General features: G+C 55.6%; 105 protein-coding genes and 4 tRNA genes (2 of these 109 running past the window's edge). 87 read left to right on the forward strand and 22 right to left on the reverse strand.

Annotation, left to right across the window (positions count from 1 at the left end):
* Positions 1–430, forward strand: the 3' end of a protein-coding gene (locus tag NNL35_RS12310) for a PhoH family protein (protein ID WP_006675613.1). It extends 899 nt beyond the left edge of the window; 430 of the gene's 1,329 nt are visible here — the last part of the coding sequence; the start codon falls outside the window, past its left edge; the stop codon is at positions 428–430.
* A 175-nt stretch (positions 431–605) separates the two neighbouring features.
* Entirely contained in the window at positions 606–2,012 is a 1,407-nt protein-coding gene (locus NNL35_RS12315) for an extracellular solute-binding protein (RefSeq protein ID WP_006675614.1), read from the forward strand.
* A 29-nt stretch (positions 2,013–2,041) separates the two neighbouring features.
* Here NNL35_RS12315 and NNL35_RS12320 read toward each other — a convergent pair whose 3' ends face one another.
* Positions 2,042–3,154 (reverse strand): hypothetical protein, encoded by a 1,113-nt coding sequence (locus tag NNL35_RS12320; RefSeq protein WP_006675615.1) that lies wholly within the window; start codon positions 3,152–3,154, stop codon positions 2,042–2,044.
* A gap of 225 nt (positions 3,155–3,379) precedes the next feature.
* On the opposite strand from NNL35_RS12320, the gene NNL35_RS12325 reads away from it, so the two are divergent.
* Entirely contained in the window at positions 3,380–4,498 is a 1,119-nt protein-coding gene (locus NNL35_RS12325; RefSeq protein ID WP_006675616.1) for a class I SAM-dependent methyltransferase, read from the forward strand.
* Positions 4,499–4,628: 130 nt separating this feature from the next.
* On the opposite strand, the gene NNL35_RS12330 is transcribed toward NNL35_RS12325, so the two are convergent.
* A complete protein-coding gene (locus tag NNL35_RS12330) occupies positions 4,629–4,865 on the reverse strand; it encodes a DUF2626 domain-containing protein (RefSeq protein WP_040730274.1) in 237 nt (78 codons plus the stop codon).
* Between the two features lie 339 nt (positions 4,866–5,204).
* On the opposite strand from NNL35_RS12330, the gene NNL35_RS12335 reads away from it, so the two are divergent.
* The 32 genes from NNL35_RS12335 (at position 5,205) to NNL35_RS12490 (ending at position 39,084) form a co-directional block, all read left to right on the forward strand.
* Positions 5,205–5,849 (forward strand): RsfA family transcriptional regulator, encoded by a 645-nt coding sequence (locus NNL35_RS12335; protein ID WP_006675618.1) that lies wholly within the window; start codon positions 5,205–5,207, stop codon positions 5,847–5,849.
* Between the two features lie 193 nt (positions 5,850–6,042).
* The gene (locus tag NNL35_RS12340; RefSeq protein WP_006675619.1) at positions 6,043–7,017 is read left to right on the forward strand and encodes a ketopantoate reductase family protein; all 975 of its coding nucleotides are present in this window, start codon (positions 6,043–6,045) and stop codon (positions 7,015–7,017) included.
* A gap of 40 nt (positions 7,018–7,057) precedes the next feature.
* Entirely contained in the window at positions 7,058–7,432 is a 375-nt protein-coding gene (locus NNL35_RS12345) for a DUF3397 domain-containing protein (RefSeq protein ID WP_006675620.1), read from the forward strand.
* Between the two features lie 94 nt (positions 7,433–7,526).
* Entirely contained in the window at positions 7,527–9,155 is a 1,629-nt protein-coding gene (gene bshC, locus NNL35_RS12350; RefSeq protein WP_006675621.1) for a bacillithiol biosynthesis cysteine-adding enzyme BshC, read from the forward strand.
* A 78-nt stretch (positions 9,156–9,233) separates the two neighbouring features.
* The gene (locus tag NNL35_RS12355) at positions 9,234–10,505 is read left to right on the forward strand and encodes an adenosylhomocysteinase (protein WP_006675622.1); all 1,272 of its coding nucleotides are present in this window, start codon (positions 9,234–9,236) and stop codon (positions 10,503–10,505) included.
* A 206-nt stretch (positions 10,506–10,711) separates the two neighbouring features.
* Positions 10,712–11,863, forward strand: a complete 1,152-nt coding sequence (locus tag NNL35_RS12360; RefSeq protein ID WP_254553386.1) for a DUF4349 domain-containing protein — start codon at positions 10,712–10,714, stop codon at positions 11,861–11,863.
* A 117-nt stretch (positions 11,864–11,980) separates the two neighbouring features.
* Complete coding sequence (gene mraZ, locus NNL35_RS12365; protein ID WP_006675624.1) at positions 11,981–12,412, forward strand: division/cell wall cluster transcriptional repressor MraZ; 432 nt, start codon at positions 11,981–11,983, stop codon at positions 12,410–12,412.
* Positions 12,413–12,741: 329 nt separating this feature from the next.
* A complete protein-coding gene (gene rsmH, locus NNL35_RS12370) occupies positions 12,742–13,692 on the forward strand; it encodes a 16S rRNA (cytosine(1402)-N(4))-methyltransferase RsmH (protein WP_006675625.1) in 951 nt (316 codons plus the stop codon).
* Positions 13,693–13,710: 18 nt separating this feature from the next.
* Positions 13,711–14,100 carry a cell division protein FtsL gene (gene ftsL / locus NNL35_RS12375; RefSeq protein ID WP_006675626.1) on the forward strand — a complete coding sequence of 130 codons (390 nt, stop codon included), beginning with the start codon at positions 13,711–13,713 and terminating at the stop codon, positions 14,098–14,100.
* A gap of 31 nt (positions 14,101–14,131) precedes the next feature.
* Positions 14,132–16,297 carry a penicillin-binding protein gene (locus NNL35_RS12380; protein WP_254553387.1) on the forward strand — a complete coding sequence of 722 codons (2,166 nt, stop codon included), beginning with the start codon at positions 14,132–14,134 and terminating at the stop codon, positions 16,295–16,297.
* A 69-nt stretch (positions 16,298–16,366) separates the two neighbouring features.
* A complete protein-coding gene (locus NNL35_RS12385; RefSeq protein WP_006675628.1) occupies positions 16,367–18,295 on the forward strand; it encodes a stage V sporulation protein D in 1,929 nt (642 codons plus the stop codon).
* Between the two features lie 2 nt (positions 18,296–18,297).
* Positions 18,298–19,794, forward strand: a complete 1,497-nt coding sequence (locus NNL35_RS12390; RefSeq protein ID WP_006675629.1) for a UDP-N-acetylmuramoyl-L-alanyl-D-glutamate--2,6-diaminopimelate ligase — start codon at positions 18,298–18,300, stop codon at positions 19,792–19,794.
* Positions 19,791–21,215, forward strand: a complete 1,425-nt coding sequence (locus NNL35_RS12395) for a UDP-N-acetylmuramoyl-tripeptide--D-alanyl-D-alanine ligase (RefSeq protein WP_006675630.1) — start codon at positions 19,791–19,793, stop codon at positions 21,213–21,215. Before NNL35_RS12390 ends, NNL35_RS12395 begins: the two co-directional genes overlap by 4 nt.
* Positions 21,216–21,218: 3 nt before the next feature.
* Positions 21,219–22,181 (forward strand): phospho-N-acetylmuramoyl-pentapeptide-transferase, encoded by a 963-nt coding sequence (mraY, locus tag NNL35_RS12400; protein WP_006675631.1) that lies wholly within the window; start codon positions 21,219–21,221, stop codon positions 22,179–22,181.
* Between the two features lie 3 nt (positions 22,182–22,184).
* Positions 22,185–23,612 carry a UDP-N-acetylmuramoyl-L-alanine--D-glutamate ligase gene (gene murD, locus NNL35_RS12405; protein WP_006675632.1) on the forward strand — a complete coding sequence of 476 codons (1,428 nt, stop codon included), beginning with the start codon at positions 22,185–22,187 and terminating at the stop codon, positions 23,610–23,612.
* A 47-nt stretch (positions 23,613–23,659) separates the two neighbouring features.
* A complete protein-coding gene (spoVE, locus tag NNL35_RS12410) occupies positions 23,660–24,757 on the forward strand; it encodes a stage V sporulation protein E (RefSeq protein WP_006675633.1) in 1,098 nt (365 codons plus the stop codon).
* Positions 24,758–24,762: 5 nt separating this feature from the next.
* Positions 24,763–25,869, forward strand: a complete 1,107-nt coding sequence (gene murG / locus NNL35_RS12415; RefSeq protein WP_006675634.1) for an undecaprenyldiphospho-muramoylpentapeptide beta-N-acetylglucosaminyltransferase — start codon at positions 24,763–24,765, stop codon at positions 25,867–25,869.
* 306 nt (positions 25,870–26,175) lie between these two features.
* On the forward strand, positions 26,176–27,084 hold the full coding sequence (gene murB / locus NNL35_RS12420; protein ID WP_006675635.1) for a UDP-N-acetylmuramate dehydrogenase: 909 nt from the start codon (positions 26,176–26,178) through the stop codon (positions 27,082–27,084).
* Positions 27,085–27,100: 16 nt separating this feature from the next.
* Complete coding sequence (gene murA, locus NNL35_RS12425) at positions 27,101–28,384, forward strand: UDP-N-acetylglucosamine 1-carboxyvinyltransferase (RefSeq protein WP_006675636.1); 1,284 nt, start codon at positions 27,101–27,103, stop codon at positions 28,382–28,384.
* 92 nt (positions 28,385–28,476) lie between these two features.
* Positions 28,477–29,349: a cell division protein FtsQ/DivIB gene (locus NNL35_RS12430; RefSeq protein WP_006675637.1), complete on the forward strand. Its 873-nt coding sequence runs from the start codon at positions 28,477–28,479 to the stop codon at positions 29,347–29,349.
* Between the two features lie 238 nt (positions 29,350–29,587).
* Complete coding sequence (gene ftsA / locus NNL35_RS12435) at positions 29,588–30,832, forward strand: cell division protein FtsA (RefSeq protein WP_006675638.1); 1,245 nt, start codon at positions 29,588–29,590, stop codon at positions 30,830–30,832.
* A 53-nt stretch (positions 30,833–30,885) separates the two neighbouring features.
* Positions 30,886–32,010 carry a cell division protein FtsZ gene (ftsZ, locus tag NNL35_RS12440; protein WP_006675639.1) on the forward strand — a complete coding sequence of 375 codons (1,125 nt, stop codon included), beginning with the start codon at positions 30,886–30,888 and terminating at the stop codon, positions 32,008–32,010.
* A 189-nt stretch (positions 32,011–32,199) separates the two neighbouring features.
* A complete protein-coding gene (locus NNL35_RS12445) occupies positions 32,200–33,165 on the forward strand; it encodes a sigma-E processing peptidase SpoIIGA (RefSeq protein WP_006675640.1) in 966 nt (321 codons plus the stop codon).
* A gap of 114 nt (positions 33,166–33,279) precedes the next feature.
* Positions 33,280–34,002, forward strand: a complete 723-nt coding sequence (sigE, locus tag NNL35_RS12450; protein ID WP_006675641.1) for an RNA polymerase sporulation sigma factor SigE — start codon at positions 33,280–33,282, stop codon at positions 34,000–34,002.
* A gap of 127 nt (positions 34,003–34,129) precedes the next feature.
* Positions 34,130–34,912, forward strand: coding sequence for an RNA polymerase sporulation sigma factor SigG (gene sigG / locus NNL35_RS12455; protein ID WP_006675642.1), 783 nt, complete (start codon positions 34,130–34,132; stop codon positions 34,910–34,912).
* A 139-nt stretch (positions 34,913–35,051) separates the two neighbouring features.
* Positions 35,052–35,342, forward strand: coding sequence for a YlmC/YmxH family sporulation protein (locus NNL35_RS12460; protein WP_040730306.1), 291 nt, complete (start codon positions 35,052–35,054; stop codon positions 35,340–35,342).
* Between the two features lie 46 nt (positions 35,343–35,388).
* Entirely contained in the window at positions 35,389–36,240 is an 852-nt protein-coding gene (gene pgeF, locus NNL35_RS12465; RefSeq protein WP_006675644.1) for a peptidoglycan editing factor PgeF, read from the forward strand.
* Between the two features lie 4 nt (positions 36,241–36,244).
* A complete protein-coding gene (locus NNL35_RS12470) occupies positions 36,245–36,931 on the forward strand; it encodes a YggS family pyridoxal phosphate-dependent enzyme (RefSeq protein WP_006675645.1) in 687 nt (228 codons plus the stop codon).
* Positions 36,931–37,380: a cell division protein SepF gene (locus NNL35_RS12475; RefSeq protein ID WP_006675646.1), complete on the forward strand. Its 450-nt coding sequence runs from the start codon at positions 36,931–36,933 to the stop codon at positions 37,378–37,380. Before NNL35_RS12470 ends, NNL35_RS12475 begins: the two co-directional genes overlap by 1 nt.
* A 7-nt stretch (positions 37,381–37,387) precedes the next feature.
* The gene (locus NNL35_RS12480) at positions 37,388–37,660 is read left to right on the forward strand and encodes a YggT family protein (protein ID WP_006675647.1); all 273 of its coding nucleotides are present in this window, start codon (positions 37,388–37,390) and stop codon (positions 37,658–37,660) included.
* A 48-nt stretch (positions 37,661–37,708) separates the two neighbouring features.
* Positions 37,709–38,497 (forward strand): YlmH family RNA-binding protein, encoded by a 789-nt coding sequence (locus NNL35_RS12485; protein WP_006675648.1) that lies wholly within the window; start codon positions 37,709–37,711, stop codon positions 38,495–38,497.
* A 95-nt stretch (positions 38,498–38,592) separates the two neighbouring features.
* Positions 38,593–39,084 carry a DivIVA domain-containing protein gene (locus tag NNL35_RS12490; RefSeq protein ID WP_006675649.1) on the forward strand — a complete coding sequence of 164 codons (492 nt, stop codon included), beginning with the start codon at positions 38,593–38,595 and terminating at the stop codon, positions 39,082–39,084.
* Positions 39,085–39,155: 71 nt separating this feature from the next.
* Here the strand turns inward: NNL35_RS12490 and NNL35_RS12495 are convergent, their stop codons facing one another.
* Positions 39,156–39,419, reverse strand: coding sequence for a hypothetical protein (locus NNL35_RS12495; protein ID WP_138985610.1), 264 nt, complete (start codon positions 39,417–39,419; stop codon positions 39,156–39,158).
* 117 nt (positions 39,420–39,536) lie between these two features.
* Between NNL35_RS12495 and ileS the strand changes: the two genes are divergently transcribed.
* A complete protein-coding gene (gene ileS, locus NNL35_RS12500; protein ID WP_006675651.1) occupies positions 39,537–42,629 on the forward strand; it encodes an isoleucine--tRNA ligase in 3,093 nt (1,030 codons plus the stop codon).
* Between the two features lie 171 nt (positions 42,630–42,800).
* Positions 42,801–43,196 (forward strand): DUF5665 domain-containing protein, encoded by a 396-nt coding sequence (locus NNL35_RS12505; RefSeq protein ID WP_006675652.1) that lies wholly within the window; start codon positions 42,801–42,803, stop codon positions 43,194–43,196.
* A 22-nt stretch (positions 43,197–43,218) separates the two neighbouring features.
* Here the strand turns inward: NNL35_RS12505 and NNL35_RS12510 are convergent, their stop codons facing one another.
* Positions 43,219–43,986, reverse strand: coding sequence for a TraR/DksA C4-type zinc finger protein (locus tag NNL35_RS12510; RefSeq protein ID WP_006675653.1), 768 nt, complete (start codon positions 43,984–43,986; stop codon positions 43,219–43,221).
* A 204-nt stretch (positions 43,987–44,190) separates the two neighbouring features.
* Here NNL35_RS12510 and lspA point away from each other — a divergent pair, with 204 nt between their 5' ends.
* From lspA to NNL35_RS12620, 22 genes are all read left to right on the forward strand, one after another.
* On the forward strand, positions 44,191–44,730 hold the full coding sequence (lspA, locus tag NNL35_RS12515) for a signal peptidase II (protein ID WP_006675654.1): 540 nt from the start codon (positions 44,191–44,193) through the stop codon (positions 44,728–44,730).
* The gene (locus tag NNL35_RS12520) at positions 44,727–45,698 is read left to right on the forward strand and encodes an RluA family pseudouridine synthase (RefSeq protein WP_006675655.1); all 972 of its coding nucleotides are present in this window, start codon (positions 44,727–44,729) and stop codon (positions 45,696–45,698) included. The genes lspA and NNL35_RS12520 overlap by 4 nt, the downstream gene beginning before the upstream one ends.
* Positions 45,699–46,066: 368 nt before the next feature.
* Entirely contained in the window at positions 46,067–46,609 is a 543-nt protein-coding gene (gene pyrR, locus NNL35_RS12525) for a bifunctional pyr operon transcriptional regulator/uracil phosphoribosyltransferase PyrR (RefSeq protein WP_006675656.1), read from the forward strand.
* 5 nt (positions 46,610–46,614) lie between these two features.
* Positions 46,615–47,526 (forward strand): aspartate carbamoyltransferase catalytic subunit, encoded by a 912-nt coding sequence (locus tag NNL35_RS12530; protein ID WP_006675657.1) that lies wholly within the window; start codon positions 46,615–46,617, stop codon positions 47,524–47,526.
* 71 nt (positions 47,527–47,597) lie between these two features.
* Positions 47,598–48,875, forward strand: a complete 1,278-nt coding sequence (locus NNL35_RS12535; protein WP_006675658.1) for a dihydroorotase — start codon at positions 47,598–47,600, stop codon at positions 48,873–48,875.
* Positions 48,876–49,022: 147 nt separating this feature from the next.
* Positions 49,023–50,153 (forward strand): carbamoyl phosphate synthase small subunit, encoded by a 1,131-nt coding sequence (locus NNL35_RS12540; RefSeq protein ID WP_006675659.1) that lies wholly within the window; start codon positions 49,023–49,025, stop codon positions 50,151–50,153.
* A 1-nt stretch (position 50,154) separates the two neighbouring features.
* Positions 50,155–53,373: a carbamoyl-phosphate synthase large subunit gene (gene carB / locus NNL35_RS12545; RefSeq protein ID WP_006675660.1), complete on the forward strand. Its 3,219-nt coding sequence runs from the start codon at positions 50,155–50,157 to the stop codon at positions 53,371–53,373.
* Positions 53,374–53,477: 104 nt separating this feature from the next.
* The gene (gene pyrF / locus NNL35_RS12550; RefSeq protein ID WP_040730288.1) at positions 53,478–54,215 is read left to right on the forward strand and encodes an orotidine-5'-phosphate decarboxylase; all 738 of its coding nucleotides are present in this window, start codon (positions 53,478–53,480) and stop codon (positions 54,213–54,215) included.
* Between the two features lie 2 nt (positions 54,216–54,217).
* Positions 54,218–54,856, forward strand: coding sequence for an orotate phosphoribosyltransferase (pyrE, locus tag NNL35_RS12555; RefSeq protein WP_006675662.1), 639 nt, complete (start codon positions 54,218–54,220; stop codon positions 54,854–54,856).
* Positions 54,857–55,109: 253 nt separating this feature from the next.
* A complete protein-coding gene (locus tag NNL35_RS12560; RefSeq protein ID WP_238535287.1) occupies positions 55,110–55,943 on the forward strand; it encodes an ABC transporter ATP-binding protein in 834 nt (277 codons plus the stop codon).
* Complete coding sequence (locus tag NNL35_RS12565) at positions 55,906–56,991, forward strand: efflux RND transporter periplasmic adaptor subunit (protein ID WP_006675664.1); 1,086 nt, start codon at positions 55,906–55,908, stop codon at positions 56,989–56,991. The genes NNL35_RS12560 and NNL35_RS12565 overlap by 38 nt, the downstream gene beginning before the upstream one ends.
* A 1-nt stretch (position 56,992) precedes the next feature.
* Positions 56,993–59,887, forward strand: a complete 2,895-nt coding sequence (locus tag NNL35_RS12570; protein ID WP_006675665.1) for an ABC transporter permease — start codon at positions 56,993–56,995, stop codon at positions 59,885–59,887.
* Between the two features lie 3 nt (positions 59,888–59,890).
* Positions 59,891–60,772 carry an ABC transporter ATP-binding protein gene (locus tag NNL35_RS12575; protein ID WP_006675666.1) on the forward strand — a complete coding sequence of 294 codons (882 nt, stop codon included), beginning with the start codon at positions 59,891–59,893 and terminating at the stop codon, positions 60,770–60,772.
* A gap of 3 nt (positions 60,773–60,775) precedes the next feature.
* The gene (locus NNL35_RS12580) at positions 60,776–62,227 is read left to right on the forward strand and encodes an ABC transporter substrate-binding protein (protein ID WP_006675667.1); all 1,452 of its coding nucleotides are present in this window, start codon (positions 60,776–60,778) and stop codon (positions 62,225–62,227) included.
* Between the two features lie 166 nt (positions 62,228–62,393).
* Positions 62,394–63,854, forward strand: a complete 1,461-nt coding sequence (locus tag NNL35_RS12585) for an ABC transporter substrate-binding protein (RefSeq protein WP_100226269.1) — start codon at positions 62,394–62,396, stop codon at positions 63,852–63,854.
* A 215-nt stretch (positions 63,855–64,069) separates the two neighbouring features.
* Positions 64,070–64,234, forward strand: a complete 165-nt coding sequence (locus tag NNL35_RS12590; RefSeq protein WP_006675670.1) for a hypothetical protein — start codon at positions 64,070–64,072, stop codon at positions 64,232–64,234.
* 110 nt (positions 64,235–64,344) lie between these two features.
* Positions 64,345–64,421, forward strand: a tRNA-Met gene (locus tag NNL35_RS12595).
* Positions 64,422–64,448: 27 nt separating this feature from the next.
* A tRNA-Ile gene (locus tag NNL35_RS12600) sits at positions 64,449–64,525 on the forward strand.
* A gap of 45 nt (positions 64,526–64,570) precedes the next feature.
* A tRNA-Leu gene (locus NNL35_RS12605) sits at positions 64,571–64,659 on the forward strand.
* Positions 64,660–64,800: 141 nt separating this feature from the next.
* Complete coding sequence (gene ung / locus NNL35_RS12610; protein WP_006675671.1) at positions 64,801–65,514, forward strand: uracil-DNA glycosylase; 714 nt, start codon at positions 64,801–64,803, stop codon at positions 65,512–65,514.
* A gap of 176 nt (positions 65,515–65,690) precedes the next feature.
* A tRNA-Val gene (locus tag NNL35_RS12615) sits at positions 65,691–65,766 on the forward strand.
* A 1,116-nt stretch (positions 65,767–66,882) separates the two neighbouring features.
* Positions 66,883–67,074 (forward strand): hypothetical protein, encoded by a 192-nt coding sequence (locus NNL35_RS12620; protein WP_006680031.1) that lies wholly within the window; start codon positions 66,883–66,885, stop codon positions 67,072–67,074.
* A gap of 81 nt (positions 67,075–67,155) precedes the next feature.
* On the opposite strand, the gene NNL35_RS12625 is transcribed toward NNL35_RS12620, so the two are convergent.
* Positions 67,156–67,338, reverse strand: a complete 183-nt coding sequence (locus NNL35_RS12625) for a hypothetical protein (protein WP_138985683.1) — start codon at positions 67,336–67,338, stop codon at positions 67,156–67,158.
* Positions 67,339–67,482: 144 nt separating this feature from the next.
* Between NNL35_RS12625 and NNL35_RS12630 the strand changes: the two genes are divergently transcribed.
* Together NNL35_RS12630 and NNL35_RS12635 are read left to right on the forward strand one after the other, a co-directional pair.
* A complete protein-coding gene (locus NNL35_RS12630; protein WP_006680032.1) occupies positions 67,483–67,926 on the forward strand; it encodes a GNAT family N-acetyltransferase in 444 nt (147 codons plus the stop codon).
* 72 nt (positions 67,927–67,998) lie between these two features.
* Positions 67,999–68,229: a DUF3892 domain-containing protein gene (locus NNL35_RS12635; RefSeq protein WP_006680033.1), complete on the forward strand. Its 231-nt coding sequence runs from the start codon at positions 67,999–68,001 to the stop codon at positions 68,227–68,229.
* A gap of 72 nt (positions 68,230–68,301) precedes the next feature.
* On the opposite strand, the gene NNL35_RS12640 is transcribed toward NNL35_RS12635, so the two are convergent.
* On the reverse strand, positions 68,302–69,039 hold the full coding sequence (locus NNL35_RS12640) for an MBL fold metallo-hydrolase (RefSeq protein ID WP_006680034.1): 738 nt from the start codon (positions 69,037–69,039) through the stop codon (positions 68,302–68,304).
* A gap of 213 nt (positions 69,040–69,252) precedes the next feature.
* On the opposite strand from NNL35_RS12640, the gene NNL35_RS12645 reads away from it, so the two are divergent.
* Positions 69,253–69,843, forward strand: coding sequence for a stalk domain-containing protein (locus NNL35_RS12645; protein ID WP_006680035.1), 591 nt, complete (start codon positions 69,253–69,255; stop codon positions 69,841–69,843).
* Positions 69,844–70,004: 161 nt separating this feature from the next.
* Positions 70,005–70,313: a DUF1292 domain-containing protein gene (locus NNL35_RS12650; RefSeq protein WP_006680036.1), complete on the forward strand. Its 309-nt coding sequence runs from the start codon at positions 70,005–70,007 to the stop codon at positions 70,311–70,313.
* A 114-nt stretch (positions 70,314–70,427) separates the two neighbouring features.
* Here NNL35_RS12650 and NNL35_RS12655 read toward each other — a convergent pair whose 3' ends face one another.
* Both NNL35_RS12655 and NNL35_RS12660 read right to left on the reverse strand, forming a co-directional pair.
* A complete protein-coding gene (locus tag NNL35_RS12655; protein ID WP_006680037.1) occupies positions 70,428–70,844 on the reverse strand; it encodes a DUF1885 family protein in 417 nt (138 codons plus the stop codon).
* Positions 70,845–70,988: 144 nt separating this feature from the next.
* Complete coding sequence (locus tag NNL35_RS12660) at positions 70,989–72,464, reverse strand: aminotransferase class I/II-fold pyridoxal phosphate-dependent enzyme (RefSeq protein WP_006680038.1); 1,476 nt, start codon at positions 72,462–72,464, stop codon at positions 70,989–70,991.
* A 203-nt stretch (positions 72,465–72,667) separates the two neighbouring features.
* Here NNL35_RS12660 and NNL35_RS12665 point away from each other — a divergent pair, with 203 nt between their 5' ends.
* Positions 72,668–73,846 (forward strand): MFS transporter, encoded by a 1,179-nt coding sequence (locus NNL35_RS12665; RefSeq protein ID WP_006680039.1) that lies wholly within the window; start codon positions 72,668–72,670, stop codon positions 73,844–73,846.
* A 151-nt stretch (positions 73,847–73,997) separates the two neighbouring features.
* On the opposite strand, the gene NNL35_RS12670 is transcribed toward NNL35_RS12665, so the two are convergent.
* Positions 73,998–74,633, reverse strand: a complete 636-nt coding sequence (locus NNL35_RS12670; protein ID WP_006680040.1) for a YktB family protein — start codon at positions 74,631–74,633, stop codon at positions 73,998–74,000.
* A gap of 138 nt (positions 74,634–74,771) precedes the next feature.
* Between NNL35_RS12670 and NNL35_RS12675 the strand changes: the two genes are divergently transcribed.
* Both NNL35_RS12675 and gndA read left to right on the forward strand, forming a co-directional pair.
* A complete protein-coding gene (locus NNL35_RS12675) occupies positions 74,772–75,368 on the forward strand; it encodes a hypothetical protein (RefSeq protein WP_006680041.1) in 597 nt (198 codons plus the stop codon).
* A gap of 163 nt (positions 75,369–75,531) precedes the next feature.
* Positions 75,532–76,944, forward strand: a complete 1,413-nt coding sequence (gndA, locus tag NNL35_RS12680) for an NADP-dependent phosphogluconate dehydrogenase (protein WP_006680042.1) — start codon at positions 75,532–75,534, stop codon at positions 76,942–76,944.
* A 38-nt stretch (positions 76,945–76,982) separates the two neighbouring features.
* Here gndA and NNL35_RS12685 read toward each other — a convergent pair whose 3' ends face one another.
* On the reverse strand, positions 76,983–77,303 hold the full coding sequence (locus NNL35_RS12685; protein ID WP_006680043.1) for a hypothetical protein: 321 nt from the start codon (positions 77,301–77,303) through the stop codon (positions 76,983–76,985).
* A 214-nt stretch (positions 77,304–77,517) separates the two neighbouring features.
* Here NNL35_RS12685 and NNL35_RS12690 point away from each other — a divergent pair, with 214 nt between their 5' ends.
* Complete coding sequence (locus tag NNL35_RS12690) at positions 77,518–78,030, forward strand: shikimate kinase (RefSeq protein WP_006680044.1); 513 nt, start codon at positions 77,518–77,520, stop codon at positions 78,028–78,030.
* Here the strand turns inward: NNL35_RS12690 and NNL35_RS12695 are convergent.
* The gene (locus NNL35_RS12695) at positions 78,027–78,341 is read right to left on the reverse strand and encodes a rhodanese-like domain-containing protein (protein WP_006680045.1); all 315 of its coding nucleotides are present in this window, start codon (positions 78,339–78,341) and stop codon (positions 78,027–78,029) included. The two genes, NNL35_RS12690 and NNL35_RS12695, sit on opposite strands and share 4 nt — an antisense overlap.
* 115 nt (positions 78,342–78,456) lie before the next feature.
* Here NNL35_RS12695 and aroA point away from each other — a divergent pair, with 115 nt between their 5' ends.
* The 4 genes from aroA to ptsP all read left to right on the forward strand — a co-directional run bounded on the left by aroA (position 78,457) and on the right by ptsP (position 84,787).
* Positions 78,457–79,761 (forward strand): 3-phosphoshikimate 1-carboxyvinyltransferase, encoded by a 1,305-nt coding sequence (aroA, locus tag NNL35_RS12700; protein ID WP_006680046.1) that lies wholly within the window; start codon positions 78,457–78,459, stop codon positions 79,759–79,761.
* Between the two features lie 40 nt (positions 79,762–79,801).
* Positions 79,802–80,236, forward strand: a complete 435-nt coding sequence (locus NNL35_RS12705) for a CoA-binding protein (protein ID WP_006680047.1) — start codon at positions 79,802–79,804, stop codon at positions 80,234–80,236.
* A 937-nt stretch (positions 80,237–81,173) separates the two neighbouring features.
* Positions 81,174–83,063 (forward strand): glucose PTS transporter subunit IIA, encoded by a 1,890-nt coding sequence (locus NNL35_RS12710; RefSeq protein ID WP_006679595.1) that lies wholly within the window; start codon positions 81,174–81,176, stop codon positions 83,061–83,063.
* A complete protein-coding gene (ptsP, locus tag NNL35_RS12715) occupies positions 83,060–84,787 on the forward strand; it encodes a phosphoenolpyruvate--protein phosphotransferase (protein WP_006679596.1) in 1,728 nt (575 codons plus the stop codon). Before NNL35_RS12710 ends, ptsP begins: the two co-directional genes overlap by 4 nt.
* Positions 84,788–84,954: 167 nt before the next feature.
* On the opposite strand, the gene NNL35_RS12720 is transcribed toward ptsP, so the two are convergent.
* The 3 genes from NNL35_RS12720 to NNL35_RS12730 form a co-directional block, all read right to left on the reverse strand.
* The gene (locus NNL35_RS12720; RefSeq protein WP_006679597.1) at positions 84,955–85,248 is read right to left on the reverse strand and encodes a hypothetical protein; all 294 of its coding nucleotides are present in this window, start codon (positions 85,246–85,248) and stop codon (positions 84,955–84,957) included.
* 91 nt (positions 85,249–85,339) lie between these two features.
* Entirely contained in the window at positions 85,340–85,507 is a 168-nt protein-coding gene (locus tag NNL35_RS12725) for a hypothetical protein (RefSeq protein ID WP_254553388.1), read from the reverse strand.
* Between the two features lie 475 nt (positions 85,508–85,982).
* Complete coding sequence (locus NNL35_RS12730) at positions 85,983–86,507, reverse strand: type 1 glutamine amidotransferase domain-containing protein (protein ID WP_006679395.1); 525 nt, start codon at positions 86,505–86,507, stop codon at positions 85,983–85,985.
* 414 nt (positions 86,508–86,921) lie between these two features.
* Between NNL35_RS12730 and NNL35_RS12735 the strand changes: the two genes are divergently transcribed.
* From NNL35_RS12735 to NNL35_RS12750, 4 genes are all read left to right on the forward strand, one after another.
* Positions 86,922–87,395: a hypothetical protein gene (locus NNL35_RS12735; RefSeq protein WP_040734111.1), complete on the forward strand. Its 474-nt coding sequence runs from the start codon at positions 86,922–86,924 to the stop codon at positions 87,393–87,395.
* A 65-nt stretch (positions 87,396–87,460) separates the two neighbouring features.
* Positions 87,461–87,805, forward strand: a complete 345-nt coding sequence (gene ytxJ, locus NNL35_RS12740; protein WP_006679397.1) for a bacillithiol system redox-active protein YtxJ — start codon at positions 87,461–87,463, stop codon at positions 87,803–87,805.
* Between the two features lie 114 nt (positions 87,806–87,919).
* Positions 87,920–88,930, forward strand: coding sequence for a catabolite control protein A (ccpA, locus tag NNL35_RS12745; protein ID WP_040734112.1), 1,011 nt, complete (start codon positions 87,920–87,922; stop codon positions 88,928–88,930).
* A gap of 113 nt (positions 88,931–89,043) precedes the next feature.
* On the forward strand, positions 89,044–89,754 hold the full coding sequence (locus NNL35_RS12750; protein ID WP_040734113.1) for a 5'-methylthioadenosine/adenosylhomocysteine nucleosidase: 711 nt from the start codon (positions 89,044–89,046) through the stop codon (positions 89,752–89,754).
* A gap of 75 nt (positions 89,755–89,829) precedes the next feature.
* On the opposite strand, the gene NNL35_RS12755 is transcribed toward NNL35_RS12750, so the two are convergent.
* Together NNL35_RS12755 and NNL35_RS12760 are read right to left on the reverse strand one after the other, a co-directional pair.
* Positions 89,830–91,017 (reverse strand): acetoin utilization protein AcuC, encoded by a 1,188-nt coding sequence (locus NNL35_RS12755; RefSeq protein ID WP_006679400.1) that lies wholly within the window; start codon positions 91,015–91,017, stop codon positions 89,830–89,832.
* Positions 91,018–91,059: 42 nt separating this feature from the next.
* The gene (locus NNL35_RS12760) at positions 91,060–91,692 is read right to left on the reverse strand and encodes a GNAT family N-acetyltransferase (protein WP_006679401.1); all 633 of its coding nucleotides are present in this window, start codon (positions 91,690–91,692) and stop codon (positions 91,060–91,062) included.
* A 274-nt stretch (positions 91,693–91,966) separates the two neighbouring features.
* On the opposite strand from NNL35_RS12760, the gene acsA reads away from it, so the two are divergent.
* Positions 91,967–93,691, forward strand: a complete 1,725-nt coding sequence (acsA, locus tag NNL35_RS12765; protein ID WP_006679402.1) for an acetate--CoA ligase — start codon at positions 91,967–91,969, stop codon at positions 93,689–93,691.
* Positions 93,692–93,818: 127 nt separating this feature from the next.
* On the opposite strand, the gene NNL35_RS12770 is transcribed toward acsA, so the two are convergent.
* From NNL35_RS12770 to rpsD, 3 genes are all read right to left on the reverse strand, one after another.
* Entirely contained in the window at positions 93,819–96,950 is a 3,132-nt protein-coding gene (locus tag NNL35_RS12770) for a transglycosylase domain-containing protein (protein ID WP_006679403.1), read from the reverse strand.
* 996 nt (positions 96,951–97,946) lie between these two features.
* Entirely contained in the window at positions 97,947–99,179 is a 1,233-nt protein-coding gene (locus tag NNL35_RS12775) for an IS110 family RNA-guided transposase (RefSeq protein WP_254553389.1), read from the reverse strand.
* A gap of 673 nt (positions 99,180–99,852) precedes the next feature.
* A complete protein-coding gene (gene rpsD / locus NNL35_RS12780) occupies positions 99,853–100,455 on the reverse strand; it encodes a 30S ribosomal protein S4 (protein WP_006680012.1) in 603 nt (200 codons plus the stop codon).
* 415 nt (positions 100,456–100,870) lie between these two features.
* Between rpsD and NNL35_RS12785 the strand changes: the two genes are divergently transcribed.
* The 5 genes from NNL35_RS12785 (at position 100,871) to NNL35_RS12805 (ending at position 105,859) form a co-directional block, all read left to right on the forward strand.
* Positions 100,871–102,829 carry a sensor domain-containing diguanylate cyclase gene (locus tag NNL35_RS12785; protein WP_006680013.1) on the forward strand — a complete coding sequence of 653 codons (1,959 nt, stop codon included), beginning with the start codon at positions 100,871–100,873 and terminating at the stop codon, positions 102,827–102,829.
* Between the two features lie 155 nt (positions 102,830–102,984).
* Positions 102,985–103,782, forward strand: a complete 798-nt coding sequence (locus NNL35_RS12790; RefSeq protein ID WP_006680014.1) for a hypothetical protein — start codon at positions 102,985–102,987, stop codon at positions 103,780–103,782.
* Positions 103,783–103,913: 131 nt separating this feature from the next.
* Positions 103,914–105,029, forward strand: coding sequence for an aminopeptidase (locus tag NNL35_RS12795; protein WP_006680015.1), 1,116 nt, complete (start codon positions 103,914–103,916; stop codon positions 105,027–105,029).
* Between the two features lie 120 nt (positions 105,030–105,149).
* Positions 105,150–105,392, forward strand: a complete 243-nt coding sequence (locus NNL35_RS12800; protein ID WP_006680016.1) for an HPr family phosphocarrier protein — start codon at positions 105,150–105,152, stop codon at positions 105,390–105,392.
* A 176-nt stretch (positions 105,393–105,568) separates the two neighbouring features.
* Entirely contained in the window at positions 105,569–105,859 is a 291-nt protein-coding gene (locus NNL35_RS12805) for an Fpa/YlaN family protein (RefSeq protein WP_006680017.1), read from the forward strand.
* A gap of 158 nt (positions 105,860–106,017) precedes the next feature.
* Here NNL35_RS12805 and cax read toward each other — a convergent pair whose 3' ends face one another.
* Positions 106,018–107,082, reverse strand: a complete 1,065-nt coding sequence (gene cax / locus NNL35_RS12810; protein ID WP_006680018.1) for a calcium/proton exchanger — start codon at positions 107,080–107,082, stop codon at positions 106,018–106,020.
* 166 nt (positions 107,083–107,248) lie between these two features.
* Here cax and NNL35_RS12815 point away from each other — a divergent pair, with 166 nt between their 5' ends.
* Positions 107,249–107,635, forward strand: a complete 387-nt coding sequence (locus NNL35_RS12815; protein ID WP_006680019.1) for an Asp23/Gls24 family envelope stress response protein — start codon at positions 107,249–107,251, stop codon at positions 107,633–107,635.
* 43 nt (positions 107,636–107,678) lie between these two features.
* Here NNL35_RS12815 and ftsW read toward each other — a convergent pair whose 3' ends face one another.
* Positions 107,679–108,929 (reverse strand): putative lipid II flippase FtsW, encoded by a 1,251-nt coding sequence (ftsW, locus tag NNL35_RS12820; RefSeq protein WP_006680020.1) that lies wholly within the window; start codon positions 108,927–108,929, stop codon positions 107,679–107,681.
* Positions 108,930–108,941: 12 nt separating this feature from the next.
* Positions 108,942–109,292, reverse strand: a complete 351-nt coding sequence (locus NNL35_RS12825; RefSeq protein WP_006680021.1) for a YugN family protein — start codon at positions 109,290–109,292, stop codon at positions 108,942–108,944.
* 283 nt (positions 109,293–109,575) lie between these two features.
* Between NNL35_RS12825 and NNL35_RS12830 the strand changes: the two genes are divergently transcribed.
* The 5 genes from NNL35_RS12830 to NNL35_RS12850 form a co-directional block, all read left to right on the forward strand.
* On the forward strand, positions 109,576–110,760 hold the full coding sequence (locus NNL35_RS12830; protein ID WP_006680022.1) for an amidohydrolase: 1,185 nt from the start codon (positions 109,576–109,578) through the stop codon (positions 110,758–110,760).
* Between the two features lie 56 nt (positions 110,761–110,816).
* Complete coding sequence (locus NNL35_RS12835) at positions 110,817–111,245, forward strand: CBS domain-containing protein (protein WP_006680023.1); 429 nt, start codon at positions 110,817–110,819, stop codon at positions 111,243–111,245.
* Between the two features lie 104 nt (positions 111,246–111,349).
* Positions 111,350–113,035: a DNA repair helicase XPB gene (locus tag NNL35_RS12840; protein ID WP_006680024.1), complete on the forward strand. Its 1,686-nt coding sequence runs from the start codon at positions 111,350–111,352 to the stop codon at positions 113,033–113,035.
* A complete protein-coding gene (locus NNL35_RS12845; protein ID WP_006680025.1) occupies positions 112,995–114,980 on the forward strand; it encodes a helicase-associated domain-containing protein in 1,986 nt (661 codons plus the stop codon). Before NNL35_RS12840 ends, NNL35_RS12845 begins: the two co-directional genes overlap by 41 nt.
* A 26-nt stretch (positions 114,981–115,006) precedes the next feature.
* Positions 115,007–115,343: the 5' portion of a YlbF/YmcA family competence regulator gene (locus NNL35_RS12850; RefSeq protein ID WP_006680026.1), read on the forward strand. Its footprint extends 116 nt past the window's final position; 337 of the gene's 453 nt are visible here — the first part of the coding sequence; the start codon lies at positions 115,007–115,009; its stop codon lies off the right edge, out of view.

Below are 115,343 nucleotides of genomic sequence, written 5' to 3' on the forward strand. Positions count from 1 at the left end.
ATATTTGCCCGGGGAGAAGGAGGAGAAGCTGCGGCCGTGGATGCAGCCGATTTACGATAATCTGGAGTTCCTGTTCGATACGAAAAAATCCGGGGATATCGACAAAATCCTGGTCGGCATGAACAACATTCAGGTGGAGGCGCTGACGTACATTCGAGGCCGCTCCATTCCGGGGCAGTTCATCATTATTGACGAAGCGCAAAATTTATCCAAGCATGAGGTCAAGACGATTGTCTCCCGGGTCGGAGAGGGCAGCAAAATCATCCTGATGGGGGATCCGGCGCAAATTGACCATCCGTATCTCGATTCGGCGAGCAACGGCCTGACCCATCTGGTGGAACGGTTCAAAACCGAGGGGATCAGCGGCCATGTGACGCTTGAGAAGGGGGAGCGGTCGCGCCTTGCCCAGATTGCGGCAGACTTGCTGTAGAATTGTACGTCAGATGCAGCCGGGCGTCACAGGTGGAGGAGGAACGGCTCGGGGCGAAATAGTGCTCCGGGCTTATTATTTTGCCATAATCGGATTCCGGGGTAAGGACAAGGTAGGCCAACGGTGCTACAATAGATATCAGGAGAAGTGAGGAACGGACGGAAGGGAGAGGGCAATGCCGCAATTCAAAAAAACGCTGGTCACGATCATGATGGTCTTCGTATCGCTGCTCTTGTTGTTCCAGTTCAGCGGCAGCGTCCCGCAGCAGGCGGAGCAGGATGCCTCTCCGGAGACCGACGTGAAGCCGTCGCAGGACAACGCGGGCCCCAAGCCATTGAAGCAATTGAAGGTGGCGGTGCAGCTCCCGTCGATGTCCTTCATCCAGCTTCGGCGCTTGAACCAGATGTTCATGGACGAGACCGGCATCTACGTCGAGTTGATTAACAGCTCCGTGCAGGAGGTAGAGGAAGAGTGGCCGAAGGCGATGCAGATGGAGCAGGGCGCTGATATTTTGCTGCTCGACAGTGAATCAGTGATCCCGTATGCGCGAAGAGGCTGGCTTCTGCCGCTCGATCCATCGATGAACGGAGGAGATTCGGTGCCGGCCTGGTTAAGCGACCGGGTGCGGTGGAACGGCTATGCCTGGGGCATGCCGGTTCAATTGGATCCTTATGTGCTCGTGTGGAACAAAAATAGAGTGAAATCTGCGAGCGGTGCATCCGCTCTGCCCAGCGATTGGAGCGGGTGGAAGCGGCTGTTCGACGAGAATGCGCCGGCAGTGGACGAGGAGCCGCCGGAAGCGCCGGACGGTCTGCCTTCGTCCGGTATCATTCCACCGCCGGCTATCTCTCCGGCAGCCGGCGAACGGCTTCCGTACCAATGGTTCGCGTGGCATGCGGAGGATCATCGGGCCTTGCTGTCGCTATTGTGGAGGCTCGGATTGCTTCATCCCGAATTTGTGCCGGCACAGGGAGGCCCGGAATGGGCCGGAAGGCAGACGGACAGCACAGAGGCCTCGGAGGTCCGGTGGAAGCAGACGCTGCCGGAGCTGGAGCCGTACTTGGCACATTTTCAACCTTGGAGCCCGGAATCCAGCCACATGGATACATGGGAGAAGCTGAAGGCGGGAGTGATCGCCTTCGCGATCGTCCCCTACTCGGAAGCGGCGCTGGAAGCGAGCGCCCCGCTGGCCGTCGAGCCGGCCGGAGAAGCTGCTCCGCCGGCGGGACAATGGGTGACGAGCCGCAGCTATGTCCTCGCGTCGCATACGGAAGCGGAGCAAGAAGCGAGACACTGGATCGCCTATATGACCCAATGGTCTGTCCAGCAGGAATGGTTCGAGACGCTGTCCGTCCTTCCTGTTCATGAGCAGGCGTATCTCTCCCAGAGCAGCGAGCGGCTGCTGCCGGAGCCATTTCGGCCGAAGCAGGAACGGAAGCGGCATGTATACAAGGAGGCGGAAGGGCTGGAGCAATGGTCCGGCGCCGCCAGCCGCTGGATGGCCGGACAGCTCGCCACGAAGCAGCTGCAGCTGGAATGGAATCAGCATATGAACGCAGAGAAAACCATCAACAGGGATTGAATGCCGCTGTTGATGGTTGTTTGTGTTGCCTACCATTTCATAGACAGATGCACCGTAATCTGGTTGTCTTCCACGCTGACATCGGTTGCTTCAATGAACGATACCAGCCGCTGTGGATAGAAGCCGAGATCGAATTCCTCTTCCAATTGCGAACGGGTCGTGTCCGGCAGTTCCAGGCCATTGAACATCAGGCGGTCGACATGGAACAGCATCATATTTTCCGGCTCGCTCTCCAGCGTGTAATGGCCTTGAACGAATACGTTCAGTCCGGCGCTCTCTCCTTCGGCAGACACCGAACCTTCCTGGAAGCGGAAGGAGAACTCCTCGAAAATCGGATCCTGCTCGCGCAGAAATTGATTCAGTTCTTCTTCTTGGATCGTAATGGTATACTTAGTACCATCGATTTGCAGATTGCCACTCTTCTTCACGAATTCCGGCAGCTTCTGCATCGCATCGGCCAGGGCGCGGAAATGTCGGCGCACCTCATACATGCCGATGTTCTGCCAATAGGAGGTGAACTCCTGGATAAGCCGGCTCATCGCTTCCGGATCGCTGCTGTTCGCCAGATTGGAATCGAGCTCCCGCTGCAGGGCGTTCACTCTGTCGCGCTGCCGGATAAGCTGTTCCTTGACCTGCGACAATTCCCGTTCCGTGCGGGCTAACGTATCGCGAAGCCGATTCAGATTTTTCAACTGCTCGGAATACGTCTCCAATATTTCTTGATCGGTCTTGAACAGGAACTGATAATAGTCGAACAACAGCCAGATGGAGTGTTCGTCCCGGGCGGAGAGCAGGGCCTGAAGCAGCATGTCGCGCTCTCCCATATAATAGGCGCGGAGCACGCGGCCCGCCTGCTCCCGCTTCTGATCGAAGGCGGCCGCCTGCTTGCGGAGGGCGTCTTCCGTCTGGCGCCGTTCCCCGGCAGCGGTCGACTCCTTCGCGGCGATTCGCTCGATCTCTTTGTTAAGCTCGGTAACCGACAAGCTCTGCTGGAGCAGCTTGCGCTCCGCTTCGGTCGGCTCCTTGCTCCAGCCTGTATGAACCGTCGGTTCCGCACGAGTGGCACCGGGCACCGCAATGGAGATGAGAAGTATAAATGCGAGTCCCAACAGCGCATAGCGCGCACGCTGTGCCAGTGACATCGGGTTCCCCCCTTACAAACGGTATGCACAACTCATCGTATGTCTCGTCCAGACGGGATATGACCTCTTTCCCGGCTCCGTATGCGGGGCGGCGGACAAGGAGGACGGGCACACGGCCGGTCCGCGCTGCATGACCCGGCATCGGGCCGCCAGCAGGGACCGGCAGGGCGGCCAGCCCCGGACGAGCATGGTCTATTTTTCTCACGCATAGAAAGGATGGTTGCCATGTCTCATTATCCTTCTAATTCCATTCTCATTCAACATCTAATTCACCGCATCCGCCATTCCGCCAAGGCAGCGATTCCCTTTTCGGCCTTCATGGAGAGCTGCCTGTACGATCCGGAAGGCGGCTATTACATGTCGGATCGCCCCAAAATCGGCAAGGAGGGCGATTTCTATACGAGCTCGAACGTGGGCAGCGCGATGGGGGAGATGATCGCGGTCTATATTCAGCGCCTCGCCGCGGAGAAGGGCTGGGCGCCGGACACGTTCACGATCGTCGAGTGGGGAGCGGGCAATGGCCGCCTTGCCGGACACATCAACGAGCGCATGCGCCGTGATCGCTGCAGCGGCTACCGGTACGCCATCGTGGAAGCGAGCCCTTATCATGCGCAGCTGGCCAAGGAGCGGCTGGGCGGAGAAGACTGCCCCGTATCCTGGTGGACGGAGGCCGATTATCGGCGCGAGGCGGGCGCGGGCCGGCTCTTCGTCCTCGCCAACGAACTGCTGGATGCGTTCCCGGTCGAGCGCATCCGCGCATCGGACGGGCAGATCGAGCAATGCTTCGTTGCCTGGGAGGAGGCGGAGCAGAGCTTCCGTCCCGTCTGGCTTCCGGCAGAACCGGAAGTGCTCCGCTGGCTCAAGCGCTATCGGATCGAGCTGCCGGAAGGCCGCATCTGCGACGCCGGCATCGCCATGAGCGGCTGGCTCGGCACGATGCTGCGGCATGCATCCGACGCGGAGTTCATCTTCATCGATTACGGCGATGTAACGGAAGAATTGACGGCGGAGCATCGCGTCGAGGGGACGCTGATGTGCTATCACCGGCATCGCGCCCATGACAACCCGTGGATACATATCGGCGAGCAGGATATGACGGCCATGGTCGATTTCAGCGTCTGCCAGCAGGCCGCTCTCGAAGCAGGGGCTCTGATCCGGAATTATATGACGCAGCAAGCCTTCCTGCTGGAGCAAGGTCTGCTGCAGGAGCTGGTCGACCATGCGCAGCCCGATCCGTTCAGTCCGGAAGCGCGCCGCAACCGGGCGATCCGGCAGCTGCTCCTGAGCGATCGGTTGAGCGAACGGTTCCGCGTGCTGCTGCTCGCGCGGCACGCTTCCGCATAGCTGCCGGCGCGGGCAGATGGCAGCGGGAGCTGCTTGAAAATAAAGAACGGCCGAAGCCCGGAGGCTTCGGCCGTAACTGTTATGTGCTGCTCATCAGCATATCCTGCATCGTCACCTCGGCGTATCCGCCTTAGAACGGCTTGCCCATTACGAATACGGTCCAGTAAGAGAAGCCGGTGAAGCATACAAGCATGTACCCCCAGAACAGAAGTATATATGTACGCTCGGACAATTTCAGATATCCCAACAACACAAAGAAGGCGGTCTGCATGAAGAAGAGCAGAGCCATCTCGATCATGTCTCCAGCAAACGCCATTAGACCGATGACTAATGTCCAGAAGCCGAGTACGCGATACATTCGTGCCACGATTCATCCTCCTCTCGTTACGATCGGTCCCACTTTTCTAATGATATTATAGCGTTCGCAATTGGTTATGTAAACGATTAACCGTGACGAAAAACCAAATAATTTGTTCAGATCTTCATAAATGTGATATAAAGCATGGACACGCGCACGTATGTTTCCTAGGAAAAATGGATATACATTTTAGTATCCGATAGATTCTATGAAATCTAGCATGGGCATAGAGATGGAATAAGCGGTTATTTCAAGCGGCAGTATACTCCGCTCCAATAATCGGATGGCGAACGCGGCGTAGCTGCTTGCGACCGATATGAATGATGGAAGTCGTTAGGAGGTTATTTCATGACAGCAATAAGGCAAGATGCATGGACCGCAGATGATGATTTGATTTTAGCGGAAGTTACACTTCGGCACATCCGGGAAGGAAGTACCCAGTTGGCCGCTTTTGAGGAAGTGGGAGAAAAGATTGGACGCACGTCCGCAGCATGCGGATTCCGTTGGAACAGCTGCGTCCGCAAAAAGTACGAGGCGGCGATACAGCTGGCCAAGGCGCAGCGGCAGAAGCGCAATTATTTGAAAAAGCAGCCGCTGGGCGCTCAAGTCGCTTCTCTTACGCTGCAAGAGGGAGAAGACACCGATTTGAAAGGCGAGATGTTGTCGGAAGAATCGTTGTCGATGGACATGGTTATCCGTTATTTGCGCCAGATGCGCAACAACGTGCAGGAAATGACTCGCCAAATCAAGCATATGGAAAAAGAACTGCATGAAAAGGAAGAATACTGTGTTCGTCTGCAGCGGGAAAATGAGGAGCTCTCTAAGCAAGTCAACGTGGTAGAGACCGACTATCGTACGGTGAACGATGATTATAAAGCGCTCATTCAAATTATGGACCGTGCCCGCCGATTGGCTATCTTGAGCGAGGAAGACGATGATGTGAAGACGCGGTTCCGTATGGACGCCAACGGCAATTTGGAGCGAATCGAATAGGCGCCGGCTTCCGTCCCCGGCACATGCAGGACGGCGCAAGGAAAGCACCTGGCGAGAGAATTCTCTCACTTGGCGCTTTTTTTGTGTTTTTGCTGATTCTTTGATATAACAAGGACACTGATAGTGCGTGTTCAATTATTCATATATAACGAGAACGAGCCGATAGAAGATCGGAAGAAGGAGAGAGACGAACATGATTGTCGATATTATCGGAGGAGGCGCGCTCGGCCTCCTGTTCGCGGGGCGGCTGCTGGCCGGCGGCGAGGCCGGAGTCCGGCTGTGGACGAGAACGGAGGAGCAGGCGGAGAAGATTCGCACCGAAGGCTTCGAGGCAGTGGAGCTGTCAGGGCAGCGCTCCCATTATGAAGGGGTAGATGCGTTCCCGCTTTCGCTGGCGCCGGCCCGGCTGCGCCGTCATGGCTTGGAAGCCGGCATGATATGGCTGTTCGTCAAGCAGACGCATATCGGACCCGAGCTGCTCAGCGTGCTGGCGGAGATGCCGCGGCAGCCCGGCGCGACCCTCGTCTGCTTCCAGAACGGGGTCGGCCATGCCGAAGCGTTGGCGGGGGTATGGCCTTCTCCGTCGCTCGCGGTCGCTGTTACGACGGAGGCGGCAGCCAGAGAGGGAATGAACCGGATTCGTCATACCGGATCCGGAGCAACCTGGATCGGTCCGGCCGCCGCAGAGGAGGACGCCCGGTCTCATGCCTTGAATTTTTCATGCATTTCTGCGAAGAACTTGTTGGAAAAGGCAGGAATTGAGGCGTTTGTGTCGAACAACATCGAAGACATGGTCTATCAAAAGCTGCTCGTCAACGCCGTCATCAATCCGTTGACCGCGCTGCTGCGCGTCAAGAACGGAGAACTGCTGGACGGGGCGGAACGGATGGAGCTTATGCGGGATTTGTTGGCTGAAGCGGCCGGGGTCTATCATGCCGCCGGCATCCCGGTGAATGAAGAGGAAGCTTGGAAGCGGATTATGGACGTGTGCCGCCTGACGGCCGGCAACACCTCTTCCATGCTGCAAGATATATTGGCCGGCCGCCCGACGGAATGCGAGGCCATTACGGGCGCGATTATCCGGCTCGGCGCGCGCTATGGGGCCGGCACCCCGCTGCATCAGACGATATACCGCCTGATCCGGGCTGGCGAGCCAAGACACCGCTAGCATCTACTTCTTCTGTCCAAAGGAGTGAGTCACACCGCCCATGTATACCATTTTCGTATTTTTATCGGCATTGCCGTTTTTTCCGTTCATCATCGTATGGTTTGCCGGTTCCTACTGGGTCAAGCCCAAGAAAAAAGCGTTCATGCTGGCCATGGACGTGACGACATTCTTCCTTATCGCATCGGTTGGGGGCCTCTATAATACGATAACAGGCTCCTCCGCCGGATTCTATTGGATCTGTCTTATGCTGCTCCTTGCCATCGGCTTGCTTGGCGGCCTCCAGCACCGCAAATACGGGAAAATTCACGTTCAGCGGCTGGCGAGGACGATCTGGAGATTGGCATTCTTCATTCTCAGCATCCTGTATATTATCCTGCTGCTCATCGGCATTATCGCCTATGTTGCGAGCGTGTAGCCCCCACGGGGCGCGCGTGCGCGAACAGCGCCTCTTTGACGTACCTAAGCCGCATTGTGTACAATCGAGACGATAGACAGAGGAGGCGGCTTACATGACTTGGCCTATATTGAACATACCTGTACAGCAATCATTGGCAAGACGATACATAGAACGGGACGACGCGATCATCGAATCGCTATATGAATACCATCCGGATCGCGATTGGGAGGCGCGCGTCCGATGGGTGGATGAAGCGGCGCATCTGCGGGCGGATCGTAAGCAGCTCGTCTCCGTCCTGCGCCGATATAATAAGGCAAGGAACGATCATCCGGCCGTGACGGCATCGCTGGACCAACTGGAGCGGGACGACGCCCTCGTCGTCGTCGGCGGACAGCAGGGCGGATTATTTACCGGCCCGCTGCTCGTCGTCTACAAGGCGGTATCGATTATCCGCATGGCTCAGGAGGCGGAGGCGAGACTGGGCCGTCCGGTCATTCCGATTTTCTGGATCGCGGGAGAGGATCATGATTTCGATGAAGTGAATCATGCGTATTTCCTCACCCCGGAACCTTCTGTCGCCCGGGTCCGGGTGGAGAAGAAGGAGGGAGCGCGCGCACCGGTCAGCAGCATTCGGCTGGATGAGGAGCAATGGGAAGCGGTCTTGAACGAGGTAGACGCCTTGCTGCCGGCTACGGAGTTCAAGCCGGCGCTGATGGAGCGGGTGCGGGAAGCATCCGCCGGCGCCGCGTCGCTTACCGATGCTTGCGCCGTGCTGCTCGGCGGCATGTTCGGCCCATACGGCCTCGTGTTCCTTGATTCGGCCGATCCGGAGCTGCGCCAGGTCGAAGGGCCGATGTTCCGCAGCCTCATCGCGCAGAACGACCTGCTGAGACAGGCCTACGGCGCCAGCGAGCGCGAGCTGGCTTCGCGCGGCTTCCCGACTCAGGCGGACCGTGCCGAGAACGGAGCGAATCTGTTCCTGATTCACGAGGGAGAGCGGCATCTGCTGTTCAAGGAAGACGGAGGCTTTACCGATCGGCATCGGACGCTGGTCCGAAGCGAGGATGAGCTGATGGCCGCCGCCGAATCGGCGCCCCATCTGTTGAGCAACAACGTGCTGACCCGCCCGTTGATGCAGGAATATTTGTTCCCGGTGCTGGCCATCGTGCTCGGTCCCGGCGAGATCGCCTACTGGGCGCAGACGAAAGAGGCTTTCCGCGCGCTCGGCATGCGGATGCCGCTGCTCTGGCCGCGCATGGGCTTCACCTGCCTGGAAGGGACCGTGAACAAGCTCCTCGGGAAATATGAATTGACGGCCGGAGACATCATCGGGCATTATGAGGAGAGGAAGGAAGCGTGGCTGACGGCTCAGGATGAACTGGGGCTCGATGAACGGTTCGCTTCGCTCCGCCATGATGTCGATGCCCGCTATGAAGAGCTGCTTGCCCGGCTGAACGAAGCGCTCCCCGCGCTAGGCCGCCTGGGGGACACGAACCGGGCGAAGGTGCTGGAGCAGATCGACTTCCTGCACCACCGGGCGAAGGATGCGCTCCAGAAGCAGCATGAATCGGGTCTTCGCCAATGGGTGCGGATGAGGCTGACGCTCCATCCGCAGGATCGGCCGCAGGAGCGCGTCTACAATATGCTGATGTACGCCTGCCGCTACGGGGACGGCTGGTTCAAGCCAATCATGGAAGCTCCCGTCCTGTGGAACGGGGAGAACCGCTTGGTTGTGCTCTAACAATGGTTGCCAGCCCGGGTCAACAGGCGCGCATCTGCTGAATACGATAGCTATAACAGGAAGGGAAGGGTGTAGAGGATGAGTCAGACAAAAGCAGCGGAGCATAGCATCGTCCGCGATATTGCATTGGCCCCGGAAGGGCATTTGAAGATCGATTGGGTGCAGGCCCATATGCCGGTGCTGAACCGGATTCGCAAGCAATTCGAAGCGGAGCAGCCGTTCAAGGGCTTGAAGGTGGCGATCTCGCTCCACCTGGAAGCGAAGACGGCTTATCTGGCCAAGGTCGTGCAGGCTGGAGGCGCCGATGTGACGATTACCGGCAGCAACCCGTTATCGACGCAGGACGATGTCTGCGCCGCGCTGGTTGAAGACGGCATTACCGTCTATGCGAAGTACAATCCGGAACCGGAAGAGTACAAGCAGCTGCTCCTCCGCACGCTGGAGACGAAGCCGGACCTGATTATCGACGACGGCGGCGATCTGATCTCGATTCTGCACTCCGAGCGTCCGGATCTGCGTGAGCAGGTGCGCGGCGGCGCCGAGGAGACGACGACAGGCATTCTGCGCCTGAAGGCGATGGAGAAGGATGGCACGCTCCAATTCCCGATGGTCGCCGTCAATGACGCCTTCTGCAAATACTTGTTCGACAACCGGTACGGCACAGGCCAATCGGTGTGGGACGGCATCAACCGTACAACGAATCTCGTCGTGGCCGGCAAGACCGTCGTCGTCGTCGGTTATGGCTGGTGCGGCAAAGGCGTGGCGATGCGGGCGAAAGGCCTCGGCGCGAACGTCGTCGTGACGGAGATCGACGCCATTAAGGCCGTCGAAGCGTATATGGACGGATTCACCGTGCTGCCGATGAGCGAAGCGGCTCGCGCAGGCGATATTTTCGTGACGGTCACGGGGAACCGCGATGTCATTCGCGGCGAGCATTACGACGTCATGAAGGATGGCGCGATTTTGTCCAACGCCGGCCATTTCGATGTGGAAGTGAATAAGCCGGAGCTGGAAGCACGCGCGCAGAACGTGCATACGGTCCGCAAAAATATTGAAGAATACAAGTTGAAGGACGGACGCAGCATTTATCTGCTGGCGGAAGGCCGCCTCGTCAACCTGGCAGCGGGGGACGGGCACCCGGCAGAGATTATGGATATGACGTTTGCCCTGCAGGCGTTGTCGCTGAAATATGTGAACGAGCACTATGAGCGCATCGGCAGCAAGGTTGTCAATGTGCCGTACGAACTGGATGAGCAGGTCGCCCGCTTCAAGCTGGAGTCGCTCGGCATTTCGATCGACACGCTGTCGGCTGAACAGCAATCGTATTTGGCCAGCTGGCAGGAACATTAATAGCCGCGTTACCGGCCGCCCGCTTCTTTGCTTCATAGAAGGCAAAGAAGGCGGGCGGTCTTTTTTTACATAGATAACAAAGGCCGCCCGCAACATTTGATTTCCATATTCCGTTAGGTAAGGTACAGATTGCGATCGCATCCAGAGGAGTTCGGAAGACGATGTGCCAAATAAAAGGGGGAATATGGGTTATGTCAAGGATCGGGATGAGGAAGGTAAAGGAAACAGATAAGCGGGAAGGCCGAATGAGGCGGCTTGCCCGCTTCGGAGCGCTTCTGCTCGGGATGCTCATGCTCGCGCTGGCCGCCGGCTGCGGAGCCGTCTCCTCAGATCAAGCCTCCGAGGCCGGAACGGTCATGAACCAATCGGAAGCGGCAATGGATAAGGGGGAGAGCCTGTCACCTGCCGGCGCTGGGTTCGCCAAGCAGGACGAGTCGAGCTTCGTCCCCGCCGATCGGAAGCTGATCTATGAGGCGAATATCCGCATGGAGGTCAAAAACTATGAGGCCGCCAAGCAGCGGCTGCAGCAATTGGTTGAACACTCGAAGGGATATGTGCTGCAATTCTCCGATCAGGAGTCGGAGAGCGAGCGTGGGGGCTCCTTCGTCATTAAGGTACCTGCGGCAGGATTCACCGCTTTTCTTGATGAGCTAGGAACATGGGAAGTACTCGATTATCACCGTGAATATTCGGCCAATGACGTGACGGAGGAGTACGTCGATCTGGAAGCGAGACTAACTGCGCAGCGCGCCATGGAAGCCCGGCTGCTGGCGTTCATGGAGAAGGCGACGCGCGCGGACGATCTGGTCCAGTTCTCCAGCGAGCTCGGGTCTGTGCAGTCGGAGATTGAGCAGATTGTCGGGCGCAAGCGGTATCTGGATAATCATGTGGCCATGTCAACCGTAAATATGAGATTGTATCAGCCGGTCAATGTTCCGGTCGTGCAGGGCTTGAAAAATGCATTCGGAACCCGGATGGCGAATACGCTCGTTCAAAGCTGGGAGGCGCTGGTCCAGTTCGTTCAGGTCATTATTTTATTTTTGACGGCGCTCCTTCCTTTTGCCTGCGCCGCCGCCATTGTCGGCGTTCCGATCTGGCTGCTTGTGAAGCGGAGAAGAGGCCGGCGGCGGCATCCGCAATCGCGTGTCCCCGGACACCCGGGCGGACCTGAAGAGCAGCGGCACAGGGGAACGGGCCAAGATCCGGCCGAGGGGGCGGATGGCAAGCCAGAAGCCGACGACGGGCCCGCTGCGGAAGCCGCGGTGCCGGCACCGGCTGTCGAACCGGCGGAAACGGAGGAACAGGGGCGTTCGACCGAAGGGATAAGCGCTGAAGCCGATAGCGAGAACAAAAAGTAATATGAAATAAAAATCCTGCTGACAAGCAGGATTTTTTATATTGACGGCGAAGTATTCTTTTGTTGTGGGGGAAAGTGGGGCATCGTGGTGGATTTAGGGGGGAGGAGTGGTGGCAAGATGTTCATGGGTGAATATCAACACAGCATCGATGACAAAGGCCGCCTGATCATTCCCGCCAAGCTGCGTGACTCCTTGGGCTCCACCTTCATACTCACGCGCGGCTTGGATCAATGTCTGTTCGTCTACCCGATGGAAGAATGGGGCCTGCTCGAACAGAAATTGAAGGCACTGCCTTTGATGAAGGCGGACGCGCGGGCCTTTACCCGCTTTTTCTTCTCCGGCGCGACCGAATGCGAGTGGGACAAGCAGGGCCGGATCAACATTCCCGCCCATCTCCGGCAGCATGCCAAGCTGGACAAGGAATGTATGATTATCGGCGTCCAGAGCCGGGTGGAGATTTGGAGCAAGGACGCTTGGGAACAATATATGCAGCAGTCCGCGTCCACCTTTGAAGAAATAGCCGAGACACTGGTTGACTTTGATTTTTGAGAGGTTGTTCAAAAAGTCCGCTTTTGATCACGAAGTGATGCAGGTAGTATATCGGCATCGAATCTTGCATTCACTCTTGAAAAGCATATGCTTCCGAAGTATGTTTCCTACGGAAACATTGTAGCTGCTCATGTAGTCTCGCCTACACTGCGCTGCTCCTCACGAGTTTTGCGCAGCAAAACTCGCTTCGAAAGCCTAGGCTTCGAGTTCTTGCAACCTTCTCGGTGCTGAAAACCGGCCTGTTTGAACTTCCATTTCTAGGGGTAGCGAACCGTGAAAAGAGGAAAGACAACATAGACGGGAACAGGAAGAACTAGGAGGAATAACATGTGTTTCACCATATAACGGTGTTAAAAGAGGAAGCTGTGAATGGGCTGAATGTGCGCCCTGACGGCATCTATGTCGATTGTACCCTGGGAGGGGCGGGACACAGCTCCGCCATTGCATCCGTGCTGTCCGCGGACGGCCGGCTCATCGCGCTGGATCAGGACGATTGGGCTTTGGATAATGCCGCGAACGTGCTGGCCCCCTACCTTGACCGGGTGACGATGATCAAGACGAATTTCCGTCATATCGAGGACGCGCTGCGTCAGGCGGAGGTGCCGTTTGTCGATGGCGTGCCTCAGGTGGACGGCATTCTGTTCGACCTCGGGGTATCGTCGCCGCAGCTTGATGAAGGAGAGCGCGGCTTCAGCTATCAGCATGACGCGCCGCTGGACATGCGCATGGATCGAAGCACTTCGCTGACGGCCCGCGAGATTGTGAATGAGTGGCCGGAAGAGGAGATCGCCCGCATCCTGTTCGAATACGGGGAAGAGAAATTTTCACGCCGCATCGCCCGCCGCATCATGGAGGCGAGGGCGGATCATCCGATCGAGACGACCGGCGAGCTGGCCGAGCTGGTCAAGGCCGGGATTCCGGCGGCAACCCGAAGGACCGGGGGCCATCCGGCCAAGCGCAGCTTCCAGGCGCTTCGCATCGCCGTCAATGACGAGCTGGGCGCGTTCGAGCAAGCGCTCCATCAGGCAATCCATTGCTTGAAGCCGGGCGGAAGGGTCGCTGTCATTACCTTCCATTCCTTGGAGGATCGGATATGCAAGCAGACATTCAACCAGTATATGAACCGCTGCACTTGTCCGCCGGATCTGCCGATGTGCGCTTGCGGCAAGCAGGATATTTTGACTTTGCCGAAGCGCAAGCCGATTGTGCCGAGCGCGGACGAGTTGGAGCGCAACCCGCGTTCTCGTTCCGCGAGATTACGGGTTGCCGAGAAATTGTAATGAAGGGGAGAGCAGAAGATGGCTTATACTCGCGGTAATTTGGCCGTCCGGCCGGAGAGGCAGCAGCAGCCGAGGCCCAAGGTTCGCCAGACAACGAAGACCGTCGTCCGCAAGAACACATTGCCGACGAGGGAGAAGCTGTTGTATCTGCTGACCATTCTATTGTGCACGGCCGTAGCGCTCGTTCTTATCGGGCGATATGCCCAGATCTACGACATGAACCGGCAGATCCAGAATTTGAAGCGGGAGACGATATCGCTCCAGGATCAGACCTCCGTGTTGAGAGTAGAAGTCGAGAAGCTGTCGGATTGGAAACGGATTGAAGAGATTGCGCGGAAGAACGGGCTCATATTTCCCGAGACGCCGCTAGAGATTCAAGTATACAAACAAGCCATAGGCAATGATTGAACGAGGGATGAAGATGGTCAAACGAATCAAGTTGCGCACGTTGACAATCGGGGGCTTATTCACCCTCTTTTTTATTGTCATCGTGACCCGTCTATTTTGGTATCAGGTGTGGAATCAAGATTTTTGGATGGAGCTGGCGAAAAATTCGTGGTCAACGGAGCGGACTATCGAGCCGGTGCGCGGGACGATCTATGATCAGAACGGGGAAGTGCTCGTCATGAATGCCCCTGCGTATACGGTCGCGGTCAATCCGGGTCTGATTCAGGAGCTGAAAACAGATAAAAAGATGGTCGAGCAGGATATCGACGTGGAGCGGCTTATCGTCCAAGAGCTGCACAAGGTGCTGGGCAAGCCGGAGAACGAGCTCTATGACATTGTCCGCAAAAAAAGCCCGGAGACCGGAAAATATTTGGTTCATCGCGAGGTCCGGAACGAGGGCTGGAAGATCGAGGAGGAGACCGCGCAGAAGCTGCGCGACTTCACGGAGTCGCTCAAGGAAAAGACCAAATTGCAGGATATCGGGCTGTACCTGATGCCGGAGGTAAAGCGGTTCTACGCCAAAAACAACCTGGCCGCGCACGTCCTTGGTTATACCGACAAAGCCGGAAAACCTGTCTATGGGATCGAGCAGCTGTATAATGAGCAATTGTCCGGTACAGCGGGTTCAATCCAGTATGAGAAGGATCGGATGGGCAACAAGCTCCCGAAGGCGTCGGAGGTTTACACACCGGCCCGGGACGGGGACAATATGTATTTGACGATCGATCGCACGATTCAGCAATATATCGAGGAAGAGATCCGGAAAGTGTACAATGAATATTCCCCGCATACGATTACGGTTATCGCCGCGGATCCGAAGACCGGGGATATTTTGGGTCTGGCGAACATGCCGACGTTCAATCCGAATTCGTATTGGGATTTTGACAATGAGCGCGCCTTTTTCAACCCGGCGGTGCAGGGCGGCTACGAGCCGGGATCGACGTTCAAGATCGTGACGCTCGCGGCGGCGGTGCAGGAAGGCTTGTTCGATCCGGAAGCCACTTTCCCTTCAGGGAAAATTTATGCGGGCGGACGACCTATTCACGACGTCAATACGACATGGGGCACGATCTCCTACCTGGAAGGCTTGAAGCGTTCCAGTAACGTCGCCTTCGTCAAGCTCGGCTTCGAGATGCTGAAGGAGGACCGGTTCAAGTCCTATATCGACAAGTTCGGCTTCGGGGAAAAAACGGGCATCGAGATTCCATATGAATACGAGGGCTTCGTTCAGTTCCAATATCCGGCGGACGTCGCGGCTGCCTCGTACGGCCACGGCCAGATTAAAGTGACGCCGATTCAGCAGATTATGGCCGTCTCGGCCGTGGCGAACGGCGGCAAGCTGATGAAGCCGCATATCGTGAAGAAGATTGAGGACCCGGTGACCGGAGAAGTGACCGAGCGGGAGCCGGAAGTGGTGCGGCAAGTAATTGATCCGGCAATTGCCAAGCAGGTCAGCGAGTATTTGGAGCAGGTTGTCGCCGATCAGGAGATCGGCACCGGGAAGAACGCGTATATCGAAGGCTACCGGGTCGCGGGCAAGACCGGAACCGCGCTTAAGGTTATTAACGGGGAGTATGACACGACCCGTGCGGTCGTGTCCTTCGTCGGCTTCGCTCCGGTGGAGGATCCCCGCATCGCGGTCATCGTCGTCGTCGACGACCCGCAGAAGTATTGGGAGGGCGGCGGCTTCGTCTCGCCGTTTATTTTCAAAAATATCGTCTCCAAATCGCTGCGCTACATGGGTGTGCCCACTTCTCATGAGATGAAGCCGGGCGAGGCAGGCAAATCCGAAGGCCCGACCCGCTTGGTCAAGGCGCCGAACATCCAGGGGCTGAAGCCGCATGAAGCGAAGAAGCGGCTTGCGGAGCAGGGCATCGTCTTCCAGACGGTCGGCGCAGGCAAGGAAGTGAAGCGCCAATTCCCGGCGCCGGGCGAATATTTGGGCTCTGGCCAGCGGGTCTACCTGCTGACTGATGAGCCGGAAAATCTCTCCATGCCGGATATGAAAGGCAAATCGCTTCGCGATGTCATGGAAATCGCCTCGCTGCTGGGCATCGAGGTTCGAATCGAGGGAGAAGGCTACGTGACCGAGCAGAAAGCCTCGACAGACAACGGCAAGCGCGTCGTCGACATAAAATTGGAGCCGAGAAGGCCATAGCTTGTTCTATCCCCTGGTTGTCCCGAATAGGTTGGTTATGAACCCAAGTGGGACAAAGGAGGGGTTACCGTGAAATTATCCAGTGTCACGGTCCGCAAGCGGCTGTTCATCGGCGCCGGACTCGTGTCTCTCGGCTTTCTAGCGCTTGTCATTCGTCTTGCCTATGTCCAGCTGTGGGAGGGCGGGGAAATTACGGCCAAGGCGGAGGAGCTGTGGCGCAGAGACATCCCGGTTACGGCCAAGCGCGGGGAAGTGCTCGATCGGAACGGGGTGCGTCTCGCCTATAACGTGACTTCGCCGACGATTATGGCCGTCCCCGCCCAGATTCAGGATGCCGCAGCGACGGCTGCCCGGCTGGCGCCGGTGCTGCAGATGAAAACGGAAGACGTCGAACGGATGATTAAGGTACGCAAGTCTATCGTCCATATTAAGCCGGGAGGCCGCAAAATATCGCTTGAAACGGCCCAGCAGGTGCGGGAAATGAACTTGCCCGGCATTGTCGTGGCAGAGGATAATAAAAGATATTATCCATTCGGGGATCTGGCCTCCCATATTCTCGGCTTCACCGGTATTGACAACCAAGGGCTGACGGGCATCGAGCAGAGGTACAATGACGCGCTCAGCGGGCTGCAGGGAAGCGTCTCTTACCTGTCCGACGCGAAGGGCCGCCAGATGCCGAACTCCTCGGAGACGTACGCCCCGCCGCGAGATGGATTAAATTTGCAATTGACGATTGACAAGCAAATACAGACAATAATGGAGCGGGAACTTGATCAGGCGATGCTCGAATTGAAGCCGAAGCATATCATCTCGATTGCGATGGATCCGAACAACGGCGAGATATTGGCGATGGCGAGCCGCCCGAATTACGAACCGGGGCGGTACAAGGAGTATTCCTCGGAGGTGTACAACCGCAACCTGCCGATCTGGATGACGTACGAGCCGGGCTCTACCTTCAAGATCATTACGCTCGCCGCGGCGCTCGAGGAAGGCAAGGTCGATTTGTACAACGAGCATTTTTTTGATCCCGGGAGCATCGAGGTCGGGGGCGCCCGGCTGCGCTGCTGGAAGAGAGGCGGCCATGGCAGCCAGACCTTCCTCCAGGTGGTCGGCAATTCGTGCAACCCCGGCTTTGTCACGCTGGGACAGCGGTTAGGCAAGGAGACGCTGTTTGAGTACATACGGAATTTTGGCTTCGGGCAAAAATCAGGCATCGACCTGAGCGGAGAAGCGACGGGAATTCTCTTCAAGCTGAACCGGGTCGGTCCGGTCGAATTGGCGACGACCTCGTTCGGACAGGGCGTATCGGTGACGCCGATCCAGCAGATTGCCGCCGTCTCGGCGACGATTAACGGAGGCAAGCTGTATCGTCCGCATGTGGCGAAGTCGTTCGAGCATCCCGAGACGGGGATGATCATCGATGAAGTCGAGCCGGAACTGGTCCGGCAGGTCATCTCGCCGGAGACGTCGGCGAAGGTGCGGGACGCGCTGGAGCATGTCGTCGCCCAAGGCTCGGGACGCAACGCGTTCATCGACGGCTACCGGGTCGGAGGAAAAACGGGCACGGCGCAAAAGGTTGTGAACGGACGTTATTCGCCGAATGAGCATATCGTATCTTTTGTCGGGTTCGCGCCAGCGGACGATCCGAAGATCGTCATCTATACGGCGGTGGATGATCCGCAGGGGATTCAGTTCGGCGGGCTGATCGCCGCTCCTATCGTCAAGCGCATCATGGAGGACGCGCTCCATTATATGGGAGTGGAACCGCGTCAGAAACAAGTCCCCCGCGAATATAGATACAATGAGACGCCGATTGTGGCGGTTCCCAATCTGGTCGGCAAGACGCTGACCGATATTTACGAAGACATGAACATGAATTTTCAACTGGCCAAATCCGGCACGGGCAACATGGTCATTCACCAGGCGCCCAAGCCGGGAACCCGTGTGGAGCGTGGAGCGACCATCCGCATCTACATGGGTACAGAGACGGAGGAATAACTATGCAGGAAATGCGATTGTCCGAAGCATGCAAGCGAATGCTGAATGTGAAATGTACAGGAGATGAAGCTACGGCAGTGACCGGATTGGCGGTGGATTCGCGCCATGTCCGGCCGGGCGATCTGTTCTTCTGCATTTCGGGCACGGCGGATGACGGCCACCGTTATGCGGAGCAAGCCGTGGACAAGGGAGCGGCCGCGCTTGTCGTAGAGCGGGAGCTGCCGCTTCCGGTTCCGCAGCTCATCGTTCGTCAGGCCCGTCATGCGCTTGCGGTGCTGGCTGATGCCTTCTACCGTTCGCCGAGCCGGGACTTGAAGCTGATCGGCGTGACGGGAACGAACGGCAAGACGACGACAACTTATCTGATAGAGCGGATATTGACGGACGCCGGCCGCACAAGCGGCGTGATCGGCACGATCGAGATGCGCTATGACGGCCGCACGCTGCCGATGTCGGGCACGACGCCGAACGCGCTTGAGCTGCAGCGTTCGCTGCGGGATATGGCCGACTGCGGCGTGGAGGCCGTCGCGATGGAGGTCTCTTCTCATGCGCTCGATCAAGGCCGCGTGGAAGGTTGCCGCTTCCGGACGGCCGTCTTCACGAACCTGACGCAGGATCATCTCGATTACCATGAGACGATGGAGTCGTACCGCGATGCCAAGGGCTTGCTGTTCTCCCGTCTCGGGAACACGTTCTCCGAGCAAGAGGCGGAGCGTTCTTATGCCGTGCTGAACGCGGACGATCCGGCATCGGCGCATTTCGCCAAGCTGACCACCGCAGAGACGCTGACGTACGGCTTGTCGGCGTCTGCCGATATTCGGGCGGAGGACATCCGCATGAACGGCAAGGGAACGAGCTTCCGCGTCCATACGTTCCGCGGATCGGCCGACGTGCAGCTTCGCATGGTCGGCAAGTTCAATGTCTGCAATGCGCTCGCCGCCATCGCGGTCGGGTTGATAGAAGGCATCGCGCTGGACGACATTTGCGCCAGCCTCGAAGCGGTGCCGGGCGTGGCCGGGCGTGTGGAGGCCGTGGAGGCCGGGCAGCCGTATACGGTCATCGTCGATTACGCGCATACGCCGGACGGCCTTGAGAATGTGCTGCAGAGCGTCAAGGAATTCGCGGAAGGCCGCGTCATCTCCGTATTCGGCTGCGGCGGGGACCGCGATCGGACGAAGCGCCCGATTATGGGCCAGATATCGGCCCGGTATGCCGACTACTCTATTATTACGTCAGACAATCCGCGTACCGAGGATCCGGAGCTGATTCTCGAAGATATCGAACGGGGCCTGACGGAGATGGAGGTCAGCCGTGACCGTTATGAATGCGTCGTTGACCGAAGAGCCGCCATTGCGAAGGCTATTGAACTGGCAAGCCCGCACGATGTAGTATTGATTGCGGGGAAGGGGCATGAGACGTATCAAATTATCGGCCGCGACACCTTTGATTTCGATGACCGCCTAGTAGCAAAAGAAGCGATAAGGGGAAAAGTGCAGTGATAGAGACAACCTTGGAACATATAGCGGAGCTGTGCGGCGGAACATTGGCCGATCCGTCTGCAGGCCAGACGAAGGTGCGCGGCGTATTTACCGATTCCCGCTCCGTATTGACCGGAGGGCTGTTCGTTCCCCTCACCGGTGAACGATTCGACGGCCATGCCTATGTGGAGGAGACGCTGCGGGCCGGGGCGGCCGGAGCGCTCTGGCAAGCGGATCGGGCGCTTCCCGGCGCTTCCGCGCCGCTGATTATCGTGGAGGACACGTACGCTGCGCTGCAGCGGCTGGCCGCTGCTTATCTCGCGGAAGGCCAGGTCAAGGTGGTCGCCGTTACCGGGAGCAACGGCAAGACGACGACGAAGGATCTGGTTGCGTCCGTCTTGTCGCAACGATATCGGGTACATAAGACCGATGGGAACTTCAACAATCATATCGGGCTTCCGCTCACTGTGCTCTCGATGCCGCGAGAGACGGAGATTGCCGTGCTCGAGATGGGCATGAGCGGCCGGGGAGAGATCGAGCTGCTCTCGCAGCTGGCGAGACCGGATGTGGCCGTCATCACCAATATCGGGGATGCCCATCTGCTTCAGCTCGGCAGCCGGGAGGAGATCGCCCGGGCGAAGCTGGAGATTACGGCCGGATTGCGCGACGGCGGCCTGCTCGTATGCCACGGGGACGAACCGCTTGTCGATCTAGCACTGTCCGAACGGGAGCCGGGAGGACGCATCCGCTTGCTGCGCTTCGGTCTGGGCGAACGATGCGAACTGCGGCTGTCCCGTATGAGCGGCGACGGCAGCGGCATGGCATTCGCCGTACCTTCCGCCGGCGGACAAGGCGAGTCTGTCTTCCATATCCCGCTGTTGGGGCAGCATAATGTGATGAACGCCATGGCCGCTCTGGCGGTCGGGCGCCAATTCGGCCTGACGGATGAACAGATTGCCGCCGGACTGGCCGGGGCGCGCATCAGCGGCATGCGCTTCGAGCGGCATGTTACGCCGGGAGGCTGGATCGTGCTGAATGACGCCTATAATGCGAGCCCGACCTCGATGAGGGCGGCCTTATCCGTGCTGGCCGACATGAAGGGCGGACGGCGCATCGCCGTGCTGGCCGACATGCTGGAGCTGGGACCGCAGGAAGCGGCGCTCCATTTCGAGATCGGAGCGGAGCTTACGCCCGATCAGATCGATGTGGTGCTCACGTACGGCGAGTTGGGGAAGCATATCGCCGACGGCGCCCGCCGCTCGCTGCCGGCCGAGGCCGTGCACTCGTTCCAAGATAAAATGTCCTTGAAAGCTTATTTGAACCAAGAAGTGAGACCCGGTGATATCGTGCTCGTCAAGGCATCCCGGGGAATGAAACTAGAAGAAGTTGTAAATGACTGGATCCGTAACACGGATTCGTCTGTGGGGCTACGGGAGGTGTAGGGATTGGACTTCAAATTGATGTTAATGACAATGGGCGTATCTTTCATCTTGGCTGTCATCCTCGGTCCGTTAACCATTCCGCTGCTTCGCAGGCTCAAGTTCGGACAGCAGGTCCGCGATGACGGCCCGCAAGGCCATTTGAAAAAAGCAGGCACTCCTACGATGGGCGGCGCCATTATTTTGCTCGCCTTTACGCTTGCTTTTCTGAAATTCTCGGTAACCGACATTGATTTTTATGTGCTGCTCATCGCGACCCTCGGCTTCGGACTGATTGGATTTCTTGACGATTATATCAAAATCGTGTTCAAGCGTTCACTCGGCCTGACCGCGAGACAAAAGCTGATCGGGCAGCTGGCGTGCTCCGCCGTTATCTGCGTACTGCTGTGGCAGTCGGATCACAGCACCGTGCTCGCGGTACCGGGGACGTCCTGGGGTCTTGACCTCGGCTGGTTCTATTATCCGTTCATCATTTTGATGATGCTGGCGATCAGCAATGCGGTCAATTTCACGGACGGCCTCGACGGCCTGTTGTCAGGCACAAGCGCGATCGCGCTGGCGGCCTTCGCGCTTATCGCGATGCAGCTGTCCGAGATCGCGGCCGCGGTATGCGCGGCAGCCATGATCGGCGCCGTGCTCGGCTTCCTCGTCTTCAATGCGCATCCGGCCAAGGTGTTCATGGGCGATACCGGTTCGCTCGGCATCGGGGGCGCCATCGGGGCGATTGCCATTCTGACGAAGACGGAGCTGCTGTTCCTTATTATCGGCGGCATATTTGTCATCGAGATGCTGTCCGTCGTCATTCAAGTCGTCTCCTTCAAGACACGGGGCAAGCGCGTGTTCAAAATGAGTCCGATTCATCATCATTTCGAGTTGTCCGGCTGGTCGGAATGGCGTGTCGTCATCACCTTCTGGATCGCGGGCATCGTGCTCGCCGGACTCGGATTATGGATCAACAAGGGGTTGTAGCAGATGGAACATCCAGATATGTACCAAGGAAAGCGCGTCGTCGTTCTCGGCCTGGCCAAGAGCGGCGTCAGTGTGGCTAAGACGTTTCATGAACGCGGTGCCCTCGTAACCGTCAATGATAAGAAAGAACGCCACAAATGCCCTGAAGCTTCGGAGCTGGAAGCTTTGGGCATTTGTGTTGTATGCGGCCATCACCCGGACGATCTGTTGGACGCCAGCGTCCAGCTGGTCGTCAAAAATCCGGGCATTCCGTATTCGGCGCCGCCTGTGCGCCAGGCGCTCGCGCTCGGCATCGAGGTCGTGACCGAGGTTGAGGTCGCTTATCATCTCAGTCCGGCGCCGATCATCGGCATCACGGGCAGCAACGGCAAGACGACGACGACGACCTGGGTCGGCAATATGCTCGAAGCGGCCGGGCTTCGTCCGATCGTCGCCGGCAATATCGGCACGCCGCTCTGCCAGGCTGCCGGGGAAGCGGCCGCGGACAACGTGCTGGTCGCGGAGCTGAGCAGCTTCCAGCTCAAGGGGACATCCGAATTCCGTCCGCGTGTCGCCAGCTTGCTGAACTTGTCGGAGACCCATTTGGATTACCATGGGACGATGGAGGATTATGTCCAGTCCAAGGCCCGCTTGTTCCGCAATATGGCGAATGGGGATATCGCCGTGCTCAATGCGGACGACGCGGCCTGCCGGGCACTCGCTCCGGATATTGGCGCCCGGATCTGGTGGGTGTCGTCCACGCGGCGCGTCGAATGCGGCGTATACGTAGAGCCTCCTTACCCGGAAGCGTCCCGCGAAGGGGAGGACGAAGACCGCCAATTGGTGTATGCGGATGAAGCGGGGCAATTGCATCCGATCATCGGCGTGCGGGAGATTGGCGTGTCCGGGCGTTACAATGTGGACAATGCCTTGGCGGCCGTTGCCATATCGATTGCGGCGGGGGCCAAGCCTGGGGCGCTGGCGGAGCCGCTCCGATCGTTCCGGGGCGTGGAGCACCGCCTCGAATACGTGGGCGAGGTGAACGGCACATCGTACTATAACAACTCCAAGGCGACGAATACGAAGGCGACGCTGATGGCGCTGGAGGCGTTCGAAGCGCCGGTCGTCCTGATTGCCGGCGGCCTGGACCGCGGGCTTGATTTCCTGGAGCTCGTTCCGGTTCTGAAGGAGCGGGCCGCGGCCGTCGTCACGATGGGCGAGACGAGGGAGATTCTGGCGGCCATCGCCGCGAAGGCGGGTTTAACGAAGGTGGCGGTCGTCGACAATGTAGATAATGCATCGGATGCCGTTTCGGAAGCGGTGCGCCTGGCGGCCGGCTATGCCAAGCCGGGCGATGTCGTCCTGCTGTCGCCGGCTTGCGCGAGCTGGGATATGTTCCCTTCCTATGAAGAGCGCGGACGAATGTTTAAGGCGGCGGTGCATAGTCTTTAAGTAGGGGGGTGTTCAAGCCCCTACATTGTCCAACGAGGTGTACCGCAATGGTCAAAGCACGGACCGCTCCCGATTTGTGGCTTATCGGTTCCATTCTCTCTTTGCTGGCGATAGGAATTGTCATGGTGTATAGTGCCGGCGCCATCATCGCCTTTCACGATTACGGCGACTCGTATTATTTCGTCAAGCGGCAGCTGCTGTTCGCCGTACTTGGACTGGCTGCCATGTTCGTAACGATGAACACCGATTACCGGATATGGTCCCGGTATGCGAAGGTCGGATTGCTGATCTGCTTCGGGCTGCTCATCATCGTTCTTATTCCGGGCATCGGAGACGTCCGGGGCGGCGCGCGCAGCTGGCTCGGCATCGGATCGTTCGGGATCCAGCCTTCGGAATTCATGAAGCTCGGCATGATTATCTTTTTGGCCAAAATGCTGTCCGACGAGCAGACAAGAATCGAGCGCTTCATGACCGGGCTGCTCCCGCCGCTCGGGGTGATGGGAGCGGCGTTCGGGCTCATTATGCTCCAGCCGGATCTTGGGACAGGCACCGTCATGATGGGCGCCTCGCTGCTGCTCATCTTCACGGGAGGGGCGCAGATTAAGCATCTGGCCTCGCTGGCCCTCGTCGGGGCGGCCGGGTTCGTCGGCCTTATTCTGGCGGCGCCTTATCGTTTGCAGCGCATCACCGCCTTTCTCGATCCGTGGCAGGACCCGCTCGGTGCGGGGTATCAGTCGATCCAGTCGCTGTATGCGATTGGCCCGGGCGGATTGGTCGGCCTCGGCTTGGGGGCGAGCCGCCAGAAGTACAATTATGTGCCAGAGCCGCAGACCGATTTTATCTTCTCCATATTGGCGGAAGAGCTTGGTTTCATTGGCGGCGTCACCGTATTAATGCTATTCTTAATTCTAGTATGGCGCGGCATGCGGGCGGCCATGACGGCCCCTGACACGTTCGGCAGTCTGTTGGCCGTCGGCATCGTCGGCATCGTTGCCGTGCAGGTTCTTATCAATATTGGCGTCGTTATCGGCTTGATGCCGGTGACCGGCATTACGCTGCCATTAATCAGCTATGGCGGCTCTTCCTTGACATTGATGCTGACTTCACTAGGCATCTTGTTGAACATATCACGTTATGCGAGGTGAACGAGATGCGCGTCGTGCTCAGCGGCGGCGGCACGGGAGGACATATTTATCCGGCTGTCGCCATCGCGAGGGAATGCGAGAAACGCTATCCCGACTGCACTTTTTTATATATTGGAACCGATAAAGGCCTGGAGAGCCGGCTTGTTCCTGAGGAAGGCCTCCCTTTTGCCTCCATCGACATTACCGGATTTCGCCGCAAGCTCTCGTTTGACAACGTCAAAACAGTCATGCGCTTCCTGAAGGGCGTGAGCAAGGCGAAGGCGATGCTGGCCGAATTCAAGCCGGATGTCGTCATCGGAACCGGAGGGTATGTATGCGGGCCGGTCGTGTATGCGGCAGCCAAGTTGGGCATCCCGACGGTCGTCCATGAACAGAATGTCATTCCCGGCCTGACCAATAAGTTCCTCAGCCGTTATGTCAGCTCGGTGGCGGTCAGCTTCGAGCAATCGGCCGGCTATTTCAAGAAGGCGAAGCAGGTCGTCTACACCGGCAATCCGCGGGCGACCGCGGTCGCCCAAGCGAACCGGGAACGGGGCTTCGCCTCGCTCGGCCTGCCGATGGACAGCCGCGTCGTGCTTATCGTCGGCGGCAGCCGCGGCGCACAGGCGGTGAACCAAGCGATGATTGGCATGGTCCCGCTGTTGAAGCAGCTGCCGGACGTTCATTTCGTCTATGTTACCGGCCAGCATTATTATGAGCATACGCGGGCGGCCGTCCTCAAATCGAGCGAGTCGGTACGCAATCATCTGCATGTGCTTCCCTATATCGGCAATATGCCGGAGGTGCTGGCCGCGACGACGCTCGCGGTAAGCCGGGCGGGGGCTTCCTCGCTGGCAGAGCTGACATCGCTTGGCATCCCGTCGGTGCTGATCCCGTCGCCCAATGTGACGAATAACCACCAGGAAGCCAATGCGCGGTCGCTGGCGGACGCCGGGGCAGCCATCATGATGCTGGAGCGGGAGCTCAGCTCGACCGCGCTCTTCGATACGATCAAGCGGTTGATGACCGATGAGGAGGCGCGCAGCCGGATGTCGGCCCGAGCCACAGCGTTCGGCCAGCCGGACGCCGCAGAGCGCGTCGCAATTGAATTGGAACGATTGACGGGCAAGTGAACCTTGCCCGATTTGTGCGTCTCGGGCCAGATGCAGGGAGGGCGGCCGCTCTCGCTGCGCTCAGGTGCTTCCATCACGTTGCAGGGCTGCGCCGAGCGAGGCTTCTCAAGGGCTGTCCGGAGCGCAAGCGGGACGGCCGGTATGGGCGAAGCGACGTGCCCTTTCCGTCTGGGCACCTGTCACACAACGTGTTACGGCTACATAAGATACCCTATACATCGTGACAGCCAGTGCCGCTTGCCGGACACGGACGTTGCATCGTCTATCGCGGACGACAGGATGAGTTGGGTTAAGGAGGTTCATCATATGCTGCAGCAATTTATAACCCGTTATTCGGAATTGAACTTGGGCAAGTACAAGGTAAATGAGCCGCTTGCACCGTATACGACCTGGAAAATCGGAGGTCCGGCGGATGTGCTCGTCGAGCCTGCCGGCAAAGAGCAGATCGTTCAGACTGTCCGGCTGCTTCATGACATGCAACTGCCATGGATGGCGATAGGGCGCGGCTCCAATATGCTCGTATCCGACAAAGGGATGCGAGGCGTTGTCATTCATACCGGGCATGCGCTTGATTATGTCCGGCAGGAAGACAATCTGGTGCATGCCGGAGCCGGGCTTTCCTTCATCAAGCTGTCCGTGCTCACCGGCAATATGGGGTTGTCGGGACTGGAATACGCCGGCGGCATTCCCGGCACGGTCGGCGGAGCCGTCTATATGAATGCCGGCGCGCACGGGTCTGACGTGTCACGAATATTTGAATCTGCTGAGATTGTACTGGAGACAGGGGAATTGGTGCGATACAGAACGGAAGATATGAAGTTCGCGTACCGCCATTCCGTGCTGCACGAGATCAGGGGCATCGTACTGGAGGCGACGTTCCGGCTGGAGCACGGAGACCGGCATGAGATTAAAGCCTTGAACGCAGCCAATAAGGAACGGCGTCTGCGGACGCAGCCGCTGCAAGCCGCATGCGCGGGGAGCGTGTTCCGCAACCCGCCAGGAGATTTCTCGGCCCGGCTCGTTGAAGAAGCCGGACTGAAGGGATTCCGAATCGGCGGGGCCGAAGTATCCACGTTACACGCCAATTTCATTGTAAACACCGGGCAAGCAACAGCGTCAGACGTGCTCACCCTGATGGAGCGCATCCAACAAACGATAAAAGACCGATATGGTGTCGAGTTGGTGCCGGAAGTGTTGGTGGTGGGTGAGCGGTAATCACGGAGGTGATACATTGGACAAATTGGTGATTGAGGGTGGGAAGCCTCTATCGGGGACCATTCGTATCCATGGAGCCAAAAATGCCGCTTTACCGATTTTAGCAGCCGCGATCCTGGCCGACGGTGTCGTCAAGCTCGATAATGTTCCGCAATTACTCGACATTGAAGTAATGCTGCACATTTTGCGCCGCTTGGGCTGTCGGGCCGTTCAAGACGGTTATACGGTCACATTGGATGCAGCCGGTACTCATTCGGTCCATGTGCCGGAAGATTTGATGCGACAGATGCGCTCATCCATTTTTTTGATGGGTCCGCTGCTTGCGCGTTTTAAGGAAGTTCATATTTATCAGCCTGGCGGCTGCGCCATCGGCGAACGCAAGATCGATTTGCATCTGCGGGGCCTGCAGGCGCTTGGAGCGGAAGTGGAGCAATGCGGCCACCGCGTCACATGCCGCGCGGCGCGCCTTGTCGGAACGGATGTCCATCTTGATTTCCCGAGCGTGGGGGCGACGGAGAACGTCATGATGGCCGCCGTGCTGGCGGAAGGCACGACCGTCATCACGAATGCCGCCCGGGAGCCGGAAATAACCGACCTGCAGAACTTCTTGAATCAGATGGGGGCGAATGTAAGCGGAGCAGGCAGCGGAACGATCGTGATTGAAGGCGTCAAAAGTCTGTTCGGCTGCCAATATTCGATCATCCCGGATCGGATCGTAGCCGGCACGCTGATGATTGCGGCGGCCGCGACCAGGGGAGCGGTGACGCTGACCAATGCGCATTCTGGACATTTGACCGCATTGATTCATATTCTTCGCCGTGCCGGTGTTCAGATCGCAACGAGTGATGGTATAATCAATGTAACTAGCTTCGGCAGGGCGAAGGCCGTAGATCGGATCGTGACATCGCCATATCCGGCATTCCCGACCGATCTGCAATCGCAGCTGATGGTGTTGATGGCGCTTGCCGACGGGGTAAGCGTGCTGAAGGAGACGATATTCGAGGGCCGCTTCAAGCATGTGGATGAATTATCCCGCATGGGTGCAGATATCCGCGTCGATTTGAGCACGGCGTTCGTTCGCGGCGTGTCTATGCTGTACGGCACGACGGTGGAAGCGACCGACCTCCGCGCGGGAGCCGCTCTCGTTATCGCGGGATTGGCCGCGCAGGGCCGGACGGTTATCGAGAATGTCCATCATATTGATCGCGGCTATGACCGGATTGAGCATATATTCAGCCGACTTGGGGCGAACATCGAGCGGTTCGCCGCGATACCCAAGCTTGACCTTGCCAATGGATAATGCTACAGCGAGTCCCCTCCCCTAACAAGGAGGGGATTGTGGGTGTTGCGGCGAACTAACATTTAAGGAGAAAGAATGGAGGGGGTGAGCGGTTGCATTTACGTAGTATTCCCCCGCTTCCAGGGAAGCCGCCGAAGAAGAAGCGCGCAGCTGCGAAGCTGATTTGGCTGCTGTCCATTCTGTGCATCGTGCTGCTGGTCGTGCTGTTCTTCCGTTCACCGATAAGCAAGGTTACGGAAGTGCGCTGGATCGGAGAGCACTTCGTGACGAAGGACGAACTGGGCGAAGTCAGCGGGCTGAAGCCCGGCGAACCGTTCTTCGGGACGAGCGAGGCAACGATAAGCGCGCGAATTCAAGAAAAGTTCCCTTATGTCAAATCGGTGAAGATGGTCAAGCATTTCCCTGGCGTGGTCGAAGTATATGTTCATGAGTATGCCGCCGTCGCCTACGAATTGAGCGCGGACGGACAGGTTCTGGCCTGTCTGGAGAACGGCACCGTCGTGAAGCCGAGCGCGCAGCTGAAGACCGTGCTGGAGAAGCCCGTGCTGACCAAATGGGACGGACAAGCCGAGGTGAGAGGGCTGTTGAGCCAACAGCTGGCCAAGATTCCGAAAGGGCTGCTGGCCGACATTTCCGAGATTAGCTTCTACCCGTCTTCCTCGTACCCGGACCGAATTAAGATGTATACGCGCTCCGGATTCGAAGTCGTCACGACGGTATCGGCCCTGCCCGACAAGATCACTTATTTAAGCGGCGTGGTCGAGACGCAGGAGCCTGGCCGCATTACGATGCTCAAGGCCGATTCGTATATTCCGTATTCCAGTCTTCCGGAGGATCCTGGCGAGATAGACGCAGAAGAGGAACAAACCGCTACAAATGAGCAAGAAATGGAAAATAATGAGAATAACATGCAGGATGAACAAGATCAACAAAATGTGGATGAAGAAAAAAACTCTACTCAATAAACGGAATAAATGCTAGAATAAAGTTTATGGTATTTCCTGAACTCCCCTTCTTTTTGATCTGCATTTTTCAGATTGTAGAAGACAAGACAGACCGGAAGTGGCACATGACAAATGGAAGGATTTTGTCTTTAAAAAAATTGTAGAAAAAAGAGGGAATGGCCAATCCTTTGTTGAATACATAGAGAGTGTCCGGGGATACAAACATACCAATTGACTGGGAAGTAGGAGGTGCCACGGGTTGAGCAGCAATGACATCATTGTGAGTTTGGACATCGGTACATCCAAAGTGCGTGCTATCATTGGAGAAATTAACAACGGAACGCTGCAAATCATCGGCGTTGGATCTGCTGATTCAGAAGGTATTCGCAAAGGTGCGATTGTAGATATTGATCAGACTGTGCAATCCATTCGTAATGCTGTGGAGCATGCGGAACGCATGGTCGGTATAGAGATTACGGAAGTGTACGTTGGCATATCGGGCAATCATATCGGACTCCAGTCCAGTCATGGCGTCGTCGCGGTCTCGAACGAGGATAGAGAGATTGGCGAAGAGGACATCGACCGGGTCCTGAAGGCGGCCGAAGTCATTGCGCTCCCGCCGGAGCGGGAGATTATCGACGTCGTTGCGAAGCAATATGTGGTCGACGGTCTGGAGGACATCCATGATCCGCGCGGCATGATCGGAGTCCGCCTTGAGGCGGATGCGACGATTATTACAGGGGCGAAGACCGCGATACATAATTTGACCCGATGCGTCGAGAGAGCGGGACTGCATGTCAAGGAACTGGTCCTGATGTCTCTGGCCGGGGGCCATCTGGCGCTGTCCAAGGATGAGAAGCTAATGGGTTCGGTATTGGTCGATGTAGGTGCGGGCGCCACGACAATTGCCGTGTTCCAAGACGGGACGCTAGCAGCTACTTCGACCTTGCCAATCGGGGGCGACTTCGTCACGAACGACATCGCCTACGGCTTGCGGACGATGTCCGATCAGGCGGAGAAGGTCAAGCTCAAGTTCGGCTGCGCCTGGGTGGACGAGGCATTGGAGGATCAAGTGTTCAAAGTCGTCCGCATCGGCAGCAACGTAGAGAAGGAATTCAATCAAGTATTCCTTGCGAATATCATTGAACCTCGCGTTCAAGAGATTTTTCACCTTGTGAAGAATGAAGTGAAGCGTCTAGGTTTCACAGAGCTTCCTGGCGGGTACATTCTTTCGGGAGGTACCGTCTCTATGGCTGGTGTGCTGAATGCCGCACAGGCCGAGCTGCAGACATCGGTTCGGATTGCGGTACCTGATTACATCGGAGTGCGCGATCCAGGATTCGTAAGTGGTGTTGGGGTATTGCATCATGTGATGCGCTCCGTCCGACCACGCAGTGCAGGTGGCACCAAGAAAGCAGCCGCACGAAAGCCGGCTCCGGCAGAATCATCGAACAAGCCTGGTTTTATCGAACGGTTAAAAAATATGTTTAGCGAATTTATTTAAAGTGTCTTTGACTTCATGCCATCCATGCACAATGAAGGGGAGATGGAGAGCTCATGTTGGAATTTGAATTCGAGATGGAAGCATTAGCCCAGATTAAGGTAATCGGTGTCGGGGGCGGCGGAAGCAATGCAGTCAACCGCATGATCGACAACGGTGTCAAGGGCGTTGAATTTATTACGGTAAATACGGATGCGCAGGCGCTCCATTTTGCGAAATCCGAGCACAAGCTGCAGATCGGCGACAAGCTGACGCGCGGCCTCGGGGCGGGCGCGAATCCCGAAGTGGGGAAGAAAGCGGCTGAAGAGTCCCGTGAACTGATTATGAACACCCTTAAGGGGGCTGACATGGTTTTTGTCACCGCCGGTATGGGGGGAGGAACGGGAACCGGTGCGGCTCCGGTTATCGCCGAGATCGCGAAGGAATGCGGGGCGCTGACGGTAGGGGTCGTTACGAGGCCATTTACGTTCGAAGGCCGCAAGCGTCTGACGCAGGCGGAGATGGGAATTGAAGCCTTGAAGGAGAAGGTGGATACGCTCATCGTCATCCCGAACGATCGCCTCTTGGAGATTGTGGACAAGAAGACGCCGATGCTGGAAGCGTTCCGGGCGGCAGACAACGTGCTGCGGCAGGCAGTCCAGGGCATTTCCGACTTGATTGCCGTGCCGGGGCTGATCAACCTTGACTTCGCGGACGTGAAGACGATTATGACCGAGCGGGGTTCGGCCTTGATGGGAATCGGCATCGCCAACGGAGAGAACCGGGCGGCGGAGGCCGCGCGCAAGGCGATTATGAGCCCGCTGCTCGAGACGTCGATCGATGGCGCACGGGGCGTCATCATGAACATTACGGGCGGAGCGAATTTGTCGCTCTACGAGGTCAATGAAGCGGCCGAGATTGTGACCGCTGCCTCGGATCCGGAAGTGAATATGATCTTCGGTGCGATTATCGACGAGAACATGAATGATGACATTAAGGTGACCGTCATTGCGACCGGATTCGAGCATAAGCCGGCTCCGATGATTCCAGGGCGCCGCCCTGCGAGCAGCGGCAGCGAGACGAGCGGGGAATCCCGCGCGCAATCGCCGCTGCGTCCGTTCGGCAATGCGCCATCGGGCGGAGATCAGCTGGACATTCCAACGTTCCTGCGGAACCGTCCGCGCAACAATAATAACGAATGATGATAGACGCGAGACGTCTGCCTACCGAGGCAGGCGTCTTTTTGCATGCTTGTCCATGATCATGGTTCGCTGCTCCTCGACAAAAAAAGTAACAATCCCCCACCCACCTTTAGACAGACTTCGGATAGCCGCCTCTATATACTTATCCTTATCTCACGATAGATTGGCGGTACCGAAGGAGGGAGCGCTGTGACCGTCATCTATGCCGATCTCGTATTCGGGCTGAATCTAGCACTGGATTGGACGCTGCTGACGATGACTGCCTGGATGCGCGGACTCTCTCATTCCCGCTGGAAGGTAGCGGCCGGAGCGGGACTTGGAACGCTCTATGCCCTCGTGTTGTTTATTCCGGCTTTTCCGCTGCTGTATACCTATGCGGGAAAGATACTGATATCCATATTTATGCTGCTCATTGCATTTGGATTTCGCAATCCCGGATATTTTTTTAAAAATGTCGCCGTTTTTTATTTTTCGGCCTTCGTGCTCGCCGGCGGCGCCATTGGTATTCAATATATGCTGCAAGATGCCAGGCTGTGGTCGATCGCTCATCGCACCTCGGAATGGCTGTCTGCCAACGGCAACCGGATGCAGGCGGGCATGGGCCTGGTCATTGCGGCGCTCCCCGCCACGTACGGGCTGTTCCGTCTCGTCTGGAAATGGAGCAAGCGGCAGCAGCAAGTGGCGCGCCAGTTGGTTACGGTGGATATTCGCATCGGTGACATTCGCCGCCAAGTGACCGGACTGGTTGATACAGGCAATCATCTGAATGATCCGTTGAGCGGGGCGCCGGTGATGGTAACGGAAGCAAGGATATGGGAGGGCTGGCTGCCGGCAGACTGGCTGCAGCAGCTCGGCGCCTCGCAATCGCTCGACATGCTGGAATCGGTTAGCGGCGTCATCGATGTCTCGAAGCTCCGGCTGCTGCCCTATCGCGGCGTGAATCAAGGTATGCAATGGATGATTGGCTTCAAGCCGGATGAGATCCGGATTACAACCGGGACGGACACGCTGCTCTGCACCCGGGCAATTATCGGGCTCGACGGGGGCGTCCTGTCACGGGACGGCGCCTTCCAGGCAATTGTCCATCCGGATATGCTGGAGACCGGGCAGCAGAAGCCGTCCGAGCCGATTCCGCCGGCCGATCGGGCATCTTGACACTCAAGGTTGGGGCGATGCCGGCGCAATGCGCCTCTATCGGATTCCCGGCAAGAAGGAGAACCTTTGCAGCTAATGCGTCCTGTGATTACAACGTATATAGGAGGAGTAGCCATGCGCTTGAAATGGAAATTGATCATGCAGCTCTATTATTACCGACTGTTGTTCTTATTGGGATTGAAGCGCGATGAAATCTATTATATTGGCGGCAGCGAAGCGCTTCCTCCCCCGCTGACAAGGGAAGAGGAGGAGTACCTGCTCTCGAAGCTGAGCAGCGGGGAAGCCGCCGTGAGAGCGATGCTGATCGAGCGCAATTTGCGGCTTGTCGTCTACATCGCCCGCAAATTCGAGAATACGGGAATTCATATTGAGGACCTCGTCTCCATCGGGGCGATCGGGCTCATTAAAGCCGTCAACACGTTCGATCCCGAGAAGAAAATCAAGCTGGCCACGTATGCGTCGCGCTGCATCGAGAATGAGATATTAATGTATTTGCGCCGTAACAGCAAGACGAGAACGGAAGTGTCCTTCGATGAGCCTCTGAACATAGACTGGGACGGCAACGAGCTGCTGCTGAGCGATGTGCTCGGCACCGAGAACGATACGATATATAAAAATATTGAGGAGCAGGTCGATCGGAAGCTGCTTCACAAGGCCCTTGACAAGCTGAGCGAGCGGGAGCGGCTCATTATGGAGCTGCGGTTCGGCTTGTCCGACGGAGAGGAAAAAACGCAAAAGGATGTGGCTGATTTGCTCGGCATTTCGCAGTCGTATATTTCCCGATTGGAGAAGCGAATCATAAAGCGCTTGCGCAAGGAATTCAATAAAATGGTGTGACCGCAATTTTTGCTTGATCCATAGCCAGTTTGCGCTTATCCTCCGCTTGCAGGGAGATGGCGAAGGAATAAAATTGCACCCCGGGGAGATAATGTACATTAAGTTTCACCCTGGGAGGTAGTCACGAATGACCCGAAACAAAGTCGAAATTTGCGGTGTCGATACATCGAAGTTGCCCGTCCTCACGAACGCCGAAATGAGAGAATTGTTCGTGGCTCTGCAGGAGCGGAATGAACGTTCCGCACGGGAGAAGCTGGTCAACGGCAACTTGCGTCTTGTCCTTAGCGTCATTCAGCGCTTCAACAATCGCGGCGAATTCGTCGATGATTTGTTCCAAGTCGGATGCATTGGTCTGATGAAGGCCATCGATAACTTCGATCTGGGGCAGAACGTTAAGTTTTCCACCTATGCGGTACCGATGATTATCGGCGAGATCCGGAGATATTTGCGGGACAACAACCCGATCCGCGTATCCCGCAGCTTGCGGGACATTGCCTACAAGGCGCTGCAGGTTCGTGATTCCTTGACCAATCAAAATTCGCGGGAGCCCACGATTATTGAAATCTCGGAAGCGTTGAACGTTCCTAAGGAGGATGTCGTCTTCGCATTGGACGCGATACAGGATCCGGTTTCTCTTTTTGAACCGATTTATCATGACGGCGGCGATCCGATTTACGTCATGGATCAGATAAGCGATGATAAAAATAAGGACGTGTCCTGGATCGAGGAGATTGTGCTCCGGGAAGCGATGCGGAAATTGAACGAGAGAGAGAAAATGATTTTATCGATGCGTTTTTTTGAAGGGAAAACCCAGATGGAGGTAGCGGATGAAATCGGCATATCTCAAGCGCAGGTATCCCGGTTGGAGAAATCAGCTATCAATCAAATGCAAAAGCATGTGCGAACGTAATCCGGTTACGACAATATTGCAGCCGTCCGCTTTGAAGCGGCGGCTTTTTTTGTGCCGGAGAGCAGGGAAGAGGACATTTTGGAGGCTTCGGACATATATCTATATTATGATCCAAAATAAATGCATAGTGGGGATCCCGATGAAAATATCCGATTTTCAAACGAAAGATGTTATCAATATTGTAGACGGCAAAAAATTAGGGCAAGTTAGTGATGTCGAGCTGGATTTGAAGCAAGGACGCATCGATGCGATCGTCGTGCCCAGCTATAGCAAGTTTCTCGGCTTCTTCGGCGGGGGCACCGAGCTGGTCATTCCGTGGCGGAACATTGTCAAAATCGGAGCCGATGTCGTGCTCGTCAAGATGGATGACGCGAAGGCCTCCGCCCGGGCGGAGGAATACGAGACAACCGTTCTGCTTCCGAGACCGTAGGATTCCGGCTGGAATTTGTGGTACACTGGAGGTTGAGGTGAACGGTATGGAACCTTTTGTACGACGTCAAGGCAAGTTGCCTGATGAACCGGGCGTGCTCGAACTGGCCGGCTGGATGGCCGACACGCCTGGGCTGGCGGCCGGGTTCACGACCCGGCTGGGCGGGGTGAGCCAGGGCTGCTTCGATTCGCTCAACTGCGCCCTTCATGTGCGCGATGCGGAGAAGGATGTCATCGCGAACCGGCGGCGAGTCGCTCTGGCTGCCGGCATTCCGTTCGAGAACTGGGTATGCGGGGAGCAGGTGCATGGCAACCGTGTGCATGCCGTTACGGAGGAAGACCGGGGCCGGGGCTGGTTCGACCGGGCCAGTGCAATTCAAGATGCAGACGCGCTCGTGACCGATGCAGAAGGGGTGATGCTGGCCTCCTTTTACGCCGATTGCGTGCCGCTTATTTTTCTGGATCCGGTGAAGCGGGTGGTGGCGTTGGCGCATGCGGGATGGAAGGGAACGGTAACCCGGATTGGCCCGGAGACGGTACATATGATGCAGAAGCGTTATCACAGTTCGATCGAGCATATCAGAGCGGCTATCGGACCTTCGATCGGTCCGTGCTGCTATGAGGTGGACAACCGGGTGCTGGAGCAGGTCCGGGCGGTGTGGAACGAAGAGGAAGGCAAGGCGGAGCGCCCTGTCATTCAATCTTCCCGGCCGGGACATGCATGGCTCGATTTGAGAGAATTGAATCGACAATTGTTGAAACAAGCAGGAATTTTGCCAACAAATATCGAATGTACTAATTTGTGCACCGGCTGCGAGACCGGCATGTTTTTTTCCCACCGCAAGGAGGGGGGAGCAACCGGCCGCATGATGAGCTTTATTGGTTGGAAGAAGGGATGACGACATGACGCTGCAGCAGAGAATCGAAGCTGTAGAACGACGGATACAGGAAGCATGCGCCCGAGCGGGGCGCAACCGGGAGGACGTCCGAACGATCGCCGTGACGAAGTATGTGTTGCTGGATCGGACAGGAGAGGCGATCGCGGCCGGCTTGAAGGACGTCGGGGAGAACCGGTGGCAGGATGCGGAAGCGAAATGGATGCAGTACGGCGATCAGGCGACCTGGCATTTTATCGGAACGCTGCAGTCGAATAAGGCGAAGGATGTTGTCGGCAAGTTCGCGTACATCCATTCGCTGGACCGCCTCTCCCTAGCGAAAGCGATAGAGAAGCGCGCTGCCGAATTGGATCAGTTCGTCCGCTGCTTCATTCAGGTTAATATATCAGGAGAAGCTTCGAAGCAAGGGATGCCGCCGCAAGACGTCGCGCCTTTCCTCGAAGAGTTGAAGGCATACCCGCACATTCGGCCGATCGGGCTGATGACGATGGCCCCGTATGAAGCGGAGCCGGAGGAGACGAGACCGGTATTTCGCCGTCTGCGCCAATTGCGGGATGAATTGAACGAGACGCGGGCCGAACCGCTTGCCCATCTGTCGATGGGCATGTCGAACGACTTCGAGATCGCCATTGAGGAAGGGGCGACGTGGATTCGGCTTGGCTCTATTCTGGTAGGGAAAGAGAGGGAAGAATGATGGGCGTTATGAACCGTTTCATGAGTTTTCTCGGACTGCAGGAAGAGGAAGAAGTCATCGAACGAGAGCAGATCACCCACGCGGATGAGCAGGAGCTGGAAGCGCCTGCCTTCGATCAGCGCAAGGGCGCGAGAGGGTCCAACATCGTAAGCATCCATTCGCAGAAGGCTTCCAAGGTCGTCCTGTACGAGCCGCGATCCTATGACGAAGCGCAGGAGATCGCCGATCATTTGCGCTCCCGGCGGTCTGTCATCATTAATTTGCAGCGCGTCCGCAATGATCAGGCGCTGCGCATCATTGATTTCCTGAGCGGAACGGTGTATGCGCTGAGCGGCAACATTTCCAAGCTCGGAAGCAATATTTTCATCTGCACTCCGGACAATATCGAGATTCAAGGCGCGATAACGGAGATGTTTGCGGAGGATTTCGAATACAAACAAACGAGGTGACCTGCTGTTGCTGGAATATACGATTATTCAGTATTTGGGCTATCTGTATGAAATCTATACGTGGCTCATCATAATTTATGTGTTGATGTCCTGGCTCCCGAATGTTCGCGAGAGCTTTATCGGCGAGATTTTAGGCAAGATCGTCGAGCCGTATTTGAGTCTGTTCCGGCGCATTATTCCGCCGATTGGCGGCATGCTCGATATTTCCCCGATCATCGCCCTGTTTGCGCTCCGCTTCGTGTATATGGGACTGGTAGCCGTCGTGCAGTACCTGTTCTAGACATCCAATGCGCACGGCACAGAAGAACGGCAAAAGGCGGAATGAGGAATGAAGGGTAACGAGAAGCTGTATGTCCACTTCCATCCCGACGAGCGGGAGTTCGTCGATCGCGCGTGGGAGTGGGTACGGCGCGCGTCCGAAGGACATGAGGTGAAGCGGACGGACTTTTTGGATCCGAGGCAGGCTTATATTGCGGCGACGCTGGTCAACCGGAGTTCGGATGTTCAGCTCCGGCTGGACGGCGGCTCCGAGCAGGCAGAGCGCAAGCGGGCCTTGATCGCGCCCGATTATGTATATGCCGATGGGGAAGATATGGGAATCTCCGTACTCCAGATCACCTCACCTGACCGCAAGTGGGACGAGCTGGAGCATGGTGATTTTCTTGGCGCGCTCCTGGGCTTGGGCATCAAGCGGGAGAAGATTGGGGATATTCATGTCTCCCCGGATCGCTGCCATGTGCTGGTAACGGAGGAGATGGCGCCGTTCGTAAATACGCATCTGCGCCAGGTTCACCGGGTGAGCGTCTTGACGGACATCCTTCCTCTGTCCGGATTGCAAGCGGCGGACGCAGAGATGAAGACGGCGAAGCTGAGCGTCGCTTCTTTGCGTCTGGACGGAATTGCTAGCGACGTGTTCCGCTTGAGCCGCGCGAAGATCGTGGCGCCTATCAAGGCGGGCCGCTGCAAGGTCAATTGGAAGGTGGAGGAGAACCCTTCCGCCCCGCTTGAAGCGGGGGACGTCGTCTCCTTGCAGGGCTTCGGACGGTTCAAGGTGATCGATGTGGAAGGGTTGACGAAGAAGGGCCGCTATTGGGTTACGGTCGGGACGTTCACCTGATGATCTTGCGGCACGCTTGTGCAGGAATTTTGGCAGGGGATGTCGAATTGCATATTAATCGCTGCAAGGCTTGTAATTATTAGGAGGTGCACAGCATGCCATTGACACCGCTCGATATACATAACAAGGAATTTAGCCGCAAGCTGCGCGGTTACGATGAAGATGAAGTAAATGAATTTCTAGATCAGATTATTAAAGATTTCGAAGCTCTAATCCGGGAGAACAAAGAACTGCAGAACCATGCGCTCACTCTGCAGGAGAAGCTGGACCACTTCGCCAACCTGGAGGAGACGCTCAGCAAGACGATCATTGTCGCCCAGGAAGCGGCCGATGAAGTGAAGAACAACGCCAAGAAGGAAGCTCAGCTTATTCTCAAGGAAGCGGAGAAGAATGCCGATCGGATCATCAACGATTCGCTGGCCAAATCGCGGAAGGTCGCGATCGAGATCGAGGAGCTGAAGAAGCAGGCGTCCATCTACCGCACGCGCTTCCGCACGCTGGTCGAGGCGCAACTGGAGCTGCTGAGCCAGGACGGCTGGGACGGGCTGGAACGCGCGGAACGGGCCGAAGTGAAGGAGCTCTATTGAGCGTCCGGCGGATTCGTTTGACATTTTGCGCAAAACGCGATATAACTATGTATTATTCCATACGTTGTATGCTAGCTGACGATACGGCCCGGATCGAAGTCCGGCCGCATTGTATATCGCATATTCAATGACGGGAACGCGCCGTCACGACTGTTGTTCGACCAGAGAATCGGGATGGGTGGGAACCGATGAACACAACGTGACCGGACATCATCCCGGAGAAGGCAAGCCGAAAACCCGGCGGTGCGCGGCATCGCGGCGGAGGTAAGCTTGTCCGGCAGCCGGCCGTTATCCGGGAGCGCCAGCAGTCTGCTGCGCACAGAGTGCCATTGCACCCTCCTCAGGCGTGTAAATGGAACAAGGGTGGTAACGCGAGAGACCTCGTCCCTTTTGGGATGGGGTTTTTTTATGTTCAATCCGAGATGCATTTGGATGAGAAAGGAAGAGGAACCGTGAAAAAAGTAGATGTGAAAGAGCGGGCCCGCGAGCGGGAACTGCGGGTATTGCAGAGATGGAATGAACAGAATACGTTCCAGAAATCGATCGAAGAGCGCGAAGGCAAGCCGAACTATGTGTTCTATGAAGGACCGCCGACGGCGAACGGAGCGCCCCATATCGGGCATGTGCTGGGCCGGGTTATCAAGGACTTCATCGGCCGCTATAAGACGATGTCCGGTTACCGCGTCCTCCGCAAGGCTGGCTGGGATACGCACGGATTGCCTGTCGAGCTGGGCGTGGAGAAGCAATTGGGGATCTCCGGCAAGCAGGAGATCGAGAAGTACGGGGTCGAGGAGTTCGTCAAGAAATGCAAGGCCAGCGTCTTCGAGTATGAGAAGCAATGGCGGGAGCTGACGGAAGCGATTGGCTATTGGACCAATATGGACGATCCGTATATTACGCTGGACAATCGCTATATCGAGAGCGTATGGCATATTTTGTCCACGATTCACAACAAAGGCTTGCTGTACCGCGGCCATCGCGTCAGCCCGTATTGCCCGTGCTGCCAGACGACCCTCAGCTCGCATGAGGTGGCGCAAGGATATGAGACGGTCAAGGATCTGTCGGCCACCGTCAAGTTCAAGCTGAAGGACAGCGGGGAATACGTGCTGGCCTGGACGACGACGCCATGGACGCTGCCGGCCCATGCGGCGCTGGCGATGAACCCGGACATGGATTATGTGCGGGTGCAGCAGGAGGACGGCGTGTATATCGTGGCCAAAAATCTCGTCGATGACGTCATGAAGGGTGAGTACACGGTTCTGTCGGAGCATAAAGGCTCTGAATTTATCGGAAAGACCTATGATGCGCCATTCACCTACATCAAGCCGGAGAACGGCCATCTTATCGTCGCCGCCGGGTTCGTCACGGATGCGAGCGGGACCGGGATCGTCCATATGGCTCCGGCGCATGGGGAAGACGACTACAAGAGCTGCCGCGACAACGGCATCAGCTTCGTCAGCGTCGTGGATACCCACGGGCGCTATACGGAGGAAGTAACCGACTTCGCCGGCCGCTTCGTCAAAGATTGCGATATTGACATCGTCAAGGCGCTGTCGGAGCAGAAGACGCTCTACAGCAAGGAAAAATACGAGCACAGCTATCCGTTCTGCTGGCGCTGCAAATCGCCGCTCCTCTATTATGCGACGGAATCCTGGTTCATTAAGACGACAGCGGTTAAAGATCAATTAATTGAGAACAACAGCAAGGTGGACTGGTATCCATCTCACATTCGCGAAGGCCGCTTCGGCAACTTCCTCGACGATCTCGTCGATTGGAACATCAGCCGGAACCGCTATTGGGGAACGCCGCTCAACGTATGGGTATGCTCCTCCTGTAAGGAAGAATATTCGCCTGGCAGCCGCGAAGAGCTGATCGCGCGCGCAGTCGGGCCTGTATCGGAGGATATCGAGCTTCACAAGCCGTATGTCGACGAAGTGAAGCTGCGCTGCCCGCACTGCGAGCACGGCGTGATGGAGCGGACGCCGGAAGTCATCGACGTCTGGTTCGACAGCGGCTCCATGCCGTTTGCCCAGTTCCATCACCCATTCGGCGATGAACAGGCATTCAACGAGCAGTATCCGGCCGATATGATCTGCGAAGGGATCGACCAGACGCGCGGCTGGTTCTTCAGCCTGCTGGCCGTATCGACGCTGTACAAAGGCAAGGCGCCATACAAGGCCGTGATTGCAACGGGTCATATTTTGGATGAGAACGGACAAAAAATGTCCAAATCGAAAGGCAATGTCATCGATCCATGGGAAATTATTAACGAGTACGGTACGGATGCCTTCCGTTGGGCGCTCCTGTCGGACAGCGCGCCATGGAACTCGAAGCGCTTCTCGAAGCAGATTGTCGCGGAAGCGAAGTCCAAGGTGATCGACACGCTCGTCAATACGCATGCCTTCTATGTGCTGTATGCCAATATCGATCAGTATGATGCGCAAGCTTATGAAGAGCGCGCATCCGCCAACAAGCTGGACCGCTGGATTCTGTCCCGTCTGCACTCGCTTATCGGGACGGTGACGAAGGGGCTGGAGGCGAATGACTTCCTGAATCCGGCCAAAGCGATTGAAGCTTACGTGGACGAGCTGAGCAATTGGTACATCCGCCGTTCCCGCGACCGCTTCTGGGGCAGCGGCATGACCGATGACAAGCTGTCGGCTTACCAGACGCTGCGCAAGGTGCTCTTGACCTTGGCGAAGCTGGTGGCGCCTTATGCGCCGATGGTCGCCGACGATATTTACACCAATCTGGGCGGAGAACGCGAGAGCGTGCACCTGGACGATTATCCGCAAGCGGACAAGTCGCTCATTGATACGGAGCTGGAGCAGGATATGGAGACGGCCCGCCAGATTGTAGAGCTGGCCCGCAACGTGCGCAACGAGACCGGAATCAAGACGAGACAGCCTCTCTCCGAGCTGATCATCTCCCTTGACCGGCCGTTCCATCTGGCGGATTATGAGGAAGTCATCCAGGACGAGATCAATGTGAAGCAGATTCTTCTGGAGACGAGCGACGGCGGATTTGTCGATTTCGTCTTGAAGCTCAATCTGAAGGTGGCAGGCAAGAAGTACGGCAAAAACGTCGGCCCGATGCAGAACGCCCTGAAGTCGATGCCGGCCGACGAGACGCGGCGCATCGTCGAGCAGGGACAGTGGACCTTCACGGCAGCGGATGGTGAAGAATTGACTGTAACGCGCGACGAGCTGCTCGTGGAGAAGCAGGCGAAGGCCGGCTTTGCCTCGGCTTCGGGCTACCAAATGACCGTGGCGCTCAACACCGAAATTACGCCGGAGCTGGAGCAAGAGGGCTGGGTGCGTGAAGTCGTCCGCGGCATTCAGGATACGCGGAAGAAGCTGGATCTCCCGATTGAGAAGCGGGTCGATCTCGTCATTGACGCTGACGCGGAGCTTACCGCGGCCATTCAGGCGTTCGATGCGACGCTGCGCGATAATGTGCTGGTCGCTTCGGTTACCTTCGGCGAGGTCGAAGGCATGGATACGATCGAAGTCGGTTCGAAGACGATCCGGGTGCGGATGACGTAATGCCCTTCGGGCGGATCGAATCTGCACGGAATGAGCAGCCTGACTCGTGGCAACAATAAGACAGGCGCTTGAATCCGGAATGTGGGATGGAAGAAGAGCGTGGACCTTGCGGGGAACCGGAAGGTCACGCTCTTTTTTGCCATTCGGCTTGTACGAGGAGGCGTAATTCGCATGCACAAACAAGAGGAGAAGGACAAGCGGGACATCCGAACAGAGACGGAGAAAATTTGTGCCGAAATCCCTGCCGATGTACCGCAAAATGAGTGGGAAGAACGAAAAATGATGAAGACGATCCATGATTATACGGTCAGTCTGGCGCAAAAAATGGAGAAATCCCGCCTTGACGAGTATACGGCACTGCTCTTCAATCCGCGCAGGCTGATCTGGGTCAATCTGATGGGCGGCATCGCCCGGGGAGTCGGTATCGCCATCGGAGTCACGCTGTTCACCGCTCTGATTGCTTATATTTTACAGCTACTCGGCGCCTTGAACTTGCCGATAATCGGCGACTTCATTGCGGATCTGGTCCGCATCGTGCAGCGCCAGCTGGATACGAAGATGTATTGAAGCGGGCGATGGCGGCGGTACTTTAATGATAAGCGTCGCCGGCATCGTCGGAGCCGTCTGGCGAATAGCCTGTCTCGTCCGGCTCGAGCAGCGGTTCTCCTTCCCCGCTGTCCATATAGTGCCGATAACGCCGATTGCGGACGATGTACACATCGCTTCCGGTCATATCCGTGGCGACGAAGCTCTCGAACGATTCGACGAAGCCGTCGACATCGTCAGATGCTTCAATGTACATATTGTCGTAGTCGTCGATATTGCCGTCTTCCTGCATCGCCGGAGTATTCGACGTGCCCCACGATTCGACAATCTGCCATGCATCCTCCCCGTCGAAGCCGTTCTGGGTATCCAATTCGTCCAGACTGGTGCGCCCGAAGGGAGGCATCAGGAATTGCTCCTCTACCGGCCGGCGGTCGGACACTTGGCGCTGCGGCTCATGCTCGATGCAGTACATCGTAAAAGGCACGGCTTCCAGCCGTTCGTAGGGAATCGGTTGCCCGCACACCGCGCAAATGCCGTATGTGCCCTTGTCGATTTGAGCGAGGGCGCTATGAATGCGATCAAGCAGAAATTCATCATGCTCATTCAAGGCGATTTCCTTGCCCCGTTCGTACATCTCTGTTGCGACATCCCCCGGGTGATTGTCGACATTAGACAATTCTCCCGTATTTTCGCGGAGCGAGCGGGATAATCCGTAATGGTTGCTGTGAGCCAGCTTGCGGCTCAGTTGGATTTCTTTGTCAAGCAGTGTCTGCTTGAGCGACTCCAATTGCTGTGATGTTAACGAATTCATGGCAGCCGTACTCCTTCCTTAAGGTGTCGTCTGCTTTATAGCATGTGCCATCGGGCGGAAAAACTACGTGGAAAAACGGTGACGGATTGGGTTGTATTGGACGTTATTTTTCAACCTGTGATACAATGAGCGGGGAATCAATGCCGCTTTAGCACCCTTTTTGGAGTGCATCTTACATCCTGTAAAATGAGGTGACAATTATCTGTGTGGTACTACCTTATCGCTTTGATCGTGTTCCTCATTGATCAAGGCACCAAATGGATTATCGCGACCCGATTAACGCTATATGAGCAAATTCCGGTAATCGGCAATTTTTTCTTAATCACGTCGCATCGCAATACCGGAGCCGCGTTCAGCATCCTTGAAAATCAGCGCTGGTTTTTCGTCATTGTGACGATCGTTGTCGCTATCGGAATTATTTGGTATATGTACAAAATTCGGCATCAGCAAGGACATATTTTGCCTATCGGCCTCAGCCTTATCCTTGGAGGAGCGCTCGGCAATTTCCTTGATCGGCTGCTGACGGGCGAGGTTGTCGATTTTCTTCAATTTAATTTCGGCTCGTATACGTTCCCGATCTTCAATGTCGCCGACATGGGCATTACGATCGGCGTCGGCTTGGTGCTGCTTGACGCGATGCTGTCCGTGAAGCGGGAAAAGGCGCTCGAGGCCGAGATTCAGCGGCATGAAGCCGAGCATGGCCGTCCAGAAGACGGACAATCGAAGGAAGGATCGGCGCAATGACAGACTTACGAACAACATCGTCAGAAGAAGACAATCAAGAAGCTGTAGAACATGATGTGCTGCTATGGACGGTAACCGACGCGGAAGCCGGGGAGCGCATCGATAAGTACATAACCGAATCGTTGGAGGAGCCGGTATCCCGTTCGCAGGTGCAGCTCTGGATTCGGGATGCTCATGTGCTCGTGAACGGGCGGAGCGTCAAGCCGAATTACAAGGTCGGCGCCGGAGACGAGATCGAGCTGCGGATTCCGGACCCGGCCTCGACGGATATCGTGCCGGAAGCGATTCCGCTCGATATTTATTATGAGGATGCCGATGTCATCGTCATCAACAAGCCGCGGGGGATGGTGGTTCATCCCGCGCCGGGTCATCTGTCGGGAACGGTGGTCAACGCTCTCATGCACCACTGCAGGGATCTGTCCGGCATTAACGGTGAACTCCGTCCCGGCATCGTGCATCGCATCGACAAGGATACGTCCGGCCTGCTGATGGCAGCCAAGAACGACCGTGCCCATACGGAGCTGGCGGCCCAGTTGAAGGCGCATACGGTGCTGCGGAAATATAAGGCGCTCGTTCACGGTAATCTGGCCCATGATCAAGGCACAATCGATGCGCCGATCGGCCGGGATCCGCATGACCGCAAAATGTTCGCGGTGACCGACCGCAACAGCAAGCGGGCGGTGACCCATTTCCAGGTGGCCGAGAGGTTCGGGGATGTCACGTTGGTGGAGCTGCAATTGGAGACGGGCAGAACCCACCAGATTCGCGTCCATATGAAATATATCGGACATCCGCTCGTCGGCGATCCGATGTATACGCGCGGCGTGCGCGGCGTAACGATGGACGGGCAAGCCCTTCATGCGGCCACCTTGGGATTCGTTCATCCTGTCAGCGGTGAATTGCTGCAGTTCGAGGCTCCGCTGCCGGACGATATGGAGCATCTCCTGTACATGCTGCGCAACCGGTAGGACGGAATCGGAGAACATATTCTAAGCGGTTCAAGAAAACGTATTGACAAGTCGCGGGCAAAGTGGGATAATTCATAGCGAACCAAATATTGAACCTTTAAATCAGTCCCGAGAGGCTGGCAAGGTAACGTTCGTAACGAGAAGATTCGTGACGCGAGAGAACGGAGGGGTATGGTCTGCCTGTGAGCAGAGTACTCTTCATCAACATATCTCTTGCTGGATGTCGCGGCCTTCTGCGCTGTCATCTGAGTAATGAACTCCTTGCCTGTGGGCAAGGAGTTTTTTTGTGCCCCGCGATGTGAATGGTAATAATAACGCCTCTGTGGAACATGCAAATGCAACGTATAAGCGAAGGGAGTTATGCATTCATGAGTACGGCGGATTGGAACATCATTATGGATGAGATAGCGATACGGAGGGCCTTGACCCGCATCACACACGAGATTCTGGAACGGAACAAGGGGATAGACAACTGTGTGCTGGTCGGCATCCGCACGCGCGGCATTTACTTGGCGCACCGGATTGCCGAACGAATCCGGCAGATTGAGAACATGGATATCCCCGTCGGGGAGCTGGATATTACGCGCTACCGCGACGACGCCAAGCGCGAGCCGGAGCAGAACGGCGAGCTGAGCGCATCCTTCCCGATTCACGACAAGAAAATCATTCTGTGTGATGATGTCCTGTATACGGGTCGCACCATTCGGGCAGCGATGGACGCCTTGATGGACCAAGGACGGCCGCAAATGATTCAATTGGCTGTCCTGGCTGACCGCGGCCACCGCGAGCTGCCGATACGACCGGATTATGTGGGCAAGAACGTTCCTACCTCTAGAACCGAAGAGATTGTAGTTGCCTTGAAGGAAGTCGATGGTTCAGATGAAGTGAAAATCATACATCACAGGGGGTAATCAACATGGCGGTAGTTCAACTGGAGCGTTCGGTAAAAGAACGGAGCTTGCTTGGTTTGAAGGAAATGAGCAAGCAGGAGATGGAGTCCATTTTGGACCGTGCCGATTACTGGAATCGTCAGCCCAACAAAGTAAACCATGTGCTCAAGGACAAATTCGCCACGAATCTGTTCTTCGAGAGCAGTACCCGGACCCGCTGTTCGTTCGAAGTGGCCGAGAAGCGGCTTGGCGCGGAAGTCATAAATTTCACGACCCAGGCTTCCAGTGTGGAAAAAGGAGAATCCATCTATGATACGGTGCGGACGCTCGAATCGATGGGGATGGATGCGGGCGTCATCCGCCTGAAGCCGGTAGGTCTCTTGGAACAAATTGCGGAGCGGGTCAAAATGCCGCTTGTCAATGCCGGGGACGGCAACAACGAGCATCCGACGCAGGCGCTCCTGGACATGTACACGATGCGGAAGCATTTCGGAGAGCTGTCGGGTCTGAATGTGGCTATCGTAGGGGATATTCAACACAGCCGGGTTGCGCGCTCGAATCTGTGGGCGCTGCGGAAGTTCGGAGCGAAGGTCAGCTTCTGCGCTCCGGAGCATATGAGGGCGAACGACCTGGATGCCCCGTACATCTCAATTGAAGAAGCGGTGCAGGCCGATGTCGTCATGATGCTGCGCCTCCAGCTGGAGCGGCATGAAGGAGACAAGACCGGCCCGGCGGAGGAATATCGGACCCAGTACGGACTGACACTTGAACGCGTTGCAGGGATGAAGCCTCACAGCATCATTATGCATCCGGCTCCGGTGAACCGCAACGTCGAAATCGACGACGCTGTGGTGGAATGCGAACAGGCGCGAATCTTTGACCAGATGGCCAATGGGGTGCCGATACGGATGGCGGTTATGGAGCGGGCCATGGCGTAACCCCGCTGCGGGCGGGGGCAAGATGCTGAGATAGTCGGAGTCAAGTACAGAGATGAGAGGGGATCGTCATCATGTTAGTGATTGCGAATGCGAATATATTAAATGAAGCAGGCGAACTTCAGCTTGCGGACTTGTGGATAGAGAATGGACAAATCAATAAAATCGTTCCTGCCGGCTCGGAACCGGCCGGAACGGCTGAAGTATGCGATGTGCAAGGCAAATTCGTCTCGGCCGGCTTCATTGATATGCACGTGCATCTGCGCGAGCCCGGCTTCGAACATAAGGAGACCATCGCAACCGGTACGCGTTCGGCTGCCAAAGGCGGATTTACAACCATTGCCTGCATGCCGAATACCCGCCCGGTCCTGGGCACTCCGGAGACGATTCGCTCCATCTATGACAAAGCGGAGACAGAAGGCATCGTGAAGGTGCTTCCGTACGCCTCCATCACGGTCAACGAACTGGGCCGGGAGCTGACAGATTTCGCCGCTTTGAAGGAAGCCGGCGCGATTGGCTTCACCGACGACGGAGTCGGTGTCCAGAATGCCCAGGTGATGAAGGACGCCATGAGCCTCGCCAAGGAATTGGACATGCCGGTCATCGCCCACTGCGAGGATGATTCGCTCGTGAAGGGGCGGGCGGTCACCGAAGGAGAATTCGCCCGCAAGCACGGACTGAAGGGAATTCCGAATGAATCGGAAGCGATTCATGTCGGCCGCGACATTCTGCTGGCGGAAGCGACCGGTGTCCATTATCATGTGTGCCATGTCAGCACGGAGCAATCGATACGCCTTATCCGGCAGGCGAAGCAGTTGGGCATTCGCGTCACTGCGGAAGTATGTCCGCACCATCTGCTGCTCTCGGATGAAGATATTCCAGGGATGGACTCGAACTGGAAAATGAACCCGCCGCTGCGCTCGCCTCGCGACGTGGCCGCCTGCATCGAAGGGCTGGAGGATGGAACGATTGATATTCTCGTCACCGACCATGCGCCGCATAGCGAAGAAGAGAAGGCCAAAGGAATGGAGCTGGCTCCCTTCGGCATCGTCGGTCTGGAGACGGCCTTCCCGCTGCTCTATACCCGCTTCGTGGCGACCGGGAAATGGACGCTGTCCTTCCTCATCCGGCGGATGACGACGGACCCGGCCAATGTATTCGGACTCGCTGCCGGACGGCTGGAGCCGGGAGCCCCTGCCGATATTACGGTGATAGACCTGGAAGCGGAACAAGAAGTGAATCCGGAAGAGTTCCTGTCCAAAGGACGGAACACGCCGTTCACGGGGTGGAAGCTGAAGGGATGGCCGGTCATGACGCTGGTCGACGGACGCATCGTATGGAGCAAGTCATAAAGCGGCATCGGGCTATATCTTATACATCTCAATAGAAGGATTTCTTTTGATAATCCATATAACAACCATCGTATTCTGGCTGTCAGGATACCGACATAATAGATTGACCGTCCCGCAAGGACCGGCAGAGAGCGAGGAGTGAGAGATATGCAGGCTAGATTATTATTGGAGGATGGCACGCTGTTCACGGGGGCCGGATTCGGCGCAGACGGTGAGACGACGGGAGAGGTCGTATTCAGCACCGGGATGACAGGATACCAGGAGGTGCTGTCCGACCCGTCCTACTGCGGTCAAATCGTGACGATGACCTATCCGCTTATCGGCAATTACGGCATTACCCGGGATGACTTCGAGGCGATACGCCCGCATGTGCACGGCTTCGTCGTGCGCCGTCATGAGCTGGTGCCCAGCAACTGGCGTGCCGAATATTCGGTCGACCGCCTGCTGAAGGAATACGGCGTTGTCGGCATCAGCGGCATCGATACGCGGATGCTGACGCGCAAGCTGCGTCACTACGGCACGATGAAGGGAATCCTGACGACAGGAAGCGAGCCGGTCGAAGCGCTGATGGAACGGCTTGCGGGGACGGAATCGCGTACGGACCAGGTCGCGCTTACTTCAACGAAGCATATCTACTCCAGCCCCGGAGAGGGCGCGCGCATCGTGCTGGTAGACTACGGCGCGAAAAGCGGCATTCTTAGAGAGCTGACGAAGCGCGGCTGCGATGTCGTCGTCGTGCCTCATGACACGACGGCCGATGAGATTCGGCGCCTTCGTCCGGATGGCATCCAATTGTCGAACGGGCCTGGGGATCCGAAAAATGTGCCGCATGCGGTAGCTACCGTCCGCGAGCTTATCGGCGAATTCCCGCTGTTCGGCATCTGCCTCGGTCATCAAATCTTCGCGCTCGCTTGCGGAGCGGATACGGGCCGGCTGAAGTTCGGACACCGCGGCGGGAATCACCCGGTCAAAGAACTGGCGACGAACCGCTGCTATATTACATCGCAAAATCATGGCTATACCGTAGTGGAGGAATCCGTCAAGGGCACGGACCTGCAGGTTACCCATATCAATAATAACGACAAGACGATCGAAGGGTTGAAGCATGCGACGGCGCCTGCCTTCTCGGTGCAGTATCATCCGGAAGCTTCGCCGGGACCGTATGACAGCAGCTATCTGTTCGACCAATTCCTCGATATGATTCGCGAGCATCAGAGCAATCGGACACCGGTACCGCGTCAGGTGGAACTTGCCGCACAGCTGAAAGGAGCGCGTTAATATGCCGAAGAATACAGACCTCAAAAAAATACTCGTCATCGGTTCCGGGCCGATCGTCATCGGCCAGGCGGCAGAGTTCGACTATGCCGGAACGCAGGCATGCCAGGCGTTGAAGGAAGAGGGCATCGAAGTGGTGCTCATCAACAGCAACCCGGCTACGATTATGACCGATACCAATATGGCGGACAAAGTATATATTGAGCCGATTACGCTTGATTTTGTCACGCAAATCATCCGCCAGGAGCGTCCCGACGGCTTGCTGCCGACGCTCGGCGGGCAGACCGGGCTCAATATGGCGGTCGAGCTGGCGCGTGCCGGCGTACTGGAGCAGGAAAATGTCAAGCTGCTCGGCACGCAGCTGGAAGCGATTGAACGTGCCGAGGACCGGGATATGTTCCGCGAGCTGATGCGAGAGCTGGAGCAGCCGGTGCCGGAGAGCACGATCGTGACGTCGGTGGAGGAAGCGGTCGAGTTCGCGAACAGCATCGGCTATCCGATTATTGTACGCCCTGCCTACACGCTCGGCGGCACAGGCGGAGGCATCTGCGACAACGAGGAAGAGCTGCGCGACATCGTCGCCTCCGGCATTCGCTACAGCCCGATTGGCCAATGTCTGATTGAGAAGAGCATCGCCGGCATGAAGGAGATCGAGTACGAAGTCATGCGCGACGCCAATGATAACTGCATTGTCGTCTGTAATATGGAGAACTTCGACCCGGTGGGCGTGCACACGGGCGACAGCATCGTCGTGGCGCCAAGCCAGACGCTGTCGGATCGGGAGTACCAGATGCTCCGTTCCGCCTCGCTCAAAATCATCCGCGCGCTCAACATCGAGGGCGGCTGCAATGTGCAGTTCGCACTGGACCCGCACAGCTTTCAATACTATGTCATTGAAGTGAATCCGCGGGTAAGCCGTTCGTCGGCGCTTGCGTCCAAGGCGACGGGCTACCCGATTGCGAAGATGGCGGCCAAAATCGCAGTGGGCTACACGCTGGATGAGATTGTCAACCCGGTTACGGGACAGACCTATGCATGCTTCGAGCCGACGCTGGACTATATCGTATCCAAAATTCCGCGCTGGCCGTTCGATAAATTCACGCAAGCGAACCGGAAGCTCGGCACCCAGATGAAGGCGACCGGGGAAGTGATGGCGATTGGCCGGACATTCGAGGAATCGATGCACAAAGCGGTGCGCTCGCTCGAAATCGGCGTCCATCGCCTGTACTTGCCGGAAGCGAAGCAGCTCGATAATGACGAGCTGGAAGCGCGCCTCAAATCGCCGGACGATGAGCGGCTGTTCCTGCTTGCGGAAGCGTTCCGCCGCGGCTATGAGCTGCAGCGCCTGCATGATATCACGAAGATTGACTGGTGGTTCCTGGATAAAATCGAAGGCATGATCGCCTTTGAAACGCGGATTCAGGAAGAGTCCGCTCTGAGCGAGCAGACATTGTATGAAGCGAAGCGCATGGGCTTCACGGACCGCGCCATTGCGGAGCTTCGCCATGCGGGTCATCCAGGGACGGCCCACACGACGGAAGCGGAGGTTTCCGCCCTGCGCAAGGAGCTCGGTTTCCGGCCGGTCTATAAAATGGTAGATACTTGCGCGGCGGAATTCGAAGCTTCCACTCCTTACTATTACTCGACCTACGAGACGGAGAATGAAGTACTGCCTACCGAGAAGGAGAAGATTCTCGTCCTCGGCTCCGGCCCGATTCGGATCGGGCAAGGGATTGAATTCGACTATTCGACCGTGCATGCGGTATGGGCTATCCAGGACGCAGGCTATGAGGCGGTCATTATCAATAACAATCCGGAGACGGTCTCGACCGACTTCAACACATCGGATCGGCTCTACTTCGAGCCGCTGTTCTTCGAAGATGTCATGAATGTCATCGAGCAGGAGCAGCCGGTCGGCGTCATCGTCCAGTTCGGCGGCCAGACCGCGATTAACTTGGCGGCTCCGCTGGCCAAGGCAGGGGTGCGGATTCTCGGCTCCAGCCTGGAGAGCATCGATGAAGCGGAGGACCGCAAAAAGTTCGAAGCGCTCTTGTCGCGTCTCGGCATCGCGCAGCCGACCGGAAGCACCGTCACATCGGTCGACGAAGCGGTCGGCACGGCCCAGCGCATCGGGTATCCGGTGCTTGTCCGTCCGTCCTACGTCCTCGGCGGACGCGCGATGGAAATCGTATACTCCGATAATGAGCTGCTCAACTATATGGAGTATGCGGTCAAAATCAATCCGGAGCATCCGGTCCTTATCGACCGCTATATGCTGGGCAAGGAGGTCGAGGTCGATGCGATTTGCGACGGCGAGACGGTGCTCATTCCGGGGATTATGGAGCATGTCGAGCGTGCCGGGGTGCACTCGGGCGACTCGATTGCGGTCTACCCGCCGCAGCATCTGTCCCAGGAGCTGCAGCAGCAGGTGGTTGATATTACGATTCGCATCGCCAAGGAATTGAAGACGATTGGACTTATCAATATTCAGTTCGTAATCTATCAAAATCAAGTCTATGTTATCGAGGTCAATCCGCGCTCGTCGCGCACGGTGCCGTTCTTGAGCAAGGTAACCAATATTCCGATGGCGAACGTCGCGACGAAGCTCATTCTTGGCGCGAAGCTGAACGACCTTGGTTATCAGGAAGGCCTGTGGCCGGAAGACGACCATGTCTCGGTGAAGGTTCCTGTCTTCTCCTTCGCCAAGCTGCGCCGGGTCGAGCCGACGCTCGGACCGGAGATGAAGTCGACCGGGGAAGTGATGGGCCGTGACAAGCAGTATGCCAAGGCGCTCTACAAGGGCCTCATCGGATCGGGCATGAAAATACCGGCGACCGGCGCGATTATTTGCACGGTGGCGGATAAGGACAAGGAAGAAGCGGTGCAGTTGATGAGCGGCTTCGCCGCTCTCGGCTATAAGCTGATAGCGACAGGCGGCACAGCCACGGCGCTGGAGGAAGCGGGGCTGAACGTCAAGCGCGTCAACAAGCTGACGGAAGGGACTCCGAATATTCTCGACCTTATCCGGAACGGGGAAGCGCATTTCGTCGTCAATACGCTGACGAAGGGCAAGACTCCGGAACGGGACGGCTTCCGTATCCGCCGCGAGGCGGTGGAGAACGGCGTCGTCTGCATGACCTCGCTGGATACGGTGCGCGCGCTGCTCGAGATGCTGGAGCAGATTAACTTTTCCTCGCGTCCGATGCCGGCCAACCGGAAATAACGATGATAGATATAGATGCGAGAAAGCAATCGGGGAGGCCTGCGGGCCTCCCCGATTGGCGGGATGCGCATGCAGCGGAAATATCGATGAGCGGGGGACAGAAAATGAGTCATACGGTATCATTTGAACAGGCGGCGAGCCGGGTGATGGTCGCGCTGGATTATGACGGGACGGCGGAGGCCCAGCGACTTATTGAGCAACTGGAGGGTATTCCTTGCTATATGAAGGTAGGCATGCAGTTGTTCTACGCGGGCGGTCCCTCCTTCATCCGCGAGCTCAAGGAGCGCGGGTACAGTGTGTTCTTGGATGTGAAAATGCATGACATTCCGAATACGGTAAAGGGCGGCGCAAATAGCATCGCGAAGCTGGGCGTCGACATGTTCAATGTCCATGCGGCCGGAGGCAAGAAGATGATGCAGGCGGCCATCGAGGGCGTCGAGGCGGCCCGCGCGGCCGACCCTTCGCTGCCGCGTCCGGTCATTATCGCCGTTACGCAGCTCACGAGCACCAATAACGAAGTCATGAATGAAGAGATCGGAATTCCCGGCACGGTCGAAGAGACCGTCGTCCGCTATGCGAAGCTGACGCAGGAAGCCGGACTCGATGGAGTCGTCGCTTCCCCGCATGAAGTGAAGAGCATCAAGGCGGCCTGCGGCGATTCGTTCCGCACGGTTACGCCGGGCATCCGGCCGAAGGGCGCTCCGCTTCAGGATCAGTCCCGTGTGATGACCCCGGCGGAAGCGATGCGGCATGGCACAGATTATATCGTCGTCGGCCGTCCGATTACGGAAGCCGAGGATCCGAGGGCAGCCTTACTATCCATTATCGAGGAGTTGATGTAACGATGACAACGACGAAGAGAGAACGTGAGATTGCCGGACATTTGTTATCTATAGAAGCGGTGGCGCTGCGGCCGCATGAGCCGTTCACCTGGACGTCCGGAATCAAGTCCCCTATCTACTGCGATAACCGCTTGACGATGTCTTACCCTGAGATTCGGGGGGCCATCGCGGAAGGCTTCGCTTCCTTGGTCAAGGAATATGCGCCGGATGCGGAAGTCATCGCCGGAACGGCGACCGCCGGCATTCCGCATGCAGCCTGGGTTGCAGACAAGCTGGGGCTGCCCATGGCTTACATTCGCGATAAGGCGAAGGGACACGGGAAGCAGAATCAGATCGAAGGCCTGATTCGTCCGGGACAGAAGGTCGTCGTTATCGAAGATCTAATCTCGACTGGAGGCAGCTCGCTCAAAGCGGCGGTGGCCGTTCGGGAAGCGGGGGCGGACCCGCTTGCCGTATTCGCCATCTTCAGCTATGAGCTGGAAAAAGCGGAGCAGGCGTTCCGGGATGCCGGAATCCCGCTTCATACGCTGTCCCGCTATACCGCGCTCATCGAGACGGCTCTGGAAGCGGGCGTCATTCAAGCGGCGGATCTCGATGCATTGGCATCCTGGCGCGTCAACCCGGCTGCCTGGGGCAATTAATCGCCTGGCAGCGACATCCACTGAGCCTAACCGACATAATGGTTAGGTTTTTTTCTTTTGTGACAAACATTTAACAGAAAATAGAGTATAACGTAGTAGTATAAACAGGAAATGATCGGAAGTTAGACAACTCTATCTTTTGATGGAAGCGGCGGGAATAGCATTACAAAGATTGTAACTTTTCTTTCTTTTCAATCGTTTATACTTAGGATGAGTTTTTGACGACATGTCCGAGAAAGGGGCGAATAATGCAATGAAATGGCTTCGCAAACGGAAGAAGTCAGACCGTGCCGAGGCAACCCCGGCTCTCGCGGCGAACGAGCAGGAAGAAGTGGCGCAAGAGAAGACGGAATACATAGAGGACAAGACACAAGCTGCAGCATGGCCTGCCCGAGCCCACCCGCTCTCTCCGGATCAACCGCTCCTGGAAGTTCGCGCGGTTGAGCGGACGTTCCAGGTCGGCAGCCAGAAGCTGCATGTGCTCAAAGGAATCGAGATGGAAGTGCACCCGGGCCAATTGGTCATGCTGAAGGGCCGATCCGGGTCAGGGAAGACGACGCTGCTGAACATGCTTGGAGGGCTCGATCTGCCCACGAAGGGAGAGATCCGGTTCCGGGGGGAGCCGTTCTCGACCTGGAGCGATGACAAGCGCACCGAGACACGGCGCGCTGAAATCGGGTTTATTTTCCAAGCTTATGCACTTATGCCGCTATTGTCCGCTTATGAGAACGTTGAACTGTCGCTGCGGATGGCTAACGTGCCCCGCCATTTATGGAAGGAGCGGGTCCAATATTGCCTGGAGATGGTTGGATTGGGCAAGCGCATGAGCCACCGTCCCTTCGAAATGTCGGGGGGAGAGCAACAGCGGGTTGCGATAGCCAAATCGATTGCTCATAAGCCGCTGCTGTTATTGGCCGATGAGCCGACAGCGGAATTGGATTCACAAATGGGGGCTCAGGTCATGGGCGTATTCCGGCAAATCATTCGTTCGGAGAAAATCGCCATCTGTATGACCACCCACGATCCCACAATTTTGGAGGTAGCTGATCATGTTTATGAAATGGTCGACGGAAGATTCATCACCTAGAAGCGCGCGCAAATGGCGCCGTGCCGCTCTGGCACTGATGTGCGGCATGCTGCTGTTCACGTCCGCCTGCTCGCTTCTGCCGGATGAAGAGGAAGAGGAAGTGTTGCCGACCATCACACCGCCTTCGGTATCGAAGAAGCCGGAATATGAAGTGGTTCGGAAGGATATGATTGTTCCCGTCTCCATGACGGGCAAATTGATGTCCGATCAGGAAGATATCCTGTTCTTTACGATGGACAATAAACCGATTAAGAACATTTATGTCAAGAACGGCGATTCGGTCAAAAAAGGCCAGGTCATCGCGGAGCTTGACGTGGATGATCTGCAAAAGGATCTTCGCCAGAAGCGTCTGCAGCTGCGGGCCGAAGAAGTGAAGATGAAGGAAACGCTGCGCAAAAAAGACGAGATGGATCCGGTCGAGTTCGAGGAAGCGCAGATTTTGTTCGAGCAGAAGCAGCAGGAGCTTGTTGATCTGCAGACGGATATTGACAAGGCGACGCTCACCGCTCCGTTCACGGGCACGATCGTGTCGTTGACGGCGAAGAAGGGCGCGATGTCGAAGAAATACGATCCGGTGGCGATTGTCGCCGATACGACCCGGCTGACCGTCGCCGCGCAGCCGTCGAAGGACGATCTGAAGCGGATTACTCCGGGCATGGAAGCCGAGGTCAGCATCAACTCGGTTGAAGGCGTCATTAAGGGCAAGGTCAAGGCGCTTCCGCTGCCGTCGAACGATAATAATGGGGGCGGCCAGGGCGATCAGCCGGAGCAGGACCGGATCGACAAGTACATGACGATCGAGGTGGAGAAGCTGCCGAAGGGAGTAACCCGGGGCACGATGCTTAGCGCCACTGTCGTGACGAACAAGATTAAGGACGCTATCGTCATTCCTCCTTCCGCCCTGCGCACGATCGGTTCCCGGACCTACGTACAGGTCGCCGACGAGAACGGGAAGCGGGAAGTCGATGTCGAGGTTGGAGTGCAGCGGCCGACCGAGATTCAAATAATAGCCGGACTTGAACCGGGGCAGAAAGTAGTGGGCCGATAATATGGGAATTCCGTTACTGCGTTTTTTGTTCCGTAAAATGTGGAATACCCGCTGGCTGACGGTGAGCACGTTGGTAGGGCTCATCGTCGCGGTCTCTTTTACGGTCAGCATCCCGATGTACTCCGACGGGGCGTTAAAGCGTGTCGTAACGAAGACGCTGCAGGAGAACAGCGGGGGATTACCGGCGGGTTCGTTGTTGATGAGGTATCAAGGCTCGAGCGGAGCGAAGGTTGATCCGAACGCGCTGCAGGAGGTCGACCGGTATATCCGGGAGGACGTGAAGGACCAGATCGGATTCCCGGTTCAGGAGTTCGTCAACTTGCGCATTCTCCGCACGGCGGAAGTATATCCGGTCGATCCGACGAAGGTCGATGCGAGCCGGGTGCGTTCGATGACGTTAGGCTCCCTGTCAGACCTGGATGACAAGGTTGAATGGACGAATGGCAAGCTGTATGCAGACGGAGAGTCCGGAGGCGTCATCGAGGCGGTTATGCTCGAGGAAGCGATGTACCGGAACGACCTTCATGTCGGCGCGGAGCTGGAATATCCGATCTATGGAGATAATCCGACGACGCTGCGCGTCAAGATTGTCGGCACCTTCAAGCCGAAGGACGAGACGAGCGCATATTGGTTTCAGGGACTGGAAGGATTGATGAGCTCGCTCATCGTCTCGCCGGACACCCTGAGCAAGTCGATTATGGGCGATCATAAAGTCGCTCTACAGCAGTCGAGCTGGTATTATGCCTTTGATTTGCGCGAAGTGCAGACCAGTCACTTGTCGCCGCTGGAGCGGACGCTGAATCGTCTCAGCATCGAACTGTACCAGAAGCTGCCCGGAACACAGGTGGAGATCTCGTTCGCGAAGGTGCTGGACGAATTCCGCAGCCAGAGCATCCAATTGCAGATGATGCTGTTCACATTGGCTGCACCGATGATTGCCATGGTGTTCTATTACATAGCGATGAATGCCAATCAGGCATTGGAGAAGCAGCAAAGCGACATTGCGGTTCTGCGAAGCCGCGGCGCCAGCACGGGGCAAATTATATGGCTCTATTTGCTGGAGGGCCTTATACTTGGGGCGGCAGCGCTCGCGATTGCGCCGCTCATAGGCTGGTTCATGGCCAAATCGATCGGATCAGCCAACGGATTCCTTGAATTCGTCAACCGCAAATCGATTCCGGTCGGATTCACGACCGACGCGGTTATCTTCGGTACGGCTGCGGTCCTGATCGCGCTCATGGCCAGCGTCATTCCGGCCGTCCTGTTCGCGCGCCAGTCGATCGTCAATCTGAAGCAGAAGCTGGCCCGGAAGGACAAGAGTCCGGTCTGGCAAAAATGGTTCCTTGATGTTCTGCTGCTTGCCGCGGCTGGATATGGATATTATATGCTGACCCAGCAGCAGCTTCTGTCGTTCAAGACGGGAATGACCTCGGATCAGCTGCAAGTGCAGCCATTCCTGTTCTTTATTCCGGCGCTTGCGATATTCGCTTGCGGCCTGTTCTTTTTGCGGCTGTTCCCGCTGCTGCTGCGCCTGTTCCAATGGATTGGCGGCAAGCTGCTGCCGGTTCCGTTGTACTTGACGCTGACCCAGCTGTCCCGCTCCGCGAAATCATATTATCCGCTTATGATTTTGCTTATTCTAACGCTCGGGCTCGGCGTATATAATGCATCAGCGGCACGGACGATCGACACGAATTCAACCGAACGCACGCTGTATCAATACGGCGCCGATGTCGTCATCGAGACGGTATGGGAAAGCACGCTCGTCGTGGATCGGAAGGATCAGGGGGGCAATCAAGGCGGTAACAACGGAGGCAATAATGGAGGCGGCGGTGCCGGAGGTCCGGGAAGCCCAGGCGGGCCTGGAGGGCAGCAGCCTCCGAAAGGGAAGCAGATTCTGAACGAACCGCCGTTCGAAGTGTTCCGCAAGCTGCCGGGCGTCGAGGCGGCAGCCAGAGTGATGCAGGCGAAAGGCAATGTCGTTATCTCCGGACGCTCTATCGGCCAGGGGATGGTTGTAGGCATCGATAATGACGAGTTCGCGAAGGTGGCCTGGTTCCGGAACGATTTGTTCCCGCAGCACCCGTTCAAATATTTGGATGCATTAGGGAAGTATTATGAGGGCGCAGCCGTCATTATTCCGACCAATATCGCGAAGACGTACGAGTTGAAGCCGGGGGATGTCATTTCGATCTCCCTTCAGGATCAGATGGTAGAGTTCGTCGTCGCGGCGATCCTGCCGTACTGGCCAAGTCAATATCCGGATCAGACGCCATTCTTTATTACGAACCTGGAATATATTTATGATCAGGTGCCTCTCATGAAATACGATGTATGGCTGAAGATGAAGGAGAAAGCGCCGCTTGCGCCGGCACTAAAAGAGCTTCAGAAAGCAAACATCGAAATCGTCACCTTCACGGACGTGCGCAGCGAACTGGCGACTCAGAGCAAGCATCCGACTCGCGGAGGCATCTTCGGCATCCTGAGCATGGGCTTCCTGATTTCGGTTATCATTTCGCTTATCGGATATTTGCTGTACTGGTTCTTCAACTTATCGAGCCGTGTCGTGCAGTTCGGGATTTTGCGGGCGATGGGTCTGTCGCGCCGGCAGTTGACAGGGATGCTGCTGCTGGAACAAGTCTTCACCGCGGGCTTATCGATCGGCATCGGCATTTTGCTCGGCAAGCTGGCGAGCCGCCTGTTCCTTCCGTTCCTGCAATCTGCGGAAAATGCGAAGATGCAGGTTCCACCGTTCCGAATCATTTTCGATGCGAAAGATACGATGCAGCTGTATGTCGTAGTCGGGGTCATGATGCTGACGGGCGCGACACTGCTGTTCATGCAGATTCGCCGGCTGCGGGTGCATCAAGCCGTGAAGATGGGAGAGGAGCGTTAAGCGATGATTCATTGTGAAGGCCTTGTCAAAATATACAAGACAGACGATATTGAAGTCGTGGCCCTGCAAGGCTTGAACTTGACCGTCAAGCAAGGAGAACTGATGGCGATCATCGGGAACAGCGGCAGCGGCAAATCGACATTGCTGAATACGTTGGGCGGCTTGGACCGCCCCTCTGCCGGCACCGTGCGGGTCGGCAAATGGGATCTGCTGAAGATAACCGATGAGCAACTGGTCGAATACAAGCGGGATACGGTCGGATTTATATGGCAGAACAATGCCAGGAACCTGCTTCCTTATTTGACCGCGCTGGAAAATGTGGAAGTGCCGATGATGCTCGGAGGGAAGATGGACCGCGCCTATGCGAAAGAGCTGCTGGAGGCGGTCGGCCTGGGCCATCGGATGAACAACAAGCTGCACCAGCTCTCCGGTGGGGAGCAGCAGCGGGTAGCCATCGCTATCTCGCTGGCCAATCGTCCCCAATTGTTGTTGGCGGATGAACCGACAGGGTCGGTAGATACGCAGACTTCCGATATGATCATGGATATTTTCCGGCGCATGAACCGGGAGATGGGGGTGACGGTTGTCATCGTCACGCACGATCTGACGCTGGCGGGCAAAGTCGATCGGGTCGTCGCGATTCGAGACGGCTTGACGAGCACCGAGTTCATCAAGCGGAATCCGAATCTGGATGGGGGTGACGATCAAGGGTTTGCAGGGCAAGGACTGCAGGATCATCATGAAGCGTATGTCGTCGTCGACCGCGTCGGACGCCTGCAGGTGCCGAAGGAGTACCTGGAGGCTCTCCAAATTACAGATAAGGCATCTATGGAAATAGACGGAGATAAAATTATTATCCGCACACCGAAAGAGTTGGAGGGGTAACCAGTGGGTTCAAAAAAATGGGTACGAAAGCTGTTGTTGGCGACCATGGCCATTGCGATGATTATTCCGATGCTGGCAGCTTGTACGAAGACGGATGAGGTTAAGCCGGGGCAAGAGCGCGTCCTGCGCGTCGGAGTCCTCTACGGGGGATATGACGACAGTTATTTCCGATCGCAATATACCGACGTGTTCGAATTTTCGAAACAGGGGGCCATCACCATTGAAATCGTCCCTGCGGTAGATCAGACGGAGATGCGTTGGGGATCGAACGGGGAGTATAAGCAGCCCGATTATGTGGAAGCGCTCAAGAAGATTATGACCGGAGCCAATCCGGTGGATGTGGTCGTTCTCGATGCCAGCCAATACCGGATACTCGCCCGGGACGGCCTGCTCAAGCAGCTCGATCCGCTCATTCAGCAGGATAAAATCGATACGAACGAATTCGTCCCGACGGTCATCGACGGGCTGAAGGCGATGGGAGACAATAATCTGTATGGCTTAGCACCTACCTTCTACTCTCAGGCTTTATTCTATAATAAAACAATATTTAAGGAAGCGGGAGTCGAGCCGCCAACGGACAATATGACTTGGGAGCAAGTGTTCGACAAGGCGAAGCTCGTATCCAAGGGCGAGGGCAAGGATCGCGTCTATGGCTTCTCCTTTAATCATTATTTCGGAAGCGATCCTTTTGGGGACATCGATACCTATGTCAAGCCGCTTAATCTCCGCAAGTTCGATGACGAAGCGGATAATATGACCATTAATACTCCGAAGTGGGAGAACGTATGGACGACGTTTTCGAAGCTGGTCGCCGAAAAGATTATTCCAGGAACTGACATGGAAATGCCGGAGATGCAAGAGGGTCAATACAATCCGTTCCAGTATGACAGCTTCCTGTCCGGACGGGTGGCGATGGTGCTCGGCGACTATTCGTTCATCAATTCCGATCTGGCGGATGCGATGAAGAACGCGGACAAAATCAAAGGCTTCACGAAATTCGATTGGGATGTCGTAACGCTTCCTTCCCATGCGGAAGCTCCGGGCGTGTCTGGATTAGTCTCTTTGAGCAGTATTTTTTCCATCAATCAGAAGGCGTCGAATCCGGATGATGCCTGGGATTTCATCAAGTTCGTGTCAAGCGACGAATGGGCGAAGCTCCGCTCCCGCAGCAGTTATGAGCTGGTATCCCGCCAGAAGTACCTCAAGCCGAAGGACGGGGCCGACTTCAATATCGCAGCCTTCTACAACATGAAGCCCGTTCCGCCTACGGAACATAATGAGGAAGAACTCTTCATGAAATATTCGAATATATGGGAAGTGCAAGATATCGGCCGCACCTTGTTCCAGGAGGTTCTGGATAAGAAGAAGAGCGTAAGCGATGCGTTGAAGGAATGGGAGACGAAGGGCAACCAGCTCTTGAAAAAGAAACAAGCCAATCCTGTATACAACAAATAAAGGTCTGCAGGATCATCATAAAGTTGTATGTCGTTGTCGATCGCGCTGGACGCCTGCAGGTACCCGTACCTGCAGGCTCTTCACATTACAGATAACGCATCGATGGAAATAGACGAAGATAAGATTATTATCCGCACACCGCAAAGAGTTAGAGGGGTGGTAACCGGTGCGTTCAAAAAAATGGGTACGAAAACTGTTCATGGCGACGATCCCCGTGGCGATGATCATCCCGATGCTGGTTGGTTGTACGACAACAGATGAAGTTAAGCCAGGCCAGGAGCGTGTGCTGCGCATCGGCGTAGTGAGCGGAGGGAATGGTTACGACAGTTATTTCCGCTCGGAATATACCGACTTATTCGAGTTTTCGAAGCAGGGGGCCGTCAGCATTGAAGTCGTCCCTGCGAATGATTGGAAGGAGATGAAATGGAACCGCAGGAGCTCGAACGGGGAGTATGAGGAGCCTGATTATACGGAATTACTTAAGAAGCTTCTGACCGGAGCCAATCCGGTGGATGTGGTCGTTCTTGATGCGAGCGAATACCAAGCGTTTGCGCGAGACGGCCTGCTCAAGCAGATCGATCCGCTCCTTCAGAAGGATAAAATCGATACGAACGAATTCGTGCCGACGGTCATTGACGGGCTGAAGGCGATGGGTGACAATAATCTGTACGGCTTAACGCCTACATTCAGCTCACAGGCTTTATTTTATAATAAGACCATATTCAAGGAAGCGGGAGTCGAGCCGCCGACAGACAATATGACTTGGGAGCAAGTGTTCGACAAGGCGAAGCTTGTATCGAAGGGCGAGGGCAAGGAGCGCATTTACGGCTTCTCTTTCAATAATTACGAAACTGACCCGTACTCGGGCATGGATGGCTATGTTAAGCCGCTTAATCTTCGCAGGTTCGATGACAAAGCAGATTATATGACAGTCAATACGCCGATGTGGGAGAATGTATGGACGACGTTCGCGAAGCTGGTTAATGAAAAGATTGTTCCAGGCGCTGACATGGAAATGCCGGAAATGCAGGATGAGCAATACAATCCGTTCCACTATGACGACTTCTTGTCGGGACGCGTGGTTATGGTGCTCGCGGATTATTGGTATATCGATTCCAGTCTATTGGAAGCGATGAAGTACGGGGACAAAATCAACGGCTTCACAAAATTCGATTGGGATGTCGTGACGGTGCCTTCCCATGCGGAAGCCCCTGGAATATCCGGCTTAGTCTCATTGCACAATATTTTTGCCATCAATCAGAAGGCGACGAATCCGGAGGATGCCTGGGATTTCGTCAAATTCGTATCAAGTGACGAATGGGCGAAGCTCCGTTCCCGCAACAGCGGTGAACTGGTATCCCGTCAGAAGTACCTTAAGCCTAAGGACGGGACAGATTTCAATATAGCGGCTTTCTACACCATGAAGCCCGTTCTGCCTACAGAACATAATGATGAAGAGTTATTCATGATGTATTCGAACCTGTGGGAAGTGCAAGAAATCGGCAGCAGTTTGTTCCAGGAAGTGATCAACAAGAAGAAGAGTGTTAGCGATGCGTTGAAGGAATGGGAGACGAAGGGCAACCAGGTTTTGAAAAAGAAAGAGCCTACTCCCGTCCATAGCGAATAAAGCACCCTATAAGGACCGGCAGGCCCGCTCAGGCATTGCCGGTCTTTTCACGTTGCGGCAACCTCTACCGCCGCCGCTGCTTCTACTGGTCGCCGCCGCTGCCGCCGCCGCTGCCGCCCGCTACCACCCCGCGCCGACCGCATAATGGCTGCATGATTGTCGAGCATATCGAACACAATAGTAGCGACATACGAAGGAAGGAGACAGGGTGGCAAATGCATTGGATTTATTGGGGCAAGCTGTACAATACGAAGTTCCAGGCCCGCTGCCTGCAGGAGCGATTGGAGCAGGATGCTTGGATATACGGATATGACACGCCATATGAGGTTGAGGTGTTCCGCTCCCGCAAAGGAAAGTACGGAGTCCGCTTCATTCTCTGAGGGGGACAGGTAAAAGAATATCATTTTTTTAAACTTTTTTCTTGACTGTTCATGTACTGATATAGTATACTAATACTTGTCGCTGCGAAAGATAGACCGTAACAAAATGTCGCGGGGTGGAGCAGTCCGGTAGCTCGTCGGGCTCATAACCCGAAGGTCGTAGGTTCAAATCCTGCCCCCGCAACCAATATTATTGCAATAAGCAATGGCGTAGGGGCCCTTAGCTCAGTTGGTCAGAGCGGTCGGCTCATAACCGATTGGTCGTGGGTTCGAGTCCCTCAGGGCCCACCAAAACCGTTGTTTTTCAAAGATTCATAGTGTTCGCACACTGTATGTGCCGGGGTGGCGGAATTGGCAGACGCACAGGACTTAAAATCCTGCGGTAGGTGACTACCGTACCGGTTCGATCCCGGTCCTCGGCACCATTAATTGAAATGCCTGTACATAGAGAGTTCTGGATGACAGCGGTCATTGGCAGAGCTTTTTTTATTTTCTTCGGTATGGCAAGGAAGTGCCGTACGCTGTCATATCGCTTGATAAATGTAACGGAAGGGGAGGAAGCGGCTGTGGCGATACAGATTCAAGAAGACTGGGCAGCATTGCTGCATGATGAGATTAGGCAGCCCTATTTCAAGCAGCTATGGGGATGGTTGAAGCTTGAATACGAGCGTACGGTGGTATATCCGCCATTTGATCTTATCTTTTCGGCGCTCCATTATACTTCTTACGCGGACACGAAAGTGGTCATTGTAGGACAAGATCCGTATCATGGACCTGGACAAGCGCATGGATTGAGCTTCTCCGTGCAGCCGGGCGTGCGCATTCCGCCCTCGCTCGTGAACATGCTGAAGGAGAGCGCGAGCGATATCGGCACGACGATGCCGCAGCATGGCTGTCTCATACCTTGGGCGAAGCAAGGCGTGCTGATGCTCAATACAGTGCTGACCGTGCGCCAGGGGCAGGCGGCATCCCATCGCGGGATGGGGTGGGAGCGATTCACCGATCGTATTATTCAGTTGTTGAATGAGCGGGAAGAGCCGGTTGTCTTCGTGCTGTGGGGCTCCTTCGCCCAGGCGAAGCAATCCATGATCGATACGAGACGGCATGGAATCGTCAAAGGCCCGCATCCGAGCCCGTTGTCGGCACACCGTGGTTTTTTTGGCAGCCACCCCTTCTCGCAGGTCAATGAATGGCTGCGCTCGCGAGGAGAAACCGAGATCAATTGGCAGCTTCCTCCCGTTTCGGATATTCCGGCCGAAGATTTGCCGCAGATTGGATAACACGCCGGGAAGGAACGGAAGCCCTCTGTCTGGGATGGATGCGAATCCAACGGACAGAGAGCTTTTCCGCTAGGGGCGGACCGACTGGAGCAACGATATGGAAGCAACTAGCGGGGCAGGGATTTATAATATGTTGACAAGAGCCCTGCCCGATGATATACTATATCTATCGATGTGTTCTGATAGCTCAGTAGGGAGAGCACCATCTTGACAGGGTGGGGGTCGGCGGTTCGAGCCCGTCTCAGAACACCATACTATTTCCGACGATGTCCTTGAATATTCAAGGGCTTTTTTATATTTTTAGTCCTCTCACGGTTCAGGCCTCCCGCCTCGAGTTGTTCATTAAACAGTAATGTTCTCTAAGTGCCTCACTCTCTTATGGGCAGTATCCCAATGCAGGGAAGCGAAGTACTCTGTCTTGCCTCTTATGGCCAATATCCCAATAACGCAGGGAAGCAAAGTGCTCTGTGCCTGCCTCTTATGACCAGTATCCCAATAACGCAGGGAGCAAAGTACTCTGTCTGCCTCTTATGACCAGTATCCCAATAACGCAGGGAACAAAGTACTCTGTCTGCCTCTTATGACCAGTATCCCAATAACGCAGGGAAGCAAAGTGCTCTGTGCCTGCCTCTTATGACTAGTATCCCAATAAAGCAGGGAAGCAAAGTACTCTGTCTGCCTCTTATAGCCAGTATCCCAATAAAGCAGGGAAGCAAAGTACTCTGCCTGCCTCTTATGACCAGTATCCCAATAAAGCAGGGAAGCAAAGTACTCTGCCTGCCTCTTATGACCAGTATCCCAACAACATAGGGAAGTGAAGTCTCCCTATCTGCCTTTTATAAGTAGTACTCCCACTACTCAGGAAAGGTGACTTGTTGGGCTCCTGGTAGGTTGAGGGCTTCATTGCAAGGTAATGTGGGAACCTGACTCATTGGGAGAATGAGCATAAGGACACCAGCGATGGCCACCCTGAGTCAACGGGAGATTGTGCAAAAGAACGAGAAACAGACCACCCTGAGCCAATGGGAAATGAGCAAAAGAACGAGAAAAACTACCTGAGTCACTGGGAGAACGGTCGAAAGCACCGAACAGACCACTTGACCACAAAAGTAATGGAAGTGATGCGGCAGCGTCACGGGAACCGATAAGGCATAAAGAGGTGCGATGAGCGAAGGGGAGAATACTTAAAAGGCTAAGAGCAAGCATCCAAGACGGCGATGGGATAGGGAAGAGGTGCTCATACATCAGGCCATTCGAAGGACGAAAGGAACGGAGCGATATCTGGGAGAGCAGGTTTAAAAGCATAGGGTTCAGGGGAAAATGCCAATAGTGATTTTTCAAGTTGCGGAGCATTCGGAGGTATTACGGATGAATAATCGCATGCAGTGGCTGGTCTTTATGGCAGCGCTGCTGAGTGTCCTATTGGTTGCTGTCGGCTGTACCGCCTGGGCTCGCGGCGCGGCTCCCTTGCCACAGCCGGATCGTCTTGGACCGTCTACTCCCGTTATTCAACAGGATGTGTACGGAACAGGCGTCCGGGCCCGTGTCTACTCGCCTTAACCGAGAGCCAGACAGAAGGCCTTGTTCCGGTCCAGAAATTCTACTTTCTGCGGCGCGGGAACAAGGCCGTTATTGTGATGATTAGGGCTTGGCGACGGCGCCGCTGCCGCCCTGCTCTTCTTCACGGGCTTGATCGGTATCAAGGAATGTCGTCTCCTCTTCCCATCTGCGGGAATAGGCCTTCTTGGTGACGAACAGACATAACCAAATCGTAAGAATGAAGAAAATGACCGATACAATAATGGTGACCATTATTGAATTCAATGCGTTCCCTCCTTCAAATCGCTGTGAGATGGATCACAACTAACTATACATGAAATCTAATTTTTTGTATAATGATATCTTATCTAAAACCGAAAAATTGTGCATAATTTTGACAATTGGTTGACAAGTGAGGAAGGTGCAGCTATGGCAGCAGAAGTGATTGAAGTAAAATCCGAAGGACAGCTTCAGCAATGTTTGGAAATTCGCAAGGAAGTATTTGTGGAAGAGCAGCAGGTCCCGCTGGAAGAAGAGATTGATGAGTTGGATCACCTGGATGCGGAAAGCAATCATATCCTCATAACGGTAGACGGACAAGTCGCGGCGACCGGGCGGATTAAATGGCTGGATGAGACGACAGCGAAAATGCAGCGAATCGCTGTATTGAAGCCATTCCGCGGGAGCGGGATCGGCCGTTCGCTCATGGTTGCGCTGGAGCAGCTTGCCCGTTCCATGGGAGCGGAGAAGAGCGTGTTGGACGGGCAGTGCCAGGCGGAAGGATTTTACCACTCTCTTGGCTATGTGACCGTATCGGAAGAGCCATTCTATGATGCAGGCATTTTGCATGTCCGCATGGAGAAGAAGTTGTAATACTCCCCAGGTCTCCGGGCAAGCTAAGATGGTCTGCTTGATGCAGAACATCTTCTTCAGGAGGCGCAGCGAATGGACAATCGAGAGATGATCGTAGCGGTGCAAAAGAACGGGGATGGCGATCTGACCGCATTCCAGACAAGCACAGGAAGACAGCTGTCCTACGAACAGGCTCTGAATGAGGTTCAGGCGGGGAACATTGCCGGGGTCAATGTCTTCAAGGGCAGAGATGGAGGGATGTATCTGCGCGGCGACGCAGATGGGGACCCGACGAATAATTTGGATAATCTGCCGCTGTTCTGATAGGAGGAACGGCAGGGCAATAAAACACCGGCAAGCGGTGCGCGACTGCGCTGCTTGCCGGTGTTGTGTCTGTTATGGAATCTCCATCCATTCTTGCTGCTTCACGAACCTCATTCGCCCCGTCTTGCCTTCGAAGGCATCCCGCTCATCTCCATAATGCATCAGCCACAGCCTTTCCTGAATGAAATCCGGCAAGGTGAGCAGATCGTCAAGTCCCGCATGTACCTCGGCTTTACCGAGCAGTTGACAATCGTGGAAGATGGTCATTACTCCTTGCTTCTCAACGAGCCAACGGAGCAGATCGGGCTGGAACTGCATATCCGCGCTGTAAAAAAACGTGTCATTGAACAGAAAGGAGAAGCTTCGTTTCCCGGGAATGTGAGGGGTCTCCAGCAGCTTCACCTTCAGACCGGACAGTAGCTTCAATGTCTGGCCAGGTTCTATCGGATGCACCTCAAACGCATCCTCCAGGCAAGTCAAGCCCTCTTGCGTCAGCCCCCCCTTGAGCGTATGCTCCCAGAGCGGACCAACGAGCGGGGCGGCGATGAACAGCTTCGGCTTGCGATGGTACCGGAATTTCATCTGGAATGCGTATTCCTCCAGCCCGCCCACATGATCACCATGAATATGACTGATGAGGACTCCGTCCAATTCATCGAAGGATACGCCCAAATGATATAGAGCTTGCGGCGCGGTGATACCGCAGTCCACCAGCAGCTTGCCGGTTTTCGTATATATTAACGCATTATTATTAAAATATTTTTTGGCGAAGGCACTTCCTGTGCCAATCATTTGTATGCGCAGTGTCATCCAATCCCTCCGTAACCGTCTGTCCCCAAATTGTCAGCATGATTTTGCTTTTACTCTAACACCTGCATCGCCAATTCACAAGTCAACGGGCGGGCAGCAGCAGAGAAAGCGGGAACGGGGCGCCGGAAAAACACCGGAAACGAAAGGTTTTTTCCGCAACTCTCCATGCTCAGCCGAGTATAACTTAACAACAAAGCAGTTGGAGGTATCGCGATGAATTGCAGAAGAATCGTAGCATTGGCTCTGCTCGGTACCATCATGAGCGGGACATTCGCATCGGCACAAATATCGGCACAAGAGGCTGGACCGACTGTCGTGCAGGGGGAGAAAGTCCAGGTCGTGATGAATGGAAGCACGCTTCAGGATGGGGGTATTATGTTTGAGGGACGGGCGTTTTTGTCCATACGCCAATTGAGTGACGCGCTGCAGGCGTTCGTCACTTGGGATGATGCCAGCAAGAAGGTTGTCATCGACAAGCCCAATGTGGATTTGCTGTTATTTAAGGATAATTCATTGTTCGGCAAGGTTCCGACAGGCAAGACTTCTTTTACCGTGTTGGCTCAGATCGACAGTCTGACCACGCCAGTGGACACGATAAAGTTCACGATTACCGATCCCAAAGGAAACAAGACAGACATTCAGGAGTCACCCGTCGAAGATAATAAGGAAGATAACTTCTGGTTCCGCACGAATGAATTCAAGTACGATTTCAAGACGAAGGGCGACTATCTGATCTCCTGCTATCTGAAGCAGAAGAACGGGGAATATACGCTGGTCTCGCAGAAAAAGCTCCCGACTGTCTAATGCGCCAGTTCTATTGGCTTCCCAATAATATGAAGCTATGAACGGATCATCCGCCGTCTACATACCAGACATCGCTCCTGCTTCGTTGACCTGACCTTCAGAAAGTGGTACGATACGGAAGTGTAACCAACACATTACCTGAAAACAAAGGAGATTCACGCATGAGCGAACATCAACATAATCATGACCATGACTGTGGCTGCGGACATGATCACGAACATGACGAATTGGTCGTTACACTGGTAGATGAAGAGGGCAATGAGATCGATATGGCTCTCGTTGAGACGTTCAATGTAGGCGAGCAAGTATACGCTCTGTTGCTGGAACGCAACAATCCGGAAGCGGATGGCATCATTGTGCGCGTAGACGAAGAGGATGAAGATATGGTACTGAATCCGATCGAAGACGACGAGGAATGGGAGCGCGTCCAGCAAGCCTACGATCAAATGGTTGCTTCTCAGGAAGACTAATCTGAACAAAGCAGTTCTTCAGCGGCAGGTCCGTTGAAGACGATGAAGCTCCGAGCGGCCGCTCGGAGCTTTTTTGCTGCTATCACGTATGTAATCTGCCGTTGTTGCTCGGAATTATTTCCGTGGATTGAAGTACATGGTCCTGCCGTTGAACAAGGTTAATTCAGCCTTCCATTTCTTGGCTAAATATTTGCATAGCTCGTTGCCTTTCGATTTGTCCCCATGGGTGGCCCCTTCCGGGAGGACGACCTGGATGTGGGAGCGGGGCGGATCTCCCTCCTTCGTCCCGGTGCCGAACACGATATAATGATATTGGGGAGAGGTTCCCTTCAGGTAGAACCAATGGTCCTCCTGTTCAGGCTTCGTCTCGATCGTATACGGGAACGCGGCGTCGGCGTATTCCCATCCCAATTGCTCTCCGGTCAAGCTGGTCTGGTGTCGGTAACTGAGGAGCTGTTCTTTCAGTTCATCCAGTGTGACGGATGGTACGGCCGATCCTTCCACAAATGTAATGAATGCGCTTTGGCTCATCCTTCCACCTCCATGCAACCTCGGATCATCCTCATCATATCATCGCGCCCACGCGTTGGCAATATTTACATGAGGTATCGGAAATAGCCGATCTGTTCCTATTCCATACAGGACAAGCCGCCCATTGCTGGACGGCCTGCTGCTTTAAAAGATCGCGGTTTCTTCCACGATGACTTTGACGTATTCTATATTTCGGTCTTCCGGACCTTTGACAGGCAATCCGATGTCGACGTGGTCCCGGATGTAATCGATATTTTGCTGCGAAATGACCTCGCCCGGCAGGAGAATCGGAATTCCAGGCGGATAAACATAAATAAACTCGGCAATAATGCGTCCAGCAGACTCCTTGAACGGGACGACTTCCGTATCGGCATAGAACGCATCCCGCGGAATGAGCGAGAGCTGCGGTATTTCCGGAATTTTAACGATGAGCTCCTGCACTTCGTTTTTCTCGAAATGCGTTGCAGACAGCTCTCGGAGAGCATCCAGCAGCGTCGCTATCGTTTCCTTGGAATCGCCTGGCGTCACGAGGCACAAGATATTGTACATATCGCTAAGCTCTACTTCAAGCTGGTAATGATCCCGGAGCCAATTTTCCGTCTCGTAGCCTGTGATGCCTAGATGGCGCACATGAATGGTCAGCTTGGTCGGATCGAAATCATAGGTCGCTTCGCCGCCAAGAATGTCTTCCCCGAAGCAGTACAAGCCCGGAATCGTATTGATCTGCACTCTCGCTTCCTCAGCCAGCTCAATGGTCCGCTCCGCGATCGCGTGGCCGTTCAGGGCCAGATTGCGGCGGGACGTATCCAGAGAAGCGAGCAGCAAGTAAGAAGTCGAAGTCGTTGTCAGCATGCTGAATATGGTCTGGACCCGGTACGGATTGACAAGCCCGTTCTTGACATTGATGTTGAGAACCGAGCTCTGAGTCATGGAGCCTCCCAGCTTGTGAACGCTGGTCGCCGCCATATCCGCGCCCGCTTCCATCGCCGATATCGGCAGCTTCTCATGGAAGTGAATCAGGACGCCGTGAGCTTCATCGACCAGCACCGGCACGTCGTAGGAATGGGCCAGGTCGACAATCTCCTTCAAATTGGCGCAAATGCCAAAATAGGTTGGATTGATGACCAGGACCGCTTTTGCATCCGGGTGCTTCTCCAGCGCGCGGCGGACCGAACGGGTCGTGATGCCGTGATCGATGCCGAGATTGGCGTCCCTTGCCGGCGATACGAACACCGGGCGCGCCCCGGCGAAAATAATGGCCGTCATAATCGATTTATGGATATTGCGAGGCACGATAATTTTGTCGCCAGGTGAACAGACGGACATAATCATCGTTATGATGGCCCCGCTTGTGCCCTGTACGCTGAAATACGTATAATCTGCGCCGAAGGCATCCGCAGCCAAGGCTTGCGCTTCGGCGATGACGGCTGTCGGCTGGTGCAGATCGTCCAGCGGAGCAATGTTGATCAGATCTATGGAGAAGGCATTATCTCCGAGAAAGTCCCGGAATTCGGCATCGCTGCCGGCGCCTTTTTTGTGTCCCGGAATATGAAATTGAACCGGATTCCGGGCGGCATGCTCCTTCAAAGCGGTAAAAAGAGGTGTCCGATGGTGGTTCATCGCCGTAATCACAACCTTTCTTGCTGAAAATGCAGATATGTCTGCGTACCTTGACGCAAACAATGATAAGTTTAACAAAAACGTTTCGGAATGCAAGCAGTTTTTCAGGGATGCGGAAGAGTGTGACATTTGTCGCATTTTAGTCATTTTCGTTGATTACCAATTATGTTAGGATGAACGTATACATAGGAGGGAACTGTCTCATGAAAAAACAAATGACTGTCGTCGTGCTCATGCTGATGATGGTATTTATCGGATTCGGCATCGTCATTCCGGTTCTGCCGATGATGATTACCGATGCCGGCGCGAGTGAAGTGCATCTGGGGCTGATGCTCTCGCTGTACTCGCTCGTATCCTTTATTCTGTCCCCATTGTGGGGAGCGCTATCAGAAAAAGTAGGCAGACGCCCGATCATCCTCATCGGAACGCTGGGCTTCAGCGCCAGTTACGCGCTGTTCGGCCTGGCGGACGGCTCTCTGTGGATGATGTATGCCTCGCGCTTGCTCGGAGGCTTGTTCTCTGGTGCGGTGACAGCCGTCATCGTCGCATACGTTGCTGACATTACGCCGCCGGAGCGGCGGACGAAGGGAATGGCGATGGTCGGAATGGCGATCGGTCTCGGCTTCACGTTCGGTCCTGCATTCGGGGGCATTATAAGCAAGCTCGGACATAACGCGCCCTTTTTTGCCGCATCGGCGTTGACGCTGCTGACCTGCTTGCTCGGCTTCGCCCTGCTGCAGGAATCGCTGCCGAAGGAGAAGCGGATGCAGCCGAGCGAGGCGGCGCCTTCCCGCTGGACGGCCTTTACCGGCATGATGAAATATTTGTATGTGCTGTCCTTCTTCGTGACCTTTACGCTAGCAGGGCTGGAGTCCACCTTGCTCTATTTCCAGGCGGTCCGCATTCCGGATATTACGGCCGTTGACATCGGCTTCATGTTCTTCTACTGCGGCCTCGCCGGCGCGCTTGTACAGGGCGGAATTGTGAGACGTTATATTAAGAACGGAGCGGAAAAGAAGACGATCGGCGCCGGGCTGGTCATTTCCGCGCTCGGCTTTTTCCTCCTGCTGCTGTCATCGAACATGGTGAACGCGACAATATTTTTATGCGTCTTCGGAATCGGCAATGCGCTGATCCGGCCATGCGTCACATCCCTCATCACGCAGAAGACGACGGTCAGCCAGGGGGTCGCGTCGGGTCTCAATTCATCCATGGACAGCTTCGGCCGCATCGCCGGACCGCTGCTGGCCGTTGCCATCTTCAAATGGAACGCCAATCTGCCTTATATCATCGGCGGCATCTTGTGCTTGGCGGCCATCGGCTTGCTCGTTCGCTTCTCGGTGGCGGAACGGGCGAAGGCCTCTGCCGGAACTTCCATTTAGTCCCTCCATCTTGGACGGCTCACAAGATTGGACGCAAGGATACAATAAGGGTGATTCTCCCGCATGAAGCGCGCGGGGGAATCACCCTTTTCTCTGTGCTCCGGCTTGTCCTGTTAGCCATTGCCGCCGTAGTGGAGAAGTTGAGCTGGGGCTACGCCTCCAGCGCCAGCTTGTACAGCGGCATCAGCGCCGTCAGCGTGCCCCGGGCCAGCGCCATGAACGCTTCGCCGTCGGAGAGCACTGGATCGTGCGCGGCGATGTTCCGCCCAACGAGCCATTCCGCCTGCTTGACGTCACGGAAGCGGACAAGCATCTTCTTCAATTCCTCATCGCTGATATCGCTGACGCGGACGTTGTCTTTTTTCATATGATCCATCGAGATGACGAAGTCGGCCGGGACAAGCGAGCGGAACCGCTTCGTATCGTTCAGCATCATGCTCGCGATATTGCGCTTGTTCGCCACTTCATAGATGAAGGCCAGCCAGATGAACACATGGTCATCGAACAGTCCGACCTGGAAATGGGGCAGCGACTTGTAGCCGCGCTTGTTCGGACCGATGGCGAGCCACGTGTCCTTCGGCGGATTGACCGTGCGCCGGGCATGCTTCGCGATATGTAAAAACATCTCTTGGCCGCTCTGCACAGCGGCATCGCCGACAAGCTCTTCGCCTATCGCTTGGAACTTGGGCTGGATATGTTCGCGGATTCCTTCCATGCGAGCTTCGAGTCCTTCGGTACGGAAGACCTGGAAGTCGGCTGCGTTAAATCCGGTAAATGAAATGCTCATCGTTATCGTTCCTTTCGTGCCGGTGTAAGCCGATTATACCATAATCTGCACCAACTTGAGCGGCGCGAGCAATTCGAGTCAATAACCAAGTTACCGAATCATATGATGGAGTATACGATATCGTAAGGAGGGATTGCCGTGAACCGCAGTGATGAGGTGGAGTACCGGAATCTGGAGCTGCGCTTTGACCGCCGGCAAATCCAAAACCTCATTCGGGATCTGATACAGGAGGGCTATTCCTTGTATTGGAGCGAGAATGAGACATTGTTTATCGTGTCTATCCGAACGGGGCGGAAGCTGGTCAAATTGCGTTTTCAGCGCTTGCAGGATCGGTTCAAGCTGGTAGGCGATTATACGATTCGGGACGAGAAATTATCCGAGTTCATGGAGCGAATGATCGGGCATGTGCGCGGCCATGCGGTCGTGCGGCGATGCAAGGATAGACAGGTGCTGGTCGAAAATATTATGTTCGGCGAACGGATTCGCCTCGTGGAAATATGCGGACCCGAGCAGCGGGTGCTGTACCAGAAGCGGCCGGTCATTACCATGGAGGAAATGGCGCAGGCCTTCGCGTCGACGCAGGCGGAGGAACGGATGAGCGAGCTTCGGCTGGAGATTGATTATGCCCTCTCGGAATTGCACGAAGCGATGCGAACGAACGATGCGGAGAAGGCGGCGGAGTGCAAGGAACGGCTGGAGATTCTGCGCCGGGAGATGATTCAGCTGGAATGGTAATGTTGCGCTGCAGCCTTCGGCGGCCGGACACCCAATACCCCATATACACCCTTCCTTCCGCAAGATTTATATGGGGCGGAATGTTGCAGGGTGTATTCCTGTGCGGTACAATAGGCGTAATGTTACGCTATATCAAATTATAGATAAAGGGTGGAAGGACCATATGACGAAGAATCAAATTGGTGTCATCGGCCTTGCCGTAATGGGCAAAAATTTGGCGCTTAATATTGAAAGCCGCGGGTTCGCCGTATCTGTCTACAACCGTTCACGCGAGAAGACCGATGCGCTTCTGCAAGAGGCCGCAGGCAAGCAGTTGACGGGTACATATACCATTGAAGAATTCGTGGATTCCCTGGCTGTGCCGCGCAAGATCTTGATTATGGTTCAAGCGGGACAAGCTACCGATGCGACGATCGAACAGCTTCTGCCTCATCTCGATCAAGGGGATATTATTATTGACGGCGGGAATGCCCACTTCCCGGACACTCAGCGCCGCAGCAAATATTTGGAGGAAAAAGGCTTCCGCTTTATCGGAGCGGGCGTATCCGGCGGGGAAGAAGGAGCTTTGAAGGGGCCTGCGATTATGCCGGGCGGCCAGGAGAGTGCTTACAAGCTGGTGGAGCCGATTCTGACCTCCATCTCGGCCAAGGTCAACGGGGATCCTTGCTGCACATATATCGGACCGGACGGAGCGGGCCACTATGTCAAGATGGTTCACAACGGCATCGAGTACGGCGACATGCAGCTGATCTGCGAAGCGTACCATCTGTTGACGACAGTGCTTGGCGTTGATACGAAGGAGCTTCATTCCATCTTCACGGAATGGAACAACGGGGAGCTTGACAGCTACCTGATTGAGATTACGGCCGATATCTTCTCGAAATATGACGAAGAGACAGGCAAGCCGATGGTGGACATCATTCTTGACTCCGCCGGGCAAAAGGGCACGGGCAAATGGACAAGCCAAAGCGCGCTGGATCTTGGCGTGCCGCTGTCGATGATTACGGAATCGGTATTTTCCCGCTTCCTGTCCGCCTTGAAGGAAGAGCGCGTCGCGGCGAGCAAGGTGCTGCAAGGTCCGGCTTCCAAGCCATTCACGGGCGACAAGGCCGAATTTATCGAGAATGTGCGCAAGGCGCTCTATACAAGCAAGATCGTATCGTACGCACAGGGCTTCGCCCAAATGCGCGCCGCATCCGACGAATTTGGCTGGAATCTGCGCTATGGCGATATCGCGATGATTTTCCGGGGCGGCTGCATTATCCGCTCCCGCTTCCTGCATAACATCAAGGAAGCGTATGACCGGGATCCGGAGCTCAAGAATCTGCTGCTTGACCCTTACTTCAAAAATATTGTGGAAAGTTACCAGGATGCTTGGCGTCAAGTGGTTGCTGCGGCAGTCGCTTACGGCGTGCCGGTGCCGGGCTTCGCGAGCGCGCTCGCTTACTTCGACAGCTACCGCACAGAGCGGCTGCCTGCGAACCTGCTTCAAGCACAGCGCGATTACTTCGGCGCTCATACGTTCAAGCGCGTCGATAAGGAAGGAACCTTCCACTATAACTGGTTGTCCGAATAAGGCATCATAACGCCGGGCCCGCGTGGGCCCGGCGTTATTTACGGATTGCCATCCTGGTCCAGAAGCCCGTATGTTGCTTCGGCCAAATATTGGCGAATATGTTCCGATTTCTCGCTGAAGCTTACACCGCGAATGAGAAGCAGAGAAATTTCAGCGAAATAGCGGAAGTTTTGCAGAATCCGTTCCGGACCGAGACGGGCCCATGCTTCATCCTTCTCGGTAAGCTTGCTTTTCACGAAGTTCAATACCCACACGATGTCTTCTCTGCACAGAGGATGCTGCGTGTCCATAATACGGGCCATACGGGCGGATACGCTGCGCTGTGCGGAATGGGATTCCGGGGAGGGCAAGGTGGACATGCCGATTCACTCCTACGCGGCCTCTTCGATTGCCGATGATGCTTGTACCTTTCGATCAGGCAAGATGCATTATACCGGCTCAAGGCGCACAACATTCTTATAATCATCATCTTTATGTCGAAGGCGGTGATTTTATACATGGCGCCATTGTCGAACGGAAGATACGTATGCTATCATATGGGAAGTTTACGCCAGCAGGACGGAGGATAGCAGCATGAGCAATCGATCGATTGTACTTATCGGATTTATGGGAACCGGCAAATCAACCGTCGGCGCACGGTTGGCCGAGCAGTTGAAGCTTCGCTTCCGCGATCTGGACGAGGAGATTGTCAGCCGGACGGGACAGTCGATTCCCGATATTTTCGCGGAGCGGGGGGAGGCTTATTTCCGGGAGCAGGAGGGACGGATTCTCTCGCTGCTGCTGGAGGAGGAGGTTCCTCAGATTATCGCTACCGGCGGCGGGGCCGTCTTGAAGGAAGAGAACCGGAAGCGCATGAAGGAGCAGGCCACCGTGATTCATCTGACAGCAGAGGAGGCGACGATCGTGGAGCGGGTCCGCCAGGACCGGAACCGTCCGCTGCTGCAGGGCGATGTGGAGGAGCGGGTTCGCCGCTTGATGGCGGAGCGCCGCGGGCTGTACGACTTCGCTCATCTATGCGTGCCGACGGACAGCGAGTCCGTGGAACAATTGTGCGCCCGAATCCTCGTTTATATGGAACGGAACTAGTCCTCGGATTCCAGCTCGGTCCAGGAGAGCATGCCGCCTTCCAGATTCACGGCATTGTCCCTGCCGAGGTGCTGCAAATATTCGCACACGCGCTCGCTGCGGTAGCCGCTGCGGCAGATGAAGATGGTCTCTTCCGCCGGCTCGATCTCTTGAAGCCGTTCCGGAATCTCGTTCATCGGAATATGCTTGGCGCCGGGAATCATGCCTAGGGCAACTTCCTCATCCTCGCGCACATCGATCATGTTTAATGCTTCGCCGCGCTGCAGCCGGCTTCTCAGCACTGCGGCCTCGATCGTTTTGATGGGTGTCATTCGGGAACAAGCATCCTTTCTTCATGGAATGATTGAGTCGTCCTAGCTCATCTGAGCCAGGCGCTCAGTGAATATTATCATTATTATACGTTTAAATTTAAAGGAGTGGAAGCGCATGGACGTTATCGTAAAGCCGACATCCCGGCTGCAAGGTGAAATTCAGGCATTGTCATCCAAAAATTACACGACCCGGTATTTGCTTGCCGCCGGATTGGCGGAAGGGACGAGCACAATATACTATCCGGCCCACAGTGAAGATAGCGATGCCATGCGCCGCTGTCTGCGCGATCTTGGCGCAGTGCTGGAGGAGGACGACGAGAAGCTGGTCATTACGGGCTTCGGACGCCGTCCGCAACTGGCGGATCCGGCACATGAACTGAATGTGGGCAATGCCGGAGCCGTGCTGCGGTTTTTGATGGCCGTTGCTGCTTTGCTGCCGGAGGTGAATTTCATCAACGCCTATCCGGACTCGCTAGGGAAGCGTCCGCATGACGATCTGATTGCGTCGCTCACCCAAATGGGGGTGGACGTGTCGCATCGGGATGGCAAGCTGCCGATCACCATTCGCGGAGGCGAGCCGAAGGGCGGACATATCCGCGTCTCGGGAAGCGTCAGCTCCCAGTTCCTTAGCGCATTGCTCTTCCTCACTCCGCTCCTGGGCGAGGACAGTGTCATCGAGGTTGTGGACGATCTCAAGTCCAAGGTGGTCGTCGGCCAGACGCTGGAAGTGCTGGCTCAGGCCGGCATTCGTATCGATGCCCGCGAAGATCTGATGTATTTCCGGGTGCCGGGCAACCAAAGCTATGAAGCGAAGACGTATGTCGTGCAAGGGGATTATCCGGGCTCGGCCGCAGTGCTGGCGGCGGCCGCCGTCGTTCCTTCCGACATCGTCGTCAAAGGCTTGACCGAGGACAGCAAGCAGGGAGAACGCGCGATTGTCGACGTGCTGCGCATGATGGACGTGCCGCTGGAGCATACGGACTCGACGGTTCGCATCCAGGGCGGCGCTCCGCTGAAGGCAGTGGAGTTCGACGGAGACGCGGCGACCGATGCCGTGCTCGCGATGGTGGCGGCCGCCGTCTTCGCCGATGGAACCTCGCGCTTCTACAATATAGAGAACTTGCGGTACAAGGAATGCGACCGCATCACCGATTATGTGACCGAGCTTCGGAAGGCCGGCGCGGATGTGGAGGAGCGGCAGGCGGAGATTATCGTGCACGGGAAGCCGCAAGGCGTAGCCGGCGGAGTCGAGATCAATGCGCATTACGATCACCGGGTCATTATGGCGCTTACGGTGGTCGGGCTGCGTGCGCAGCAGCCGATTCGTATTCGCGATGCCCATCATGTCGCCAAATCGTACCCTCAATATTTTGACCATTTGCAAGCGTTGGGCGCGCAGGTGGAATGGGTGGAAGCATAACCTATTCACAAGGTTATGATAGTGGAAGGAGTGAATGAAAATGAGCTATGAGCACCCGCCCCAGGAAGAGATCCGCAAGCTGCTGAACGAGAGCAGCACGATAGCTGTTGTCGGTTTGTCCGATGACCCGACGCGAGTATCCTATATGGTCGCGGAAGCGATGCAGAAGAAAGGCTATCGCATCATTCCCGTTAACCCGAAGGCAGACAAGATTCTTGGCGAGACTTGCTATCCCTCGCTGAAGGACGTGCCGGTTCCGATCGATATCGTGAACGTGTTCCGCCGCAGCGAATATTGCGCGGACGTGGCCCGAGAGGCGGCGGAGGTCAAGGCGAAGGCCATATGGCTGCAGCAGGGGATTGTCAATGAAGAAGCGGCCCGTATCGCCGCGGACAACGGCATGTTCTGCGTCCTGGACTTGTGCATCAAAGTGCTGGATTCGATTCTGCTCCCGCATGGGAAGACTGGATCTTAGCAGATTCCGGGGCAGCGCGCCGGGGGTTCTCTTCTTATGCGGAACGAGAACTCCCGGCTTCTTCCTTTTTAGAGTTGTTCAAAAAGCATATGCTTCGAATTCTTCAGGCTGTTGGAAAACCCCTGTTTTTTATGAAGGGGTGGAGATTGTCCATTTTCCTACTCAAAACTTGGCACCCATAGCGTTTTAAATCGATTTTTTCTACTGAGAGACGAAATTCACTATATAAAAAATGAAGTGGCGAAAATTCCCATAGACTTCTCAATGGCCTGATTTCACGGGATCCAAGAGACCGCGTCGGATCCTGGGTGCATCATCGCCTTCAGGAAGCATCATTGCCTTCCGGAGGCATCGTTGCCTCCTTGGGCTTGAACGTGTGGAGGTAATTTGCTGCTATTTTACAGGAATTTCGGCTCAATAAGTCCACATCCCGAGGAATTGCTGCAAATCTACATCATTTTAGGCCCTTTTGCTTCAAGCCGAAGCAAAACGGGTTAAATTCCTGCAGATTTGCAGGATTCCCTTTCAGGTAAAGTCGTCCATATCGAATTGCTGTATTTGCGCAGGATTTCGCTTACCGAATAGGTGTCTGGAGAAATCGTGGAGTTTTGCGGATTTCGCTTACCGAATAGGCGTGTCTAGGGAAATGGTGCAGTTTTCAGGCCGTTGGAACACCTCTGTTTTTTTATTAAGGGGTGGAGATTGTCCATTTTCCTACTCAAAACTTAGCACCCATAGCGTTTTAAATCGATTTTTTCTACTGAGAGACGAGAGCCACCACATAAAAAATGAAGTGCCACAAAATCCCTTGGACTTTCTCAACAGCCTGAGTTCTTGCAACCTTCTCGGTGCTGAAAACCGTCCTTTTTGAACACGCACTTTATTTTATTTTGACAAAGCTCCGCGAAGCCCTTACCATTCTTGGTAGAAGGAGAGGATGTCCTTGAATCAGTTAGGGATTCTTCAGCAGTTGTCGCGGGCGCTCATGCAGCCGCTTATCGCGCTGCCGGCGGCGGCGCTGGCGCTGGCGTTCGGCCATCTTCTGGCGGGTGCGGGCTTGGAGGATACGGCCGCCCTGTTCGAGCTGACAGGCCGGACGATTTTTTATGTGCTGCCCTACATTTTTGCGGTCGGGGTTGCGCTTGGCTTGGCGAACAATGCCGGAGTCGCTGCCTTGTCGGCGCTGCTCGGCATCTTTATTTTCCGCCAGCTGCTGAATCAATGGAGCGGATCGGCCTTCGAGCCGACCGTATTGAACGGCATCATCTTCGGGATATTGGCGGGACTCGTCCATCAACGCTTCAAGGATGTGCGCTTTCCGGAATATTTGCAATTTTTCGGAGGCCAGCGATTTGCGGTGCTCCTTACGACCCTGTGCTCGATCGCCCTTTCCTGGGTGATGATTATGCTGGCTCCCTTCATGCAGCAGGGCATACAGTTTTTGGGACAGGAAATATTGGCTATGGGCGGATTCGGCGTCTTTTTGTACGGCGTTCTGCATCGGGTGCTGGTCGCTTTCGGGCTTCATCATCTCCTGAATAACCTCTATTGGTTCCAGGTAGGTACATTTACCGATGCCGAAGGAATGACGTACAGCGGCGATTTGCCTCGCTTTTTTGCGGGAGATCCGGCGGCGGGCGTCTTCATGGCCGGTCTGTATCCGATTATGATGTTCGCGCTGCCGGCCGTGGCGCTGGCCATCGTGCACGAATCGCGGGAGGACCTTCGTCCCAAAGTGCGCAAGACGTACATGACGGCGGCCTTGGTCTCGCTGCTGACGGGAATTACCGAGCCGATTGAGTTCGCGTTCCTGTTCGCGGCGCCGTACCTGTTCATCGTCCATGCGCTGTTGAGCGGGGCCGCGATGTGGATTACGGCCGAGATTGGCGTGCGGCACGGCTTCTCGTTCTCGGCTGGAGCGATCGATTATGTCGTCAATTTCCACCAGTCGAAGGGAGCGCTGTGGATTATCCCGATCGGCATCGCGTTCGCGCTCATCTATTATGTCGTCTTCCGCTTCGCCATCCAGAAGTTCCAGATTCCGACCCCCGGCCGGGTGGAAGGCTCCTTGCTCGACGATATGGCGAGCGATCTGCTCCACCGGGTTCCGCTCATTATGCAGGCGCTTGGGGGCAAGGATAATATTGCCGACATTCAGGCCTGCATTACCCGGCTGAGGCTTCGCGTCAACAATGACAAGCTGGTCGATCGCCATACGCTCCGCAAGCTTGGAGCGGCGGGCGTCATTCGTCTGGGCGGGGGGCATTTGCAGGTCGTCTTCGGCACCTATTCGGAGCTGATCAAGGATGAGATGGTGAAGCGGCTGCAGCGCAACTCGAAGCAAGTCTGGTTTGTCGCTCCGGTGCAAGGGAAGATGATCCCGATTGAAGAGGTGCCGGACCGCATTTTCGCGCAAAAGCTTGTCGGACAAGGAGTCGCCTTCTTGCCTGACAAAGGCGAGCTCGTCTCGCCCGTACATGGCCGAGTGCGCCATGTCTATCCTACTATGCACGCGCTAGGCATCGAGACGCCGGAAGGGTTGGAAGTCCTCCTTCACATCGGAATCGAGACGTCATCGTTGAATGGCGCCGGTTTTCAGGCAGTTGTACAGGAAGGTGATGAAGTGAGACCGGGACAGCTTATGATAAAATTCGACTACAACGAAGTGAAGAAACACTGCGCATCGCTCGCGACCCCGATGGTCATTACGAATTCGGATGCGGTCGCTTCCTGGAGCTTCGCGCCGTTCGCGGCGGTTAAGCGGGGACAGACTTCCGTCATGTCGGTCGTGCTGAAGGAGCATGCTAACGGAGGTGGTAGACGATGACGCAGAAGGTGGAGGGAATCGGGGCTTCCAGCGGGATCGCCATCGGCAAGGCGTTCGTGCTTCCAACGTGGGAATGGGACGTGCCGGAGGAGAAGATGGATCCGTCCGATCTGGCCCGCGAATTCGAGCGGCTGTACGAAGGCATCCGTTCGTCGAAGGATGAGATCGAGTTCATTAAGAGCGAGATTCGCGAGATGGTCGGGAATGAAGAGTCCTCGATATTTGACGCGCATCTGGCCATATTGGACGATCCGATATTTATGAATGAGATTCAAGGCATTATCCAGCGGCAGTACAAGGCGGCGGAAGTGGCGGTGAAGGAGGCTATCGATCACTTCGTCACGATGTTCGACTTGCTGGACGATGAGTATATGAAGGAGCGGGCGCTCGACATCAAGGATGTCGGCAACCGTCTGCTCAAGCATTTGCTGGGCGCGCCGGAGATTACGCTGCCGACCGATACGCAGCCATATATTCTGGTCGCGAAGGAGCTATCGCCGTCGCAGCTTGTCCATCTGAATCCGAAGAATGTGCTCGGCATCGTCATGCTGATGGGGGGGAAGACGTCCCATTCGGCGATTATGGCCCGGGCGCTCGGCATTCCGCTCGTTCTCGGACTGGAGGGGAAAATTACAAGGCCTGTCCAGACCGGCGATCTGGTCATCGTGGACGGGGAGCACGGCATCGTCTATATCGAGCCGCCGGAGCAGGTCGTGAAGCAGTACGAGGTCCGGCACGAAGCGTATGCGCGGGAGATGGACGAGCTGAAGAAGCTGGTCAAGCTCCCTGCTGTCACTCAGGATGGCCTGACGATCAACTTGTCGGCCAACATCAGCTCCACGCGCGAGCTGGAGATCGCCGATCAGAACGGGGCGGAGGGGGTCGGGCTGTTCCGGACCGAATTCATGTATATGGATCGTTCGTACCCGCCTTCCGAAGCGGAGCAATTGGCGGTCTACCGGGATGCAGCCGAGCATTACAAAGATTCGCAGGTCATTATCCGCACGCTCGATATCGGCGGCGACAAGCCGATGGAATATTTGAATCTTCCGGAAGAGGACAATCCGTTCCTCGGCTACCGGGCGATTCGCATTTGCCTTGACCAGCAGGAGTTGTTCAAGTCTCAGCTCCGCGCCATTCTCCGGGCGAGCGCGCATGGGCCGGTCGCGATTATGATCCCGATGATCTCGTCCGTGGAGGAGATCATCGCGGCCAAGGCGGTTCTGGAACAGGCGAAGGCGGAGCTGCGGGATGAAGGGCTGCCATTTGACGAGAAGCTGCCCGTAGGCATTATGGTGGAGGTTCCGGCTGCGGCCCTGATCGCCGATCGCCTCGCGGAAGAGGTTGACTTCTTCAGCATCGGCACGAACGATCTGGTGCAGTATACCCTTGCCGTTGACCGGATGAACGAGCAGATTGCGCATATGTATGATCCGTTCCATCCCGCCGTGCTGCGGCTTATCCGCCATACGATCGAGGCGGCCCAGGCCCGCGGCATCGGCATCAGCGTCTGCGGCGAGATGGCGGGAGACACGCGGGCCGTGCCGCTCTGGATCGCTCTCGGCGTCACGAAGCTGAGCATGTCCTCGCGCTTCATTCCGCGGGTGAAGGCGGCTATCCACCGCGCTACCCGAACCGGGAGCGAGCAACTGGCGGAACGCATTTTCGCGGCCCGTTCCAAGGCCGAGATCGATGAGCTGGTCGAACGGCATTTAACGTCGTGACCTCAATTCGGTAGGGCCTCCCGGCCTCTTCCTATGGAGATGGATCTGTCTCCAAACCAGAAAAGGCATGGTCCCCGGATAACGGGGCCATGCCTAAGATTGAAGACAAACTCCCGCGAAATACTGCAACCGAGGGCGTATTTTCCGTTTTTATCCATATTTACAAATTAGGAGATGGGCGGCCGGTTTTCCATGTCCCGCAAATCATCCGGATTCGGAGAAATCCGCATGAACCCCGACAAAATTCGGTGGTACGGATGCAACGGGAGCCGTAGCGGAGCGGCCAGTTCGGCGTGAAGCACCTTCTCGATATAGTCATGCGGATAGAAATGAAGCGGAATGAAGTCCGGCAAAGACGGTGCTGCGGAGAACCCAAATAATTCATCATTCAACCGCAGCGAGCCAATGGCGATGATCCGCCCAGGCGCGCCGATGCGCAGCCGCTCCAAGACGCCGTTCAAGGTCTGATAGGCTCAGTTTGCCAATACATCTTTATATATTCTTCTGTCGTTCCCGGCCAGAACGTCTGAAGCTCCGGGTCATTCACTCCGCCTAAGCTGCAGTCTCACCCACCACTTTAGGTCCTTGCTCCACAAAAGCTGCAGTATCACTCACCACTCTAGTTCCTTGCTCCACAAAAGCTGCAGTATTACCCACCACTTTAGGTCCTTGCTCCACAAAAGCTGCAGTATCACTCACCACTCTAGTTCCTTGCTCCACAAAAGCTGCAGTATTACCCACCACTCTAGGTTCTTGCTCCACAAAAGCTGCAACATTTCTTGCACCTCTGATTATCTTACTCTACCAATCCTGCAAGAATGCAGCAATTCTACCGACACGAGGTTGCGAAAAATAGGATTGCTGCAAAAATACAGCAATTCCTCTACGGCAAGGCGTAGAGAGCGTTTAAAGTGGCGAAATGCTGCAGTTTTGCAGGATTTCCTTAAAATTTCGCCTCTTGAGGCTAAAAATGCTGCGCCTGTGCAGCATTTTCATGCGGTACCAGCTCATGTGGTACCAGCTCATGCAGGACCAGCTCGCTGCAAGCGCAGACCAGCTTGCCCTAACCTAAGCTGTCCTGCCTTCCCCGCCCCCGCCATTCCTAACAAAAAGACTGTCGACAGGACTTTGTCGACAGTCTGAAGCATAGCCCCCCGGATACGGGTCCATGCCTTTCTGCTTGTCATGCGCTAGCTCAGCCTTCCGCCAGCTTGTCGCAAAATGCCTTCCCGTAAGCGGGAAGATCGGGCGGTCTGCGGGCCGATACGAGATGGCCGTCCACGACGACCTCCTGATCGAGCCACGTCGCGCCCGCGTTCTCCATGTCATCCCGGATGCCCGGCGTCGATGTCACGGTCCGGCCTTGAAGAATCTTGGCGGAGATGAGCACCCAGCCTGCGTGGCAGATCTGGCCTATCGGCTTGCCCGCCTTGTCCATACCGCGGATAATGGAGAGCACGCCTTCATAGCGGCGGAGCTTGTCGGGAGCCCAGCCTCCCGGCACGAGCACGCCGTCGTATGTCCCGGCATCGATATCCTCGAAAGCATAGTCGGATGTGGCGGGAACGCCGTACTTCCCGATATACGTCTTGCCGGCCTTATCGCCAACCAGATGCACCTCCGCCCCTTCTTCGCGGACGCGGTGAACCGGATACCATAATTCCAAATCCTCGAATTCCTCATCAACGAGCGCGATGACGCGCTTGCCGCTTAAACGCATAAAAATCTCAACTCCTTCGTACGTTGTATCGAAGAACCAACCTCCTGAGCAATCGAACGCGATCCGGGCCTTATTGCATCTTAACGGCTGTATTTCCATAATGAAGCCTATTGAGTCTTGGGGCGGAATCGCCTACGATTTTAACAGGGAGATTTGTTCTGCGGATGGAACTGTTCCTTATCTATTCATTACCATAACGTCAGTCGGATGAAGCTGTCAAATGATATCGGCCCTCCGGCAGCGGCCTGCTTTCCGCCAGGCTCGGCTCGCAGGGGGAGAGGCTGAACAGCCCAGACGGAACCGTGAGGGCGGACAGCGTCCAGATGATACATATCGGAGCGTATTCCATGCGATATGGCACCAGGTCCGGCGTAGGGGGCAGACAGAGAGAAACTGTGATGTAGGGGTGGTTGTATGACGAAACAATGTAACTGTGGCCATGAGATGCGGCTTGCTTTGCGCACCGTTATCCACGACCGGACAATACACATTCACGATGTGCCTGTGTTGACTTGCCCGCATTGTGAACGCTCGGAGCTGTACCCGGCGATCAAGCAGGAGATAACGGATATGATTCGCTGCCGCAAGGCCGGGCAGAGCAAGGAAGTATACGGCATGGAGGAGGAAGGCGAATCCGTGCCGCAGCACTATTTTTTCGAGGAGATGAATGAGGCGGCCAGCGTGCTGGCCGAATGCGCAGACGCGTTCGGGCCCGGCGATCTGCTTCCTTACGCAGAGCAAGTGATGAACGAGCGGATTAACAAGCTTCTGGATATGTACCTGCTGGCGAAGACGCTGGGGGATGAGGAATGGATGTCTGAGCTGCAAGAGCGCTTAAAACAGATTTCAGGTTTTAGTTTCTATCCAGATCGGGTTAAAATAAGTTAAGAGGCTCTAAGCCTACTGCACTCCCTCGGAAAAAAGCTTCCGGCGGGAACAAGGAGGATTCCCGATTGAGATCGATAGATACGGAACAAGCGCTGCAGGAATGGATAGATTCAACCAAAGAGCAGACCGCCGTCTTGTTCAAGCACAGCACCCGCTGTCCGATTAGCGCCCGGGCGAACGAAGAGATGGGCAAGGTGGCGGAGGAATTCGAGCCCCGGGGGATTGCCATGGGGCGAATTCTTGTCGTCGAGCACCGCGATGCGGCGCTCGCCTGCGCGGACAAGCTGGGCATCCAGCACGAATCGCCACAAGTCATCGTGATGAAAGAAGGTCAGGTCGTCTGGCATGACTCCCATCATGCGATAAATTTTGACAATGTAAGTTCGGAGTTGACGTCCTCCTCCCGCTAAATGACTCATTTTCAGACGATTGCAGTTGTAACATTGCGAATTTTCTGAAAATATCGTATCATGAAATGTAATAAAAGGGTCGTAACAAATTTTCGGTAATTGGAGAGAAGATTCGTGACGGTAACTATTTATGATGTAGCGAGAGAAGCGGGCGTCTCGATGGCCACCGTTTCCCGGGTTGTGAACAACAATCCGAACGTGAAGCCGCAAACGCGAAAAAAGGTGTATGAAGCGATTGAGCGTTTAGGTTATCGCCCGAATGCAGTCGCACGCGGACTTGCGAGCAAAAAGACGACGACCGTTGGGGTCGTCATTCCCGATATTTCCAATTCTATTTTTGCTGAGGTCGCACGAGGGATTGAAGATATTGCGAACATGTACCACTACAATATCATTTTGTGCAACGCAGACAAGAAGAAAGAGAAGGAAATTCGCGTCATCAATACGCTGCTGGAGAAGCAAGTGGACGGGCTCGTGTTCATGGGCGGTGTCGTAACGGAGGATCATATCCAGGCGTTCCGTACCGCATCCGTTCCGATCGTGCTGTGCGCGACGACGGACGAGAACGGCTCCATTCCTTCGGTAGACATTGATCATGAAGGGGCCGCATTCGATGCGGTTAACACCCTTATTCGCCACGGTCACCGCGATATTGCGATGATTAGCGGCACGCTTCAGGATCCGGCGAACGGATTCGCGCGCTTCCAGGGCTATAAGAAGGCTTTGGAGGGCGCAGGCATCGAATACAAGGAAGACCTGGTCCGTATCGGGAACTACCGGTATGAATCCGGCGTGGAAGCCATGAAGTATTTCCTCGGTCTGAAGAAGCGCCCGACGGCGATTTTTGCGGCAACCGACGAAATGGCGATTGGAGCGATTCATTGCATTCAGGACGCCGGGTTGAAGGTGCCTGACGACTTCTCGGTCATCAGCGTTGACAATATCCGCATGGCTTCGATGGTTCGTCCTCAGCTGACGACGGTAGCCCAGCCGATGTATGATATCGGCGCGGTGGCGATGCGCTTGTTGACCAAGCTGATGAAGAAGGAGAATGTGGAGAATTCACAGGTCGTTCTGCCGCACGAGACGATTCTTCGCTTGTCGGTCAGCCAGGTGAATGAGTAAGGCCGCAGCATGCCGGCGGCATATGAAGAGCCCCTATTATGGGGCTTTTTGTGTGTCGAGTCTGCTGCGATAACAAGACATTCGATCATGAAGGATTGAAGGGGGAAGGCGATATGGCAAGCGAAGCCGTAATCGGAATTATTGGCGCGATGGACGAAGAGATTGAGCGCCTGCTGCAGGCTGCGCAGGAAGTTGAGGAAGTGAAGGTAACGGGCATGACCTTTTACAGGGGGAACCTGGCGGGGCAGCCGGTCGTCATATGCAAATCGGGCGTCGGCAAAGTCAATGCCGCCGTCACGACGCAAGTGCTGATTGACCGCTTCGGGGCCAAGCAGGTGCTCTTTACCGGAGTAGCCGGCGCTATTCACCCGGAGCTGAACATCGGCGATATCGTCATCTCGACGTACTGCATGCATCATGATATGGATGTGACCGCGCTTGGCTTCGAGCCCGGGGTCATTCCCTTCCAGGAGACCTCCCGGTTCGAGGCGGATGGCGCCCTGATTCAGCTGGCCGAGCAGGTATGCGCGGAGCTGTTCCCGGGACGCTATCTGAAGGGCGGGGTACTGTCCGGCGATCAATTCATCGCCAGCCGCGACAAGGTCAAGGCGCTCTTCGAGACGTTCCCGGGCTCGGCATGCACGGAAATGGAAGGCGCGGCCGTAGCGCAAGTATGCCATATCCATGCGATCCCGTTCGTCATCATCCGGTCGATGTCGGATAAAGCGGACGGATCGGCCCATGTCAATTTCGCGGAATTCACGGTCGAAGCCGCGCTCCACTCGTACCAAATCATCGAGCGGATGGTCAGTCAATCCGCCTGATCATGCATGTCCGCGGCGATGTTCCTGACGGGAAGGCAGCGCGTTCCCATCCGGATTCCCGCCGCGGCTTGTCCTTCATCTTACATACTCCAGCGCCAGCTCCTTCACTTGCTCGTTCTTCGCTTCGATAATGGATCGCCGTGGCATCGGAGCCCATCGCGCCACGTCATCGAGCCAGGTGGACGGCAGCGGCACCGGAGCCTCGCCAGACCACCGAGCAATCCAGGCCTCTGGCAGTGGTGTCAGCGGCTGCCGCACCAGCTCGTCCTTCAGCGGATGCTCGCTCATCTCCAGCCACAGCATGCTCCAGGCGCGCGGCACGACTCTCCAGATGTCATAGCCGCCACCGCCGAGAGCCACCCATCTTCCTTCGCAGCTCGCATGTGCGAGCCGGTGGATCATCTTCGGCATCTCCGCATAAATACGCATGCTGCAATGCATGTGAGACAGCGGATCGAACGCATGCGCGTCGCAGCCGTGCTGGCTGATGATGATGTCCGGGCGGAAGCTTCGCGCGACCTGGCCGATCGTCTCCTCGAAGCAGTGCAGCCACGATTCGTCCTCTGTATACGGTTCCAAAGGCACGTTCACGCAAGCGCCGAATCCTTCCCCGGCGCCGCGCTCGTTCACGAAGCCGGTTCCCGGGAACAGGAATTTGCCCGTCTCGTGAATGGAATAGGTGAACACATTCGGGTCGGTATAGAAGCTCCATTGGACGCCATCGCCGTGATGGACGTCGGTATCGATATAGAGAATGCGGGCATTATAGTGCCTCCGCAGCCAGGAGATGGCCACAGAGGCGTCGTTATATACGCAGAAGCCAGCTCCTTTCTCGCTGAAGGCGTGATGCAGCCCGCCTCCCAGATGCAGAGCGTGGACGGAGCGGCCGTTCATGACGGCCTCGCAGGCAGCGACGGAGCCCCCCACGATCGCGCTGGCCGCCTGGTGCATGCCCGTGAAGTAAGGGGTGTCTTCCGTATGGAGGCCGTACTGATCGGAGCGGGCGACCCATTCCTCCGCAGGAGCGGCTTCGCTTAACCGCTTCACGGCCTCGATGTAATCCTCCCTGTGTATGTACCGGATCCACGCCTCCCAATCTGCCATCCCCGTGGCAGGCCGAACGATGATATCGTCGGAGAGGGCGCCGATGCGCGTCAATAAATCGTTGGTCATGACGAGGCGGCGCTGATCGAACGGGTGATCGGCGTTGAACCGGTACCGCAGCGCATCGTCATGCATGAAATATAGGGCTGTGTCGGCCATTCGAGCACCATCCCTCCCTTTTGCCATATTGATAAGATTGATTCAGTACATGAACCGCTGGCGGAAGCGCACGCGGTCGAATTGCTCCCGCGAGGAGAGCGGAACGTCCTTGCCGATGCGGACCATCAAGCAGTTGGCAGGGTGCGAGCAGATCTCCGGATCGTCCGTCGCATACCATACCATCCCGACCGATTCCATCAGCCGCTCCATCATTTTCCGGTAATCCCACACATTGAGCCGGGTGCCTTCCAAATCCCAATGCCAGTAGTACTCGGTCGTAAACACGATATAGCTCTCCATCTGATCGTCTTCAAACGCGGTAATAATCATTTTTTTGCCGAGCCCCAGCGAACGATACTCGTTGGCGACCTCGATGGCGCCCAGCTCGATGAGATCCTCCATGCCGCCCTCCGACCAGCGCTCCAGTTCGTCCGGATAGTGAAAGGTGACGTATCCGACGATGGTCTGGCCGTCCCGGGCCGCAATAATTCGTCCTTCCGGCAGCCCGGCGATCTCGATTAGCGCCTCCTGCTGTTCCTTCGGCCTTCGGAACGCGTTCAGGTCCGGGTGCATGTCCCATGTGCTCAGCAGCTCCGGCTTGACGGGACCTTCCACGATGATGACGCGATCTTCGTAAGGGATGATTTGCGCGTGATAACATTTTCGATGCTCCACACCCAGCAGCTCCTTTCGTCTCTTCCCTTGGTTATAGCAAAAAAAGGCCGTTTTGAAAAGGAAAAGAATAGGCTAAAAGAAAAACATATGCTATAATAAATCAAGCTTTAATAATTCATGAAATCTCCCCTTGACAGCACGATTCACATCAAAGTCAAATTTTTTTTGCAAGCTCCTGAAAACGGTTTTATTTGCGAATGAAGCAAATACTGGCATGACCAAACAACCAATCATGAACAGTCATGAAGTTAGGAAACAGGAGGATGAAGCGACAATGAGTAACGTGCAAGGAGAAATCATTACACCATCAGCAACAAGCCCGAACTTGAAAAATTACGAAGAGGCGGTTGCCAACTTCAACTGGGAGAGCGTGGAGCAGAATTTCTCCTGGGCGGAGACGGGCCGGATCAATATGGCTTACGAGGCGATTGACCGCCATGTCGATCAGGGCCGCGGGGATAAGGTGGCTCTGCTCTATAGCGATGCGCAGCGTGATGAATCATATACGTTCGCGGACCTGAAGCGCAAGTCCAATCAATTCGCCAATGTGCTTCGCTCACTCGGCATTCAGAAGGGCGAGCGGGTCTTTATTTTTATGCCGCGCACACCGGAGCTCTATGTCAGCGTGTTCGGCATCCTGAAGGCGGGAGCGGTTGTCGGCCCGCTGTTCGAAGCGTTCATGGAGACGGCGGTCAAGGATCGCTTGCAGGACAGCGCAGCTGCAGCGATCGTGACGACGCCGGCGCTGGCCCACCGGGTGCCGCGCGCGGAGCTTCCGGAGCTAAAGCATGTCATTCTCGTCGGCGAAGACGTGAATACGGAGGATGGCTATATCGATTTCTTCGCCGAGATGGCGGAAGCGTCCGAGGAAGCCGAGATGGAATGGCTGGGCCGCGAAGACGGCCTCATTATGCACTATACATCCGGGTCGACCGGGAAGCCGAAGGGCGTCTATCATGTTCAAAATGCAATGATCCAACATTATCATACAGGCAATGTCGTGCTAGATTTGAAGGAAGACGACGTATACTGGTGCACGGCCGATCCAGGCTGGGTAACAGGCACATCGTACGGCATATTTGCGCCGTGGCTGCACGGCGTAACGAATGTGATCCGCGGCGGACGGTTCAGCCCGCAGGATTGGTACAACACGATTCAGAAATATAAAGTCACGGTATGGTACAGCGCGCCGACCGCGTTCCGCATGCTGATGAGCGCAGGGAACGATGTCATCGCCCAATACGATCTGTCCAGCCTCCGGCATGTCATGTCCGTCGGCGAGCCGCTCAATCCGGAAGTCGTTCGTTGGGGCATGAAAGTATACGGTCAGCGCATTCATGATACGTGGTGGATGACGGAGACGGGCGGACAGCTGATTTGCAATTATCCGGCGATGGCGCTGAAGCCCGGATCGATGGGACGTCCGGTGCCGGGCGTAGAAGCTTCGATTATCGATGATCAGGGGAACGAGCTGCCGCCATACCGGATGGGGAATCTGGCTATCCGTACGCCATGGCCTTCGATGATGCGCCAAGTATGGAACAATCCGGCCAAGTTCGAGGAGTATTTCCGCGTTGACGGATGGTATATTTCAGGCGACTCGGCCTATCGGGACGAGGATGGTTATTTCTGGTTCCAGGGACGGATCGACGACGTCATCAATACGTCAGGCGAGCGGGTCGGGCCGTTCGAGGTCGAGAGCAAGCTGGTGGAGCATCCGGCTGTCGCGGAAGCCGGGGTCATCGGCAAGCCGGATCCGGTACGCGGCGAGATCATTAAGGCGTTCATCTCTTTGCGGGAAGGATACAGCCCGTCGGATGAGCTGAAGGCCGATATTTCCAGATACGTGAAGGAGAACTTGTCCGCGCATGCAGCGCCGCGTGAGATTGAATTCAAGGATAAGCTGCCGAAGACCCGTTCAGGGAAAATTATGCGCCGTGTCTTGAAGGCATGGGAACTGAATCTGCCGACAGGCGATTTATCGACAATCGAAGACTGATCCGCATGGCGAAGAGGAGGCCCAGGGCTTCCTCTTCTGCTGCCGGCTAGAATAAGACAACAGCGATGGCTTCTCAGGATGCCATCGCTGTTGTTCGTTCGCAGAGCGCGAGGGTTCGCGCCAATTGTTATGGATTTTTGACTTGAACGGCGGAGGTCGGGCTCGATTCTCCGGCGCTGTTCACGGCCGTGACCCGGTACCATCCTGCTGGCGAGATCGTGATCAGCTCGAACTGTGCCGTCGGCGTAGTGCCGATGCGTTCATACGATCCACCGTCGGAGCTGTAGTAAATCACATACTCGCTCGGATTGTTGGACGAGGCGCTCCAGGTCAGCTTCAAGCCCATTTCCGTCAAGGAAGCTTGCGGATTGCCCGGCGTGCCCGGCGGGCTGTCTGCCTCGTCCGGAGCATCCGTCTCCGTTCCTTCATCCTGTCCGTCCTCGCCCGCGCTGCCGTCTCCGGGGTTCTGCGCATCCGGGCTGTCAGTGCCGGAACCATCCGGATCAGGCTCCACGTTAGCGCCTCCCAGCGTCACGGTCTGAGATGGGGCCGATTCATTGCCGGCCACATCGACCGCCGTTACATAGTAAGCATACTGATGCGAATTGGAGAAATACGTCTTGAATTGAGTCTCTTCTCCCGTCAGCACCGTTCCTTCTTCCCGCTTGAACGGACCGCCATCCAAGGAGCGGTACAGACGATAACCGACGACATCCGCTTCACCGTTCCGCGAGAACGAAATGCGCAGCGCCGTATCGCCCAATTCCTCCAGACTTACGCCGGACGGCGGCGATGGCGCCTTGCCGTCGTCCTTGCGCGGATCGACCTTCGCAGGCGCGTCGGTATTGGCGTCCTCCGGTAAATAGGAGGACAGCGAGCGCCGCTGGCTGCTCGAAGACAGATGGTTCAGCGCTTGCTTCAGCTCCTCGATCAGCTCTTGAATCGGCTTCTCGCGCTTCATGACCACTTTCTCGCGGGTCATATCGTCAGGCGTCGTATCTTGCGGGATATAGTTGACGCCGTCATACGTGATGTATTTCATCCTCTGCAGCGCATCTTCCGTCTCTGTCGGCACGAATTTCCGATTGAACAAATCCGTTACGTAGCGGCCGGCCTGCTTCGTCAGCTCGTTCGGAAGCTTCCCGCTCAATCCGGAGACGGTCATCCGCACAATGCCTTCAGGCTGGCTGAACTTCTTCGTCTCGAACACTTCCGGCTTCAATTTGTTCACTTCGTTCATTACTTTGGACCAGATCTCCGTGGAACGGGAATAGGCGTCCCGATTCAATACGTGAATCTGCTGGTCATATCCGACCCATACGCCCATCGTCACATCCGGCGTGTAGCCGATGAACCAGGTGTCGGCATAGTTCTGGGTCGAACCAGTCTTGGCGGCCACTTCCACTTGGCCGAACAGATCGAACTCCCACTGCACCCGGCGTCCGGTACCGCGAGGATCGGTAATGACGGTTTTCATCATATCCGTCATCAAATACGCGCTCTGCTCGGACACGACCGGCTTCGGATCGACTTTGTGCTGATATATGATTTTGCCGTTCGAATCGACGATCTTGGCTATCATGTACGGATCGTTATACTTCCCGCCGTTGGCGATAACGCCGAAGGCGTTGGTGATCTCTTCCACGGTAACGCCATAGCGAAGGCCGCCGATAACCCCGGTCTGGGCGTAATAATCTTCCGGCTGAATCGTCGTAATGCCGAGCTTCTGGAGGAAGTCAAGCGCCTGCTTGACACCCAGCTTCTCTATGTAGATCTTGAGCGCCGGCAAGTTAAGCGATTCATTCAGCGCCTTTCTCGCGGTAACGAGCCCCTGGTATCTCATATTCGCGTTGCCGGGAATATGGTAGCCCTTGGAACCGTCCTTCAGTACCATCGGCGCGTCATCCAGTATCGAGGCCGGCTGAATCAAGCCTTGATCCAGAGCTGGCAAATATGCGGCTAACGGCTTCATCGTCGAACCCGGCTGGCGCAACATCTGCGTGGCGAAGTTCATCTGCTCCTCATAGAAATCCCGGCCTTCGATCATGCCGAGGACTGCCCCGGTATGATGATCGATCATCATCGCAGCGACTTGCTCCAAGCCCTTCGTCTCGCTGTACGGAGAGAAGTTGCTCGCGTCATTGGCTACATTTTTCATGGCCTTGTAAATCTTCTTGTCAATCGTGGTATAGACTTTGTACCCGCCGTGGAGCAGTTGCTCCCGGGCGTTCTGCAGCAATTCCGCATTCTCGCGCTTGCGCAGATCGGCCCTCGTGAATTCCGGGTATTTCTGCAGGACAAGCACTTCAGCGGCAGCCCGCTCGGCTTCCAGCATCAGGTATGGATAAATCGCATATGCCTTCGCATTTGGCTTGGCGATGGAGCCCCGGATGTCAAATGCCAATGCTTCGTCATATTGCTGCTGCGTAATTTTATGCTCTTCGAGCATGCGTTTCAGTACTAGCTTCTGGCGCTTGATGGCTCTCTCGATGCCTTCCTCATTGACTTCTCCCTTGCCCGTGAACGCGGAATAGGCGGAAGGGAGCTGGGGAAGACCGGCCAAATACGCCGATTGGGCGATATTCAGCTTATCAAGCTTGTCGATATTGAAGATTCCTTTGGCCGCTGCCTTGATGCCGTACAGATTGTACCCGCTCGAGCCGTTCCCGAACGAGACCTTGTTCAAGTAAGCGGTCAATATTTCTTCCTTCGACAGCATGCGCTCGATGCGCAGGGAGAGAAAAATCTCTTTGGCTTTCCGGCTGTCGGTCCGATCCAAGGTCAAAAACACTTGTCTCGCCAACTGCTGGGTCAAGGTGCTCCCGCCTGTCTGCACCGGCTTATTCAGCACTTTTTGCATAACAGCCCGGGACAGCCCCCGGATATCAATGCCCATATGCTCGAAAAAACGGTTGTCTTCCGTTGCGATAAGCGCGTCGATAACGGTCTGCGGAATCTCATCCATGGTTACCGGCCGTCTGTCTTCATCGGTGCGAAGCTGGCCGATAGGAGAGCCGTCATTAAAATATACAAAACCTGTGAATGCATTTTCTTGAATCTTCTGCTCGATGTATTCCCGGGAACGAATCGGTTCATCCTTCACGAGGGAAGTGACGTAGCCGATGCCAGCACCGCCTACGAATAAGCAACATAGAATACCGAGCAGCATGAGCCACTTCGTGACGGTCCAGATTCGACGTCCAACCGACTTTTTTGGCCTCGGTTTATCGTCCTTTTCCGTCAGTTTCTCATCTACCATGCATTTTTTCCTCCTTATATTGCAGCGCTTTCCATTATACCACAAAAGTTGATTTGGTAGATGTTACTTTCCTTAGCTGCTTACAAAATGTATGTAGGTCATAAGAGGAAGGCGAAGCAAACGATTTGGCGAACGTGATCGGTTGTGTTATAAGTTAATTTATCTTGCAAAAACACGAATATGATAAAGGGATGACACAATCAGTAGATGTCCGGCATTGTACAGGCCAGAGAGCCGGCGGGTGGTGTGAATCGGCCGATGCGGAACAGAGAATTACAATTCTGGAGCATCGACTCAAAATCGATGATCCGAATGCCGAACTGGCACTTGGGGATGGAGATATCGTTACAAGTAGGCAAGTGCAAATTCGCGATAGTGAAGCTTGTATAATATAGGTAAGCATCAGAATAAGCAAGCCTCCGGTACCACGAAGAGAGTGGAGTTGGAGGCTTCCTGCTTAATTCTAAGGGATGCGGCTGTCTTTTTCTTTGCAGCTAGGTGCAATCCTGCGTTTGTACAGTAATTTCTGCCTTTCGGGCTCCTTCTAGATGAAATTACTGCAAATGCCAGGCTGTTGGAAAACCCCTTTTTTTCGGAGGGTGAGTACCTAATCGAAACTTGGCATTCAGAGCGTCATCGCCTTCTGGAGACATCCTAATCTCCTGGGGTTTTAACGTGTGGAGGGAATTGCTGCTATTTTACAGGATTTTCGGCTCAATGAGTCCACATTTCGAGGAATTGCTGCACGGCTACATCATTTTAGGCCCTTTTTAGCTAAGTCGAGGAGAAACGGGTGAAATTGCTGCAGTTTTACAGGATTCCCTTTCTGGTGAAGTCGTCCCTACCGAATTGCTGTATTTTATACGAAAATAAAAACGTTGAAGTAAGCACGACAGCCCTTTCAAAATGTATGAATAGAACTTTTTCGGGCCATTATTACTCTAAGAAAGCAAAAAAAGACTCACCCCCCGAAAATGATCACATCATTTTCAAAATTTAGCTTGTTTCGTTTTCAGTTAGTTGAAGTGCAAAGCCCAGCTCTTGGAGTTTCTTTACGTAAAAATTAGCTGTTCTTTGTTTAGACATGCGTACCTGCATGTCTATTTCTTTGTATGGCGTTCCTTCTTTCATCATGGCATAAATGATCTTAATTAAGAGATGTCCGGTTGCTACGCTTGCTGTTTTTTCGCCTCGTCGTTTCCGTATCCGTCTAAAGTGCTCACCTATTCGATTCCTTGACCTGTAATTTGCCCATGCCGCTTGCGTTATGCTACGTTTCAGATACTTGTTCCCTTGCAGGCATTTCCGGCTTTTCTTGCGCCCCGCGCTCTCATTATTACCTGGAGATACCCCTGCCCATGAGGTGAATTGCTCGACCGTGGGAAAACGCGTGGCGATATCCGGCCCCATTTCTGCAAATATAGCGGAAGCGCAAGACTTGTCAATTCCGGGAATGCTGTCTAAACACTCAATCTCTTTTCGATAAGGCTCAAGCTGTTCGTCGATTAATGATTCAATTTCTTGCAGTTCTGCTTCCTCGAACAGCAGGTGCTTCCAGTGTGCACGCATCATAACACGATGATGTCGCCGTAGCTGACCATTCAGAGCTTCAACTAACTGAGGCACTTTTGTTTTTAGCTTGGTTTTGACAAGTTCGCGTACGTCATCTTCTACGAGCACTTCTCCGTCCATGAGCTTTTCCAGAAGCAGACGCCCGGATACGCCGAACAAATCGCTCATAAAACTCGTAAGCTTGATGTTTCCGTCTTGAAGAATTTTATGGATACCATTCTCCTCAGAAGCAATGGTCACCACGATTCTCAGACGATACCTCGTTAGATCTCGTAAATCCCGCAAATGCTGCGGCAACACCACGCTTGGTTGAATGAGACCACAACGATGAAGTTGTGCAATCCACTCCGCATCTTTCTTGTCTGTCTTACGCCCTGGTGTATTCTTGATTTGTTTAGCGTTAGCCAACACTAAATGGCAGCTAGACTCCAAAATATTCCATACCGGTTTCCACAGCACACCTGTGCTCTCCATGGCTACTTCTTTACACTCATGTGCGTTAAGCCAGTCTTGAAGTCGGAGTAGTTCGGTAGTCGTTGTTCCAAAGCTTTCGATGACTTTCTTGGGCTTGGATTCTAAATCCCCGTAAAGGATACAGGCAACTACCGTTTTTTGATGGACATCTAATCCGCAACAGCATTCGCGTACGGCATCCATGCTTGCACCTGCTTTCATGTGTACTAACAAATCATGCGATCTGAATAAAGAAATTTTATACACGCACTTGGGTGTGCATTGGGCGGTTCTCGCGATCGCAATTGGACGGTTTGTGCAACAGGGTCGTACCCCAATAATACAGTCGTCCTTGGATTTGTTAGTCTCATGATTACCATCTACAGTAACTTTAAAAGTTTACATCTACCTATTTTCATTCTGGGGGGTGACGTCGTAGACGTCATGGGGGTTTGTGCAGGATTTTGCCTACTGAATCAACGTGTCTTGCGAAACCGTGCAGTTTTGAGGACTTCGCCTATCGGATAGACATTTCATTGTGCAGTTTTCAGGCACTTCGATCAGATAAAATTTTTCTACTGAGAGACAGGTCCTGATGAAGTGTCCAAAAATCCTTAGGACTTTCTCAACAGCCTGAAATGCGCATCTTTTTCGCTTATTTCCTCATATTTTTTTAAGTGATATAGTGGAAATTGCTGCATTGGCGCAGGAACTTCATCACGGGGCTGATGCGCTTACGATAATGCTGTAGTTTTGCATGATTATTTGAAACAACCTTCTAAACGAATACCGTTCCCGGTGTTCAGCGCCAACAAAAAAGGACGCAAAAAATCGCCGTCCATACGGAACGGCGATTCGCTGCCTCAAGATGAGAATCTTAACGGCTGTAAAACTCGACGATTTGCTTCTCGTCGATCTCTTGGGACAATTCTCCGCGCTCTGGCAGGCGGATGAACTTGCCTTCAAGAGCAGCTTCGTTGAATTCCAAGTAGTTCGGAAGGTGATGACGGCCTTCCATCGCTTCTTTGATTACTTTCAGGCTGCGGCTTCTCTCGCGAAGACCGATAACGTCGCCTGGAGTAACAATGTAGGATGGGATGTCGACTTTCTTGCCATTCACCGTAACGTGGCCATGAGCAACCAATTGGCGCGCGCCTGCACGGGAGTTCGAGAACCCGAGGCGGTAAACCAGGTTGTCCAGACGGCTCTCCAGCAGGAACATGAAGTTCTCACCGGCGATGCCTTGCATTTTCGCTGCACGATCGAACAAGGTGCGGAATTGCTTCTCGCCCAAGCCGTACATGTGGCGAAGCTTTTGCTTCTCTTGCAATTGAATAGCGTAGCCGCTCAATTTTTTGCGCATTCCCGGACCATGTTGTCCTGGAGGATAAGCGCGGTTTTTCAATTCTTTGCCTGTGCCGCTCAGAGAAATGCCAAGACGGCGGCTCAATTTGAACTTAGGACCTGTGTAACGTGCCATATGAAAGTTGACTCCTTCTCAAACGAAATGTTAGATAATGGGTCGCTTTGCGCCGATTCCCATCCTCATGCCGATAGCGATCAGCTCCGGTACGGGGTTTCAGCCGCTGCCCGTCCGGCGATGGAAATACGTGAGGGTGACACAACAGTTCTCCCCTTATACATCTAATAATTCTATAAGATCATCGGGCCGAATGTCAAGACGGTCTGCTGCAAATCTCGTGCTTTTCAAAGTTTCTCGCTAATCATAGAAAAGCGGCAACGATTCGACAAGATGCGGCTTACATAACCGTAGATCTTTCGACATAGTTCTTATGACCTAAAAAACTTTTAAAGGTTGTGTGGAAGTAGTACATTTTAGTAGAAATATATTGTATGATAGTAGGAGACCACCCTTTATATAGAAGGAGAAGAGCATGACGGAACGTCTAGTCCATCACCAGCCAATCGAATCGGACAAGAAGGTTGCAGGGACGAACGGTCCAGTTCCGAACGGAACCTGGGATCCGCAGCCTCTATCACGGGACAGCTGGGTGCTGCAGCGGGATGTGAACGTTCACGACTTCCCTTATTTGCAGCCGCTGCTGCAATCCGCCTACAAGGAATGGGTGGATGATCTGCCCGCCCGTGCCTGTGTCTTGCGAGGCCGCATGGCGTTATTCGACTATGCGGGCAAGTGGATGGCGGGCGACTCCGAATTAGCCGGCGAAGCTGCAGCCAATCTCGCAGCCGCTGCCGCGCTCCAGGAACGCAGGCTGGCTCTCCAGACGGGATTCGGCTTCTTCTATGCCGTCTGCCCGCTGCTGAACGAGCGGGATGAGAGCTTCGCCGCAGTCGTATGCCGATTGGACGGGGAGCCGGATGAATCGTTCTCCGCAGGCATGGATGCATGGGTTTATGGACTTCGAACGCACTTTTACCGGCAATTCGAGCTGGTCTTTGTAGACGAGCTGGCGCGAACGCTGAGAACGGCCGAACGGGATCTGAAGCGCCGCGACGTGCTGCATGGCGCTATCCGGCATATGCATGACCGCATTAATGTCGATGCCGTATTGTCGCAGATTATGAGCAGCGTCGAGCAGCTGGTTCCGGAAGCGCGGATCGAGGTTTATTTGTCCCAGGATCACATCAGCTCGAATCCGAAGGTGAAGCCTTTATTGTTCCAGCCGGGAAGCGACGGCGTCGTGCGTCAAGCCTTCATGAAGGGAGAAGTATGTTATGAACGTGACGGAGCGGACAGTGATACGGAAGTAGGGTTTGCGCTGTGCGGCAAGCAGGGAGCCTATGGCGTGATTAAGGTCAGCTTTCCCGGGATGGCGCCGGATCCTTCTGATGTGCAGCTGATTCAGCTTATTGTGGAGACGGCCGGCACGGCCTTCGAGAATGCCCGTCTTCATGAACAGGCCAATGAAGTCATACAGGAGCTGCGGTTCATCAATGACTTGACGAAGCGCATCAATCAGAGCTTGCGGCTGCGGGATGTGTTCCATGACGCGACCCACGAGCTGCTGCGCGTGTTTCGGGCGGACTTTTGCATGCTGCTTCAATTGAACGAGGAACGGCAGTGCTATGAAGTGGTATCCTGCAACATGGACGAATTCGATGATGCGTATCTGTCCTTCGATGAAGGATTGTTCGGTCATATATATTTGGAAAAGGAACCGGTCATCGTATCCGATATTGCGGTGGACGTACCCGCGTCCATGCAGTTTTTCGAGAAGCTGAATTATCATTCCGTCATCGCCGCGCCCTTGTTCGGCAGCGGGGAGATGGTGGGCATCGTCATTCTTGCCGATCGGCGCAAGCAATTCTTCACGTACGACAATTTCAAGCTGCTCCAGATGCTGGCGACCCACATCGGGCTGGCGATCGCGAATGCGGCGCTCCATAGCAGGGTCAAGCATCTCGCCAACAAAGATCAGCTGACCGGGTTGTATGCGCGCCATTACTTGGACAAGCAGATCCAGCGCCAGCAAAAGAACGACTTCTGCGGTTCGCTTATTGTCGTGGACATCGATTATTTCAAGCAGATCAATGACCGCTACGGCCACCAGGTGGGCGATAAAATATTGAATCAGGTCAGTCACATTATACGCAGTTCGATTCGCGAATCCGATATCGCTGCCCGCTGGGGCGGCGAGGAGCTGGCGGTATACCTTCCGCAGCTCAGCATCAGCCAGACTATCCGGGTTGCAGAACGGATTCGGACCCGGGTGGCTAACGAGACGGAACCGCATGTCACGGTCTCCTGCGGCATCGCCGATTGGAGCTGGCAGGACGATATGGTCAGTGTCGAATCGCTGTTCTACCGTGCTGACATGGCGCTGTATGAAGCGAAGGACAGCGGCCGGAATCAGATCCGCATCAGCACCTAGCATGCGGTGCTGCCTGATGAATAATCCTAATTCAAGCGTGAGACGATAGTAGAGATGGGCGATCAATGCCCATCTCTTTCTATTTCGGTAAATCGGCCCCTTTTTTTTAGGGGAATTGCAAATTTTCTTGCGACAAGAGAAGGGGAGGATTCGTTATGGGCGGGACGATAGGCCGGGGGCGAAGATGCGCGTTGTTGTCCGCAATGATCACCGGATTCGTCATCCTGTTGCACGGGTGCGGAGTAACCGCCAATCCCGAGGACATATTGAACCGGGCCCTGAGCGGAGTCGGGGGCCAGGATCAAGTGCGGTTCGAAGGCTTGGCCGAGATCTGTGTCGGCGAGGACATGCTGCTGACCAAGCAATTCCGGTATGAAGGAGAGGCGAAGCAGCACAAGGGCGTCCATATGAAGATGAGCGCCGATATGGACCAGCGGACGACCGCCAAGCGTTGGAATCCGGTAGCGCAGATGGATCAATTGCAGCGAATCGCGAAGAAGCAGGTCTCGTTCCTGCCTCAACAAGAGGAGGCGCGCGTCGGGGCTAAGGGCAGCGGACAGGAGAACAAGGCGGATCAAGAAGGGAGAGACCTGGTTCCGCTGCAAGTAACGTTGTCCGACGAGGATGCGAAGCGAATCTATATCAACCAGTTGGAGGAGGATTATAAGCGGATCATCATTCCTTCCGAGCCGTATCAGAAAATACGCCGTTCGCTGAGCGATCAGGAACGGAACCAATTGGATGCGGAGCTGAAGACGATCGTGGACCACAGCCGGGCAGACCTGGATCAAAAGCTGAAGGACGCCAGCATCGCCGGACGTTATGTCGTATGGGTAGAACGGCGTCATGCCTTGCCTGTCATGCTGGAAGGGTGGTTCACGGCCGGCTACAATGACAACGGCAAGGAACGCCGGGAGACCGTTCATACGAAGACCCGGTTCTCTTATAAGTAAGCCCGCAGCATTCCGAGGCTTCCGGCCGATCCGTGGCCGCCAATCGTGAGTCGGCGCTGACTTCGATAAGCGCTCATGTTACAATGGGGAAGGTTTCATCATTTTATCGGCCGACCGAGGAGGAACATGACATGAAAGACCCAAGATTGCAGAAGCTGGCACAGAACCTGGTTGGATATTCCATCAATGTGCAGCCTGGTGAAAATGTGCTGATTGAGATGATTGGTTCCGAGCGCGAGCTGGTAACGATTCTGGTAGATGAAGTCGCCGCGCGGGGCGGCCGCCCGTTCGTGCAGCTGACCGACCGGAAAGTGCTGCGCTCACTGATCAAGAACGCGTCTGAGGAACAGATGAAGACGTGGCGGGAATATGATTTGCTCCGGATGCAGAACATGCAAGGGTACATCGGGATTCGAGCCGGGGAGAACGCGAACGAAATGTCCGATGTCCCGGAAGACAAAATGAAGCTGTATGACGCGATCTATTCGCATCCGGTACATATGGAAGAGCGCGTCAAGCGCACGAAGTGGGTCGTGCTTCGTTATCCCAACGCTTCGATGGCCCAGTTGGCCAACACGTCGACGGAAGCGTTCGAAGATTTTTACTTCGATGTGTGCAATCTGGATTACTCCAAGATGGACAAGGCGATGGAGTCGCTGAAGGCGCTGATGGACCGCACGGACAAGGTCCGCCTGACCGGCCCGGGAACCGACTTGACGTTCTCGATCCGGGGCATCGGGTCTGTCAAATGCTCGGGACAGAACAATATCCCGGATGGCGAGGTCTATACCGCGCCGGTCCGCGATTCCGTCAATGGCACCTTGACCTACAACACGCCATCGATTTATAACGGGTTCACCTTTGAGAATATTTCGTTCCGGTTCGAGAATGGCAAAATTGTGGAAGCGACAAGCAATGATACGGCCCGGATCAACCATATTCTCAATTCGGACGAGGGCGCGCGCCACATCGGTGAGTTCGCGATTGGCGTCAATCCTTATATTTTGCATCCGATGAAGGACACGCTGTTCGATGAGAAGATTGCGGGCAGCATCCACTTTACGCCGGGTCAGGCCTATGAGACGGCGGACAACGGCAACCGTTCCTCGATCCATTGGGACCTGGTGTTGATCCAGCGTCCGGAGTATGGCGGAGGGGAAATGTATTTCGACGATGTTCTTGTGCGCAAAGACGGTCTTTTTGTCATCCCTGAGCTGGAGTGCTTGAATCCGGAGCGCCTCAAATAAGGGGAATCCGTTGATTCGCCGCATGTTTTTGCGGATTTATTATTGCGTCAAGCGTCTCATTCACGGTATGATGGAAACGTAAGGATACCGACCGAACTAATTGATGACGGAGGGATTTCGATGTCCAATAACACGGCAATTGTGGAAATCTCACAAGCAGCGAACAAATTCAGATCTTCGATAGTCTTGCAAGCTGACAACAAATACATTGATGTTAAGAGCATTCTGGGTCTGTTCACGACCTTGGTGGGCAACCAGAAGTATGAGCTTCACGTCCATGGGCCGGATGCGGATGAAGCGAAGGCAGCGATGGCGGAAGTATTCAAGAAGCATGGATTGGACGTTTCCGTTGTAGCGGAATAACAGCGAGAGCCGGAGCAGAATGTTCCGGCTCTTTCTATATCTATTGCCATGATAGCGGCTTGCGGAGGTTGCACAGCATGAGAGAAGTTCGTCATGCATCTTGTGTTACCCGTCATGATCGTCTAATATTAGAGTTAGAACAATCGTGACTTCAAGTCATAGGGGGGAAACCAGGCATGTCTTCGTCGAATGTGTTGCAACAGCTAAGTGACAGGGCGCTCACTCTGCTAGAAGCGGATGCGCATCAAATAGAGAAACTCATCCAGGTCCAGATGGAGAACTTGGCTACGCGTTACTGCCCTCTCTATGAGGAAGTATTGGATACGCAAATGTACGGTTTTTCTCGGCAGGTTGACTTCGCCGTTCGAGCCGGACTGGTGGAGGAAAGCGTGGGCAAGCAGCTTGTCAGCAAGCTGGAACGCAATCTGGCTACCTTGTATGAGGCCTTGAACAAGGCCACTCCATAATTGCTATCGCGCTACGGGGGTATCCGCGAACACAGGAAGGCCCGGGATTTTATATCCCGGGCCTTTTGAGCGCAGGCGTCGCCCAAGTGCGCCCAGCTCTGTTAAGGCAGCCCATGACCCTGCGGCGCTGAATCAGGGCGGGGACGGGGCAGCCCAGCCTAGACAAGGTAGAAGGATACCCCCAGAATAATATAGACGGCCAGCAGCAGCAGGCCTTCATACCAGTTCGTCTGTCCATCCTGGGAGATAGATTTGGCGATGAATACGGCTACTCCAATCGCAATCATCTCCAGCGTCGTGAACACGATGTCCATCGTCTGCCCGAACAGCGCGCTGACGAATACAAGCACGGGAGCGACAAAGAGGGCGATTTGCAGACTGCTGCCGATCGCAATCTCCACGGCGGCCCCGATCTTGTTCTTCATGGCCATCATGACGGCGGCGCTGTGCTCTGCGGCATTGCCGACAATGGCGATGACGAAGGCGCCGACGAATAGCTCCGACAGACCGAATTGCGCCGTGAACGTATCCAGCGTCCCGACCAGCCATTCACTGACAAAGGCAACCATTACCGTGGAGATGACGAGGTACAGCACGGCTTTCCCTTTTGACCATTGAGGCTCCTCTTCCGCCTGTTCCTCTGACCGCTCCGATTCTTCCGTCAGCATCTCCTTATGCGTTACCATGGAGAACAGAAGCCAGAGCAAATAAGCGGCGATAAGAATTCCGGCTACGACCAGACTCAAGGTAACGGTACCCGTCTCGCTGAGGGAATGGGTCGTGAAGAAGGCGGCAGGCACGAACAGCGCGATCACGGCCAATATCATCAGCGAGCCGTTCATACCGGCCAGGTTGGCGTTGAACGTCTGCACTTTGTACTTGATGCCTCCGACAAGCACGCTCAGGCCGAGCACAAGCAGCAGGTTGCCGATGATGGCGCCGGTCAGGCTGGCCTTGACCATGTCGAACAACCCTTCCCGCACCAGGAAAATCGCGATGATAAGTTCAGCCGCATTGCCGAAGGTCGCATTCAGGAATCCGCCCAGGCGCTGGCCCGCATAATGCGAGACGGCCTCTGTCGACCGGCCGAGGAATCCGGCCACGAACACAATCGCCACGGCGGACAGGGCGAATTGAAGCGTCATGTTCCAGGACAAGTAATGTCCGGCTGCGCTTAAGATGAAGGTCAGCCAGAGTAAAATGAAGAACAGCCGTTTTCCCAAAACATCACCCCTAAAAATTCATAATGACGTAAAATCATCCGATATTTAATATAACCAACCGCATCGAGATCGTAAACAAAAATAACTTGTCGTTACCTGTCACCAGGTGTTTGCTTTCAAGATTGGGGATCGGTACAATAAAGGTAAGAGAGAAAGGAGGATGACGATGGCAGAGGAGCAACTGAATACCCAGGAAGGGAATATTCGCATTTCGGATGATGTCGTCGCCACAATCGCAGGTCTCGCTGCGCTGGAAACTCCAGGTGTTGCCGCAATGTCCGGAGGGATGTCCGAAGGATGGGCAAAGCGCTTGAGCGGCCGCAACGTGCAAAAGGGTGTGTCCGTGGAAGTGGGCCAAGTGGAAGCGGCCATAGATTTGAGAGTTATTATTATGTACGGAATGCCGATACAGGAAGTATGCCGCCAACTGCAGATGAATGTGCGGGAAGCGGTGCAGAACATGACCGGATTGAATGTGGTTGAAATCAACGTCAAAGTGGAAGGCGTCGCATTCAAGGATGAGGAACTGGAAGAAATGCCGCGCATCAAATAGTCATTATGAATGTATGGGCATGAATGCATGGGAACAAAAAAGACTACACGGACCGAAGCGGCCGGTAGTCTTTTTTGTTGGAACGGCGGGGGACCGATTGTCCGGTCTCCTTCTTCTGCTGCACTCGGTTGTATTCCCGTGAGACACTGAGCAATATGCCGACGCTGACCATCGTAATGAACAGGGAAGAGCCTCCGTAACTAATGAACGGCAGGGTCACTCCCGTAATCGGAATCGTCCGCGTGACGCCCCCGATATTGATGAAGGCTTGGACGGCGATGATGCCGACAATGCCTATGCTTACGAGCGTACCGTAAATATCCGGGCAGCGCAGCGCAATCAGGATGCCCCGCCAGATGAAGCATATATAGACGAGCAAAAAGATGATAGTTCCGATAAAGCCCAATTCCTCCGCGATGATCGCAAAGATAAAGTCATTGTACGGATAAGGCAGGTACAACAGCTTCTGAATGCTCTGACCGAAGCCGGCACCCGTCCAGCCGCCGTGGGCGATCGCCTTCAAGGAATGAAGCAGATTGTAGCTGGCCGCCTGCGAATCGTGGAATGGATCAAGCCAGGATTGCACCCGGGCCATCTTGTAACCGCCCGAAAGCTTGTCCGGCATGAACAGCATGCTCAAGCCGAGCACGACGAGCACGCCGATGACGCCGACGAGAAGGCAATTCATAATATGCTTCAGGTTCGCTCCGCCCGCGATGACGATAACGCCGGCGCATGCCGCCAGTATCATCGCGCCGCCCATATCGGGCTGCAGCATGATCAAGCCGACGACGAAGCCGACAATGATCATAACCGGGAACAGCCCGGTGCGGAAGTCGCGGAATTTCTCCCCCTTCTTGGCGATCAAGGCCGACAAATACAGCACGACGGCAATCTTCGCCAGCTCGGTAGGCTGAATGCCGAGGCCTCCGATGTAGAACCAGCTTCGCGCTCCGTTCACATCCTCCGCCGTGAACGGCACAATGAGAAGCATCAGGACAGTGACGATGAACAATGGAATGAACAGTATTTTGTAGGCCGTATAACGGATGTTCATGGCGAACAGCATAGCCACGAAGCCTAACCCAGCCCACATCAGCTGCCGCTTGGCGAAGTAGAAGGAATCATAATCATACCTCGAGGATACGGCAGCCAGACTTGAGCTTGAACTGAATACCATCACGACGCCGAACCCGACTAGCAGGAGGGTCAGCACCAGCAGAATAAAATCAGGCGATCCCTTGCCCGTGCTTGGCGGGTTCTTCGATTGACTGGGTCTGTGCGGTCTGTTCAAGGGAACGTACCTTTAGGCGCTAAGAAGCGCTTGCTTCAGCTCATTCAGCTTCTGGGTGGCATTATTCACGATCGGCTGCGGGATCGCAGATTCGTAATCCAGTCCATGCGGGAAGGAAGCGCGGCCCATGTAGACCGCCTCGATGGCGAGAATCGTATCGGGTTTCTCCAGCTTTCCTTCCTTCACGCGGGTATTGATGCGCACAAAGTAGGCTTCGCCGTTCTTTTTATCTTCAATTTTCAAATCGTATGTAGCCCGGTAATATTCCCACTGCCAGCGGATAAAACCGAGATTCTCCGTTACCTCATCCAGGTAGGCCAGATCCGATTCGAGGCCGATGAGGCCGGTGTTGTCAATAATCATGCATCTATTCCTCCTTCATATCGTTCCTATTCATCAAGTGCAATCGGTTACCTCTTTCTCATGATAGTATGTTTCCCAGGCTTGCGCAAGACGTGGCTTGCGGCGGAGCAGCGGATTGTTCAAAATTGAGGCAAATGTGGCATCCGAACGAATTCAACGGCTTGGAACGGAGCAAAAGGACCCTCGTCGATTCGGCTTTTATGGTACAATATAGAAAACGTTCACAACTCATGATTTCGGAATACTTTCGGAATACATTCAAGACAGATAAGGGGAATAGCTTATGATCAATACGACCGCATCGGTGTGGAAGGAAGCATTGGCCTCCCGCTATGAGGAGACCGTCGCTTGGCGGCGGCATTTGCACCGGCATCCCGAAGTGTCTTATGAGGAGAGGCAGACCGCCTTGTTCGTCGCGGAGAAGCTTGAGTCGTTCGGCCTGGAGGTTACGGCCGGCGTAGGCGGACATGGCGTGGTCGGAAGCCTCAAGAACGGCGCCGGCCCGGTTGTCGCCTTGCGGGCTGACATGGATGCCTTGGCGATACAGGACGAGAAGGCATGCGAATATGCGTCGACCGTGCCTGGCGTGATGCATGCGTGCGGCCATGATGCGCATACGGCGACGCTGCTGTCCGTCGCCCGCGCGATGGCAGAGCACCGCGAAGAGTGGAGCGGGGAAGTGCGGTTTGTATTTCAGCCGGCGGAGGAAGTCAGTCCTGGCGGAGCCCAAGCCATGATTAAGGAAGGGGCGCTGCAGGGCGTCGACCGGATGTACGGCGTCCACCTGTGGACCCCAATCCCTTCGGGCATGGTAGCGGTCCGGCCGGGGCCGATGATGGCGGCGGTGGATGACTTCTTCTTGACGGTATATGGACGGGGCGGGCACGGCGGCATGCCGCATCTATGCACGGACGCCGTCGTCATCGGGGCCCAGCTCGTGCAGCAATGGCAGACGATCGTCAGCCGGAGCGTGTCGCCGCTGCAGCCGGCCGTTGTCTCCGTCGGAGCGCTGCAGGCAGGTTCGACGCAAAATGTTATTGCCGATCGCGCTGTCTTGAAGGGGACGATTCGCTCCTTCGATCCGGCGGCCCGCGAGCTGCTTCGCGTGCGGTTCGAGACGATCCTCCAGCATACGTGCGCGATGCATGGCGCGGAGTATGAGCTGGAATACCGCGTCGGTTATCCGGCCTTGGTCAATCATGAGAGCGAGGCGGAGCGAGTGCGCCGCGTCGCGGCAGGCTGCTTCGGGGCGGAGCGCGTGCAGGAGGCGGATATGCTGATGCCCGCCGAAGACTTCGCCTACTATATGAAGGAAGTTCCGGGCTGCTTCGTGCTGGTCGGAGCCGGCAACGGAGAGGCGGCGAGCTACCCGCATCATCATCCGCGCTTCGATATCGACGAGCCGGCGATGCTGACGGCTGGCGAGCTGTTGGCGGGGCTGGCATGCGACGCGCTCATGAATCCGTAATTCGGCATAATTCCTAGGCATAACGGTTATCCTAATGGTTGAACAGGAGGATGATTATGCCAAACATCGAGAACATTATGACGGATTCCATCGTCACCTGCACGGCGCAGGACAATATTTATGAAGCCGCAGTCAAGATGAAGGAGCACGACACCGGGTTCATTCCGATCGTAGACGGCGAACGCCTCATCGGTGTCCTTACCGACCGGGATCTCGTCATTCGCGCGATGGCCGAGAAGCACCCCGGCTCCACTTCCGTTCGTGACGTGATGACGGAAGAAGTGATATCGGTGGGCCCGGAGGCCACCATTGATGAGACGGCGGAATTGATGGCCGATCACCAAGTGCGGCGTCTTCCGGTCGTGCAGGATGGCAAGCTGGTCGGCATCGTATCGCTTGGGGATCTTGCCATACACGTGCATTTCGCGGATGAAGCGGGAGAGGCGTTAAGCGAGATTTCCGAACAATCGCCGTATACGCACTAGGTAAGGCTGGACGGCGCAAGTTCATCCTCTCTTCCGAGACGGATGAACTTTTTTGTGTTGCAGGACAGAAAGGGGATAGAGGATTGGCTCAGGCATCTTTTCGAATGGTGGTACAACAGGATTGCACGGTGCTGGTGAACGAGCGGAGCCCGGACTATCCGGAGATTCGGGCGGCCGTGCAGCGGTTCGCCGAGCTGATGAAGAATCCGGCGGGCATCCATACGTTCCGGATGACGCCGATAACATTGTGGAATGCGGCCGCGAACGGCGCCACGGCCCAGTCGGTCACGGAGACGCTGGATCGGTACGCGACGTACCCGACGCCCATCAAGGTCAAGCAGGAGATCGAGATGTGGATGGGAAGGTACGGCCTGTTCATTCTGGAAGGGGAGGATAAAGAGACGCACTTCACCCTTCGCTCCGAGGATGAAAAGACGCTCGAACGATTCATGCACGATGCGGAAGTCGGCACGCTGTTCTCGGGCCGGCCGCAGCAAGGCCGGGTGCTCGTGCATACCCGCCACCGCGGTCGGCTGAAGCGGGCCCTTGCGCGCGCGGGTTATCCCGTCATCGACCGTTTGGGCTTCCGCGACGGAGAGCCGCTCTCGTTCCAGCTGGAAGAGAGCTCATCCTTCTCCCTGCGGCCTTATCAGCAGGATGCGGTCGCCGCGTTCATCGGGTCGGGGACGCGGGCAGCCGGCGATGGCGTCATCGTGCTGCCCTGCGGAGCGGGCAAGACGATCGTCGGCCTGGCGGCGATGTCGGCGCTGCAGAGCGAGACGCTCATTCTCACCTCGAACGCGACGTCGGTCAAGCAGTGGAAGGAAGAGCTGCTGAAGCGGACGACATTGAAGAGCGAGCATGTGGGCGAATATACGGGGGCGGACAAGCAGGTGCGCCCCGTGACGATATCAACCTATCAGATAATGACCTACCGTCAGCAGAAAGACGGCGAATGGAGCCATATGCGTCTGTTCCATGAGCGCGACTGGGGGCTCATCATTTATGATGAGGTCCATCTGCTGCCGGCGCCGGTGTTCCGGACGACGGCGGATCTGCAGGCGACACGGCGCCTCGGCCTGACCGCGACGCTTGTGCGCGAGGACGGCTGCGAGCGGGACGTGTTCTCTCTCATCGGGCCGAAGCGGTTCGAGCTGCCATGGAGACAGCTGGAGGAGGCCGGCTGGATTGCCCAGGTCACCTGCACGGAGGTAAGGGTTCCGCTCTGTGCGGCGACCCGCATCGCTTATCAGCAGACCGGATTGCGCGAACGGGCGCGCATCGCGGCGGAGAACGGGGCCAAAATTCCGGCGGTCCGGCAGCTCATCGCACGCCACCCGGGAGCGCCGACGCTGGTTATCGGACAGTACTTATCCCAGCTTGACGCATTGGCCGCAGCCTTGCAGGCCCCGGTTCTTACCGGGCAGACACCGCAGGCCGAGCGGCAGCGTCTGTATGAGGCGTTCAAGCAAGGCGAGCTGCCGGTGCTTATCGTATCGAAGGTAGCGAACTTCGCCGTCGATCTGCCGGACGCGACCGTAGCGATTCAAGTATCCGGCAGCTACGGCTCCCGGCAGGAAGAAGCGCAGCGGCTCGGCAGGCTGCTGCGTCCGAAGAAGGACGGGCGGATGGCCTATTTCTATACGGTAGTCAGCGAGGCGACCAAAGAGCGGGATTACGCGCTGAAGCGGCAGCTGTTCCTGGTGGAACAGGGCTACCGCTATCTTATCGAGGAGGGAGAAGAGAACATTGAACACGAATCAGCTGTTGAAGCGGACGGAACCGGATGAAGCCTCGGCGCCCCGCCGCTGCTGGGAGCGTTATGCGCAGCGGCCGGATGCGATTCGGGAGGAGTTCCGGGCGCTCCAGCCGCCGCTGCGGATTCCGCTGGTGCTCATGCTGAAGCAAGCCGGCCCGCTCCCGTTCACGGTGGACAAGCTGTTGAGCTGGCATGGGCCGGAGGCGGCCGGTTCGGCGCTGCTGGCCGCTTGCGACCCGCTCGCCGAACGCGGCTTCGTGGCGAGCGTCAAGCGGGCGTGGGGCGAACGCCTGCTCTTCCTGCCGTCGGATATTTATGTTCAGCTGATGGGATGCCTGCTGGATGAACAGCTCCAGGCGGAAGACGGTCATCCGGAACGGCCGAAGCCAGAGGAGGAGACGCCCGGCCTGGAACCGGCAGGCGATGTGTTCGAAGCGGGACGCGGCATCGTCTTCGGCCTGTTCTCCCTGCTTGCCTTCGCGGCGAAGGAAGGGCTGCCGTTGACGGCGAAGGGCACACTCCACAAGCGTGCCGTCACCCGGCTGTCGGCGCTCAATCCATGGGCGGCCGCGGAGCTTCCGAATGATATGGGAGCGCAGTATCCGTTCGCCGACGCGCTGCCGCTGCCGCTCGCCCTGGTCATCGATATTGCGCTCCGCTTCGGCCTGCTGAAGAAGGAGGCGAACCGGTATGCGGTGAATGAGCCGGAGCTGGCCCGCTGGCTGCGGCTTCCTCCGTCGGTCTGGCGCGAAGCGGTGATGTCCGTGGTGGAGGAGCATTACTTGCCGGCGGATGCGCAGCTGCGCCATCTCGTGCTGGCGGTGCGCCTTATCGGAGCGGATGGAGCTTGGCATGGCGAACGGGAGGTCATTGGGAGGCTGAGACGACTCGGATTATTGGACACGGAGGACGCGGCCCGGGCAGAGCGCCAGCTGCGCGGCTGGCTCCGAACCTTCCACGCGTTCGGCTTCTGTCATCTGGCTCGGCCGGAGCAGGAGGAAGGGGCGTGGGCTTACCGCCTCCCGGAACAGGAAATGGCGGAAGGGCCGGGATTTTTCATTCAACCGGATTTCGAAATATTGCTTCCCGCCGCCGCCCCGTTCTATCTCCGGTGGGAGCTGGAAGCGATCGCGGAATGCGTCCGCACCGATCAGATGGATGTGTACCGGTTGACCAAAGCCTCGTTCGAGCAAGGGGTGGAGCATGGGCGGACGATGGAGTCCGTCTTGCGCTTCATGGAGGCGCATGCCTGGTCGGGCGTGCCCGAAAATATTCAGGATGCGATGGAGCTGTGGAGCTTGCAATATGGCCGCGTCCGCTTCGCCGAAGTGATGCTGCTTCGCTGTGAGGACAGCGATGTCGCGGCGGAAGTGAAGGAGGCGCTGCTCCGCGAACCTTCCGGCCTGGCCGGAATCGAGCCGATCGGGGATCGGGACTTCATCGTCGATCGGGATCGCGCCCGCGAGCTGGGGAAGACGCTGGATAAGGCGGGAATCGCGCCTCTGCGCCAATGGGCCGGGAAGGAGGAGACGGACGCCATGATATCGGTATGGGAGGAAGCTTCCGCCGACTTGGGGGCGTTAATGGAGGAAGCGGGGAAAGCAATGGTTTACAGCCCTTCTCCGTTGCAGTATTATGAAATGGAAACCGAACCGCTGCTTGGTGAAGAAATGGCGGCGCCTTATCGGGAGGTGCCCGGCCAATGGACAAGAACGCTGCGTTCCTATCATGCTTCCACACAGAAGGATCTGGTGTCGACGGCCATTCGGCTCTTGACCCCCATCGAAGTGGAGCAGTCGGGGCAGTGCGCCACGCTTATTCCCGTCAGAATCCGGGACGGAGAGAAGGGAGCGTGGCTGTTGGAAGCTTATGATGCCGGCGAGAGAGACACGGCAGAGCTGAAGACATGGTCCCCGGCCGATTGGGAGCGGCAGCGGCTGGTGCTTCCCGCAGGTTGCCCTGGATCAAGCCGGTAATCTAGATAAGAATTGAGCGTGATAACATGTCAGTAGGACAGTATGAATCCGTTGTCGACATGGCCGTTCTGCTCACGAACGCTTACCAATTGGGCGATATGATTAACCAGTCGGTGGAAGTAGCCGAATATCTATATTGGAAAGAACGTATGGAGCAGAATGCGGAGGTCGATCGTCTCGTTCGCGAATTCGCTCGCAAGAAGGAGCTGTTCGAGGAGACGGAGCGCTTCGGACATTTCCATCCGGATTATCACCGGGCGAAGGATGAAGTGATGGCCGTGCAGGCGCAGCTGGACGCGATTGACGAAGTGGCCCGCTTTAAGGAGGCGGAGAAAGCGCTGGACGAGCTGCTTCATGGACTGT

Source organism: Paenibacillus dendritiformis, from assembly GCF_945605565.1.
Taxonomy (GTDB): Bacteria; Bacillota; Bacilli; order Paenibacillales; family Paenibacillaceae; genus Paenibacillus_B; species Paenibacillus_B dendritiformis_A.

Coding starts and splice junctions, on each gene's coding strand:
- ptsP (WP_006679596.1), top strand. CDS start 83,060: ATGACGCAGAAGGTGGAGGGAATCGGGGCTTCCAGCGGGATCGCCATC.
- NNL35_RS12785 (WP_006680013.1), top strand. CDS start 100,871: ATGACGGAACGTCTAGTCCATCACCAGCCAATCGAATCGGACAAGAAG.
- NNL35_RS12695 (WP_006680045.1), bottom strand. CDS start 78,341: ATGACACCCATCAAAACGATCGAGGCCGCAGTGCTGAGAAGCCGGCTG.
- NNL35_RS12825 (WP_006680021.1), bottom strand. CDS start 109,292: ATGATTATTGACAACACCGGCCTCATCGGCCTCGAATCGGATCTGGCC.
- acsA (WP_006679402.1), top strand. CDS start 91,967: ATGAGTAACGTGCAAGGAGAAATCATTACACCATCAGCAACAAGCCCG.
- NNL35_RS12535 (WP_006675658.1), top strand. CDS start 47,598: ATGTTAGTGATTGCGAATGCGAATATATTAAATGAAGCAGGCGAACTT.
- NNL35_RS12340 (WP_006675619.1), top strand. CDS start 6,043: ATGATTGTCGATATTATCGGAGGAGGCGCGCTCGGCCTCCTGTTCGCG.
- sigE (WP_006675641.1), top strand. CDS start 33,280: ATGCGCTTGAAATGGAAATTGATCATGCAGCTCTATTATTACCGACTG.
- rpsD (WP_006680012.1), bottom strand. CDS start 100,455: ATGGCACGTTACACAGGTCCTAAGTTCAAATTGAGCCGCCGTCTTGGC.
- NNL35_RS12570 (WP_006675665.1), top strand. CDS start 56,993: ATGGGAATTCCGTTACTGCGTTTTTTGTTCCGTAAAATGTGGAATACC.
- NNL35_RS12540 (WP_006675659.1), top strand. CDS start 49,023: ATGCAGGCTAGATTATTATTGGAGGATGGCACGCTGTTCACGGGGGCC.
- NNL35_RS12735 (WP_040734111.1), top strand. CDS start 86,922: ATGACGAAACAATGTAACTGTGGCCATGAGATGCGGCTTGCTTTGCGC.
- NNL35_RS12670 (WP_006680040.1), bottom strand. CDS start 74,633: ATGAGCATTTCATTTACCGGATTTAACGCAGCCGACTTCCAGGTCTTC.
- NNL35_RS12815 (WP_006680019.1), top strand. CDS start 107,249: ATGGCAGAGGAGCAACTGAATACCCAGGAAGGGAATATTCGCATTTCG.
- NNL35_RS12655 (WP_006680037.1), bottom strand. CDS start 70,844: ATGAGCCAAAGCGCATTCATTACATTTGTGGAAGGATCGGCCGTACCA.
- NNL35_RS12320 (WP_006675615.1), bottom strand. CDS start 3,154: ATGTCACTGGCACAGCGTGCGCGCTATGCGCTGTTGGGACTCGCATTT.
- NNL35_RS12345 (WP_006675620.1), top strand. CDS start 7,058: ATGTATACCATTTTCGTATTTTTATCGGCATTGCCGTTTTTTCCGTTC.
- ftsZ (WP_006675639.1), top strand. CDS start 30,886: ATGTTGGAATTTGAATTCGAGATGGAAGCATTAGCCCAGATTAAGGTA.
- NNL35_RS12835 (WP_006680023.1), top strand. CDS start 110,817: ATGCCAAACATCGAGAACATTATGACGGATTCCATCGTCACCTGCACG.
- NNL35_RS12620 (WP_006680031.1), top strand. CDS start 66,883: ATGAATAATCGCATGCAGTGGCTGGTCTTTATGGCAGCGCTGCTGAGT.
- murG (WP_006675634.1), top strand. CDS start 24,763: ATGCGCGTCGTGCTCAGCGGCGGCGGCACGGGAGGACATATTTATCCG.
- NNL35_RS12755 (WP_006679400.1), bottom strand. CDS start 91,017: ATGGCCGACACAGCCCTATATTTCATGCATGACGATGCGCTGCGGTAC.
- NNL35_RS12390 (WP_006675629.1), top strand. CDS start 18,298: ATGCAGGAAATGCGATTGTCCGAAGCATGCAAGCGAATGCTGAATGTG.
- NNL35_RS12505 (WP_006675652.1), top strand. CDS start 42,801: ATGCACAAACAAGAGGAGAAGGACAAGCGGGACATCCGAACAGAGACG.
- NNL35_RS12575 (WP_006675666.1), top strand. CDS start 59,891: ATGATTCATTGTGAAGGCCTTGTCAAAATATACAAGACAGACGATATT.
- NNL35_RS12795 (WP_006680015.1), top strand. CDS start 103,914: ATGAAAGACCCAAGATTGCAGAAGCTGGCACAGAACCTGGTTGGATAT.
- NNL35_RS12470 (WP_006675645.1), top strand. CDS start 36,245: ATGACGCTGCAGCAGAGAATCGAAGCTGTAGAACGACGGATACAGGAA.
- NNL35_RS12840 (WP_006680024.1), top strand. CDS start 111,350: ATGGTGGTACAACAGGATTGCACGGTGCTGGTGAACGAGCGGAGCCCG.
- murB (WP_006675635.1), top strand. CDS start 26,176: ATGCTGCAGCAATTTATAACCCGTTATTCGGAATTGAACTTGGGCAAG.
- NNL35_RS12315 (WP_006675614.1), top strand. CDS start 606: ATGCCGCAATTCAAAAAAACGCTGGTCACGATCATGATGGTCTTCGTA.
- pgeF (WP_006675644.1), top strand. CDS start 35,389: ATGGAACCTTTTGTACGACGTCAAGGCAAGTTGCCTGATGAACCGGGC.
- NNL35_RS12490 (WP_006675649.1), top strand. CDS start 38,593: ATGCCATTGACACCGCTCGATATACATAACAAGGAATTTAGCCGCAAG.
- NNL35_RS12360 (WP_254553386.1), top strand. CDS start 10,712: ATGAGGAAGGTAAAGGAAACAGATAAGCGGGAAGGCCGAATGAGGCGG.
- NNL35_RS12730 (WP_006679395.1), bottom strand. CDS start 86,507: ATGCGTTTAAGCGGCAAGCGCGTCATCGCGCTCGTTGATGAGGAATTC.
- NNL35_RS12685 (WP_006680043.1), bottom strand. CDS start 77,303: ATGTCCACCTTGCCCTCCCCGGAATCCCATTCCGCACAGCGCAGCGTA.
- NNL35_RS12650 (WP_006680036.1), top strand. CDS start 70,005: ATGAGCGAACATCAACATAATCATGACCATGACTGTGGCTGCGGACAT.
- pyrR (WP_006675656.1), top strand. CDS start 46,067: ATGAGTACGGCGGATTGGAACATCATTATGGATGAGATAGCGATACGG.
- NNL35_RS12645 (WP_006680035.1), top strand. CDS start 69,253: ATGAATTGCAGAAGAATCGTAGCATTGGCTCTGCTCGGTACCATCATG.
- spoVE (WP_006675633.1), top strand. CDS start 23,660: ATGGTCAAAGCACGGACCGCTCCCGATTTGTGGCTTATCGGTTCCATT.
- NNL35_RS12335 (WP_006675618.1), top strand. CDS start 5,205: ATGACAGCAATAAGGCAAGATGCATGGACCGCAGATGATGATTTGATT.
- NNL35_RS12530 (WP_006675657.1), top strand. CDS start 46,615: ATGGCGGTAGTTCAACTGGAGCGTTCGGTAAAAGAACGGAGCTTGCTT.
- aroA (WP_006680046.1), top strand. CDS start 78,457: ATGGACGTTATCGTAAAGCCGACATCCCGGCTGCAAGGTGAAATTCAG.
- carB (WP_006675660.1), top strand. CDS start 50,155: ATGCCGAAGAATACAGACCTCAAAAAAATACTCGTCATCGGTTCCGGG.
- NNL35_RS12590 (WP_006675670.1), top strand. CDS start 64,070: ATGCATTGGATTTATTGGGGCAAGCTGTACAATACGAAGTTCCAGGCC.
- NNL35_RS12565 (WP_006675664.1), top strand. CDS start 55,906: ATGTTTATGAAATGGTCGACGGAAGATTCATCACCTAGAAGCGCGCGC.
- bshC (WP_006675621.1), top strand. CDS start 7,527: ATGACTTGGCCTATATTGAACATACCTGTACAGCAATCATTGGCAAGA.
- sigG (WP_006675642.1), top strand. CDS start 34,130: ATGACCCGAAACAAAGTCGAAATTTGCGGTGTCGATACATCGAAGTTG.
- NNL35_RS12665 (WP_006680039.1), top strand. CDS start 72,668: ATGAAAAAACAAATGACTGTCGTCGTGCTCATGCTGATGATGGTATTT.
- NNL35_RS12475 (WP_006675646.1), top strand. CDS start 36,931: ATGGGCGTTATGAACCGTTTCATGAGTTTTCTCGGACTGCAGGAAGAG.
- NNL35_RS12325 (WP_006675616.1), top strand. CDS start 3,380: ATGTCTCATTATCCTTCTAATTCCATTCTCATTCAACATCTAATTCAC.
- NNL35_RS12750 (WP_040734113.1), top strand. CDS start 89,044: ATGGCAAGCGAAGCCGTAATCGGAATTATTGGCGCGATGGACGAAGAG.
- NNL35_RS12510 (WP_006675653.1), bottom strand. CDS start 43,986: ATGAATTCGTTAACATCACAGCAATTGGAGTCGCTCAAGCAGACACTG.
- NNL35_RS12635 (WP_006680033.1), top strand. CDS start 67,999: ATGGACAATCGAGAGATGATCGTAGCGGTGCAAAAGAACGGGGATGGC.
- NNL35_RS12560 (WP_238535287.1), top strand. CDS start 55,110: ATGAAATGGCTTCGCAAACGGAAGAAGTCAGACCGTGCCGAGGCAACC.
- NNL35_RS12800 (WP_006680016.1), top strand. CDS start 105,150: ATGTCCAATAACACGGCAATTGTGGAAATCTCACAAGCAGCGAACAAA.
- NNL35_RS12485 (WP_006675648.1), top strand. CDS start 37,709: ATGAAGGGTAACGAGAAGCTGTATGTCCACTTCCATCCCGACGAGCGG.
- ftsL (WP_006675626.1), top strand. CDS start 13,711: ATGGCTTATACTCGCGGTAATTTGGCCGTCCGGCCGGAGAGGCAGCAG.
- NNL35_RS12630 (WP_006680032.1), top strand. CDS start 67,483: ATGGCAGCAGAAGTGATTGAAGTAAAATCCGAAGGACAGCTTCAGCAA.
- NNL35_RS12520 (WP_006675655.1), top strand. CDS start 44,727: ATGACAGACTTACGAACAACATCGTCAGAAGAAGACAATCAAGAAGCT.
- NNL35_RS12355 (WP_006675622.1), top strand. CDS start 9,234: ATGAGTCAGACAAAAGCAGCGGAGCATAGCATCGTCCGCGATATTGCA.
- NNL35_RS12640 (WP_006680034.1), bottom strand. CDS start 69,039: ATGACACTGCGCATACAAATGATTGGCACAGGAAGTGCCTTCGCCAAA.
- NNL35_RS12775 (WP_254553389.1), bottom strand. CDS start 99,179: ATGGATGCCGTACGCGAATGCTGTTGCGGATTAGATGTCCATCAAAAA.
- murD (WP_006675632.1), top strand. CDS start 22,185: ATGGAACATCCAGATATGTACCAAGGAAAGCGCGTCGTCGTTCTCGGC.
- NNL35_RS12790 (WP_006680014.1), top strand. CDS start 102,985: ATGGGCGGGACGATAGGCCGGGGGCGAAGATGCGCGTTGTTGTCCGCA.
- NNL35_RS12705 (WP_006680047.1), top strand. CDS start 79,802: ATGAGCTATGAGCACCCGCCCCAGGAAGAGATCCGCAAGCTGCTGAAC.
- mraZ (WP_006675624.1), top strand. CDS start 11,981: ATGTTCATGGGTGAATATCAACACAGCATCGATGACAAAGGCCGCCTG.
- NNL35_RS12460 (WP_040730306.1), top strand. CDS start 35,052: ATGAAAATATCCGATTTTCAAACGAAAGATGTTATCAATATTGTAGAC.
- NNL35_RS12805 (WP_006680017.1), top strand. CDS start 105,569: ATGTCTTCGTCGAATGTGTTGCAACAGCTAAGTGACAGGGCGCTCACT.
- NNL35_RS12710 (WP_006679595.1), top strand. CDS start 81,174: ATGTCCTTGAATCAGTTAGGGATTCTTCAGCAGTTGTCGCGGGCGCTC.
- NNL35_RS12660 (WP_006680038.1), bottom strand. CDS start 72,464: ATGAACCACCATCGGACACCTCTTTTTACCGCTTTGAAGGAGCATGCC.
- NNL35_RS12770 (WP_006679403.1), bottom strand. CDS start 96,950: ATGGTAGATGAGAAACTGACGGAAAAGGACGATAAACCGAGGCCAAAA.
- gndA (WP_006680042.1), top strand. CDS start 75,532: ATGACGAAGAATCAAATTGGTGTCATCGGCCTTGCCGTAATGGGCAAA.
- NNL35_RS12830 (WP_006680022.1), top strand. CDS start 109,576: ATGATCAATACGACCGCATCGGTGTGGAAGGAAGCATTGGCCTCCCGC.
- NNL35_RS12690 (WP_006680044.1), top strand. CDS start 77,518: ATGAGCAATCGATCGATTGTACTTATCGGATTTATGGGAACCGGCAAA.
- pyrF (WP_040730288.1), top strand. CDS start 53,478: ATGAGTCATACGGTATCATTTGAACAGGCGGCGAGCCGGGTGATGGTC.
- pyrE (WP_006675662.1), top strand. CDS start 54,218: ATGACAACGACGAAGAGAGAACGTGAGATTGCCGGACATTTGTTATCT.